The organism is Streptomyces sp. NPDC029138 (assembly GCF_055564375.1).
In genome coordinates, this window is record NZ_JBVHWM010000032.1 from 1 (window position 1) to 96178 (window position 96178).

The 96178-nt window shown below is 71.8% G+C and carries 58 protein-coding genes and 6 pseudogenes; 29 read left to right on the forward strand and 35 right to left on the reverse strand.

From position 1 onward, the window contains the following. Positions 1-117 precede the first annotated feature (117 nt). Positions 118-954 (reverse strand): alpha/beta fold hydrolase, encoded by an 837-nt coding sequence (locus ACZ4WH_RS23820; protein ID WP_468183573.1) that lies wholly within the window; start codon positions 952-954, stop codon positions 118-120. 85 nt (positions 955-1039) lie between these two features. After that, entirely contained in the window at positions 1040-2059 is a 1020-nt protein-coding gene (locus ACZ4WH_RS23825; protein WP_468183576.1) for a zinc-binding dehydrogenase, read from the reverse strand. Positions 2060-2472: 413 nt separating this feature from the next. Between ACZ4WH_RS23825 and ACZ4WH_RS23830 the strand changes: the two genes are divergently transcribed. After that, a complete protein-coding gene (locus tag ACZ4WH_RS23830; protein WP_468183579.1) occupies positions 2473-3042 on the forward strand; it encodes a TetR/AcrR family transcriptional regulator in 570 nt (189 codons plus the stop codon). A 211-nt stretch (positions 3043-3253) separates the two neighbouring features. On the opposite strand, the gene ACZ4WH_RS23835 is transcribed toward ACZ4WH_RS23830, so the two are convergent. Further along, the gene (locus tag ACZ4WH_RS23835; RefSeq protein ID WP_468183582.1) at positions 3254-3826 is read right to left on the reverse strand and encodes a TetR/AcrR family transcriptional regulator; all 573 of its coding nucleotides are present in this window, start codon (positions 3824-3826) and stop codon (positions 3254-3256) included. A 211-nt stretch (positions 3827-4037) separates the two neighbouring features. On the opposite strand from ACZ4WH_RS23835, the gene ACZ4WH_RS23840 reads away from it, so the two are divergent. From ACZ4WH_RS23840 to ACZ4WH_RS23875, 8 genes are all read left to right on the forward strand, one after another. Next, the gene (locus ACZ4WH_RS23840; protein ID WP_468183585.1) at positions 4038-4538 is read left to right on the forward strand and encodes a cupin domain-containing protein; all 501 of its coding nucleotides are present in this window, start codon (positions 4038-4040) and stop codon (positions 4536-4538) included. 143 nt (positions 4539-4681) lie between these two features. Continuing rightward, a complete protein-coding gene (locus tag ACZ4WH_RS23845) occupies positions 4682-5116 on the forward strand; it encodes a universal stress protein (protein WP_468183588.1) in 435 nt (144 codons plus the stop codon). Positions 5117-5233: 117 nt separating this feature from the next. Further along, a complete protein-coding gene (locus ACZ4WH_RS23850) occupies positions 5234-5683 on the forward strand; it encodes an SsgA family sporulation/cell division regulator (RefSeq protein WP_468183591.1) in 450 nt (149 codons plus the stop codon). A 170-nt stretch (positions 5684-5853) separates the two neighbouring features. After that, positions 5854-6372, forward strand: a complete 519-nt coding sequence (locus tag ACZ4WH_RS23855; protein ID WP_468183729.1) for a hypothetical protein — start codon at positions 5854-5856, stop codon at positions 6370-6372. Between the two features lie 262 nt (positions 6373-6634). Continuing rightward, on the forward strand, positions 6635-7471 hold the full coding sequence (locus ACZ4WH_RS23860; RefSeq protein ID WP_468183594.1) for an alpha/beta fold hydrolase: 837 nt from the start codon (positions 6635-6637) through the stop codon (positions 7469-7471). 215 nt (positions 7472-7686) lie between these two features. Then, positions 7687-8976, forward strand: a complete 1290-nt coding sequence (locus ACZ4WH_RS23865) for an FAD-binding oxidoreductase (protein ID WP_468183597.1) — start codon at positions 7687-7689, stop codon at positions 8974-8976. Positions 8977-9250: 274 nt separating this feature from the next. Continuing rightward, a complete protein-coding gene (locus tag ACZ4WH_RS23870; protein ID WP_468183600.1) occupies positions 9251-10099 on the forward strand; it encodes an alpha/beta fold hydrolase in 849 nt (282 codons plus the stop codon). A gap of 97 nt (positions 10100-10196) precedes the next feature. After that, entirely contained in the window at positions 10197-10913 is a 717-nt protein-coding gene (locus tag ACZ4WH_RS23875) for an alpha/beta fold hydrolase (protein WP_468183603.1), read from the forward strand. A gap of 153 nt (positions 10914-11066) precedes the next feature. Here ACZ4WH_RS23875 and ACZ4WH_RS23880 read toward each other — a convergent pair whose 3' ends face one another. From ACZ4WH_RS23880 to ACZ4WH_RS23895, 4 genes are all read right to left on the reverse strand, one after another. Then, the gene (locus ACZ4WH_RS23880) at positions 11067-11417 is read right to left on the reverse strand and encodes a hypothetical protein (RefSeq protein WP_468183606.1); all 351 of its coding nucleotides are present in this window, start codon (positions 11415-11417) and stop codon (positions 11067-11069) included. Between the two features lie 107 nt (positions 11418-11524). Then, positions 11525-12166 (reverse strand): alpha/beta hydrolase, encoded by a 642-nt coding sequence (locus ACZ4WH_RS23885; RefSeq protein WP_468183609.1) that lies wholly within the window; start codon positions 12164-12166, stop codon positions 11525-11527. A gap of 137 nt (positions 12167-12303) precedes the next feature. Continuing rightward, positions 12304-13122, reverse strand: a complete 819-nt coding sequence (locus tag ACZ4WH_RS23890; RefSeq protein WP_468183612.1) for an enoyl-CoA hydratase/isomerase family protein — start codon at positions 13120-13122, stop codon at positions 12304-12306. A gap of 87 nt (positions 13123-13209) precedes the next feature. Next, a complete protein-coding gene (locus ACZ4WH_RS23895) occupies positions 13210-14025 on the reverse strand; it encodes an enoyl-CoA hydratase/isomerase family protein (RefSeq protein ID WP_468183615.1) in 816 nt (271 codons plus the stop codon). Between the two features lie 111 nt (positions 14026-14136). Here ACZ4WH_RS23895 and ACZ4WH_RS23900 point away from each other — a divergent pair, with 111 nt between their 5' ends. Beyond that, on the forward strand, positions 14137-14631 hold the full coding sequence (locus tag ACZ4WH_RS23900) for a winged helix-turn-helix transcriptional regulator (protein ID WP_468183618.1): 495 nt from the start codon (positions 14137-14139) through the stop codon (positions 14629-14631). Here the strand turns inward: ACZ4WH_RS23900 and ACZ4WH_RS23905 are convergent. The 3 genes and pseudogenes from ACZ4WH_RS23905 to ACZ4WH_RS23915 form a co-directional block, all read right to left on the reverse strand. Beyond that, positions 14584-15278: pseudogene (locus ACZ4WH_RS23905) on the reverse strand (response regulator). The gene ACZ4WH_RS23900 and the pseudogene ACZ4WH_RS23905 sit on opposite strands and share 48 nt — an antisense overlap. Positions 15279-15576: 298 nt before the next feature. Continuing rightward, complete coding sequence (locus ACZ4WH_RS23910; protein WP_468183621.1) at positions 15577-15945, reverse strand: DoxX family protein; 369 nt, start codon at positions 15943-15945, stop codon at positions 15577-15579. A 159-nt stretch (positions 15946-16104) separates the two neighbouring features. Next, the gene (locus tag ACZ4WH_RS23915; protein WP_468183624.1) at positions 16105-16581 is read right to left on the reverse strand and encodes a MarR family winged helix-turn-helix transcriptional regulator; all 477 of its coding nucleotides are present in this window, start codon (positions 16579-16581) and stop codon (positions 16105-16107) included. 267 nt (positions 16582-16848) lie between these two features. Between ACZ4WH_RS23915 and ACZ4WH_RS23920 the strand changes: the two genes are divergently transcribed. From ACZ4WH_RS23920 to ACZ4WH_RS23930, 3 genes are all read left to right on the forward strand, one after another. Then, the gene (locus ACZ4WH_RS23920; protein WP_468183627.1) at positions 16849-17316 is read left to right on the forward strand and encodes a MarR family winged helix-turn-helix transcriptional regulator; all 468 of its coding nucleotides are present in this window, start codon (positions 16849-16851) and stop codon (positions 17314-17316) included. A gap of 860 nt (positions 17317-18176) precedes the next feature. After that, positions 18177-19955: a scabin-related ADP-ribosyltransferase gene (locus ACZ4WH_RS23925; protein ID WP_468183630.1), complete on the forward strand. Its 1779-nt coding sequence runs from the start codon at positions 18177-18179 to the stop codon at positions 19953-19955. An 895-nt stretch (positions 19956-20850) separates the two neighbouring features. Then, positions 20851-22092: an MFS transporter gene (locus tag ACZ4WH_RS23930; RefSeq protein WP_468183732.1), complete on the forward strand. Its 1242-nt coding sequence runs from the start codon at positions 20851-20853 to the stop codon at positions 22090-22092. A gap of 779 nt (positions 22093-22871) precedes the next feature. Here ACZ4WH_RS23930 and ACZ4WH_RS23935 read toward each other — a convergent pair. Further along, positions 22872-23045, reverse strand: coding sequence for a cupin domain-containing protein (locus tag ACZ4WH_RS23935; protein ID WP_468183633.1), 174 nt, complete (start codon positions 23043-23045; stop codon positions 22872-22874). Between the two features lie 338 nt (positions 23046-23383). Between ACZ4WH_RS23935 and ACZ4WH_RS23940 the strand changes: the two genes are divergently transcribed. The 3 genes and pseudogenes from ACZ4WH_RS23940 to ACZ4WH_RS23950 all read left to right on the forward strand — a co-directional run bounded on the left by ACZ4WH_RS23940 (position 23384) and on the right by ACZ4WH_RS23950 (position 25567). Next, a complete protein-coding gene (locus tag ACZ4WH_RS23940; RefSeq protein WP_468183636.1) occupies positions 23384-24364 on the forward strand; it encodes a LysR family transcriptional regulator in 981 nt (326 codons plus the stop codon). Between the two features lie 342 nt (positions 24365-24706). Then, positions 24707-24802, forward strand: a pseudogene (locus tag ACZ4WH_RS23945) (50S ribosomal protein L31); the annotation flags it as partial. A 444-nt stretch (positions 24803-25246) separates the two neighbouring features. Further along, a complete protein-coding gene (locus tag ACZ4WH_RS23950; RefSeq protein WP_468183639.1) occupies positions 25247-25567 on the forward strand; it encodes a MoaF-related domain-containing protein in 321 nt (106 codons plus the stop codon). Between the two features lie 31 nt (positions 25568-25598). On the opposite strand, the gene ACZ4WH_RS23955 is transcribed toward ACZ4WH_RS23950, so the two are convergent. From ACZ4WH_RS23955 to eccD, 12 genes are all read right to left on the reverse strand, one after another. Further along, complete coding sequence (locus ACZ4WH_RS23955) at positions 25599-26288, reverse strand: type VII secretion system-associated protein (protein WP_468183642.1); 690 nt, start codon at positions 26286-26288, stop codon at positions 25599-25601. Beyond that, positions 26285-26716, reverse strand: coding sequence for a hypothetical protein (locus ACZ4WH_RS23960; RefSeq protein ID WP_468183645.1), 432 nt, complete (start codon positions 26714-26716; stop codon positions 26285-26287). Before ACZ4WH_RS23960 ends, ACZ4WH_RS23955 begins: the two co-directional genes overlap by 4 nt. Continuing rightward, on the reverse strand, positions 26713-27333 hold the full coding sequence (locus tag ACZ4WH_RS23965; protein ID WP_468183648.1) for a hypothetical protein: 621 nt from the start codon (positions 27331-27333) through the stop codon (positions 26713-26715). The genes ACZ4WH_RS23960 and ACZ4WH_RS23965 overlap by 4 nt, the downstream gene beginning before the upstream one ends. A 413-nt stretch (positions 27334-27746) precedes the next feature. Beyond that, positions 27747-55736 carry a scabin-related ADP-ribosyltransferase gene (locus tag ACZ4WH_RS23970; protein WP_468183651.1) on the reverse strand — a complete coding sequence of 9330 codons (27990 nt, stop codon included), beginning with the start codon at positions 55734-55736 and terminating at the stop codon, positions 27747-27749. Positions 55737-55826: 90 nt separating this feature from the next. Then, the gene (locus ACZ4WH_RS23975; RefSeq protein WP_468183654.1) at positions 55827-56159 is read right to left on the reverse strand and encodes a hypothetical protein; all 333 of its coding nucleotides are present in this window, start codon (positions 56157-56159) and stop codon (positions 55827-55829) included. Further along, a complete protein-coding gene (locus tag ACZ4WH_RS23980; RefSeq protein ID WP_468183657.1) occupies positions 56152-56589 on the reverse strand; it encodes a YbaB/EbfC family nucleoid-associated protein in 438 nt (145 codons plus the stop codon). Before ACZ4WH_RS23980 ends, ACZ4WH_RS23975 begins: the two co-directional genes overlap by 8 nt. A gap of 91 nt (positions 56590-56680) precedes the next feature. After that, a complete protein-coding gene (locus ACZ4WH_RS23985) occupies positions 56681-59968 on the reverse strand; it encodes an AAWKG family protein (protein WP_468183660.1) in 3288 nt (1095 codons plus the stop codon). Positions 59969-59973: 5 nt separating this feature from the next. After that, complete coding sequence (locus ACZ4WH_RS23990; RefSeq protein WP_468183663.1) at positions 59974-60408, reverse strand: type VII secretion system-associated protein; 435 nt, start codon at positions 60406-60408, stop codon at positions 59974-59976. 101 nt (positions 60409-60509) lie between these two features. Next, positions 60510-60821, reverse strand: a complete 312-nt coding sequence (locus ACZ4WH_RS23995) for a WXG100 family type VII secretion target (protein WP_388960538.1) — start codon at positions 60819-60821, stop codon at positions 60510-60512. Between the two features lie 45 nt (positions 60822-60866). Beyond that, the gene (locus ACZ4WH_RS24000) at positions 60867-61244 is read right to left on the reverse strand and encodes a hypothetical protein (protein WP_468183666.1); all 378 of its coding nucleotides are present in this window, start codon (positions 61242-61244) and stop codon (positions 60867-60869) included. A 342-nt stretch (positions 61245-61586) separates the two neighbouring features. Then, a complete protein-coding gene (eccB, locus tag ACZ4WH_RS24005; RefSeq protein ID WP_468183669.1) occupies positions 61587-63071 on the reverse strand; it encodes a type VII secretion protein EccB in 1485 nt (494 codons plus the stop codon). Between the two features lie 22 nt (positions 63072-63093). Continuing rightward, complete coding sequence (eccD, locus tag ACZ4WH_RS24010) at positions 63094-64491, reverse strand: type VII secretion integral membrane protein EccD (protein ID WP_468183672.1); 1398 nt, start codon at positions 64489-64491, stop codon at positions 63094-63096. A 330-nt stretch (positions 64492-64821) separates the two neighbouring features. Between eccD and eccCa the strand changes: the two genes are divergently transcribed. Continuing rightward, positions 64822-68817: a type VII secretion protein EccCa gene (gene eccCa, locus ACZ4WH_RS24015; protein WP_468183735.1), complete on the forward strand. Its 3996-nt coding sequence runs from the start codon at positions 64822-64824 to the stop codon at positions 68815-68817. Positions 68818-69075: 258 nt separating this feature from the next. Here the strand turns inward: eccCa and ACZ4WH_RS24020 are convergent, their stop codons facing one another. Further along, positions 69076-70155 (reverse strand): S8 family serine peptidase, encoded by a 1080-nt coding sequence (locus ACZ4WH_RS24020; protein WP_468183675.1) that lies wholly within the window; start codon positions 70153-70155, stop codon positions 69076-69078. Positions 70156-70892: 737 nt separating this feature from the next. Here ACZ4WH_RS24020 and ACZ4WH_RS24025 point away from each other — a divergent pair. From ACZ4WH_RS24025 to ACZ4WH_RS24045, 5 genes and pseudogenes are all read left to right on the forward strand, one after another. Then, on the forward strand, positions 70893-71144 hold the full coding sequence (locus ACZ4WH_RS24025; protein WP_468183738.1) for a WhiB family transcriptional regulator: 252 nt from the start codon (positions 70893-70895) through the stop codon (positions 71142-71144). 593 nt (positions 71145-71737) lie between these two features. Further along, on the forward strand, positions 71738-74035 hold the full coding sequence (locus ACZ4WH_RS24030) for an ATP-binding SpoIIE family protein phosphatase (protein WP_468183678.1): 2298 nt from the start codon (positions 71738-71740) through the stop codon (positions 74033-74035). Positions 74036-74737: 702 nt separating this feature from the next. Beyond that, positions 74738-74911, forward strand: a pseudogene (locus ACZ4WH_RS24035) (alpha/beta fold hydrolase); the annotation flags it as partial. 600 nt (positions 74912-75511) lie between these two features. Continuing rightward, positions 75512-75979, forward strand: coding sequence for an SsgA family sporulation/cell division regulator (locus ACZ4WH_RS24040; protein ID WP_468183681.1), 468 nt, complete (start codon positions 75512-75514; stop codon positions 75977-75979). A 1045-nt stretch (positions 75980-77024) separates the two neighbouring features. Next, positions 77025-78710 (forward strand): FAD-dependent oxidoreductase, encoded by a 1686-nt coding sequence (locus ACZ4WH_RS24045; RefSeq protein ID WP_468183684.1) that lies wholly within the window; start codon positions 77025-77027, stop codon positions 78708-78710. 18 nt (positions 78711-78728) lie between these two features. Here the strand turns inward: ACZ4WH_RS24045 and ACZ4WH_RS24050 are convergent, their stop codons facing one another. Then, on the reverse strand, positions 78729-78905 hold the full coding sequence (locus ACZ4WH_RS24050; RefSeq protein ID WP_468183687.1) for a hypothetical protein: 177 nt from the start codon (positions 78903-78905) through the stop codon (positions 78729-78731). A gap of 209 nt (positions 78906-79114) precedes the next feature. Between ACZ4WH_RS24050 and ACZ4WH_RS24055 the strand changes: the two genes are divergently transcribed. The 3 genes from ACZ4WH_RS24055 (at position 79115) to ACZ4WH_RS24065 (ending at position 81679) form a co-directional block, all read left to right on the forward strand. Continuing rightward, positions 79115-79879 carry an MBL fold metallo-hydrolase gene (locus tag ACZ4WH_RS24055; protein WP_468183689.1) on the forward strand — a complete coding sequence of 255 codons (765 nt, stop codon included), beginning with the start codon at positions 79115-79117 and terminating at the stop codon, positions 79877-79879. 335 nt (positions 79880-80214) lie between these two features. Continuing rightward, a complete protein-coding gene (locus ACZ4WH_RS24060) occupies positions 80215-81051 on the forward strand; it encodes an alpha/beta fold hydrolase (protein ID WP_468183692.1) in 837 nt (278 codons plus the stop codon). A gap of 343 nt (positions 81052-81394) precedes the next feature. After that, complete coding sequence (locus tag ACZ4WH_RS24065) at positions 81395-81679, forward strand: AraC family transcriptional regulator (protein WP_468183695.1); 285 nt, start codon at positions 81395-81397, stop codon at positions 81677-81679. A gap of 11 nt (positions 81680-81690) precedes the next feature. On the opposite strand, the gene ACZ4WH_RS24070 is transcribed toward ACZ4WH_RS24065, so the two are convergent. From ACZ4WH_RS24070 to ACZ4WH_RS24115, 10 genes and pseudogenes are all read right to left on the reverse strand, one after another. Further along, positions 81691-83268: an ABC transporter substrate-binding protein gene (locus ACZ4WH_RS24070; protein WP_468183698.1), complete on the reverse strand. Its 1578-nt coding sequence runs from the start codon at positions 83266-83268 to the stop codon at positions 81691-81693. A gap of 658 nt (positions 83269-83926) precedes the next feature. Beyond that, entirely contained in the window at positions 83927-84745 is an 819-nt protein-coding gene (locus ACZ4WH_RS24075; RefSeq protein WP_468183701.1) for a hypothetical protein, read from the reverse strand. Positions 84746-84798: 53 nt separating this feature from the next. Beyond that, positions 84799-85090 (reverse strand): annotated as a pseudogene (locus ACZ4WH_RS24080) (MFS transporter); the annotation flags it as partial. Positions 85091-85274: 184 nt separating this feature from the next. Beyond that, positions 85275-85844, reverse strand: a complete 570-nt coding sequence (locus tag ACZ4WH_RS24085; RefSeq protein WP_468183704.1) for a sigma-70 family RNA polymerase sigma factor — start codon at positions 85842-85844, stop codon at positions 85275-85277. 313 nt (positions 85845-86157) lie between these two features. Next, positions 86158-86334 carry a hypothetical protein gene (locus ACZ4WH_RS24090; protein ID WP_468183707.1) on the reverse strand — a complete coding sequence of 59 codons (177 nt, stop codon included), beginning with the start codon at positions 86332-86334 and terminating at the stop codon, positions 86158-86160. Then, on the reverse strand, positions 86331-86906 hold the full coding sequence (locus ACZ4WH_RS24095) for a class II glutamine amidotransferase (RefSeq protein WP_468183710.1): 576 nt from the start codon (positions 86904-86906) through the stop codon (positions 86331-86333). The genes ACZ4WH_RS24090 and ACZ4WH_RS24095 overlap by 4 nt, the downstream gene beginning before the upstream one ends. A 178-nt stretch (positions 86907-87084) precedes the next feature. Beyond that, positions 87085-87312 (reverse strand): hypothetical protein, encoded by a 228-nt coding sequence (locus tag ACZ4WH_RS24100; protein WP_468183741.1) that lies wholly within the window; start codon positions 87310-87312, stop codon positions 87085-87087. A 70-nt stretch (positions 87313-87382) separates the two neighbouring features. Beyond that, positions 87383-87826: pseudogene (locus ACZ4WH_RS24105) on the reverse strand (ABC transporter permease subunit); the annotation flags it as partial. Further along, positions 87823-88221 carry a hypothetical protein gene (locus tag ACZ4WH_RS24110; RefSeq protein ID WP_468183713.1) on the reverse strand — a complete coding sequence of 133 codons (399 nt, stop codon included), beginning with the start codon at positions 88219-88221 and terminating at the stop codon, positions 87823-87825. The pseudogene ACZ4WH_RS24105 and the gene ACZ4WH_RS24110, both read right to left, overlap by 4 nt. 127 nt (positions 88222-88348) lie before the next feature. Then, positions 88349-89012: pseudogene (locus ACZ4WH_RS24115) on the reverse strand (amino acid ABC transporter ATP-binding protein). Positions 89013-89203: 191 nt separating this feature from the next. On the opposite strand from ACZ4WH_RS24115, the gene ACZ4WH_RS24120 reads away from it, so the two are divergent. From ACZ4WH_RS24120 to ACZ4WH_RS24135, 4 genes are all read left to right on the forward strand, one after another. Then, positions 89204-90124, forward strand: a complete 921-nt coding sequence (locus ACZ4WH_RS24120; protein ID WP_468183716.1) for a LysR family transcriptional regulator — start codon at positions 89204-89206, stop codon at positions 90122-90124. Positions 90125-90622: 498 nt separating this feature from the next. Then, complete coding sequence (locus tag ACZ4WH_RS24125; protein WP_468183719.1) at positions 90623-93655, forward strand: hypothetical protein; 3033 nt, start codon at positions 90623-90625, stop codon at positions 93653-93655. Positions 93656-93738: 83 nt separating this feature from the next. Next, positions 93739-95256: a hypothetical protein gene (locus ACZ4WH_RS24130; protein ID WP_468183722.1), complete on the forward strand. Its 1518-nt coding sequence runs from the start codon at positions 93739-93741 to the stop codon at positions 95254-95256. 319 nt (positions 95257-95575) lie between these two features. Then, a partial coding sequence (locus ACZ4WH_RS24135; RefSeq protein ID WP_468183726.1) for an alpha/beta fold hydrolase occupies positions 95576-96178 on the forward strand: 603 nt, incomplete at its 3' end.

A 96178-nucleotide genomic window follows, 5' to 3' on the forward strand; every position in this document is an offset into this window, starting at 1 on the left:
AAACCTCGAGTAGAGATGTATCCCTCGTGCCCAGCCGCCCTCCCGCCCTGCTTTGGGGCGGGGGGGTGGGGGTGTGCTCCCCCCCCCCCCCCCCCCCCCCCCCCCCCCCAGTGCGGGTCAGGCGGACAGGAAGCGGTTGACCTCGTGGGCGAAGTCGTCGGGGTGCTGAAAGAGGAAGCCGTGTCCGGCGTCGCTGTAGAGGATCACCTTGGCGTGCGGGAGCTTCTGCGACATCGCGTAGGTGGCGTAGGAGTGGATCATGACGTCGTGGGCGCCGTTGGCGACCAGGACCGGCAGGGTCAGTTCCTCCTGCCGGTGCCAGAAACCCTTGAACGAGGCGATGGCACCGAGCTGGCCGCGCACCGCCTCGGGGCCGACGACCGCCCGGGAGTCCTTCAGCCGGTACTCCAGGCGCTCCAGGGACGCACGGCCCGCGGCCGTCGCCTCCTCGGTCTCGGGAAAGAAGAGGTAGAGGAAGTCCTCGGCGGCGTTGACCGGCTTCGCCATCACCTGCTGGGTACGAGCCGAGGGCGGCGGCAGGTCGGGTACGCCGCCGGCCGAGCTGCCCGCGACCACCAGGTGGCGGACGATGTCGGGGGCGGCCAGTGCCACGCCCTGGGCGACGATGCCGCCCATGGACCAGCCCAGCACGTCGATGTCCGTCAGGCCGAGCGCGTGGATGAAGGCGAGTGAGCCCTCCACCATGTCCTCCATGGACGTCGGCGCGTTGCCGGTGGACAGGTTGATGCCCCGGTTGTCGAAGACGATGACCTCCCGTTCGGCGGCCAGCGGCTCCAGGAAGGCCGGGTCCCAGTGGTCGATCGTGCCGCGAAACCGCATGTGCATCACCAGCGGACGGCCGCCCGCCCGGCCGAACCTGCGGTACGCGAAACGCTCGCCCAGCGGTCCCTCGACGTAACGGGTCTCGGCCGCATCGGCCACATAAGCAGACATGCAAGGACTCCTGTTCGGGAAAGGCGGCGCCCCGTCCCGGGGGCACCGGCCGGACTGCTGCGGGGCGGACGTGCGTACGCCGCCGTCAGATGCCGATGACCATGCGGAACCGTGCCTCGCCGCGCAGCATCCGGTCGTAGGCCGCCTGCACGTCGGTCAGCGACGTGTGCTCCACCATCGGCGCCACGTCGTGCGCCTGGGCGAAGGCCAGGTTCTGCTCGTTCTCCGCCGAGGTTCCGGTGAGGGAGCCGGACACCTGCACCGCGTCGAAGATCAGTTGACGCGGCGCGACACGGACCGGCTCCGGCGACACTCCCACCAGGACCAGTCGGCCCCGGCGGGCCAGGCCGGCCAGCAGCGGGCTCACGTCCCCGCCCGCCGCCGTGCCCAGCACCATCCGGGCACCCCCGAGCCCGGTCAACTGCTCGGCGGCGTCCGAGGCCTTGCTGTCGACGTAGTGGTGCGCGCCCAGCCTGAGGGCCAGTTCCTCCTTGTCGGCTCCGCGCGCGATCGCGACCACCCGCAGCCCCAGGGCACGCGCGTATTGCAGGGCGAGGTGCCCCAGGCCTCCGATGCCCTGCACGGCCACCAGGTCACCGGCCACCGGGCCGCCCGGCTGCCGCATGTTGTCGACCAGGGCGTTGTAGACCGTGAACCCCGCACACAACAGCGGCGCCACCCGGGTGGCACTCATCTCCTCCGGCACGGCCACCAGGCCGGTCTGCCGGGCGTACATGTACTCGGCGTAGCCGCCGTCGACATGCACACCTGTGTGCGGCTGGTCCGTGCAGCCGACGAAGTCACCCAACCGGCATGCCGCGCACACCCCGCAGTGCCCGCCAAGGAAGCCCACACCCACCCGGTCGCCCACGCTCCACCTCGTGACGCCCTCGCCGAGGGCGTTGATGCGGCCCACGACCTCGTGCCCGGGAACCCGGCCGGTCTCCCCCTCGTCATGCGGATGCACGGCGACCGAGTCGCTGTGGCAGATGCCGCACGCCTCCACCTGGATCCGCACCTGCCCCGGCCCGGGCGGGACCAGCTCCCGCTCGGTGGGACGCAGGCCGCCGTCCGGGGCGACTTCGACTGCGCGATACGTAGCCATGAGCGACTCCATGTGCGGGAAGGCAAATGCGCGGAAAACGTATGGCCCCAGCGTGTCCCACCGGCCATCGGTCCCAGCATTGCATGTGTCAGTGGAATGTTTGTGGCCACGCTCTTGACCGCGAGTCGGCGGGACAGCGGCCCGACGAGGCGTGGGCTGACTTGACTTTCCCAAGACGACCGGCCACATTCATGGCGGGGGGCAACGACCGGGCCGCGAGGCGCCGGAGCGGAGCGCGCGGCACTGGACGAAGAGAGGAGGGGACATGCCCGGCGGCACGTCGACGCGTCTCGCCCCACAGCCTCTCGCCCCACAGCCTCTCGCCGCTCGGGCCGCAGCCGGCCCGCCGCCCGGTCCACTAAGTTCGCGGACGCGCCGGCCGTCCCGCCACGTACCGCCGAGGAGCGGATAACATGCCACAGGTCAGTGTCCGGGAACGACTGGTCGACAACGCCGAGGACGTCTTCCGCCGTAAGGGGTTCACCGGTACGAGCGTCCAGGACGTCACCGAGGCGGCAGGTGTGCCGAAGGGGTCCTTCTACAACCACTTCCGCAGCAAGCAGGACCTCGGTGTGGAGATCGTCCTGCGTTACGCACGAGCCACCGACCACTCGTTCCTGGAGGGGCAGGGCCCCGCTCTGGAGCGCCTGCGGAGACACCTGACCGCGCAGGTCGAACGTATCCGTGGCTCCGGAATCGAATTCGGATGCCTGCTCGGCACGCTGGCCAGTGACAGCGCCAACGCCGGCGAGAAGGTCCGTGAGGCGGTCCGGGAGGCCCTGGACGGCTGGACGGACGCGATGGCCGCCACGATCGCGGACGGTCAGGCGTCAGGCGAGATCACCCGTGCCTGGCCCGCCACCGCGCTGGCCGCCTTCCTGCTCGACCTCTTCGAAGGCGCCGCGCTGCGGGCCAGGACCGCCGCCGATCACGCGCACATGACCGAGGAGATGAGCATCGCCCTCGAAGCGCTGCGCCCCTGACGACCGAGAGGGCACCGGTGCGCTCCTCGCGCGGGTGGGCCACCGCGTGCCCGCCTCGCACGGAACCGGCACGCGCACGGCGTAGGCCGCACCTCGGGAGCTCGGTACGGCGGCGCGTGGAGCCAGACGGCAGCGGGAACCAGTTGGAGCGGGAGAGGTGACGGGGGCGAACGGTGGGCCGATCGCCCCGTTCACCGGAAGAACGCTGCTGTCACGCCTTGATCGCGTCGAGGGCCAGGTCGAGGGAGCGCATGGCCGCGTCCTCGTCCCGTGTCGCCTTGCCGCGCAGCCCCGCGCCCTCGAAGACGTCGATCAGGAAAGCGGCGAGGTCACCCGCGGGCTCCTGGGATGCGATCTCACCCGACCGCTGCCCCTCCTCGATCACCGGGGCCAGTACACCGACCCACGCGGCGATGCTGCGGCGAACGACCGTCCCGACCTCGTCACCGACCGTGGGTCCCTCGCTCGCCATGGTCATCAGCAGGCATCCGTACTCGACGCCGGTGGAGCTGGTGCGCGAAGCCTGGGCGGCGAAGTGTGCGCGCAGCCGCTCGATCGCCGAGAGGTCCCCGGTGCCGAGCATGGTCACGTCCGTCCCGCGGCTGTAACGGCGGACGATCTCGGCGGCGAGTTCCTGCTTGCTCTTGAAGTGGTTGTAGAAGGAGCCCTTCGGCACACCCGCGGCATTCGTGATGTCCGCGACGCTGGCGCCATTGAAACCTTGCTGACGGAACACGGTCTCCGCGTGTTCGATCAGCTTTCCCCTGACGCTGACTTGAGGCATGCCCTCAATATGGCCGGTCTGCTTGGAATTGTCAAAAACATCATGAGCTGCCATCCCCCCGAGCCGACGCGCTGTTGCAGCCGTGTTTCCGGCGCGCGGGCACGAGCGGGCACATGCCGATTCAGCATGGGGCGATGACACTTCCGTCTTGGACGACCAGCTCCGCTTTCTGCTCGAATGTCACCCGAACTGAGCAGAAGCGAGGAGAGCAGTGACTTCCCTGTCCGGCAACATCACGTCCCCCGTCCTGACGGACCCCGACACCCAGCAGGCGGTGCGGTTCCTCGGCGGTCTCATACGGATGCGGGCGCGGGCCACCGACACCGCGGGCGCCTACGCGCTGCTGGAGCACACTGGTGAACGTGGTTACATGTCGCCCCTGCACCTGCACGAGTCCGACGAGGAAACGTTTTTCATCCTCGACGGCACGCTGCGGGTGGAGGTCGGCAATGAGGTGCGGAGCGTGGGGGCGGGCGGGCTCGCGCTGCTGCCGCGCGGGCTGGCGCACGGCTTCGTCGTGACCTCGCCGACGGCACGCTTCCTGACGCTGCACACACCGGGCGGAGGTTTCGACGCGTTCGTGGCGGACGTGGGCGTGCCGTTCGACGCAGCCGTACCGCCGGAGGCCGGCCCGGGTCCCGACCCGGAGGAACTGACCCGGCTCGCCGCCGCGCACGGCATCCAGATCGTGGGGCCACCGCTGCTGCCCTGACCCGGCTTCCCGGGGACGAGGGCACCGGCGACATTGACATGTAAGATGACCAGTCATATTGTCCGTGGGAGGGCGACCCGTCCTCCCACCATCAACACACCGCCCGAGCCCCGGCCGCAGCGGTCGCAGAGAGGAAGAACGCCGTGTTCGAACGCATCCTGGTGGCCATAGATCCCAGTGCCACCCGGAAGACGGCACTCCTGATGGCCGGGGAGCTGGCCCGCTCGTCCGGTGGAACGGTCCACGTGGTTCACGTGGTGACGTCCATGGTCGCGGGCGACACCGTCGTCAATCTGGAGGACGACGCCGAGGGCAAGGCGATCCTGGAGGAGGCCCTGGCCACACTCCACGGCCTCGGTGTGGCGGCGGAGGGAGAGCTGACGCACAGCCTCACGAACCAGGTGCCCTCCGTCATCTCCGCGGCGGCGGCGGACTTCAAGGCCGACCTGCTGGTCGTGAGCCCCCACCACCGGAGCGCGGTCGCGGCCTTCTTCAATCCGCGGGTCAGTGACGCCGTGGCACACACCAACGGCATAGCCGTTCTGCTGGCTCCCGAGGTGACGCTTCCCAGCCAGTAGCACCGACCGGTTCCCGTCTCTGCGTCGCAGCAGATGCCGGCCCGCCCCCGTCCGCCGTCGGCGGGCTCGGGCGGCCCGGCCGGGGCCGGAGTCATCGACACAAAGGGCACCGGGCGCATGACTGACAGACTCGACCGCAGCGACCACAGGCGGCAGCCGCTCTCGGAGCTGCGGACCAGCCTTCACTTCCTGTCGGCGCCACCGGAGGACAGCGCGGTCGAATGCGCGTTCAGCTATGGCACCGACGATCCACTCACCGTGCGCCTCGAATTCCATGTGCCCGCGGACACTCCCGTCACCTGGGTGGTTGGTCGCGACGTCCTCAGCGCCGGCGTCAAAGGCCTCAGCGGGGACGGTGACTTCAAGGCCTGGCCCTCGCGTGCACAGACCGGCACTCCCCTGCTGTACCTGTGGCTGGAGCGCCCGCAGGGGAAAGCGGTCTTCGCGGCCGACCTCAGCGAGGTGCACCGGTGGTTGGAGCACACCTATGAGCTCGTGCCCGCTGGTGACGAGAACCTCCTCGTGGACTGGGACGGCCTGACCAGGATCCCGCTTCCGCCCGCCTGACGAGGTGTGCCCGTCCCGGACCCGGCGGGCATGGCCCCGAGACGGTCGCTCATCTTCTCCTCACTCGTCTCATCTGGGTGTTCCTGAGTACGATGCCCAGGTCGTCCACACACAAGGGAGTGAAGGCTGTGCCCACCAAGTCAGCCGCCGCCACGGTTCGGTCGCGGTACATGGAGCAGGCCGCGTCCGACCTAGCGGACAACCGCCGGCAGCGGGAAGAACTGCAACGCCAGCTGGATGCCCTGCGCGAGGAGGAGAGACTGCTCCTGGACATCCTCGACCTCGCGGAGCATTCCACGACCGTGCCGGAGCAGGCACGGGGCGAGGAACCGGGGACGGCGCCGGGCACGGACGCGAAGGAGAAGTCCCCGGCGCGTCCGCGCGCGGCCAGGGCCGCCGGGCGCGGGGCATCGCGCAGGGACAGGACTCCCCGTAGGCGTGCCGCGGGGCGCCCCCTCCTCGGAGACCTTCTGCTGGACCTGCTCAAGAGGCACGACAAGCCCCGCCTGGCCAAAGAGTTGCGCGAAGAGCTGATCGAGGCGCATCCCGACCGGGTCCCCACCCCGCAGGTCGTGCGCAACACCCTGGAGGGTCTCGTCGCGAAGGGCCGCATCCAGCGCCACAAGCAGGACCGGTCGGTCATGTACACCGCGCTCGCACCGGGCGGTGCGGTTCCCGGCGGGCACTGACGGGAGCGTACGGCAACCGGCAGAGCGGCCGAGGCGGACCTTCGCGTCGGCCGCCGTCCATCTGCGGCTCGTACCGTCCTCGTCCGTGCGCGCAGGGGAGCGCCGGCACGCCGGTGTCCACGCGGCATCGCCCCCGCTCCACCGCCCACGAACGCCGCGTACGGTCAAATGGCTGATGCCCGGTGTGGGAGACAGCGTCAGACTCGACGCCGTCCCTGTGCTCATCGCGCACCATGAGCACCTCACCGGCGCAGGAGCCCACATGTACATCGAGACGCCGAACCGCAGGGTCGCGGCGGCCAACGGCATCACCTATGCCTACCGCCGGTGCGGTATCGGAGGCGCACCTCCTCCCCTGCTCCTTCTCCAGCACTTCCGCGGCACGCTGGACAGCTGGGACCCGGCCCTGGTGGACACGCTGGCGGCGGAACGCGACGTCATTGCGTTCGACAACGCCGGCATCGGTCTGAGTACCGGCACCACACCCCGCACCATCCGGGACACCGCCCTCGACACCATGGCCTTCCTCCAGGCCGTCGGAGTGCGGCACGTGGACGTGCTCGGGTTCTCCATGGGCGGCTACACGGCGCAGGAGCTGGCGCTGCTCCACCCGGACGCCGTCCGCCGGCTCGTCCTCGCGGCCACCGCCCCACGCGGTGCCCCCGGTATCCACGGACTGCCGGACGATGTCCGCGCCCACGTCGACTTCGATCGGGTGGGGGCACAGGACCACCTGTACACGTTCTTCAACCACACCGAGTCCAGCCAGCGCAGCGGCCTGGAATTCCTCGGACGCTCCATAGAACGGGAACACGAACGGGATCTGCCCGTCAGCGCGGAGGCCCGGGAGGCCCAGTACGAGGCCCTGCTCGAATGGGGCGTACCCGATCAGGACGCGTTGCGCCGACTCGGCGCCATCGAGCAGCCCGCCCTCGTCGCGAGCGGCGACCACGACCTGGTCATCCCGCCGTCCGCACTCCGGCTGCTCGGGAGCTCGCTGCCCAACGCCCGCGTCCATGTGTATCCGGACGCCGGGCACGGCTTCCTGTTCCAGTACCACGAGGAGTTCGCGCGAGAGGTCCTGGACTTCCTGCGCTGAGCCCCGGGCCGCGATCCGGGGGGCGCGGCGCACCGCATATGTCGATTTACGTATGCGCCAACTTGACGAAACCGCCGAGCACATGTCTGATGACGTGTGCGTCGTCTCTAGGTGTCACTTTCATTCGTGTGACACCACATCGGTCGTTTCTCATTTTCGTGAAGTGACGCCTGCGATGCGTGCGCCGCAGTGACAACAGGGGTAAGTGATCCGCCATGCTCGACATCATCCGTCCCGGCGACCCTCGCTACGGGGATCTGCGGCACGTCTACACCGCCACCGGCGCCCCGGCGGCGGTGCTGCGCCCGCGCTCGACGGCAGAGGTGGCGGAGGCGCTGGGGTTCGCCCGTGACGCGGAGGGTCCTGTGTCCGTCCGCAGTGGCGGGCACGGGATGAGCAGCGTGTCCACCAATCGGGGCGGCACCGTCATCGATCTGGGCAGGCTCAGGACGATCGAACGAGTCGGCCCCGGCGGCGATCTCGTCCGCGTCGGTCCCGGTGCCCGCTGGGGCGAGGTCGCCGCGGCGCTGTATCCCTGGGGGCTGGCCATCAGCTCGGGCGACTCCGGGGACGTCGGCGTCGGCGGCCTGGCGACCGCCGGGGGCATCGGGCTCATGGGCCGGGCACACGGACTGACCATCGACCGCCTCACGGCGGCCGAGATCGTCACCGCTGACGGCAGTGTCCGCACACTCGACAGTGAACGGCACCCGGAGCTCTTCTGGGCGGTACGCGGGGCCGGTGCCAACATGGGCATCGTCACCTCCCTGACATTCCGCGCCTCCCCCACACCTGTCGTCGCCCGGGCGACCCTTCAGTACCGGACGGACCGCCTCGCGCCCTTCTTGCGGGCCTGGGGAGAGACGGTGGAAGCCGCGCCACGGCAGATCTCCGCCTTCCTCTATCTCATGGGTGGCGGCTTCGCTCTGGCGACCGTGGTCCACGCCACGGACGACCCGGCCGCGGCCGAACGCGACCTGGCCCCTTTCCTGAGGGTCGCGCCGACCGTCGGGCGCCGCGCCGAACTCCTGCCGTATGCCGCCGTCGTGGCCCCGACACGGGCACCCCACCGGGGACGGCAGGCCGGCCGCACCCACAGTGGGCTGGCCGTCCACCTCGACGGGGAACTCAGCGAGCGGCTCGAGGGGCTGGCCCGTGCCGGGTTCGGCGAGCTGCTTCAGATCCGTTCCGTTGGCGGCGCCGTCAACGACGTGCCGGCCGACGCCACCGCCTACGCCCATCGGCATCAGAACTTCTCCGTCACGGCCGTGGCGCCGTACGCGTCCACGGAGTTCGACGACGCCTGGGCAGCGGTGCGGCCGTCGCTCGACGGTCTGTACCTCAGCTTCGAGTCGGCGTTCACCCCGGAACGGCTCGCCGAGGCGTTCCCCGGCACAACGCTCCAGCGGCTGCGGGACATCAAGAAGCAGGTCGACCCCGACAACGTCTTCCACCAGAACTTCCCCGTCGCCGGTGTTCCGGTCGGCGGGAACGCGGGTGTGTGAGCTCCTGCTGGGCGCGGGCAGAGGGCGGTGCCCTGGGAGCGTGATCTGAGAGGACGGCCTGGCCCGCGGAGCGGACCGGGCCGTCCTCTCGTCGGCGACCCGTGGCGGAGGTGGGCCGGCACCACCGAGCACCTTCCGACGCGCGTGGCGGGCGCATTGAGGCCTATTGAGTTGTGCACAATTCAATTGCGCGCTAAGTTCTTCCATGTCGCCGGGGCGGACCGCCCCGGGGGAGCGAGCTCCGTTACACGTCCATTGCCTGAGGAGAGTCACCATGGGTCTGAAGACCGCCTTCCGCCCCACCCGCAAGCACATCGCCGTGCTGGGCGCCGTCGCCGGAGTCTCGGCACTCACGCTGGCGGTCACGACCCCTGCCAGCGCGGCCAAGGCCGAGCACGGTACGGCGGGCGAGAAGCCGACGGTCGTCCTGGTGCACGGCGCCTTCGCCGACGCCTCCAGCTGGAACGGCGTCATCGAGCGGCTGCGGCGCGAGGGCTATCCGGTGGTGGCACCCGCCAACCCCCTGCGCGGCCTGGCCGGCGACGCCGCCTACGTCCGCAGCGTCCTGGCGAGCGTCAAGGGACCGGTCGTACTCGCCGGCCACTCCTACGGCGGCGCCGTGATCAGCGAGGCCGCGAGCGGCGACCCGCAGGTCAAGGCGCTGGTCTACATCGCCGCCTTCCTCCCCGACAAGGGCGAGAGCGCCCTTGAGCTGTCCAACAAGTTCCCCGGCAGCACGCTCGGCGAGACCCTCAACCCCGTCACCTTCCCCCTGGCCGATGGTGGCACCGGCACCGACCTGTACATCAAGGCCGACAAGTTCCACGACCAGTTCGCCGCCGACGTACCCAGGCCGGTCACCGACCTCATGGCCGCCACCCAGCGCCCCGTCGCCGCGAACGCCCTGGAGGAGAAGGCCACCGAGGCCGCCTGGAAGAGCATCCCGTCGTTCGACCTGGTCACCACCGGTGACAAGAACATCCCGCCGGCCGCCCAGCGCTTCATGGCCGAGCGCGCCCACGCCCACACCGTCGAGGTCGACGCCTCCCACGCCGTCTCCGTCTCCCGGCCGGCCGCGGTCACCCACCTGATCGAACAGGCCGCCCGCAGCACCACCCGCTGACCCGCCGCACGCCGTTCGGCGCCCGGAACGACCGGGCGCCGGCACCGCGGACGTGAGCACCGACCGTCGTACCACCGAACAAGAGGGAGACATCCCCATGAACAGCGAGCCGGAGACCAAGCCCACCGTCGTCCTGGTGCACGGCGCCTTCGCCGACGCCTCCAGCTGGAACGGCGTCATCGAGCGGCTGCGGCGCGAGGGCTATCCGGTGGTGGCACCCGCCAACCCGCTGCGCGGACTGGCGGAAGACGCAGGCGGTCTCCGTGATTTCCTCAAGAGCGTGCAGGGCCCCGTCGTCCTGGTGGGCCACTCCTACGGCGGCGCCGTGATCAGTCAGGCCGCCACCGACAACGCTCGGATCAAGGCGCTCGTCTACATCGCCGCCTTCACCCCCGAGGCCGGCGAGAGCGCACTGGAGCTGTCTGCCAAGTTCCCCGGCAGCACCCTCGGCCCCAACCTCGACCCCGTCGGCAACGGCGACAAGACCGACCTGTACATCAAGGCCGACAAGTTCCACGACCAGTTCGCCGCCGACGTACCCAGGCCGGTCACCGACCTCATGGCCGCCACCCAGCGCCCCGTCGCCGCGAACGCCCTGGAGGAGAAGGCCACCGAGGCCGCCTGGAAGGCCATTCCGTCCTGGAGCCTGATCGCCACGCAGGACTACAACATCCCGCCGGCCGCCCAGCGCTTCATGGCCGAGCGCGCCCACGCCCACACCGTCGAGGTCGACGCCTCCCACGCCGTCTCCGTCTCCCGGCCGGCCGCCGTGGCCGACCTGATCGAACAGGCCGCCCGCACCGTCACCGGCTGACCACGCGGCCTGCACGCGCCCCTGGGAAACGGCCCAGCGGGGCTCGACGCGGTCCGGGGACGACAGAAGTCAGCCGGCCGCGCACACCGCCGCAGGCGCCGTGGTGGTCGCGCCGCAGCCGGGCGGAGCTCCTCGGGCACCGGTCCGGGCGGGTCAGGCCGCCGAGGGCCAGGCGGGGGTGACGCGGTAGCTGTAGATCGGGGCAGGCGCATTCCACCAGTGCAGGCCGGTGACGTCGCCGAGGCTGTTGGTGCAGTCCTTGCCGCTGTAGATCTCCACGTCGACGTACTTGAAGTTGGCCACGGAGAGCATCGGCTCGGGAAGGTTCGTGCACGCGGTGTCGGTAGCCGGAATGGGGTACACCGTGCCGGTGAGGTTGGTACCGGTGTGGAAGTTGGCCTGTCCCCAGGGGATCTCGACCGCCGCGGCAGGTTGTGCGAGGGCCCCGCCCACGAGCAGTGCCGCTCCCGAGAGGGTCAGGGCGGCGCGTCGGTGATGTGCCAACCTGCGGCGACACACCCAGACAATTGTCTAATCAAGTATGGAAAGAATTCTCAACTCCAGGAAGAAGCGGTAGGGTTGACATCCATCATACGCCGATGCGGGGGGTGTCACGCCGCCCGGATCATGTCCGACATCACACCCCCTGAGGAAATCCTGTTGATGCACACCCCGGGCTCGTACATACGTCTGTTCCGGCTGGAGCGCAGCGTCAGGATGTTCTTCCACGGGACGTCGGAGTCGTACGGCCGGAGGTGGAAGTCGACGACGTCAGGAGCGTGATAGAGGGCGAGGACGTCCGGGTCCTTGCTGACGATCGTGACCGTCGTCGGGTCACTCCCCCGCAGCTGCGCGCGCTCGTCGTCGTAACGCCGTTCTATCCGCGCCTGGTACTCCGGCAGGGCGCGGCGCAGGCCGATCTCCGTGCCGCTGACGATGGGTACCTGCGCCACGGCGGCACGCAGCCGGCGATCGGTCGCGCCGAGCACCAGGGCATGGCCCCCGGCGAAGCTGGTCCCCCACAGACCGATGCGGCCCGCGTCGACCTCCGGCCGCGCCTCCAGGTAAAAAATCGCCCGGCGCCAGTCCGCGACCTGCTGCCACGGGTCGGCATCGTGCCGTGGTGTTCCGGTGCTGGAGCCGAAGGTGCCGTGATCGCGGGCCAGTACGACGAAACCTGCCTCCGCGAAGGCCCGGGCGAAGGGTTCGAGTCCCTGGTCCTTGATCCCGCCGAGCCCGATGGCCATGGTCATGCCGGGAGCGGCGTGCCGGCACGGTCGGGCACGAAGAGCCAAGCCCCGGGGGTCGCCCCTTCCGCCGGTATCTCGACGTCGTGACGGGTGAAGGTCATGCACTTGCCTTTCCGGGTCCGTTGCTGCCCGCGTTCGTCCTACTCCGCGACGCGGCGGCCGAGGTCGAGTTCCACGCCGTCGGCGCGCTGGAGCCCACGCTCGAACAGGGAGCGGACGCGGTGCGCGTTCTCCGGGCGTCCGGAGGTCTGGAAGAAGGCCTGAAGGCTGGCGCCGTAGGATTCTTCGGCGGGCAGGGATTCCGCGTCGACCAGGGCCTTGGTCCGGGTGATCGCCGTCTTGTCGAAGCCCGCGACGCGGCGGGCGAAGCCGTCGACGAACCGCTCCAGTTCGCCTTCCGGCAGCACGCGGTTGACGTAGCCGTACGCCGCCGCGAGGTCGGCGGGGAAGTCGTCGGCGCCGAGCAGGATCTCCAGGGCGCGCCCGCGGCCCACCAGGTGGGGCAGCCGGCCGCTGGGATTTCCTCCGGGGACGGATCCGACGCCGACCTCGAACTGTCCGAGCACGGCGCCCGGTCCGGCGAAGCGGATGTCGGTCGCCAGGGCGAACTCGCTGCCGGCGCCGCGGGCGCGGCCGTTGAGCTCGGTGATGGTGACGGCGGGAACCTTCCCGAGCCGGTACAGGTTGTCGGCGAACGGGTGGAGGCCGGAGGGAGCCGGTCGCATCGCGGCGACGCGGGACCGGTCGGCCAGCATGTCCCAGTGCGCCATGAAGAAGTCGGGGTTGGCGCTGCGGAAGACGACCGCGGTCAGCTCCGGGGCCTGCTCGATGCGGGTGACCAGCTCGGCGAGCTGCTCGATGGTGTCAGGGTCGATCAGGTTGATCTCCCCGTTGGAGAAGGTGACCCGCCAGTAGGACGGGCTGACCTCTTCGACGGCGAACTGTTCGTGGGTACTCATGGGTGTCTCCTTGCGGGGTGTAGGTGGCTCTCCGGAGCCGGAGTCATGCCGCGCCGGGGGACGCGAGGTCACTGCGGTGGCCGGCCCTTACGAGCCGGCCGGGCGGTCGAGGTCCGGCAGGTGCCGCCCCATGCGCATCTCGAAGTCGCCTGGGCTGCCCAGTCCCCGTTCCCGCGCCGCGTCGAGCCGGCGCCGGCTGGCCGGGCGGGCCGCGGAGGCCCAGAACGCGCGGCCGGTCCGGGCCTGGAGGCCGTGGGCGGGAAGCGTGACCTCGCCGACGAAGTCCTTCACCTCGACGAGCGCGACCTTGTCGAAGGAGGCGATCCTCTCCGCGACGTCCGTGACGAAGCCGTCCAGGCCGGCGTCCGGAACCGCCCGGTCGACGTAGCCGTAGCGTTCGGCGAGGTCGGCGTCGTAGTCCTGGCCGGTGAGCATGATCTCCAGCGCCCGGCCGCGGCCGGTGAGGAAGGGCAGCCGGTGTGTGGGGGCGCCGCCGGCGACGAGTCCGAGACCGATCTCGGGCTGGGAGAGCACCGCGTGTTCCCGGCTGGCGTACCTCAGGTCGCACGCCAAGACGAACTCGCTGCCCGCGCCCCGGGCGCGTCCCCGGATCTTGGCGATCGACACGAACGGGCCCTCGGCGATCCGCGCCAGTACGTCCAGCCAGGGGGAGAGACCCGTGGGTCCGGTCGGCGGCGGGCTCTGGGGCGGCGGGGCGTCGACGTCGTAGTGCGCCAGGAAGAAGTCGGGGACCGCGCTCTCGAAGACCACGACGCGGACGTCGGGGTCCTGCTCCAACTCTTCGAGGAGAGCGGTCAGTTCACTGATGGTGTGGCGGTCGATGAGATTGAGCGGCGGATGGTCGAAGGTGATCCGCCACACCCGGGGATCCGACCTGTCCATCACGAGGCGCTGCTGTGCTTTGACGGTGACCTCCGGGTGCGCCGAGTCTGGGACCTGTTTTCCAATCTAGCATCTGGATTGGAAAACACGTCCCAGCGGTAGGATGGCGGCATGCCGAAGAGAAGCCATGCAGCCGCCAGGGGTGAGGCACGTTGTTCCATCGTCCGCTCGCTGGAGGTGTTCGGTGACCGGTGGAGTCTGCTGATACTCAGGGAGGCGCTGAACGGGGCGACGCGCTTCTCGGAGTTCAGGGAACGTCTGCACGTGGCCAGCGATGTCCTCACCCAGCGGCTCGGCGTCCTGGTGGACGGCGGAGTGCTGGACAAGCGGCCCTACCGGGAGGCGGGCACCCGTTCGCGGATGGCCTACCACCTGACCCCCGCGGGGCGAGAGCTCATGGTGGTCTTCGGCGCGCTCCAGCAGTGGGGCGACCAGTACTGCCCGCACCCCGACGGCCCTCTGGTGCGCCGCGGCAGCCGGACGAGCGGCCGGCCCCTGCGCGTGGCCTTCGTCGACGAGGACGGCCGGGAGACGCCGCTGGAAGACGTCGACCTCGGCTCACCGGTCGAGGCGGGAACCGAGCGGCCGGTGGCGGCTCACGGATGACCGGTGCGCCGGGGCGAGCCGCCCGGCCGGTGAGATCAGACCGGCCCGGTGGACGAGAAGGGCGATCTGGCCCCGGTTGTCCCGTTCGAGTTCGGTCAGAACGTGAGAGACATGTCTCTTGACCGTCGGAATGCTCTAGTGCAGATCGGCGGCGATCTGGGCGTCGGTCCTCCCCTCGGCGACCGCGACGGAGACTTCCCGCTCACGGGCGGCCAGTCGCTCCAGCAGCGCCCGCGCGGTGTGCCCGTCCCGGGCGGGCTCCTGCCGCACCGGCCCGTCCTCGGACGACGGCCCCGCGACTGACGATGAGCCGGCGCAGGGCGCTCGGGGAGAACACCGGCTCGCCGGCGGCGGCTCTGCGCACGGCGGTCACGAGGTCCTGCGGGAGGGTGTGCTTGAGCAGGAACCCGCTGGCGCCGGTCCGCGGGGCACGCAGGACGTACCCGTCCGTGGCGAACGTGGTGAGCATGATGATCTCGGGAGGGTCCGGGCGGGCGCGCAGGATCCGGGTCGCCTCCAGACCGTCCACGGTCGACATGCGGATGTCCATCAGACAAGGTCCGGGCGGAGACGGCCGACGAGAGCGGGGACCTCGTCGCCGTCCGACGCCTCACCGACCACCGTGATGTCGTCGGCAGCCCCATCATCGGACGTAGCCCGGCGCGGACCAGGGGATCGTCGTCGGCCGGCAGCAGGCGGATCACGCTGACCACGGCCGGGCCTCATGCCGACCACGGGAGCCAGGCCGTCACCCGGCAGCGCCAGGACACGTGCTCATGCGTGAACGTGCCGCCCGCCAGACCGGCGCGTTCGAAGACCCATCGCCCGGCGTACGGGACTGTGTTCAGCAGCTCCGGAGACGCCGGCGGAGCCGCGCTCACGGCCGGGCGGGCCCGTCGGGTCCCGGCCGGCCGCAGCCGGAGCGGCGTCTCGTACGCCGCGGGCTCACTGCGAGGCGGCGAGGGTGAGGGCCGCCGCCACCGCGACGACCAGGAAGAGCACCGGAGCCATCGCACCGCCGCGGGACGCGCTGTCGCCGTAGTCGCCCCACTTCACGTGGTACCTGATCGCTCCGAGGAACAGGACGGCCATGCCGCAGGCGGCAGCGATGCCCAGGGGCTGCCACCAGATGCCCACTACGAGTCCCACCGCCGCGGCCACCTCGGCCAGGCCGATGAAGCGGACCAGCCCGGTGCCGAGTCCCTTCGCCACGAGGCCGTTCGGCGCATCGCCCTTCAACTGGGCCTTGGGCACGCCGGCGGCGAGGGAGAGGAGGGCGAGGAGGACGCTGAGAACAACCGCAGCGATGTACATGACAGTCCTTGGAAGAGATGAGTTGACTGGGGGTGCCCGGGCGGCGCCGTCCCCCGTGCGTGCGCGCAGCGGGGGACGCGAAACGTTCGTACGGCCCGGCGCACGGGTCCGGGACGGCGCACCGTGGTTTCGAGCGGGTACGGCGGACAGCGGCACCGGTCAGGTGGCGATGCCGCGCAGAACCGCCGCGAGCCTGACGAGGTCCAGGCCGGCCAGGTGGTCGAGGAAGTGGCGTCGGACGGATGCCAGGTTGGTCGGCCAGGCCTTCTCCAGCCGGGCGAAGCCCGCGTCGGTGAGGCTCGTGTTCCAACCGCGGGCGTCCTGCGTCGACCTGACCCGCCGCACGAGCCCTCGCCTCTCCAGCCGGTCCACCAGGCGCGTCATACCGCTGACCGACATCTCCACCGCGGCGGCGAGATCGCCCATGCGCATCTGCCGGTCCGGGGCCTCCGAAAGGTTCATCAGCGCCAGGTACTCGACGAGAGGAAGACGCTGCTCCCGGATCATGTCGGCGTCGACGGCGCGCGGCATGGCGTAGACGACGCGGCCGAGCGCCCGCACGACGGCCTCCTCGTCCGCGGTGAGAGGACGCGGTGCCCGCTCAGCGGGCTTCGGAGACCGTGCGTCGGAGGACATGTCCCCCACAGTACTTGCCCGTAGGGGTGGGACGGCCGGGGCGTCGCGACGGGAGCGACACGGCTCGCCCCGGCCGGGTGCGGTCTGATCCTTATCATGCCGGAACCCCCTTCACGGCGGCACGCCCGGCGGCAGCCCGGGATATAATTGCTACGGCAAGCAATCTACCACTAATAATTGTTTCATCAAGTAATCGAGCGAACCCTTCAGTCGGGTCCGCCCCCGGCCGGCACACCTTCCACCGAGCGAAACACGAGGATGAGACCCATGGCACCGAAGCCCGCAGCAACCACGGACGGCGTGCGACCGCTGTCCACGGACGAAGAGGCCGTCGTCCGGGCCCTTCCCTGCCTCATCTACGCCCTGCCGCGCGCGATCGACGCCGACATGATGCGTGAGCAGCGGATGTCCAACACGGAGTACCTGACGCTGATGCACCTGTCCGAGGCGCCCGACCGGCAGATGCGCATGGGCGCTCTCGCCAACGCCTGCGAGATGTCGCTCAGCGGCATGACCCGAGTCGTACACCGCCTGGAGAGTCAGGGTTACATCCAGCGCGTGCGGTGCGACCAGGACGGCCGCAGCTGGCACGCCTACCTCACCGACAGCGGCCTGGCCCGTCTGGAAGAGGCGTGGCCGAGCGCTCTCGCCGCCATACGCCGGCACTTCCTCGACCACCTGGAGGGTTTCGACCTCGGCAAGCTCGCCGCAGCCCTCCGGAACGTCGCCACCTGATCGCCGCGCGCCCGGCGAGCGCCGGCGCCGGGGGGCCGGGGCATGAGCGCCCGCCGTCCGGACGTACCGCCGGCGCGGCATCCTCACGTGGCACGTCGGGTGCGCCCGGCGTGTGACGCACCGCACACGACTCTGCCGAACGGCAGGAGAGACACGTAAGTATATTTGCTTCACGTAGCAAGTTCCTCCTGGATCGACGCGCCACCGTGCCGGCTGGTCGCGCCCAGGGACGGTTCGCCGACCTCGCCGGGGGCGGCTGCCGACGGCGGGCTCCGCGTGAGCCATCGTCAGTGACCGGCGGACCGCGACGGGTCCGACCGCCGAGCAGGGCCCTCGCACGAGCGCACGCGCGCCACACACCCGATCGACCTCCACTGCCGAGCAGTGCACACCACTAGGAAGAAAGATGGCTCCCAGCATCACCGACGTCCCGTCAGAGCACGGCCTGACCACGAGTGTCCTCACTTTCGGGGGCACCGGCCGGCATCGGGGCACCCACGCGGATGAGGACCGGTGCACTCCCCCGGACGAGTTGGCGGGGCATGGCCGTCACCGCCGGCCGGCCGGCGCGTGCCTGGTACCGATCACCGCACTCCTCAGGAGCGGCGACGACGCGACGGCAGGCCTGCACAGCCGGAACTGAGCGCCGTCCGGCCGGGGCGCCGTCCGGCCGGGGGCGGCCGGCGAAGCCGCGGTCCGCACCGCGGTGTCCGCACCCCCGGGAACAGCCCCGTACCGCTGTCCTGGTCCGCACGGCGCACAGCGCGTCAGCCGAGACCAGCCGGTGACTCTGCCGAGGGGCCCTCCTCGGCCCATCAGCGGCGGCCGGCTCGGCCGTCAACACGACAGACAGGACGTTCATGGTGGAGAGCGGCCACGGTGAGGTCGTGTGGCGGTGGTCCGACCGGTTGCCCGACGAGGTGTTCCGGCAGGGGTTCGTCGCCGACAGCGCCGGCTCGCATGTCGCCCTGTGGCGGTGGACGGTCGAGAACACGTCCGAATCCCCGTACGTCTCGACGACGCGCAACCAGATGTACCGGTGTGTCAACAAGCGTTACCGCTACACGATTGCGACCGCCGCGAACAGTGACCGCACAGGCGTGGACGTCACGGCGACCATCGCCCGCCAGCAGGCGAGCGGTTCGGTGCTCCCCGACGGCTTCGTTCCCATGGAAGAGGACGAAGTCGCCTTCACCCACCGTATCGCCCCTGAGGCGATCGTCGGTGTCTTCGACGCGCGGGAGAACCGACACGGGTATTGGGACAGTGCTTCGGGCCACGTTGTCTGGTCCGGGCACGAGGCGCCCGCCGGCGGCCCTTCCCGGGATCAGCTCCCCGGCTATGAGGATGCTCTGCCGTCCTATGAAGAACAGTTGCCCGCTTATCCGGACACGGCTCCCGCCTCCACGTACGCGACGCACAGCGCGGAGCGGCCCGCCCGACAGGTGCCGGTCACCGCGGACGCCGACAGCTCCTTCCCGCGTACGGGGCTCTCCTCGCGTGACGGAGCCGGCACCGCCTCCTCGTCCGGGCGGGTCGACACCGAACGGTGGATCCCCTTCGGGCGTTCCGGCGCCGAGGCGTTCGTCATCCGCGCCCGGAGTGACGGCTCCCGGCGTGTGACACGACCGGCAGCCTCGGGTGAACTCACCCGCGTCGGCTACACCTGGCAGTGGCACACCGGCCCCGGTGATCCTTCCGGGCACATCCACCTCACGCGGCGCATCCATCTGCGCCCCGACGGAACCGACCAGCACCGGCTGGAACTACTCAAGCAGAAGGTGCGCCGGGCGATCGACACCCTGGTCAACCGGCCCGGCTACCGCCTTCCGGTACCGGGCCTGGCCGCCGGCGACGGACCGGTCCTCCACCTCGAGGCCGACTTCGTGGACGACCCCGGCCCGGACCACGCCGACACGGTCGTCACCGTACGCCCGGGGGTTCCCGGCGAACGGGACATGGTGCAAAACGTGTGGTACGCCGACGTCCGGCCCGAGGCCTACGTACACGAGATCATCCATGGCCTCGGCGTGCGCGACGACAGGGCCGACCCCCGCGCCCTGCTCGTCCCGGGCGGCCGCACCCGCGCACACTCCGATCCCGGCACCTCCAGCATCATGGGCCCCTTCACCGAAGAGGCTCTGCTGCGCCCCCTCGTCCTCACCGACGACCACCTCCGGCAGATCGCCGAGGTCTTCGCCCCCCACGCCCGCAACCCACAGCCCGTCGACAACGCCGACGCCCGCGTCCACCACCGGAACCAGGAGCGGACCGGACCCCGGGACCATGAGAGTCACACCCTCACCCGGCACGCCGGTGACTTCGGCGGCGAGCCGACGACACAGGACCCCGCGCAGGCGCGGTCCGCCCACGTCCGGCCCAACGTGGATCCAGCGGTGGACGTGGAACCCCCGCAGGGTGCGGCGGAAGATTTCGAACGGCAGCTCGGCGCGCGCTGGACGCGAGGGCTGTCGTCGCCATGTCGAGCCGGCCCCCCACCACCTCCGGTCGGCCGACCGGCTCGTGCGGCCACGTCGGCAAGCTCACCGCCCGCTCAGACGCCGATGGGTGGATGCTCGACGTTCTTCAGCAGGTGGGCGACCGCCTCGTCCAGGCGGCGCTCGTTCGCCGCCATCTGAGCTGACGCCCAGGATGCGACGGCCTCCACCTTGCGAAGGACATCGGTCCGGACAGCTCGCGGGCGCGTGCCTGTCGATCACGTTCAGCGCATCTTTCTCGCTGAGCGGCGTCATGCGGCAAGCCCGGTGATAAGGCGCTCGGTCGGTTCTCTCTCTGCCCGCACGTCACACCTCGAAACCGGCCACGCATGCGCCGCGCATGCCGTGACACGACAGGATTCCGGAGCCCGATGAAGACGCCGCCTCGACGACTGCGGAGGCGAGCAGGCTCTTTCCGATGCCTGCTTCGCCCGACACGACCACCGAGGACCGTGTCCCTGCCCCGCCGAATCAAGGAGGGCAGACAGCTGTTCGAACTCCGGTTCCCGCCCGATCACGTGCACATACCTCCCGCGGGAACAGGCCCGGTACCACAGTCATGGCACACCCTCCTCGACTGCACCGACAGGTGTGCCGCTCGCGGTGACGTCCACTCCGCCTCCGGTCGCCGACCCGTCCGCCCGGTCAACCCTGCCGCACCCACGTGTGCACGTCGGAGAGCGACAAGGAGTTCAATCCGGAGCATGTGACCTTCCCTATAGCGCTGTGTGACGGCGCAACATACTGTCTCCACAGGCAGGTTGACGGCCGTGTCACACGTATACAGAAAGGTGGCTCGTTATGTATCGAGCGACGGAAATCCTCCCTCCGGACTGGTTCGCCGGTCCTCCGGACTGGTTCGCCGGTCCTCCGGACTGGTTCGCGGGTCCCTCGGACTGGTCCACCAAGTAGCCCGAGGGGGTGGGCGGCGGTCCAGCGACTGAGTCCTCCGTCCACCCCACCGGCGCACGCGGGGGCAACGGGTCGACTCCACGGGACTGCACGTGGCTCAACAGAAATTGGCAGCTTCATGAGGATGTGGGCCGTACTTCGGGTCCGCGAATTCCGTGTGACAAGCGCGACGGAATTCCTTTCTGTTATAGGGGACCAGTTCTCTCGTGTCGCCCTGACAGTCATGGTGTTCGACCGGACGGACTCCGCCGCTCTTACCGGCCTGACTTACGGGCTCACCTACCTGCCCACCATGGCCGGCGCTCTGCTGCTGTCCACCGTCGCGGACCGCAGGCCGCGCCGTGAGGCCATCGTCGCCATCAACGCCATCCGTGCGGTCGCGGTGGCCGCCATGACGATTCCCGGCATCCCGCTGGCGGCACTGTGCGTCCTGGTCGCTGCGTCGTCGCTCCTCAACGGGCCCTACAAGGCAGCCCATTTGGCTCTCCTGCGAGACATCGTCGACACGGAGCAGTACACGGCCGCCATGGCGTTGCGGCAGTCCGTGAACCAGGCGGGACAACTGGCCGGATTCGCCGCGGGCGGCATCATCGCCTCGACCGTCAGTCCCCGGGTGTGCCTCGCCGTCGACGCCGCGACCTTCGTGTTGTCAGCGATCCTGACCAGGTCCTTCGTCGGCTTCCGGCCCGCTTCGGCCGCCCCTGCTCAGCGACGCTCGCTGGTCGGTGGTCTGCGTGTGGTGTGGAGCGGTCGCGGACAGCGCGCGATCTTCGCTTCGACTTTGTCCGGGCTGTTCCTGATGGCACCCGACGCCCTCGTCACTCCGTTCGTGCACGAAATCAGCGCGAATCCGGCTTGGGTGGGTTTCCTCCTGGCGGCTTCCGCCGCCTGCTCCTTTCTGGGGCTGGGCCTCTTGGCCCGTTTCCTGCCCGAACGCCAGAGGACGCGCGTGTTCCCGATCGCCTGCCTGGCGGCAGGAGCACCACTGCCGCTGGCGCTGCTCGATGGCGGCCCCTACCTTGCCCTGGTCGTCTTCGGACTGAGCGGCGCGCTTTGGGCGATCCAGGTCGTTCTCTCCGTGTCGTTCCTCGGCGAGATACTGCCGGACGCCCAGCGCGCCCAGGGAATGGGCGTAGCCGCGTCCATGAACCTCACTGCGCAGGGCATCGGTGCCGCCCTCGCCGGCCTGGTCGCTCAAGTGACCGGCCCCCGCGCGGCCATCGCGCTCACCGGCGTTGCCGCCGTGCTTTTCGCCCTCTGGCCCAGCATGCTGTGGCTACGCCGGGAAGCCGGCTCCCGGTCCTCCCGCGGGGGCAGGGGCTCCGGCAAGCCAGGCGAGACCGAAGACGCACCCCTGCCCGTATGACAGGCCGGACGTTCCTCCATCCCGCTGAGGACTTGGCCCGGAGCAGACTGCGGTGGGTCGGGATCGTCTCATGGAATGCGCCGGACGCCCCCTTGATATGAATGCGGTCTGTCCGGCTTCGTCAGGTGAGGCCGAGGGCCGACAGGATTCGGCGGTGGTCCCGGTCGCTGTGATGGAAGGCGGCGGCGATGCTGCGGCGACTGTCTTGCCGATGGACGCCAACGGCGAGGTTGCGCAGGCCGACCATGAGAGGGCCGGGTGTCCGGTCCGGATCTCGGAGTCTTCCTCCCGGAAGGCGCGGGCCACGGCAGCTTGCCGGTGCTCAGCTCGCGGCGGCGACACACGACCAGGGGCACCGGCACGACTGGTCTGCCGTGGTGGCATACGGGTCCTCTGCTCGCTTCTCCTGGGCCCGTGAGGGGCTGAGCCCGGGTTTCCCTGCCCTGCCGGGCCGCACCGGACATCGGACGAATGACTCCCGGGCGACCGGGCCGGTGACAGGAGGCCGGCGGCCGGGTGGGGGAAAGCCGCAGGCCGGCCCCTCTACGGGGGACCGTTTCCCTCCCGTGGGAGGGGTGCGCGAGCCGCCGGCCGGTACGGGCTGGGCTCCGGGCAGGGGAACAGCGGCGGGCCGACGATCCGGAGGCCCCGAGATGCCGCGACGCGCGTCAGTTCCTCCGGGTCGGGACCCGCGCCGCGGGCCAGGGCCTCGTCTGCTGCACGGGGAAAGCCCATCTCGGCCACGAACTCGTCGAAGCCGCCGCCCGAGGTGTGCAGGGTCAGGCCCCGCGCCTGGTCGAGGCCACCGCGAAACCGTGCGCGAGCCCCCGGGGGAGCAGGGCCGGGGCACCCGCGCCGAACCTGCGCACCTCGTTGCCGACCTCGACCCGAGGGGTGCCCTCGAGGACCAGACAGGTCTCCTCGGCCGACTCGTGCAAGTGCAGCGGAGACATGTAGCCAGCTTCCCCGCTGTGCTCGAGCAGCGCGTACGCGCCTGCGGTGTCCGCCGCCCGGGCCCCGATACGGACAGGACCGCCCAGGAAGACAACAGCGGTCTGGGTGTCGGCACCCGTCAGAACAGGGGAACTTATGTTTCCAGACAGGGATGTTACGTGAATTCTCGCTTCCTATACATTCGTTGCCATCTCAACAGAACGAGTCCGGTACCGTCCAAGACCGTTCCGACATCAGGTAATGCCGCGACGGAATGCCCCCGGCGCCACGTGGGGTTCTCCCTCACGGACGTGGCTGTGCCACGTCCGGCATCCCGACCGCGAAGGTGACTTCTCCTGTGCACACGCCAGAACCACCGTTCAGGACGACACCGTCCGAGCCGGACATCGAGCCCCGGTTGTTGAGAGCTTTCCTCGCGGTCGCGCGGGAGGGACACTTCGGGCATGCCGCGAGCAATATCGGCGTCGCCCAGCCGGCGCTCAGCAGACAAGTGCGGCAGTTGGAGCGGCTGCTCGGGGTGGTGCTCTTCGACCGCACGCCCCGGGGAGCCGAGCTGACCGCGGCCGGCCGTCTGATCCTGCCGTACGCCGAACGGGCACTGGCGCAGAACCGCCGACTGGTGCGAGCCGCCCGGTCGGCGGCCGCAGGCCACGAGGACGCCGTGGTGCTGACGGTGTCCGCCCCGCTGCCCGGACCGCCGGGCGGCCTCCTCACCGAGACGCTGCGGTCCTTCCGCACCGCTCATCCTCACGTGCAGGTGTCGGTGACCGCTCTGAACGACCACGACGAGACGGCCGCGCTCGTTGACGGACGCGTCGACGCGGTGCTGACCTGGGACGAGCACCCCGTCGACGGATGTGTGAGCGAGGCGCTGATCGAGGAGCACACCAGCGCGCTCGTGGGACGGGAACACCCGAAGGCGCGCGCGACGGAGGTCACGGTCTCCGACCTGGCCAATGCCCCCGTGCTCTTTCCGGTGCGGGAACGTGGGCACTGCTGGGCGCAGCTGCGGGCCGCCGCGCAAGCCGCGCATGTCGAACTGAACGTGATACCCACCGCGCCTGCGGCGGTGACCGATCTGGTGGCGGCGGGGCTCGGGGTGTCGGCGGTTCCGGCCTCGTTCCATTTCGCCGCACATCCGGAAGTGGTCTTCGTGCCGATCCCCGGCCTCTACAACCGCATGAGCGTCATGTGGCGCGGCGACGACGATTCGGAAACGGTGGCCGAATTTGTGAGGGCATGCCGGGTGACGGCCCGCAGCCTCGCCGCCGCCCACCCCGACATATGGCGACCGGCCCACCAAGGTCCGGCGTCATGAGGCGGTGCGATTCGGAGCGGCTCACCACGGACAGTTCACGTGTCGCGGCCCTCGTGTCACCGGCCAGGGGCCAGCTGGCGCCCGGCTTGCGGCAGCCGTCGGTCACCAACGCCCGGTGGGCGGAGCGCGGACAGGGCGGCACCGTCGCGCGCCCGGCCCCCTCACCGCCGCGATCCGGGGCCGGCGGATGCCGTTGGACCTCTCGCCGGACATGCTCGAGTCAATCGATTCGGGTGCACACGAAAGGGGCGACCCCGACCGGCTGGTCCTGCGCGAAGACCGGCACGCACGTCCTCTTCCGCGAGGAACGCTGACCCCCGCCGTCCGGCGCTCCCAGCCGACCCCTTCTACACCGGTACCTCCCGCGTCGTCGGCACGGCGGGACGGGTCCAGCGGTTCGGGCGGCGCTACGGAAGCACCACTCACACCCGCCGTTGACGGCGACCCCGATCAACAAGAAGGACCCGCGCTTCGAGGCCCGCCAGGGCTGACAACCGGCACCCCCGAACACCAGCGGGCCCGACACCTGCTTCCGGAAGGCTGTGGGCGAACCGTGGGCTCTCTCCGCGCCCCACCGGTGTCGACCGGTGGGGCGCAGTGCCGTCAGGCTGTCTCCGGATGTGCGGCCGGGTGCGCCCGGATCACGAGGTGCGGGATGGGCCAAGAGAAGACTGCCGAAACGATGGTGCCGCGTCCGGCAGCCGATGGCGGGCCGGCGTCCCGACGCTGCCGCGGCGGCAGCCGGCGAGGGAGTCCTCCAGATCGCGCTCGATTGCGTACGTCGTCCGCCGAGCGGAACGTTAAGTCGTACGACGGATGACCCGCTGCGGGTGCTGGGGAATCCTGGCGGGAACACGTACGAGCTCATCAGGAAGGCATGTCATGTCACAAGAGCCGATGGCCAACCGGAACTTCTTCGCCGATCTGGGACAGCTGTCCCTGGAGATGCGCTTCGAGTCCGGCGAGCGGATGACCTTCACCGTCGTCAACGGCGGGGGCCTGGTACCGGACGGCCACACCGAGACGGTGGCCGTCACCTCGCAGGAGATCCGGCCCGAGGTGTTCCTCACCTCGTGGAAGGAGGAGTCAGGGGCGACCATCACCCACCTGGAGGACATCGAACGCGGCCGGGTCTACTCGCGCATCACGTTGCCGGACGGTACTCCGATCGCCCTCACGGGGACCATCAAGCCACTGGACTGAACGGTCGGTACGCGGCTTCTCACACCATTCGCTACTCGCCGGTGCCCGCCGGCGCCTCGGCGTCCGCCCCGAGCAGCGCCTCGGTCTCCATCAGCAGGCAGGCCGCGCCCGCGGGGTTCACCAGCAGCCGCTGCTCCGGGGCGAGCAGGGACAGCAACCGGGGGACCGGCAAGGCCTCGTGGGCCAGCCGGCCCAACCCGGTGATCTGACCGCCCGAGGTGTAGACCGGCAGGGCCGGGATGCCGTCCGGGGTCGACGCCACCAGCGGACGTCCGGCCGGATCGACCGGGAAGGCCACCTCGGCGGTGGCGAGCAGCCGGACGACGTCCTCGCCGGGACCGTAACCGGTGACCGCGAGCTGGATCGCCTCGTCGATCTCGTCCGTGGGCGCCGGCCAGCCGCGCGTCACCGACGAGGGCCGGTGCTCGTCGTTCGCCCGCCACTCCTCGATCTCGCCGTCCGGTCCGGACCTCACCTGTCCCATCACCGCCCACGGCGGCGGGGGCCCCTCGCCGGTCCAGCCGGGGTCGGTCATGGCGAGCCAGTGCTCCGGCGCCGACCGGGCGGCCTCCCGCAGCTGCGGAGGCAGCTCCGGGGCGCCCACCGGACCGGGGTGTGCGGCGGTCCCGGCCTCCGGGCCCTTCGGTACGTGCTCCTGTTCCCCGGTGTCCGCCTCCGCGGTACCGGCCGCCGTTCGCTCGACGTCGCTGTCGCCGTTCATCCAGCTGCCCCTCGGTCACGTTCTTGACGGTGGTCGGTGTTCCGCTCGCCCCCTACCGGGACCGGCGGCCGGCGGTGCCGGTTCCATCGGGGGTAGAAGGTCAGCCAGAGCCCCAGGTTGCCGTACTTGTCGCCCTTCATCTTCAGCCCGATGGTCGTCATCTCGTCGGGGGCGTACACGACGCGCTGCGTCTCGTCCGCGACCAACTGCGCCACGTTCCCCTGCGGTGCCGTGGTCCAGCCCCCGGTGGAGCAGGACACCAGGACGATCGGATCGTCGGCCGGACGGCTCGACAGGCTCGGCCGGCGGCGGAGGAACCGGCCGAGCTGCCGCCCGTCGAAACTGACGACGTCCCCGCCGGTCAGGACCACGTACACCTCGTCGGGCTCCCCGTGCAGAGTGACGTAGTAAGGCGCCGTGCGCGTCACTCTCCACGGCAGAGGCCGTTCTGTTCCCGGCAGAGGGATCGGTGCGGACGTCGGGGAAGGCCAGTGCGACTCTGCGAGGCGCGCCCCACCGGTCTGCCGTCCTGACCGACGACGGTGAACTGCTGAATCGAATCCGTGGAGACCGTCCTCCCGTCCGACGCGGTCAGCAGCACGGGGGGCGGCGGCAGTACTGTCGCGCGCTCCCGTGCCGAGGAGGTGCCCAGGTCGTCCGGGAGACTGCGCACCCACTGCCCGTACGGCACCGACGGGTCATCGTGAATCACCACCGTGATCAGGAGGTTCCGTCCGTCCTCCGCGCGACGGAGCCGGACGTCCCCGCTGCGGGCCCACACCTCACGTCCCGTCCGGGCCGCCACGAGCCGGGGGAGGTTCAACTGGCCCGATGCGCCGCCGGCCATCAGGAGGACGACCGGCACGTCGGCCGGCAGGGACCGGAGTTCGGGGACGGTCGCCAAGTGGTCCGCGAGCACATGCCCGGCCATGGGCACCGTCCCGTTCGCGATATGCACCTGGAGCAGGTCCTGTGTGCCGCTGAGCAGGGCGAAGTACGGGGTCAGCCCAAAGGTGGCCCGCGCGAGCCAGGGTGCCGACGACATGTGCCCGGTTTCGGCCCCGGTGGCGGGGTCTCGTACCGCGAGGCAGGTCGCCCACGTGTTCAGCGGCAGCACCTGTCCGGGTGGAACGACGCCGGCGTAGTCGTGCCCGACCACACGGCCCGTGGGGTCGGCGCCACCGGTTCCGGCCGCCTCGGCACGCGGCGGCCGGACCGGCCGGCCACGACCGCGGACCCGGACGCGGAGCCGGCCGGATTCCTCGGGGCCACGGAAGCGGGTGTCCCGCCGCTCCCGCTCAGGGACGGTGGGGACACGGTCGTGGCTCCTCCGGGTCCGCCGCCTTCCGGGCTGTCGTCGAAGCTGCCGTCGTCGTCCGGGTTCTCGTCGTGGGGACCGTCGTCCCGCGGACCGTCGCCGCTGGGCCGGCCGTCGTCCTCGGCGGGCGCCCCGTCCGACTACGGCTCCTCCGCCCCCGCCTGCTCCGGCTCCGGATCCGGCTCCTCGGCGATCGGGTCCAGCACGCGCACCCGGCCCGTGCGGGTGGTGCCGGGTTCGCCGCCCGTACGCCCGTCCTGCTCATCGGCCGCCGCGGGGCGCTCCGGGCCGTAGCGTCGCAGGAAGTCGAACAGGTCGGCTCCGAGGCGCAGTTGGGAAAAGCTGAGCTTTTCGCCTTCCGCCTGCCGCACCGGCGGTGCCCCGTCGGGCGACTCGCGGTCGAGCAGCGTGCCCGAGGCGTCGATCTCGAAGGAACGGGCGGTGCCCGCCAGCGTTTCCGCCGGCAACGGGGCGCCGTCGGGACCGGAGAACCGGACGGTGTTGCGGATGTTGACCGCGTACACGTACCGGCCGCCCGTCTCCACCAGAGCCCGGGCGCCCGGGCCGGCCGCCAGCAGCACCGCCGTCAGGGCCCCCAGCGCCTCGGCGCCCTCGCCGGGCAGGGGACGAAGGGCCAGGCGGACTCGTTCGCGCAGCCGCTGGTCGACCTCCAGCGACACCGCCTCCGCGAAGGTTCTGCCGCCCGCCCACGAGGTGCGGTAGGCCAGGGCCAGCTCGACCGGGGTCAGGCCGGCGTCGCGAACGGCCTCGGCGTGCTCGGGAGTCAGGAGCCCCGCCTGCCGGGCCTGCTCCACGGTCAGGTTCGGCGCGTCTTCGCGCTGACGCGGGTCGAAGGCGTGGACGCGGCCGGAGGGGTCCGCCCAGCGGTGGAAGCGGCCTTCGGGCCCGGTGAGCTCCAGCCGTACCGGAACGCCGGCCTCGTGGGCGAAGACGCGCAGCCAGTGGTCCCAGTTCAGCTCCACGTACCGCAGCGCGTCGGGCAGGCTCACCGGCCCCACGGAGCCGGTGTCCCGGCGGAGCGCTTCGTGGACCTCGTTCACCTCGCGGACCAACGCGTACAGGTCTTTCTCGGTGGCCTCGGCGGCGCCGTCGGCCTGCCGGGCCCGGTACCCGGTGAGGAGCTCGCGGGCCCTGGTGGCGTCCGCGCCCGTCACCGTTCCCGCCGCCAGGTCCGCCTCCACGGTGGTGACAGCCCAGTTCAGCGCCTCGGCATGGGCCATGCGGACCAGATCGGCGCGGTTCAGGGTGAAGGCGATCGCACGGAGGTCGCGCCCCTTGGTGTCGCGCCGCACGGCACGGAGCACCGTCTCCGGCAGCCGGGTCAGGGTGCCGCCGCGGGCCGTGGCGGCCTCGCGGAGCAGGGGGACGAGGTCGAGGGGCGCGCGGACCGCGTCGAGTGCGGCCCAGTCCTTCGGGCCGAGGGCCGCGGACGGGGGTGTCTGCTCCCAGAGGCGCAGCAGCTGCTCCAGCTCGCCTTCGTGCAGCTGGAGTTCGACACGGCCGGTGACGGGGCGGCTCTCCGCGGGCGGGTCCGAGTAGGTGACGAACAGGCCCTCGTGGCGCTTCTGGGCGATCAGGGACAGCCGGACCGTCGCCTCCACCCGCCAGGTCGCCGGGCCGAGCTGCTTGAGGTGCTGCTCACGCCGGTAGCTCTCGCCGACCGCGTCGGTCGTGGTCGCGCCGGTGACCCGGCTGAAGGGGGCCTCGCCGCCGTTGGTGCGCGCGACGTTGTCCTCGGTGTGGGCGACCGCGATCCCGACGGTGTTGAAACCCGCTGACGGCCGCCAGTCGTCGATGCCGACACTCGCCGTCGTCACGTTCAGGGACTTCCCGTAGCGTCCGGTGCCGATCTCCCCCTCGAACCGGCCGAGCACCCTCAGTTGTGAGAACCCGTGCAGCCTCAGGGACAGGTCGGCCCGCTCGCCGGACCGGCCGGGCGCGAACAGCGCCTTGCCGAGCACCACCGGGCCCCGTTGGGCCTGTGGCAGGAGGGCCGCGAGCTGTGTGGGGTTCGACAGTTGGAGGACGACGCTGTTGACCGGCACCCGGTCGGCCCGCGGATCGACGCCGAACAGCCGCTTCCACAGGGCGTCGGCCGCCGGGCGGATCTCCTCCAGCGACAGACCGGTGACGTACGCGTCGCCGGGCAGGGGCGGCAGCGGCCGCGGGTCCGGTGCGGGGAACGGACCGAACCCGGGCTGGAACGTGGCCACGGCGTTCGGCACCTGTAGGGCGATGGTGCCCCGTACGACGTCGGACGCCGAGTGGGTGTGGGTGCCCAGCCTACGGACGGCGGACGCGATGAGGTCGTTCAGCGACCAGCCCGGCCGCATCTTCAGTACCTCGGCCGTCACGTGCAGTTCGAAGGTGGCGTCGGCCCGCCAGGTCCCCTGGTCGTAGGTGTACGCGGTCTGCTCGTTGGTCTCCGTGGTGCCGCGGGTCAGCGCGCTGTGCGTGGCCGCGGCCATGCCCGCGCTGCTCATCAGGGCGAAGGAGCCGGCGCTGTCGCCGTCGCCGCCGCCGAACCTGGCGCTCACCGACACCGTGGCGTCCCGGGATGCGGTGCGGGAGGTCGTCGCGCCTCCGTGCCGGTAGTGCTCCAGACCGGTGTTCGGAAGGAACTCCCCCACCTCGAAGGCTCCGGTGACCGCGCGAAGCGTGAGGCCGACGATCTCCAGGCCCAGCCCGGCCCGGGGGAGCCCGGTGCTGGGGAAGTACAGGGTCATCCCGTCCGGGGAGAACAGTTCCTCAGCGAACGTCCACGTCCGCTTGCCGCCCAGCATGCCCTCCAGTGCGGCGCGCAGACCCTGGAGGGAGCCGATGTGCCGTCCCCCGGCACTCCACACCTCGGGGTTCGCGCTCAGGGCTCCGGGAGCCACCCTGTTCACCAGCTCCGTCACGACGGCCAGCGGCGTCCTGCCGGGTTCGTCGTAGACCACCTCGTGGACCGCGCTGTGGCCGAGGAGCCGGCTGCCCTCACGGGTCAGGTAGTCGGGCAGCCCGGTCCTGGGCTCGTCGGGCACGGGTGCCGGCGGGGCCTGAATGCTCCCGTCGGGGGCGGGCTTGCCGAACCGGGCCGCGAAGGCGCGCAGGATGCCGTCGTCCTGGAGGGGCAGTTCGCCGGCGCGGTGCATGTCCCACAGCAGGTCGGCCAGCTCGGCCCGCGGTGCGGTGAGCCTGGCCAGTGGGTCGGCGGCTTCGGCGCTCGGTGCGGAACCGGAACCGGCGGACGCGGTGTCCACCGGGTCGGGCGTGGTGTCCTTCCAGCGGACCAGGAGGGCGGCGAGGGTGTCGCCGCCGAGCCTGACCTCTCCCCGGCTCCAGGCGTTCATGACGTCGACGAGCTGCCGGTCGGGCACGGGCAGTTCGCCGCGGCCGTAGGCGCCCAGCGCCACCCACTCCGGCACCCCGTAGACCACATCGCGGTCGGGCACCGTCGTCGCCCCGGACCGGGACCGGGTGGGCAGCAGCTTGGCCGACTCCTGCCGCAGGACCTTGAGTGCGTAGGTGGCCGGGGCGCGGTAGAAGTACACGGGCCGGTGCGCCAGGCTCGGGATTCTGATCTCCTCGGTGGCGCCGGTCGTCTCCGTGACGGTGGCGGTGTTCCACTGCCGCCCCCAGGCGGCGTCCAGGCCGCCTTGCAGGGATCCGCTGCCGCTCACCGCCCCGCCGAGGGTGATGCTGGGGAGGGTCAGCTGGACGCCTCGGGAGTCGCCCTGCTCGTTGTTGGCCTGGGTCAGCCCCAGTGCGATGTTGCCCGACACGAACGGCTCCGACGTGGCGCCCACGAAGGTCGAGGGGCCCAGCTCGGCCGACAGGTGCACGGCGGCGTGCCCGTTGCGTACGAACCCGGCCTCGAAGACCTGGTCGGTGGAGATGCCGTCCGTCAGCACCTCGGGCAGGTGCGTGCGGATGGTGATCGGTCCCAGCAGGGTGCGCAGGAACTTCTCGGCGGGGCCGCCCGGGCGCCCCGCGGTGTCGGGGACGGCTTGGACCACCGCGTCGTACAGGCCGGTGGTGTCGACGTAGTGGACCACGCCGTGCTCCAGCAGCCTGGGCGGCGTCGGGACGGCCGCCGCCTCGCCCTGCGGCGTGCCGACCGGGTACAGCAGGACCCTGGCCTGCTGACGGGGCAGCAGGACACTGGGCGGTGGCCACCAGTTCCCGTACGTGCCCGGGGCCCGCCGGTCCAGGCCGCTCAGCCCGTTACGGGTCTCGTGGAAGAGGGCCTCGTAGTCCTCGTGGAGGGTGAACTCCCGGTTGTCGGCCCCGCCGTACTCCTGAAGCGTGGGCAGGCTGGTGAGACGGTTGCGGGACTGGGCCACGCTGGACTGCAGCATGCCGCTCGCGCCGAACCCGCCACTGCGGAGGATTCCGTCGGCGCCCCGGAAGCCCGCGGAGAGGCTGGTCCGCTTGCTGCTGCTCTCCGAGAACCGGGCGGTGTCCTGGCCGATGTCGAGGTGGACGAGCGTGTACGCGCCGGTCGTGCCCCGGAACTCCGGTTCCGTTCCGCGGGTGCGCCTGGCCTTGATCAGGACCGACAGCACCCTCGTGCCCGTGATGACGCCGAGCGAGCTGGTCGGGACCACCAGCTGCAGGAGCAGGCCGTCCTGCCTGATCACGGACTCGTGGACGCCCAGCGCCCGCTGGTTGAGGAACTTGGCGAGGATCCGCTGGTTCTCGAGCTGGTGCCGCAGCAGTGTGTCGCCGAGGTCGGGCCGGCTCAGCGGTGCCTCGGGATGAGCCGGAACGTATCCGCCTCCGCGCGCCGCTTCGTAGACGAGGTCGTGCAGTGCGCGGGCGGTGTCCTTACCGACAGTAAGGATGCCCGTGCCGAAACCGCGGCCGGAGGCCGCGTGCGCCGGCAGCCGCTCCAGGCCGGCGTCGTGTGCACCGCGTGTGCGGCGCAGCTCGGTGGTCTCGGGTACGGCGCGGGGGGCGCCGGCCGTTTCCGCCGGGGACGTCCCGGACGCGCCGGACCGGGCGGCGAAGGCGGGCGCGGGGGCGGGGCCCGAACCGGTGCCCGGTGCGACGGGGGTGGTCCGGACGGCCGACGCGCCCGGCCCGTCCTCGGCGACCGGCGCGGCGGGCCCGTCCTCGTCGGCCAGTGCCTCCTCGCCGACCGGCAGGCCGTAGCGGAACGCGTCGGCCACCGGGACCCGCAGGTGGCCCTCGCCGGGTACGGGAGCCGTCGTCCGCTGTCCCCGGCCGGCCACCGACACGACCGCGGTGTGCGTCCAGCCGACCTGGTAGCCGGCGGTCTCCTTCACCCGCAGTACCTCCACGCTGAGGCCGGTGCGGCCGACGCCGAGACCGACGCTGGAGGAGTACGTGCGGGCCAGTTCGAGGGAGATGTTGGGACCCGCCGGAAGCGGCGAGGCGGAACCCGACAGGGCGACGCGGGTCGACGCGGTCTTCGTGTCGCCGCTGCCGACACCGTCGATCGCCGTCCTGACGTCCTCCACCGCTGCCTTGTCGCTGGCCGCGCCCACCAGGACGGGCACGCCGTTCCGTTCGCTGCGCACCAGGACGGTCGCCCGGGGCTGTCCGTACCGGTTGTGGAGCGTGATCAGGTAGCCGGAGTCCGTCGCCTCCTCGAGGTGTGCCTCGAGGTCCCAGAGCTTCTGCACCAGTTCGTCACGCATGACGCTGCCGACCCGTAGGGGCAGGCCCTGCTCCCGCAGCAGGGCGACGATGCCGTCGAAGAGCTCGGGCAGCCTGGTCAGGCCCGCGGCGAAGTGCACCGGCGGCACCTGCTTGAGCAGTTCGCGGACCCGATCGCCCTCGGCGACGACCTGCCGCGCCGGTGCGGGCTCGAGGTAGTACTGCGGCACCTGGACCAGGAGCCGGTCGGTCTCGGCCGCCTCCACGGTGACCGGGGCGTCACCGGTACCGGTCTGCTCCGTGCCGGTGCGCAGGGCGATCCGCCAGGTGACCTTGAGGGCCACCATCTCCGAGTCCGTCTTGGCCACCGTGACGTGGCCCTCTTCGGCGTCGGAGACCGTGGTGGTGCTGCGGGCCGTGGCGTAGGACTGGGAGAGGCCGAGGCCGAGGCGGCCGACGCCGATGCCGAACGAGGCGGCGCCATTGATGCGGAAGGCCTCCGTGGGAGCCGAGTACGCCTTCACGACGGCGCCGGGGGTGATCAGGCTGTTGACCGCCTCGTTGGCGTGGAACGGCTTCGGCTCCTCGGGTTCGGGGAAGCGGCCCAGGGGCCGGCCCGGGGCTTTCTCGGAGTCCGACCGGGTGCCGCCCTCCGTGGTCGCCGAGGCGGTGTCCGGTTCGTGCTCCTCGGGCACGAGGGCCAGGGACCGGCCGTCGTAGGCGCCGGCCGCCCGCGGCACCAGCAGCGGGTCCGCCGTCGCCAGCCGGATACGCAGCTCGACGCCGTCCAGCCCGAGGACGAATCCGGCCCCGAGGTAGCGGTAGTTGAGCAGCAGGGTGCCGGGCAGCCCCTCCAGGGCGCTCCGGGACAGCCGGTGTCCCGCGCGGGCGGCCAGTTCCTCGACCGTGCGTACGATCTCGGGCATGGCGGGGAGCCCCGACCGGGGGACGGCGAGGGTCAGGGCGTGCGGGTCCAGGCCGCGGATCCGCCGGACGGGCAACGGGGCGGCCGGGTCGCCGAACGCTCCTGGTTCCTGCCCGGCCGTACGGGACGGCGCCACGGCCCGCTCCTGCGCGGCGGTGGCCGTCCCGCCGGGCTCGGCGCCCGGCCGAGTCGGCGCCGTGGACTGCTCCGGCGTCGAACGGGAGTCCTCGCGCTGCCCGGAGGTGCCCGGTTCCCCCATCGTCACGGGCCGCCGTCCGGCGGCGCCGTCCGGAGCCGGTGCCTGCCCGAGCGGCTGCGCGGGTGGCTGGTCGGACGTCTGGGCGTCAACCGCGCGCCGCTTGCCGAGGGCCCGCTCCGACGGGACGCGCGGCCCGTCCTGCGGCGTGCCGAAGGCCTCGTCGTCCCCGAGCTCCGACGATGCGGGTGTCCCGCCCGACGGCGCCGGGGCCTCCTCCGCCTCCGGCTGGTCCCCTACCGGCCCTGGGGCGAGATGCTCCCGTACCTGCTCCCCGGAACCGGTCGCGGTGGACGTCCGCGGCGCGTTCTCGGCCTCCGCAGCGGTCTCGGCCGCGGCGGCAGTGGGTAGCGGGCCCGCGATCCCGGCCGCGGCGGCGTCGGTCACGGTGGCGCCGGGCGCCGCGGCGGCATCGGTCGGGACGGCTTCGGCCGCAGGGGCGGCGGACGCGGTGCCGCCGGCCGCAGGTACGAAGCCGGCCGGCTCGACGGCGGCGGTGATGGTGGTGGTGGCGGGGGCGCCGGACACCACGGCCGCGTCGGTGGACGCGGGCACGGCGTCGCTCGCGCTTCCGTTCCCGGACACGTCGGCGCCGGCTCCGGCCGGCGCTGCCAGCAGCGGGGCCAGCAGCCGGTCCAGGTCGCCCACGAGCCGGCCGTCCTTCACCCGGATCATGCCGGTGACGCCACGGGGGACGGAGACGACCAGGGTGCCCCTGGGGCCGCGCAGGTGGACGTCCACGTCGAGGACGACATGGCGGTAGGGGGTGACGCTCTCCCTGTTGTGCTCGTCGGTCTCGGCCGCGCCCGAAGCGAGCCTGTCATCGCCGGCGGTGCCGCGCTCGTAGGGGTTGCGGTTCAGCAGCGCCACGTCGTCCGAACCGCCGCCGGCCTCCGGGCCGCCGCCGCGGTGGACGCCCCGGAAGCTCTCCCGCGCGCTCTCGTGCTCCTCGTCCTCCTGGGTGTAGACGCGGGCCTTCTGCTGCCTCTCGGGGCCGAACTCCGCCCCCGTCACCACCAGGCGGGCGCGGACCGTGCGGCCGTCCACCGCGATGGCGTGACCATCCCCCTCGAACAGGCTGGAGCCGCGGACGGCCAGCGTCTCGGGGCTGGTGTGCAGGTCGTAACGCGCGCGGGCGGGTGGCGCGAGGTGTTCACCGTCCGCTTCCCGGGGCCGCCGCCCGTCGGCCGCGGCCCGCAGGACCTCGTCCGGGTGGGCGCTGGGCCGCCCAGCGGCGACGGCGGCCCAGCGCCTGACCGCGTCGGCGGCCGGCACGTCCCAGATGTGCAGGTTCTCCGCCAGTCCGGCGACCGGCGCGGGGACGGCGGCGCCCCGCGGGGACCAGCGCGGGTCGTTCCCCACGGCGCGGCGGAACGGCGCCTGCGGCGACGTCCTCGGGCCCGCCTCCTCGGTCAGGTAGCGGGGGACGAGCAGCCGGACGGTGCCGTCGACGACGTCCGACTCCTTCCAGTCGAACGGCCGCGACCACGGCAGCGCCGCGGGGCGCAGGCCCACCGTCCGGGCGACGGCGCCGGCCATGAACGCGGCGCCCTGGGAGAGCATGCGGACGGCTTCGGCGTTCTGGTGGGTGACGCCCACCTCGACCCGGTACCGCAGCGGGTGCGTCATCTCCTGCGCGCCCCTGGTGCCGGGTGCGGCTCCCTTGTCCCGGGGGCTGGTGCGGTGGATGTCGAGGACCTTCTCGGACCGGGACTCCTCCACGGTGCGTCCCACCGCGTAGCCTGCCGAGAGGTCGGCACCGGCGTGGCCCTGCTCGCCCGCGAGCGCGTCGTGGATGCCGCCGCGGCCGGTGATCACACCGCCGACGCCGGTCGCGTAGCCGCCACGCTCGCTGGTCTTCTCCTCGCGCACCCCCTCGTTGCGCAGGGTGTGGGTGATCTCCGGGCGGTGGGCGCCGGACCGTGCCGGCTCCACCTTCTCCACCTGCACCCGTACCCACACCATCCGTCGCGCGCCGGCGAAGCCCGGCAGGACGAACGACGCGGTGAGTCCACTGCCCAGCGTGGCGCCGAACCCGGCGGCCAGCGCCGATGAGCCGAACGTCTGCTCCACCCAGTGGCGCAGCGGCTCGACGGGCAGCGGTCGGCCGTCGACCGGGGCGGCCAGCAGCCGGTGCGCGCGCAGCCGCTCGACGACGGCCCGCGCCACCTGGTCGCCCTGCAGCACCTCGGCGTGCGCGGCGTTGCGCGGCAGCAGGCCGCCCAGGTAACCGCGGGTGACGGGGGCGTCCTCGGCCGTCCCGGCCCCCTTCCGGTCCGCGTCCGCCGAGGGCATGAGGTCGGCGATCCGGCGTTCGGGGACGAGCAGGGTCAGGTGGTCCGTGACGGTGATGTGCCGCTCCACGCTGTCGAGGACCCTGGCACGGCCCTCGCTCCCCCGGGACCTGACCAGTTCGATCCGCCATCCGCCGTCGGCGGTGACCAGCCGCTTGGGGCCGGAGTCGGTGGTCCGGGTGATGTGGATGACGCCGTCGTCCGTGGTCCGGCGGACGCCCTGGTGCACCTCCGCGGAGGCGTAGGCCATCACGGTGACGCGGCCGCCGGGCACGCCGCCGTGCCGCCCCGACTCGGCCCCCGTGAGGTGCCCGTCGCTGATCTCGACGTCGCCGCCCGAGTCGGAGCCGTACCGGAACTGGAACTGGGGACCGCCGAGGATCTGCGCGGCGCGGTCGACGCCCCGCACCGAGGTGTGCCGTACGGCGGACTTGGCGTAGTGCTCGATCTCCACCTCGCCCGCGGGCTCGTCCAGGCGCGGCCGGAGCGGGGTCAGCTCCAGCCGCACGGCGACGTACTCGCCGTCGGACGACCGGTGGACGATCTCCGTCCCGCCGGGGCGGGTGAGTGCGTTCAGGTCGGCGGCCAGGGCGCGCGGGGTCAGCCGCGCGGCCACTTCTGGCGGCAGTGTGGCGCCGCCCGCCGTGCGGGCGTAGAGGCCGGCCACCGTCTCGCGCAGCACCGGCGCGTCGAGGAACGTCGGGTAGACGCCGGAGGTGCCCAGGGACAGGTCGAGGGCTGCCTGGTCGCGGGGGGCGGTGCGGCCGGCGCGGCGCAGCGTGCCCGCGGCCCGTGCGTCGGCCTCGGTGACGGGGGTGCGGGGTACGACCTGGTGCGGTACGAGGACGTGGGCGGTGAGTTCGGGCCGGTCCAGCGACCACCGCTCGGTCTTGTGACGCCTGGCCCCGAGGAACACCTCGTAGCCGACCCGGATGACGTGCCGGTCGACCGGTCCCTCCGTCTCGACGCGCTCGTAGGATCCGGCGGTGGTGCCGAAGCCGGTGCCGGAGCGGAAGGTGACGCCGCCCTCGAGCCTGCCGACGCCCGCCTGGATGCGCACCCCGCCGGCCAGGGAGATGCGGGTGACGCCGCCCAGGGAGCCGCGTACGAACAGGCTGTGACCGGTGCCGCCGGTCACCGTGCGGCTCGTGGACACCCGGGTGTTGAGGGTCGTGGGGTGCGTGGTGACCCGCACGGTGTCCAGCAGCCGCACGCGTATGCCGAACTCGACGTCGCCCACGGTGTGGCTGGTGCCGGTGAGCGCGTCGGTCAGGTCGCCGAGCAGAGCGGCCGGGCCGGCGTGCATCTCGATGTGCTCGAGGAGCGCGTCCCGGCGGGCGGGGCTCATCCCGGTGCGGCGGGCGAGGTCACGGGCGGCCGCGCGCAGGGAGTCCACGACGCGTTCGGCGCCCGGGAGCGCGGCGGCCACGGCGAGCGGCGGCAGTCCCCGCCGGGTGGCCAGGTACAGGGGCTCTTGCGGGCGCGGCGCCGTCAGGGCCGCCTCCACGAGCGGGGCCGGGGGCGTCGGCGAACGGTCGGGCCCGGCCCCGGCGACGTCGAGCAGCCTTCGTACGTACGGCGCGTCGGCGACCGGTGCGGCCGCGGCCGGGGGACGGTTCTGCAGCGTCCACAGCACCTCCGGGCTGCGTACCTGCCCGAGGGCCTCCTCCTCGAACTCGGCCGCGCCCTCCCCGTCCCACCAGGGGACGCCGAGGTCGGCGGTCAGTTCCACGGTGTGGGAGGCGTCGGACAGACGGGGACGGGAGCGGGAGGACAACTCGACGAGCACGCTGAGACCGGCCCGGTAGCGGGCTTCGTCCTCGGTGGTGGTGAGGACGGTGTGGCGCCCGGACTGGACGGTCTCCTTCTGGCTCCAGGAGCTCTTCGAGCCGACGGTGAGCATGGCCATGGGGAACTGCCCGCTGGTGGCCGCATGGTGTCCGGGTGCGTGCGTCGCGGGGGCCGCCAGGCCCATGACGCTGGCCCCGGCGGTGACCGAGACGGAGCTCTCGCCGCTCCGGCCGCTGACGAACGCCGACCCGACGCCCAGGTCCTCGCGGATCTTCACCGGCGGCGTCCGGCCGAGGTACTCCAGCCGGACGCCGGTCACCCGGAGGGTGACCCGGACGTCCGTGCCCAGGCCGGGCAGCACGGCGCCGACCCGGACGGTGCGGTCGGAGTATCCGGCGCCCAGCGCGGTGAGCCCGCGTTTGCGGACCTCCTCGCTCAGGATCTCCAGCCGCGCCATGATGCTCCGCACCGGGTCCGGGCCCAGCCGGGCGTCGAGCAGACGCTTTTGCACGTAGAGGGCGACGGGCGTCATGTCGAGGGCGTGGACGACCGGGCGGTGCAGACGGGGCGGCGCCGTGCGGGCGCCGGCGGTGTGGGCGGGCGAGGGCGGATCGGCCAGGGAGGGGGTGGGCTCGCCGGCCGTGGAGTGCGAGGCCGGGAAGTCGGCCACCAGGCCCCGGTCCACGGGACGCAGCGTGCGGCTGTCCCGTCCGTCGACGTACACCCGGAAGACGACGTCCGCGTCGAAGCCGGTGGTCTCCGCGACCATGCTGCCGTGTCCGGCGATCACGGTCCGGTGGGCGCCCCGGACGACGGCGTTCTCCGCCTCGCCCCGCACCGCGGGAACCCCGGGGACGGCCGCGGACGCGGCGGCGGAGGTCAGGGTGAGGGCCGTGAGCACACCGAAGGCGACGGCGTCCGTGACGGACCGGGACTGCTCGGCCGCCACCGACTTGGCGGCGAACCGGACGCCGTAGGTGCGCACGTCCCCGTCCTCGGCGACGCTCCGGGTCGGCCTTGCGTTCTCGAGCGCGGGCTTGAGCCAGACGAGCCGGGCGGGGTTCCCGTCGCCCGCGGGGACTGCGTGGTAGACGCCCCGGCGCAGCAGGTCCGACCAGGCGGTCGGGTCGGTGGTGCGCAGGGCGGTGGCGAGCACCGGCCTCAGGTGCGCGGCCAGCACCGGATCGTCGAAGCCCTCGAGGGCCTGCCCGGCCTCCGCGTCGGCCCGCTCCGGGGTCAACGTCGCCACGCCGCGCACCGCGCCCTCGCCGAGCATGCCGTGCCGCGCGTACCAGGGGGCGCGCGGCGCGGTGTCGGCTCCGGTGTCCTGCCCCGGCGCGGGGTCGCCGGGTGCGCCCCGCTCCTGTTCCTGTGCCGGGTCGCCGGACCGGCCGGTCTCTTGCGCGGTGCCAGCCTGTGGCCGGGCCTCCTGGGCGGCGGTTCCTCCATGAGTGCCGGCGGCGTCCGCCTGGGCTCGCAGCGGACCGTCGACCATGGATTCCCCGGCGTCGGCCATCGCGCCCCGCACGGTCCCGCCGACCTGCCCGAGGGGACCCGCGTCCGCCGTGCGAGCCGTCGGGTGCGCGTAGGGGGCGTACACCTCGGCGATCTGTCGCAGATCGTTCTTCGTCAGCGTGAAGATGTCCGGGTCCGCTCCGTACAGCCGGCCCATCAGGCTCGTCCCCGGTTCCTGTGCGTCGGCGTCATGGACACCCAGGCCGTGGACGAACTCATGGACGTGGGCCACCGGGTGGACGTCGGCGAACCAGGTGAGCTGGTTCATCCCGTGCCCCTCGGCGGGCAGACCGGGGCGCACCTCGACCACGCCGTGGGCCGCCGCGTGGTCCGCGACGAACTGCACGCTCACGCGCAGCAGCGGTCCCGCTCCCGCTCCGTCCCCGTTGTGTGGGGTGAGGTTCCACAGGTCGTCCAGCCGGTGGCCGGGCTCGTTGAGATACCTCTCGATCGCATGGGCCAGTCCCTGGCGGACACGGTCGAGATCCGCCTCGCCGGCTCCCTCGGCGGCGACCAGATGAATGCGGCGGACCAGGTGCAGGACCGGGGCGGTACCTGGCGCGCCCTCGTGCCACGTCCAGGTGTAGCCGACGTCGGTCCGCTCGCCGGACCGCCGCGCGCGCTCCAACCGCCACCGTCCGTCAGGGTCCGCGGACAGGACGAACGGCTCGGGCCCCGACTGGACCGACAGTCTGCGCCACCGGTCGGTGACGACCTCTCCGGCCCCCGTGACCGCGCCGAGCCCAGACGGATGCGTCTGCCGCGAGCGGTCTGCGTCGGCAGGAATCCCGGTGCGCTCGCCGTCGACGAGGCCGTAGCCGACGCGGGGGGCGAGGTCCGGCACGCCACCGGGGTACGGGCCCGTCCCCGCGTGGTACTGGTGCCGCACCCTGATCACCGCGCTGCGCAGCCGCTGCCGCTCGTCGCCGCCCATCGTGGCCAGTACGGGATCACCGGCGGACCCGCGGCCGACGGCGTTGACCGTGAAGTCGGCGGCGGTCGCACCGTTGGCGGCTCGCGCCGCCGTGGTCAGTTCCGCGGCGATCCGGTCCCGCAGGAACTGTGCGACGGTGTCGGCGCGTGTCTGCGCGCTGCGTTGCGCACCGGCGGTGCCCGATCCCAGAAGCCGGCTTCCGCCGTTCCCGAAACCCGTCACGTCCACGACGGTGTGCGCGAGCCCGTGTGCCCGGCCGGTGACCGCGTCGGCGACCACCTGGGCTGCCAGACCGGCAACGAGGGCCATGGCCGTGGGCGACAGCGACTTCTCGCCCTGGGCGAAGGGGACAACAGCGATCTGGGGTGCGGGCGGGGAAACCGGCCAGGAGTGCCCGTGGGCCCACACCACCTGCTGGGAGGCGGCGTCCCAGGTTCCCGTCATTCCGGTCTGCCGGTCCAGCACCCTGACGAACGCGGCGGGATCGATGCGCCCGACGAAGGCGACCTCGTCCTCGGTGGCCAGGGAGGGCAGCCCCCGGCGGCGCAGTGTGGCGATGACGTCCACACCGGTCGCGTCGCTGTTGCGCCAGGGCTGGATCTCGTAGCGGTACCTGCGGTTCATGAACCACAGCTGGCTGTCCCGGGTCGTGGCGATGAACTGCGAGGCGTCGTTCTGGGTCGTCCACGCACGGGTGCTCAGGATGTTCTGGACGTCCCGGCCGCTGAAACCTTGGGCGAACACCACCTCGGGGGGCTGCGAGGAGAAGTGCCACAGCGTCTCGCCCGGCCTGCTCTCCACCACCTTCTTGCGGTCCTGCGGGTGGATGAGCTGGTAGTCGACGCGCGGCGGTCCGTCGGGGAGCCCGGCAGCGGTTCCGGCATCCCGAACGGCGTCGGCGGTAGACGCATCCACTGTGTCCCGCCCGGCGGCCTGCGCGGCGCCTCCCTCGGCCGGGTCGAGAAGCCCGGCCGGCAGCACGCGGCTGCCGAGACCGTCCCGGGATGCGCCCGGCAGGGTGCGCGGCAGCCCGCGCGACCACTCGGGCAGGGCGAACGTGTCCCGCAGCAGTTCGCCGGTCGGCGGAGCGGCTTCCCGGTGCCCCGAGGGCGCGCCACGGCGGCCGCCCTCACCGGCGGTGGCGGTCGCCAGGGTGGCGGTATCGCCGGGCGGTTGCGCGTGCTCGTCGGGGAACAGGCCGTCCAGGGCCACGTGGCTGCGGAGTTCCTCCTCGGTCAGTGGTGGGAGGCTCCGGTAACGCCGGACGTCGTTGTCGTAGTCCAGCCCGTACACGCCGCCCTGCGCCCGGTCCCACATCTGCGCGGTGAGCATGACCTCGTGCATGGTGTGGTGGCCGACGCCGACGAGCACGCCGACGGCGGCCAGCCGGACCGTCCGCATGTCGACGGGGAATTCCGTCTTCGCCGCCATGTATTCGGCCACCGCGAGCAAGTTCCAGGTGCTTCCGGAGAGCCCGGTGCTGACCAGACCCCCCGCTTCCTTCGAGCCCTGATGCAGTTCGCCCGAGAAGGGCAGCCTGGTGTGGTCCTCACCGCGTACCCACTGCAGCCGCTCGCGGCCGTCCCCGCCGCGGAGGACCGCGAAGGCCCGTTCGGCCGCGCTCAACGGCGGCCGTACCTCGTCGGGCCGCTGCGCGGTGCCGCGCTTCTCGCCCCTCGTGCGTTCTTTCCGCTGCGCCCTTATCTCGGGAGGATGTGTGAAGTGGAGCATGCCGCTCGTGCCGACGAGGGCGGTCAGCATGGAGACGAGCTCGCGCAGGTTGCCCTCCTGCACCGTGGCGGCGAGCACCGCCAGATCGGTACCGACCGCGCCCGGAACCGTCGGCGCGTTGCGCCCGAACGCCGTCAGGTGTTCGGGGTTGTTCCTCCATATGTACCACCAGGCGGCCTCGGTCAGCTCGCGGATGTGGTCCCTCACGGCGGGCATGCCCGTCATGATGTGGTCCGCCAGCCGCCTTTCGAACTCCTCGGAGGCTTCCAGGTAGTGGATGGCCCGCATGTCCTCGTCGGACGCGGGCAGCGGCGTGAAGGCGGCCCCGGCCCGGTCCGCCGTCCCGTCGGCGGCCGGGCCGTCCGCACGGGTGCCGGCGGAACCGGTGTCCTCCCGCTCTACGGCCGGGACCGCCGCCCCGTGGAACTCCAGCGCCCTGGCCAGCTTCCGGGCGGTCTCGAGCTGGTTGGAACCTACGGCGTCCGCGTATGCCTTCCGCAGGCCGTCGATCATCGATTGCCCGGTGTCGGCCATCCTGACCTGGACAGATCCACCCTTGACGAGCAGGCCCAGGTCTTGCAGCCGCTGCTCGGCCTGCTGCAGCTCCTTCCTCGCCTGTGCCTGTAGCTGCGCCTGCGCGCGGCCGCCCTGGCCATGCCCCGCGCGCTGCGCGCCGACCGCGTCGTAGTAGTCCCCGAGCAGCTTCGCCAGTGTCGCCAGACCCGCGTCCCCGGCAGGCCGCGACACGGTCCCGCCGGCTCTCGCGCCCTCGCCGGCCGACTCCGGCTGCCTGCCCTTGGACGATGCCTTCTGCTTCCCCTTGCCCTTGCCCTTGCCCGCGTCCACGGCCGCCGCGGACGCGTTCTGACGCGAGCGTTCCCGCTCCAGCATCTCCCGCGACGCCCGCATCGCCTCATGGTTGAACACCACCGCCGCATCCAGCGGACCCGCCGTGGCAGTGCCCCCGCCCCACACGTAGCCGTTGCCCAAACGCTTGGTCGCGATCCCCGTCACCAGGAGATCCACCTGGCCGTCCGCGCCCACCACGAACACGAACGACGCACCCCAACTGCCGTACCGCAGATGAACGTGCAACCCCTGATGCAGCCCGTACTTGCCCTCCCGCGGCTGCAACTCCCCTGACGCCGCCCTCCCCAACGCCGCGAGATCATCCCCTTCCAGGCCCTTGTCCAGATTCGGCTCGGCGAAGAGGACCCGCCCACTGTGCGTCCACGTGGACGGCTCATCGACCCGCACACCGGCCAGCCGCTCCGCGACCTCCGCGACCTCTTCCGCAGCCCTGCGCTCCCGCTCCTCCCGCAGCCCCTGCCACACCGGCAACGACTCCGCACGCACCCGCTCCCGCTGGTCCCCCTCCAGCACCACCGCCACCTGATCCAGATGAGCCTGGAAGTCCTCCTCGAAACTCCTGAACTCCCCCCCACCCGACGCCAGGAAGTCACCGAAGGCATACTCACGCCACCGCCCCGGATCGACCGCCACGTTGTCCGCGATGTCCGAGTTCAACAGCAGCGCCAGGAACTCCGGCCGCTCCCCCGACCCCCGCAACGCCTCCGCGTTACCCGCGTCCAGCAGCAAATCCGCCGCCTCCGGCCGCGACAACAACGTCTCCGCCCACAACACCTCCGCACCCGCCCTGCGCACGACACCGCCCCGGCCCCCACCACCCCTCACAGCAGCCTTGCCGGCAGACCTGGCGGCGCTCTTGCCGCGCCCCGCACGCGCCGCCTCCCCGGAGACAGCTGTGCCTTGCGCCTCGGGGGCCGGAGCAGTCGCGGCCACACCCGGCTCCGCTGCGGCGGACACCGGTGCCATCACGGCTTCCACCGCTCGCGCCACCTCCGCCCCGGAACCCTCCCCGAACAGAGCAGGCCGCTCCCGCTCCAGCTGCCGCAACCCGTCCGCCAGAGCAGAACCCCGCACAGCCGCCAGCTCCAGCAACTCCGGCGTGTCCAGGAAACGCTCCGTGAAGCCCGGCCGCTCCTGCAGAAAAGCGACCAGCCCCGTCAGCTGACGCCGCCGCATCCTCGGCGTCAACGCCCCCGCCAGCACCTCACTGGCCACCACCGCACGCCACAGCACACCGTCCTCACGCGCGTCCGACACCATCCGGTGGTTGCGCTCCAACACCCCCACCGTCCACGGAGCCCGCCCCACCTCCCCCCGCAGCCTCGACGACCCCGCCAACGCCTCAGCCAGACCCGGCACCACACCCAGCGCCCGACGCACCTGCGCCGACCCCAGCACCAGATCCGCCGCATCCCCCCCCTGCCGCAACAGACCATGCACAGCCGGATACCGCTTCAACAACCCCGGCACACCAGGATCCTCGGCAACCGCCGCCACCACCCCAGGACTGGACAGAGCCGTCTCCAGCAACTCCGCATCCCCGAGCACCACACCCACCACCCCCGGGTGGGCCTCCAGCAACGCGTGCAACTCCCCGGCCGCCATGAACCGCTCCACCAGCAGATCACTGGTGAACACCCCGGCATGCGCCGCAACCCCGGCCGCCACCTGCGGCACCGCCGCCAGCCCCGCCACCGCCTGCGGATTCCGCTTCAACCACCGCACCAACGCAACACCACTGGCAGCCAGATCCCCCACCGCCGTTCTGCCCGGCGACACACCCAACTGGTTCAGGCTGTTCAGCAACGGTCGCGCATCAACGGCCAACAACTCCTCAGCCAAAGGGCTGTTGTCGGCGAACACACGCGCCATCGACTCGCTGAGCCCCACCACCTGCCGCAAGGTCTGGTTCGACTGTACGGCCATCCACGCTACGGCGTTCCTGTAGAGCCGGGGCAACTCACGGTTGGCGACGAGCTCCATCGCCCACAGGGGCTGGGCGACCATCTGCTGGCCGATGTCCTTGCTGTCGAGCACCAACCGGTAGAGGGAGTCGTTGGTGCGCAGCGCACTGCTGAGCCGCGGAATGCGGTAGAGCGCCCACAGGAGGCCGGAGGAACGGTCCAGAAGGCGCGGCAGAAGCGTCGGCCGCACGGTGAGCAGGGGAAGCAGATCGCTGTCGTTGTACAGGGCCGCACCCAGCGCCTTGCTCTTCTTGGCCGCCTCGAACAGCTCCTTGTTCAAGCGGACCGCCGCATCGACGACCAGGAAGTGCTGGAACCACTCCGGCGATATCGCGACCTGCTGGAACTTGTCCCCCCGGTCCGTGTCCGGATTCAGGTGCCACAGCTCGGCCATGGCAAGCCCCAACCGCCATACAGGAAGGCCTTCGGGAAACAGTTGCGGCTCGCCCGTGAGACTCTCGTCGGCCACGACCGCCATCAGCTGCGCGGCCCAGCCGGAGCCTCCCTTCTTCTTGGCCCCCCTGGCCTGGTTCTTGGCCCCCCTGGCCTGGGTCACCGCATCACGGAGCCTCTCGCTCTTCAGCGCCTCCACGAAGCCGGGACGCGCGATCGCCTCGGCGAACACCGCCGGCGCCGACGCCAGCAGGTTCAGGAGGCTGAGATCCTGGCTCAGCACCTCGAGCAACGGCTTGTTGTCGAACAGCAGTCGCCAGTGCTGGTAGGAGATGTCCACCGGCGGTCTGCCCGCGAGCTCCTTCACCAGACCCGGGTACGGCAGCAGGTTCGCCATCGCCTCGTTACCCAGGTGGTTGAGCATGTTCGCGTGGTCGCCCGTCAGGCGCAACAGCGCGGCTTCGTCGCGCAGCACCACCTCCAGGAAGACCGACAGGTCGGCTGCCGCCCCGGCCGCCAGTGTGTAACCCGATCGCCACACGTTCTGCTGGGCCCGCTCATCGAAGGGTCGCGCGCGCCAGATCCCGACCAGAATGTCAACGTGAATCGGCGGGAACATCCGCAGTAGCTGGCCGTATGTAGGCATCTGGAACAGCATCTGCGCCACGTGGTGTTCGGCCGCCGCGTCCGCGGCGAGCTTGCGGCGCGGATCGCCGGCAGGCACGGTGACGAGCTGCGCGGGTGTGATGCCCGCACGAGGGCCTGCAAGCCATTCCCTGAGGTCCCTGTGGCGCAACGCACTCGACAGCACGAGCGGGGCCAGCAGCGGCGATCCCTCACGCACCGCCGGCCGCAGGTCGTTACCGCGGTCGGTCAGCAACCGCCGGAAGTGGTGGGGCCAGTGCAAGAGGTCCGGATAGCGGGCCAGGGTGTCCGCCAGCTCCGGGTCGTTCTCCAGCACGCCGGTCAGGTGGGGCTCGCGTGCGAGGAGCGCGGCGAGACCCGGGTTGGCCGCCCTGGCCCGCTCCAGCGGCGAGCCGGCCGGCGCCTGTCCGGACACCGTCGCCTGCCCCGATTCGGGCAGCACGGGAGCCGTCGCCCCCCTGAGCGCCTGCTCCAGCTCCTCGTCGCCGACCGCGTCGAAGTGACCGGGCTCGAGAGACAGGAGCTCCGCCACGGCGCGATTCTCCGCCGCCGCCGTCAACCACTCCATCCGGCCGGCCAGCCGGTCGGCGAAGGCGGGAACGTCCTCCAGGACGTCCTTCCACAGCGCCCAGCTCTTCGCCAGGACGTCGATCACGCCCAGGTTGTCCATCGCCGCCGCCAGCAGCCCGGGCGCACGCACCAGCAGGACAGCCTGATCGGCATGCTGCTGCAGCTTGCGCCGGAAGCCGAGGTCGCGGAGCAGCCCCGCGTAGTCGATGTCGCCTGCCTCGGTCAGAGCCGCGCTCAGAGCCCACTCCGTACCGAACGTCCGTGTGTACGCGTCACCATGGCCCTTGTGCGTCTCCACCAGGGCCTTGGCCAGCGGGGGATTCCTCGTGACTGCCGTCACCGCCGGGCCCCGACCCGCCACGGACTTGATCAATGCCACCCGGTTGTCGAGGGCCACGGTGATACCGGGGCTGCCGAGCAGCACTTCGACAGAAGGGTGTCTGCCGTCGATCGCCTCGACCAGGGGACGCCGCCCGTCCTGTTCGATCAACAGACCCTCCACGGCCGCCGGCATGTTGCGGTAGGAGTCAAGGATCCAGTCGGGCAGGGCGGCCATGCGCTCCAGCATCTTGTGGGCGCCGGTCAGCACCTCCAGCAGCGTGGGGTGCCGGTGCATCAGCTCCGCCAGCAGCGGCTTGGCGGCGGCCGCCTCGGCCACATGCAGACGACCGGGCCGGGTCAGCGCCTGGATCGTCGCCCCGTGCTCCTCCACCGTCCACGACCACACCACCACAACGGTGGCCACCTGCTCGACCGGCCACTCCTCGTGCCAGGACCCTGCCACCCGGGCAGCCTCCTCCACCACCCGGAGCACCTGGGCCGCCCGGGGCGGACCGCCCGCCACCCTCCGCACTCCAGCGTCGACCCGGACCTTGAGGTTCAGCGGAACCGCAGCCTGATCCGACTGACCCCCCTGCCCGGATGACTGCTGCCTCCGCGGCGGAGCACCCCCGGTCAGCCCCGCACGACCGACCCCTCGGACGCCCGCGACATCCTGCTCCGCGGCGGACTCCTCCGCGGCCAGCCTCTCAGCCGTGGCCCGGGCGTACGCCTCGTCGTGCGTCCGCAGCGTCCGGGCGATCTCACTCACCCCACGCCACCACCGCGTCCGCGACTCGGCGGCGTCGGCGCCGATGCCCATGCGAGCCCCACCCGCACGCTGCCGGATCTCCAGCGCCCGCCGCACCACGTGCGGATCCAGCCCCGCCAGCAACGGCTCCTCCCGCACCGCCGCGGCGAACTCCGCGTCCACGCCGACGGAGCCCGAATCCGCCGAGCCACCGGTTGGGGCGTCGACGGGTTTCCGGGCCGGTGTGCCGGTGCCGCGTGAGTCGACCGCAGCCTCGGCCGCGGAGACCTCGGCGGCGGATCCGCCGCTGCCGACTGTCTCGACGGCAGGCGCCTCGGCGGTGAGGGGGACGGAGATGTGTACGGCCTGGTCCGTGGCCGCCTCCTCGTCCGGGACGAGGACGAGCCCGTCCGGACCGGGTGTGAGGTGGTACCAGACCTCCGTCTCCAGGATGGAGCGGACCGTGTCGGCGTTGTCCGGGCGGCCGATCCAGCCGCTGTCGCCGCGCAGCAGGTGCAGGGCGGCGTCCGGGCGGTCCAGGACGAAGTCGTGGCCGTAGGGCACCCACGGACCGGAGGGCAGTTCGGTTGCGTCGGGCAGGCTGATCCGGCCGTCACTGTGGACGCGGTAGGAGAAGCCGGTGCTGGAGTGGGGCAACGGTTGCTTCAGAACGTACCACCCACCGGGCCGTTGGACGGCGTCGGCCACGGCGGGGACCCGGTCCGCCGGGACGCGGCCGGGCGGGATCCCGTCGGTGCGCGGTCCCACGGAGGTGAAGGAATGGCCGAGGGGCCACTGTTCGGCCAACGGGTCGATGCCGGCGTCCCGGCTGCCGCCCAGCATCGCCGCCAGCGAAGAGCTCTGAGTCCGCCGGCTGCCGGTCAGTACGGCACCGGCATACCGGACGGCGTCCTGGTGGGCCTGCAGCGAGCCGTCCGACGGATTACCCGGGTACGACTGGAAGTAGGTCTGATAGGTCATCAGAGCCTCGTACTCGGAGACGTTGCGGCGCACGTCCGGGGTGAGGGAGTGCATCACGGCCGTGACGGCAACGGTCTCGGCGGCCGTCGCCGCACGTCCGAGGGCGGTGCCCAGCGCTGTCGCGGTGGTGATCTCCTCTGCCGTCGCCGGGCGCCCGAGACCGTTGTTGAGCGCCGTGACGGCCTGAAGGCGGGCCTGTGCGTACTCGGCGGCGGCGAGCACTCGCTCCAGCCGCCGCGCGTCCTCGGGTGCCGTGGTGCCGGCGAGGACCTGCCGCGTGCGCTGCGCCAGTTCCCCAACCGCCTCCTCCACGTCAGGCGGCAAAGGGCCCCCCAGAGCGAACGAAGCCACCATGGACCCGAGTTGACGCACCTTGGTGCCGGGCAGCAGCAGGACCGGGGCCCGGCGCCCGGGGACGGGCACTCGTACCTCCACCGTCTGCTCGAACACCGCCGTGAGCGCGGACACGAGCGGGTGGTCCAGGACCACGCCGGGAACAGCGGGATGCGTCGCGGCGTGGCCCCGCAGGCGCACCGCCTCCTCGTGCGCCTGCCTCGCGACCTGCACGAGGCGGGTGAACGCCGTGCGCACCTCGTCGTCGGTCTGCTGGTTCTCGTCGCCCCCGAACTGGCGCAGTTCCAGGAGCACGAGCCCCTCGGGGAACACGCCACCATGGGTGTCGAGCGGGTAGTCCCACATGCCGACACCCTCGTACTGGTTGATCCGGGCGTCCGCGGATACGTCGGTGAGCATCGTGTCGAGGTACTCGCCCACGGTGCGACCGCTGGTACCGGTGAGTCTGTCCCGCAGGATGTGCCGCGTGCCGTCCGCTCCCCGCCTGGCCGTGTTCCCCTGCCGTGCGAGGAAGTCGTCGAACTCGGTGAGGAAGAGGTCCACGACCTGCGCATGCCGGACGGGGGAGGCGAGAAACGCCCGCAGGTCCGGGTGGAGAGAGGAACGGATCAGCGCGAAGGAGTTCCGCGACGCCGCGACGAGCAGGTTCTTCGTGAGCGTTCCCGAATACAGCCTTCTGGCCGCCGGGACGGCTGCGCCGTGGGCGTAGAGCAGCCAGCCGTAGCCGCGCAGTTCCTCCAGCCCCGCTACGGACGAAGCCAGGAACGGCACCTGCCCCGGGGTGACGGGACGCCCTATTCGGGCCTCCGCGTAGACGGCCGCCAGCCGGTCCGCGAACCTGCGCGCCGAGTGCATGAGGGGCGCGAGCATCCGGTAGGTGAGATGCTCCAGGGCGGTCTCGTGCACACCTGCCAGCGCCGCGACCGGGACACCGATCGTGAACTGGGTGTAGGTGCGCTGCTCCGCCCCGCGCACGGTTTTCCCCATGTAGATCCGGTGACCGGCATCCGTGACCGTCCACCCGTACGGCAGGACGGAGGCCAGGGACACAGGCCTGCCTGACACGGAGGGCGCGGCGTCCCTGAGGGCCTGCTGGACCTCCTGCAGCAGCCGCATGCCGTCCCCGGCCGGCACGCGCGACTGTTCCCCGGGCAGAACGCCGAGCGGAGGCAGGACGATCTCGGGGATGAACACGTGGACCGTACGCGCCTGAGCGGCGCCTTCGCTGTCCGACAGGTACAGCCGCCCCGCTTGCTCGTGGACGGCGCTCACTTCCATGACCACCGAGGCACCCGAACGGTGCTCCGCCAGCACCGTGCCCGCCAGAAGTTCGGGTCCGTTGGCCACGATCAGCTGCCGCAGCAGCTCGGTCTCGGTGCTGTTGGCGCCACCGAGGAACCTGACCTTCTCGCCGGTGAGGAGGAACTGCGCGATCTCCTCCCCCCGTTGGCGCAGCGTGACGCGCCCAGGCCCCTCGGGCAGAATGCCGGCGGCCATGCGGATGTCGGCGTCGGTGGGCGGGGGCACGATGCCGGCGGGGTGGAGGTTGCGGAACTCGCGCCGCACCTCCTCGATCAGGAACCGGTCGTCCTCGCGTGCCGGAGCCGCGCCGCGGGAGCCGGCAACGCTCGCCTCGGTGGGCGTCTCGGTGGACGTCTCGGTCGCGAGGAGTGCGGGGGCGGACACCGTCGCGGGCCGGGCAGGGGTCGTCCGGGTCTGGGCGGGTGGGCCGGGGCGTACCTCGGTGCGGATCCACCGGGCGACGGCTTCGGCCTGGTGACCCGGTGACATGGCGTGCCAGGCGGGGTCCAGGAAGTGGTGCAGCACGAGCGCCCGTCCGGGCGGCAGGCCCTGCGCCAGGTGACCGGCGGCGGCGAGTTCGGCCCTGACGGTGCGTTCCAGCCGGTCCGCGCCGTCACGGTCCAGTACCGCCCCGGTCCGTCCGGGTGCGCCGAGGGTGAGGGCGGACAGGGGGAGGTCGGTGCCGGTGCGGATCCGGTGGGCGAGGGCGGTGGCCTGGTCACCGAGGGGCTGCGCGTGCCAGGCGTCGGCCAGCCGGTCGTAGGCGCGCGCGAAGACCTCGGCCGTCAGCGGCATCGTCGGGTACTGCGCCCGCTGGAGTTCGACTGCGGCCAGCACCCGCAGCCCGCTCGCCCGATCCGGATCGTCCTGCGCCAGCTCCTGCCACCGGCTGAGGGGGAGGTCGTCGCCCGTGGCGATCCGGTGTGCGACGGCGGCCGCACGCCGTTGCACGGAGTGGGAGTCCCAGGCCGGGTCGAGCTCGTCGTAGTGCTGGGCCACGGCGGCCGAGAGCGGGCCGGTCACCGTGTGCCCCAGGCGGTTGAGTTCACCCCAGACGTGCACCTGCAACAGGCTTGCGTCGTCGGGGGACGCCGCTGCCAGTTCCCTCCACCGGCTCCGCCCGGCGGTGGCCTGGGACGTGGCGGGCGTGGCGGCGACCGTATCCGACTCGGCCGTGCCCCCCTCAGCCGTACCCCTCTCGGTCGAGCTGGTGGGATGGGAGGCTGCCGAGCGGGTCCTGACGGGTGCGCCGGCCATGACGGCGTAGGCGTCCTCGGCGGCACGGTCGGCCGGGTGGTCCTCGGACTGCGTGGCCATCCGCTGCCGGGTTCCGTCCCCGGCCGCGTAGTCGTCCGCGCCGGCTGTGCGGTCGGCAGTCCCGGCCCTGCGGGTGTCCCTGGCGTCCGCCACCGGGGGCCGCTGCCCCGCACGTTCCGCGGTCCGTTCCGCGGTCCGTTCCGCGGTCCGTTCCGTCGTCCGTTCTGTGGAGTGGGCCGGGGCGGGCAGGTGGGGGTCGGAGGTGGTGGGCAGGGGTCGTGCGGGGGTGTCTGACGGGTCGGTGGCGGGACGGGGGTCCGTGGCGGGGCCGTTTTCCGTGGCGGGGCGCGGGCTGTCGGTGCCCGGTGCGCCGTCCCGGGCGCCGATGTCGCGGGGTGCGGGCAGGGGGGTGGTGCGTGCGGTGGTGAAGGCCTGGTGGAAGGCGTTCTCGTGGCGGGCCTCGTGGCGCAGCCAGGCGGTGAGTTCCTGCTCGCCGGCACGGTGGAGGGTGGGGTCGGCGTCGGCCTGGACGCGGTCGTGGACCCGCAGGGTGTCCTCGCGGAACTCTTCTCCGAGCCGCTCCAGGGTGGGTTCGTCGACCTCGTAGTGGTGGGCGGGGCTGTCGGGGTGTCCGGCCAGGGCGTGGAAGTCCCGGCCGGCCCGCTCCACGACCGTCTGCCGCTCGGACTCGTGGACCATGCGCCGGGACAGGCCGGCGTGCAGGGCGTCCAGGCTCTCCTGGAACGGCCGGACCCGCGCCGCGTCACCGCCCGCCGGCACGCCACCCTCCTGGGCGCTCACGCCGTCCAGCCGTGGCGGGCGGCGGAAGTCGTGGTGGCCCTGGTGGCCGAACCAGTCCGCGTCGACGGCTCGTTCGACGTCCTTGTCGAAGGCCCGGGCCAACCGCTCGCGGCCGGCCTCGCCCAGCGGGGCTCCCTGGGCGGGACTGTCCTCGAAGGCGTCCGCGGCACGGTGGAACAGGTCGCGGGCCTGCCGCATCCGCTCCTCGCGGACCTGGGTGTACTCAAGGCGCGCCAGGAGTGCGCGGTCACCGGTCGCTTCGCGTAGGTGCTGCTGCCAGCCGGTCTCGAACCCGGCCGGGTCCGCCTCCCCCAGCCGCTCGCGCAGACCCGCGTGCGCGGTGCGCAACTGCTCGGCCAGGTCCGCCCGGGCCCGCTCCAGCACCACCGGATCGGGCAGCTCGCGGCCGATGCCCCTGATCTCTACGGCGAAGTCGTCGAAGGCGTCCAGCCCGGGCGCGACCTGCTCCTCGCGCACCGCCAACTCGTTGATCCGCCGCGGCAGCTCGTCGTACATCCGGGCCAGGTGCGCGTCCAGTTCCCGCCGTGCGGCGGGCGTGTCCGGACCGCCGGCCCGGTTGGCGTCCTCGACCGCCTGCCGGTAGGCCGTCTCCAGCCGCGTGCGCAACTGGTGCAGCGTGACGGGCGTCCGGCCTTCTCGTGCCTCGTCGAGCGCCTCGTGCGCCCGGATCCGCCGCTCAGAGGCGGTGACGTTTTCCTGGGCTCCGGGAGTGGGGGCGCCGTCGGTCAGGAAGCCGCCACGGTAGGGGTCCTGACGGCGGTAGTCGGCCACCGCCTGCTCGAACCGGTCCTGGAACAACTGCTCGTGACGGTGGCGCTGGGCGACCTGCTCCCACATCCGCGGCAGGTCCGCGGTCGCCTGCTCCACCACCTGCCGCTGCTGCTCGGGCGTGATCCGGTCGAAGCCCCCCGCCTGCCGGGCGAGCGCGTCCAACTGCTCCCGGACATGGGTGCGGTAGGCGTCCTGCACCTGCTCGTGGGCCGTCTCGTCCTGCGGCAGATGGCGGCCGCCGAACAGGTCCTGACGTGCGAACTCCTCCCGCGCCGCGTCGAGTCGGCCCTCCGGCAGCGCCTCCGCCGCCCGCCGGGTCGCCTCCGCCGCGGCCAGCCGGTCGTGATAGGCCGCGTCGCGCTGCTGCCGGAACTCCTCCCAGCGCGCCGACGGCCCGGTCGGTGCCACACCCCCGCCGCCCGCCGCGTGCCCACCCGGCACGGCGGTGACGGACGCGGGCACGGCGGTGACGGCGGAACCGGCGAAACCCGCGTCCGGATCCGTGACCATCTGCGGGTCAGTGCCCGGATGCGCGCCCGCCCGCACGCCCGCCTGCGAGGAGGTACTCGTGTGCGCGGCGGCCTGTGCGGTGCCGGCCGGCGGCCGCTCGTCGGGGCCGGGACGGTAGTACGAGGGCAGGCCGTCGGAGACCGTGCGGGTGGGGGTGAAGGAGAACGCGCCGGCCGGGCGCGTCAGCGGATGGTCCGGACCCGGCAGCGCGTTCACGCCGCCCGTGCCCGCGCCCTCAGCGCCACTCGTGCCCGCGCCCGCGGTGGACACCGTCGGTGTCCGGCCCAGACCGAGGGCGGAACGCACCTTCCAGCCCGCCTTGCCACCCAGATGCGCGCCCGCATGCCCGATCAACGCGCCGAACGCACCGGAAGTGAACGAGGCCAGCGACGTCGTGAACCGGCCCGTGGTGATCGCGTTATAGGTGCCCTCGGCCAGGTTCATCGCACCGCCCCACAACGCGGCCTCACCCGCCAGCGAAGCGACCTTGCGCCCGAAGTCCGGCGCGAACACCCGCGCCACCTCCCGCGACAACGCCCCCCGCAACCCGCCCATGTTCCACGGCAGCCCCCGCAACGGCACCGCCAGCGCCGCCTCCATCCCCCCACTGCCGAACGACCGCGCGAACGCCCGCGCCCACCCCTCACCCAACCGGCGCGCGGACACAGCCCCCATCGCCCCGCCCAGATGCCGCTCGAACACCTCCCCGATCCCGGTGAACAGCTCATCGCTCACCACACCGGTGCGGCCCTCCCGCAGCACCCGGGCCAGGTTCACCGTCCGTTCCGCCAGATCACGTCCGAAATCCGTGGCAACCGGCCTCACACCCGAACCCGCCACCTCACCCGCGACGTCGCGGCCCGCGGCCTTGACCCGCTGCGCATCCGCCAGCGCCGCGTCCACCGCCCCCCGCACCGACCCCGCCACATCCCGCCCGAACGCCTTGCCCAGCAAACCCCCCAGCGCACCCCCCACGAACGGCACGAACGCACCGAACACACCCTGCAACGCCCCGAACCCCACCGCCTGCTTCAACAGCTCATCGGAATCCTCAAGGACGTAACCCTGCTCCTGGGTCAGCCACTTCGCGAACTCGTGCGTCGCCGCCGCCAACCCGACGTTCAACACCTCCTGCGCCGCAAGCCCCGCCAGGAACCGGAAGATCAGACTGCGCAGGATCGCCTGATACGTCGCCCGCAGCACCGCCTGCTCCACCAGCGCACCGAACGGATTCCACACCGCCATCGCCATGATCAGCGACCACTCCACCAAAAACAGGTTGAGCTGGATGACGATCATGTTCTTGTAATACGCCGCGTCCGCCCGGGTCTTCTCCCCATACCGGGCCAACTGCTCCGCGGTATCCGTCAACGCCTTGATCTGATCGGCCCCGGCCCCCGTGCCGAACGTCGCCATCGCCCGCGCATACGCCTCACTCCACGCACCCTCCACCGCCCCCTCAACCGAGTGCGACACCTGCGCGATCAGACCCTGCAACTCACGCAGATCCCGCTGCAACTCCACATGCGGCAACACCACACGCTGAGACATCGCAGCCTCATCAAGATCAGGCCACTCCATCCCGGTCAGGAACTTCAGCAGATTCCCCAACGGCGACCCAGGCGACAGATCCACTTCTGCCTACCGTCGGCCCTTGCTCTCGATTTCGTGAACGGCGTGGTCCTGGGCTCCGGAAAAGCTCCGGCCCGAGGTCAGGGTCTTCGTCGCCGCACCCATCATCGCCGCGGCCAGAGCCGACACCGCGTCCCGCAGTTCGCTGTGCGGCTGGACGTACTGTTTGGCGAAGACGGCACCCAGTTGCCCGACACCCCACGGAGGGTTGCCCGCGTCCCACGCGGTCTGGTCGGCGTAGCCGTGGGAAAGGCGCTCCAGGATCTGGCTGATCCGGTCGGTGACATCACCGCCGCGCACCACGGAATCGGGTTCGGCGGCGAAAACCCTGTCCTCAGCCACGGGAGCCTCCGGAGCGGCGGGCGGCAGGGGCGGCCTTGTCCGCGTCCGGGCGGGCTGTCGCGCCGGCCGCGTCCAGCAGCCGGTCCAGGTCGAACTCCTCCGGGTCGGCGCCCACGATGCCGGAGCCGATGCCGGAGACGGAGCCGAACAGGGTCGTCGCCCTCGACAGCACCTCCTGGCGGGCCTGCATGAGGGCGTCGAGCACGCTGGCGGCCAGCTTCTGACCCGACATCGTCTGGTGCTTGTTGCTGAGGAAGCGCAGTGCCGTCACCTCGCCCTGGGCACCGACCGTCACCTCCACGGCACGGTCCTTGGACCGCACCGTCGCCGACAGGGACGCCATCTCGCCCCGCACCCGGGCCAGGATCTCGCGGTGCTGGGTGAACTCGGACAACGCCTGCTGGATGTGCTGCTCGAACGTTTCTTTCATGGTCCCTCCTCACAGGGGGGCGTACGACGGGGTGCGGACGACGACGGGAAGAGTCGAGGTGACGGAGGTGTCCGGTATGCGAAGGTCACGGTCACCGTCCGATCGAGGCGGGCAGACCGCCTTCTTCGGTGCCCCAGACGTCACCACCGTCGTCCAGCCTGCCGGAGCCGCTCTGCGTGGACGGGCGGACGTAGCCGGCTCCCTGGTCTCGTCGCGGTCGGCTGAGAAGTTCCTCGGAGTCCTCCTCCTCTTCCTCGTAGAGGTCGGGCTCCGGATCCGGCTGGGATCCCGGACGGCCCACCTGCTGGGTGTGGAAGAAGGCGCCGTCGGACTCGTCGTCGCCGTAGACCTCGCGGATCCGTTCCTGTTCCTTGTTCTGCTGGCCCTGGCCCATGCGGCCCATGCCCGCCATCATCATCATCGGTGAGAGCAGGCCCGACAGGCCGGGGTCGGCGCCCTGGCCGGCCGCCGCCGTCGCGGCCTGGCCCGCTCCCAGGCCGCCGAAGCCCTGGGCCTGCCCGGGGTCGGTCGACCCGTCGGTGGCTCCGGCCGACCCGTCGAGGAGGCCGGCCGTGTCGGGGCTCGGCAAGGTCTGGAACTGCCCGCCGGGACCGCTCACTGTGCTGCTGCCGTCGGGGAAGGTCGTGGTGGTGAAACCGTCCGTCCCCGTGGTGGCGGTGGTGCCGCTGGGATAGTGCACGGTCGTGGCGCCATCGGGCGCCAGGGTGGTGAGGGTGCCGGGGCCACCGGAGACGGTGGGCAGGTCGGCCGGTCCGGGGAACTGGGTGAGGGTGCCGTCCGGAAGGGTGGTGGCCGTTCCGTCGGGGAGTGCGGCGGCCGTTCCGTCCGGATTGGTCGTGGTGACTGTGCCGTCCGGGTGCAGGGTGTAGGTGCCCCCGTCGGGCAGGGCCGTGGTGACCGAGCCGTCGGGCCCGATGGTCGTAGTGGAACCGTCTGGGTTCACCAGGCTCTGGCCGGGGTCCAGATGGGTGGATACGGTCTGGCCGTTGGGCGTGAGCGTCGTGACCGTGCCCGTCCGGGGGTCGACGGTCGCCGTGCTGCCGTCGGGGAACTCGGTACTCACCGTGCCGTCGGGGTTCTGGGTGGTGACGCTGCCTTCGGGGTTGGTGAAGTGGGTCAGTCCGTCGGGTCCGACGGTCTCGGTCACGCCGTTGGGGAACTGCGTCGTCGACGTACCGTCCGGGTTCGTCGTCGTCACGCTGCCGTCCGGGTGGGACGTGTACGACGAACCGTCCGCCAGGTGAGTGGTCACCCCGCCGTCCGGGCTCAGCGACATCGTCGAGCCGTCCGGGTTGGTGAGCACTTGTCCGGGAAGCAGAGTGCTCGTCGTCGTCACGCCGTCGTCCGTCGTGGTCGTCACGGTTCCGTCCGGGCCGACCGCCACGGAGCTGCCGTCCGGGAACTGGGTGACGAGGCCGCCGCCGGCGGTGGCCGCCGTGGTGCTGCCGTCGGAGTTGCTCTTGACCGGCCCGCTCGTGGCCGTCACCGGGTTCAGGGCGGTGAGGGACGGGATCGACAGGGGCGTTCCGGTCTCGCTCGTCGACGAGACGGCCCCGTCGGGGCCGGTGAGTCCTGGGGCGCCGACCGTGGCCGGCGAGGAGAGCAGGGTCGACAGGTCGGGCACGGGGGGGACGCCGACCGTCGAGGGTGTGCCCGCCGAGATGTCGGTGGCCGAGGGCGCACCGGTCGAGAAGTCGGCTGTCGACGGCGTACCCGCCGAGAGATCCGTGGCCGAAGGCACACCCGCCGAGAAATCGGCTGTCGACGGCGTACCCGCCGAAAGATCCGTGGCCGAGGGGAGTCCGCTGAGCAGAGAGTGCGGGTCCGCCCCGTTCGCGGCGAGCGTGGCCGGCGTACCGGTGGCCGAGTCCATGGTGAAGGGCTGTGGGCCACCGACCGTGGGCAGGCCGTTCAGGAGAGCCGACGAACTGGGCGTCGCCGTGTCCGTGAGGCCGTTCGTCGAGGAGGACGGCGTGCCGACGTCGGTGGAACCGACCTCGAAGGTCTGCCCTGACAGGGGGTCGCCCGTCGGGTAGGTGCTCCCCACGGGAGAGCCGTCGCTCGTCAGACTGGTGATGCCCTTCGTGTACCTGTCAGCCTGTTCCCGTGCGTCCTGCTGCTGTCGTTGCGCCTCCTTGGCGGCCTCCTCGGCCTGCCGCTGCGCGTCCTCCTGCGCCTTCTCCGCCTGTTCCTTCGCCAGCTTGTCGGCGAGGCTGACGGAGGGGATGTCCTCGAAGGCGAAGCGGGTGTCACGACCGGAGTCGAGGACCTGGGTCCACTTGGCACCGAGATCGGTGGCAATCTGGTGTCCGGGTTCGTCCAGGTTCGCCTGGAGATTGTTCGTCCACCGGTTGATCGCCTCCTGGGCGAGGCCCGACCAGGTGCTCTGGTCCTTCAGGTTGCCCCAGGCGGTGTTGGCGGAGAAGCCGGGCTTGGGATGCCAGCTGGTGACCGTCTCCGTCGTCGTGCCCCAGGAATACCTCGTCGTCGCGTAAGCCACGTTCGGATGGTTGTACTGCATGATGAACCACTGGACGTCCCACATGAGCTCGTCGAGGATGCTCGTCGGCTCGGCCGGCGGGACGTGGGAGCGGGTGTTGCCGTCCGCCGAGGTGACGTTGATACCGCGCCCCCGGCGCCAGTAGAAGTCGTCGAGCTGCCTGCTCAGGTCGGTGTACGCACGGTGGAGGTCGTTCTGGGCCCCGATCAGGTTGTCGCCGTGCAGCGTCCAGGCCTGGGTGCCGGTCACCACCGAGGTGTTCGCGGGCGTGAACCCGGGCGGCCTCAGCTGGGTCGTGTAGTGGTCGTACTTGTCGTGCAGGTCGTCGATCAGTTCGCGGAACACGTCCGCGGCGGTGCCCTTCCACGCCGCGTTGTCGGCTCCGAGCGCGTCGAGCCAGTTCTTCAGAACGGCCGTGCGGTTGCGGAAGAACTGGCCGGCCCGGTCGAACGAGTACGCCGCCTTGTTGAAGGAGAGCAGGTCGACGCCGTCCGTCAGGCCGGGATCCCCGCCGTAGGCGGACGGCTCACCTGACGACTGGAACTGGTTGACCAGCCGGTTCAGCGCCTCCCTGCTGCGCTCCCAGTACGTCGTACCCTTCGCGAGATCACCCTGGTAGCTGACCTCCGCCGTGTACATATCCACGGATTTGCCGCGCTGCACGAAGTACTGGAAGGTGGCCCCGTGGCCGGGATCGAGATGGATCTGCGGGGTCGCGCTCCGGTGCTTGTCCTTCTTGATCTTGACGTTGATCCAAGGGGTGCCGCTGTCCCCCTTGACGCCGGTCACCTCCGAGCGCTCGGGCAGTGTCCAGCCCGTGAGCAGCTTGATGATGTTTTCCCAGTTGTCGACGGCCATGGCGGTCAGCCGGAGGTGGCGGAACTGTTCGACGAGTGCGCACCGCCGGACATGTCCGCGTCGTAGTCCCTGATGGCCGACAGAAACTTCTGCCCGTCCACCTGCTGCAGGGTCTCCCCCTGCGTCTTGAGCATGGTGTCGACCACGTCGTTGAGCTGCCGTCGCAGATCGTGGAAGGCGGTGAGGTGACGGTTGAGCACCGAGTCGATCGCCTTCGCCGACTGGATGGTGTGGCTCACCAGGCTCTTGCCAGCGGTGTCCGAGTCGCCCGCCATCGGGCCGATGGCGAACGGCCCGTTGGGGGCGTTGGAGATGTCGTACAGGGACTGCCCCTCCTGGTCCGAGGTGCGCAGCCTGGCAATTTCGTCCCCCGCCTCACGTACGTCCATTTCGGCGAACGTACGGAGGGAGGGAGCGTCCAGTTTGGTCAGATCCGGCATTGCTTCCCCTACGACTACGACGGCGGCACACGTTGCTGAGAAACGCCCCTTGATGCGGGATCACGGCGGGGCGCGGCGGGACGAGCTGACGGTGGGCGCCGTCAGAACCTGATCTCTTCGAAGCCCTGCGCGTTGCGGGTCACGGTCTTCGTGTACATGTCGCTGATGTTGTCGAGGGTCTGCGCGTGCCGCTGGAGGATGGAGGACAGCGCCTGGACCTCGGAGTTCCAGGTGGGCTGGACCTTGCCGTAGTAGACGTCGCGGTCGGGGCCCAGCCAGTTGCCGACGATGCCGGCGAGCTCGCCCTCGAGCTGGTGCACCACGTCGCTGATACGCGTGGTCTGGTGCATCATCTCCTCGGCGAAGGTCAATGCCTGGCCGTGGTCGATGTAGATGCCGTCTTCGGCGCCCATGGTGTTCTCCTTGATCGGGTGTGGAACGGAGGGTGGCGGTACGGGTCAGGCGCCGCGCATGGCGGTGTAGGTGCCGTTCTCGACGTCGGATCCGAACGCCGTCAGGTGTCCTTCGCCGTCGACGATGGCCTGCTGGGCACCGGCCTGCGCGCTGTTGGAGGACTGCATGCTGTTGCCCAGCTGGTTCTCCATGGCCTCACAGGTGCGCTTGATGCGGTCCACCTCGTTCAGCCAGGTGTCCATGACGCGCGCGTAGGCACGGCCGTCCTCGCCCTGGTAGTGCGCCTGCAGGGTCGCCTTCGCCTGCTGGACGTCTCCCTGGATGAGCGTCATCTGGCTCCTGGCGCTCTCCAGGCTGGAGATGGCCTGGCCGTAGGTGGCGGTGGAGGACTCCTGCAGCCGTCCGTTGCTAGGGGTGCTCATCGTGTCGTTGCCTTCCGTTCCATCGGCGAATCGAGTGGGGGGTCACGTCGTTGCCATGGCGGTGTTTCGCCGTGGGACGTGCGGAACATCTGTGCGCGTGTCCGGCTGCGGCCGACCAAGTGTGCGTATGCCAGGCTGCTGCAGCCGACACATCGAACGGGCCGTCAGAATCGGACGGTCGGGTCACCGCGATGATAAACACCCGATGGCGAGGGCCACAAGTATGACCGATCACGTGTGTGAGGCATGTGGCGATGCCTGCTCGACATATACCTACGCATCGTCAAGTTGTCTGCGGCAGTGACCAGTTCCCGTGCGGCCGACACGAAACAGTCACATGTATCAGGACCTTCCGTCACCTCCCGCGCACCGGTTCTTGCCGGCGACATCGCTGCGGCCCGCCTGTGCGGCCTCCGGGGACAGGTCGGGTCCCGTCGGCAGCATGTCAAGCAGCGGGGAAGGCAGCTTCTGGGCCTGCTTCACGTCGTAGCCGAGCGCCGTCGCGGCGTCCGCGGAGGCGATGCGGTACTTCCGGCCGGTGTCGGTCACCAGGTAGGTGGTGTCGCCCATGCTCGAGCCCGCGCTGCTCAGTGCCCGTACCAGGGCGCCGCCCGAGGCGGGCACCGACACGGCGTCCACCGGCAGGCAGGCCGGGACCAGGGCCCTGCCCGGAGCGCTGGCCCCGGCGGCGACGGCCGAGGAGTCCACGGCGACCAGTGAGACACTGGTGCCCGCGTCCCCCTGAGGGGTCAGCCGTACGCACAGATTCCGGTCGTCCCTGCTCTGGGCAAGGACCGGCGGCGCGGCGGGGATCACGGAGCCCGACCGCTGCACTCCGGCCGCCTCGTCATGGGAGCCCTTCGGCGCCAGCATGCGGTCGAGGGTGTTCGGGGACAGGGCCAGAGCCTGCGGGGCCTTGCCTCCGTAGGCCTTCTCCCGGGTGCTGGAAGCGCCCAGGAGCAGGGCCGCCTGGGTGGTGGTGACGGGGGTCAGGCCCGAGCGCAGAAGCAGGTAGTACTGCTGGGCGGAACCGGGCGTGCGGACGACGAAGACCTGGCCGATCCGCGTGGCGGTGCCGTCCGCGTCCGGGCCCGCCCCGCCCTGGCCCGTCACCCGGGGTGCGGCCAGGTCGGCGCCCGCCGGCACCGCGTCGAGGAAGGTGGCGGACACCGGCAGGGGGTCCGCCGCCCCGTAGCCGAGGGCCGCGACCGTGGCCTGCCCGGTGGCCAGCCGGAAGCGGGTGCCGTGCCACACCAGGAACAGGCCGCCCTCGTCGTCGCGTACGAGCACGCCGTCCGCCACTGTGTCGCCGGGCAGGCGGGAGTTGACCACCAGCGTGGTGGTGCCCACGCGTTCGCCGGAGTCGGTGGTCCGCGTTCCCGCGCACACCTGCCAGGCTCCCGAGCCGGCGTCGGGCAGGTCGTCGGGGGCGCCCTCGATGCCGACCGGGTCGCCGTGCGGGGTGCCCCGCAGGGACGCGGCGGAGACCGTGTCGGTCTTCAGGTCCGCGCCGACCAGCAGGAGCGCCGAGGCGTAGTTGCGCACGGGGCGCAGCCGGGCGCCGTCGAACAGGTAGCGGGCGCCAGTGCCCTCCTCCACCACCAGGGTGTGGCCGTCGCGCCAGCCAGTGGCGCCGCCGGGGCTGATGAGTCCGTAGACCAGGAAGCCGGCGGCGAGCACGGCCGCGAAGACGGCGCCGAAGGTGACGCCCCTGTCGGTGCGGCGGGTGGACGGTTCGGGGGCATCGGGGTCGGCGCGCAGCAGGCCGCTCGTCAGCCGGGAGACGACGAAGCGGTGTGCCTGGACCTGGTCCCGCCGGTTCTGCATGACGTATCTCCTCGTTCGCCGGTCAGCCGTTGGCCGAGCGCAGCGTCTGGTACACGCCGAGGCTCCACAGCACGGCGGGCAGCAGCGCGAAGGCCGTTACGGACTGCAGCAGGTCTCCGGCCCGGCCCCAGTGGGGCAGCATGCGGCGGCCGGGAACGATCCAGGAGGCCACGGCCAGGCCCGCGGTGCACAGCAACAGGGCAGCGGCGACCGCCAGGTGCACCCCGCCACCGCCGTGAGCGGCCAGCCAGGCCGCCGCCAGCAGGGGGCCGAGCAGCGCCGGTACGGTCAGCGCCAGCCGTTGCCAGGCCGTGCCCAGGCTGCGCCCGTGCAGGAACAGCAGCAGCGCCAGCAAGGCGCAGGTGGTCATCTGCGGCGGCTCCGGACGGCGGGCCAGACCGGCCAGGCAGGCAGCGCACACGGCGCCCGCGGCCAGGTAGAGGCCGCTCATCCAGCGGTCGGTGGCCGCGGCGCGGCGGGCGAGGTCCTCGCCCGCGTGCGGTTCGATCCCCTCCTGGAGCTGCTCGGGCGTGGTGGGCAGCGGCGGCAGCCGCAGACCGGCCAGGGAGAATGACAGCCGCGGCACGAACGCCCCGAAGACGACGGCGGCCACCGCGACGGCGCCGGCCGCGGCGGAGAACGGCGCGTCCAGGGCGATCATCAGCACGCCGCCCAGGACGCCGGCGACGCACACCACGATGGCGGAGGCGAAGACGACGACTTGAGCGGAGACCACGGACAGGGCCAGGGCGGCGCCGATTCCGGTGGCCGCCGAGCCCGCCAGCAGGTGCGCGCCGGCCCGGGCTGGGTCCTCGGGGGCGGTCCACGGGTCGCCGGTCAGCAAGACGCCCGCCAGCCCCAGCAGGAGGCCGGCGCCCAAGCCCAGCGCCACTCCGCCGGGCGGGTCCTCCATCACCCTGGCCGCCGCCCCGGCGCCGGCCAGGGCCAGCAGCGCCGCACCGGCCGCCAGCGCGGTCCGTGACACCGGGTCGCCCGGCAGTGCCAGCACGACGAGGCAGGCCAGGAGCGCGGCGGCGGTCATCAGCCGCAGGGTCCAGCGGCTGGTCTCCGGAGTCCAGGCGTGGGGCAGTTCGCGGACCGTGCCGGCGACGGCGTCGACCAGATTGTCATGGCGCACCGGAGGCAGCGCCTCGGTCTCCGGGCGCAGCAGCAGTACTTCGCCGTCGCGCAGGTCGTGGGCGTCGAGGGTCAGTTCACCGTCCAGCGGTGCGCCGCCGATGCGCTGCAGCACCCAGCCGCCGTGCTCCAGCCCGGCTTCCTCCAGTTGTTCGCCGGCCTGTGCGACGACGACCGGGAGCAGGTCGGCGAGCGGGATGTCGGCGGGCACGGCCAGGTCGAGGATCTTCTCCGGGGCCCGTATGGTCACCCGGCACACGCCTGTCGTTGATCCTTCACTCATACGTGTTCACACCTCTTCGGCGGCGGATGCCGCTCGGGGGCCGATGGTGGTCCCCTGGACCGGAGCCTGTCGGGGTCCTCGGGGGAGAGCCGGTCGCCGGAACCGGCAGCCGAAACGGCGGAGATCCGGTTTGTGGCGAACCACTGTTGGCGACCTCGGCGGTGCCCGATAGTCTCACAGGTGTCGTTGCACGGCGCCAGGGCCCCATATGTTGCCCAGCACACCGCCGTCCGCCCGCTTTCCGTTTGCGCACACGCGATACACACCCCGTGTGCGGACCCCGTGGCATCGAGCTTCGCATCCCGTTGAGAAGGACGTCTTCCGTTGAGCGTGGTTTTCTTCCGCAGGCCGGCCCGGCGCCGGGGGCCCGAGATGCCCGAGGGCGAGATGGTGCTCCAGGAGCCACCGGTGCTGTCCGAACAGGTACCGGACGGCGGCGCCGGCCTGATGACGTATCTGCCGATGGCCATGATGTCGGGCGCGATGGTGCTGCTGTACGCGCGTCCCGGCCAGTCCTCCGGTCCAATGACGTATGTGGTGGTCGGCGTGATGGCGCTGGCGATGGTCTTCATGCTGCTCGGGCAGCTGATGCGCGGTGCCGCGGAACGCAGGCAGAAGCTCAAGGGGGCCCGCCGGGACTACCTGCGCTACCTCGGCGGCGCCCGCCGCAAGGTCAGGGCGGCGGTGGCCGAGCAGCAGAGCGCGCTGGCGTGGCGGCACCCGAGGCCCACCGCCCTGTGGGCGCTGGCGCGCACCACGCGGCTGTGGGAGCGCCGTCCGTCCGACCAGGATTTCGGCGAGGTGCGGATCGCGGTCGGCGAGCAGCGCCTGGGCATGCGGCTGACGACCAATGCCACCAAACCGGTGGAGGACCTCGACCCACTGACCGCGCATGCCCTGCGCGCCTTCGTCAACGCGTACTCCACCGTCCCCGGACAGCCCATCGCGATCTTCCTTCCGGCGTGGGCGCGGGTACTGCTGCGCGGCGACCGGGAGGAGGTGCTCGGCGTCGCGCGGGCCCTGCTCGGCCAGCTCGCGGTCGCGCACTCCCCGCAGGAGCTGATGATCGTCTTCTGCGTCTCCGCCGAACGGGCCGGGGAGTGGGACTGGGCGAAGTGGCTGCCGCACACCCACCACCCGGTGGAAACGGACGGGGCGGGCCCGGTCCGGCTGTTCGTCTCCGCCGCCGGCGAACTTGAGGCGCTGCTCGGCGAGGACTTCGCCGACCGGCCACCGTTCGAGGCGGGCGCCACGGCTAGCCAGGACGAGCCGTACACGGTGATCGTGGTGGACGGCGGCCAGACGCCCTCCGGTCACCCTCTGACCCGTGCGGGTTTCCGCAACACCGTGGTACTCGACCTGTCGGGCGAACTGCCGTGGCGGCCGGGCCGCACCACGTTGCGCCTGCACGTCGAGGAGGGCGAGGTGCGGCTGGTGCGCACCGGCCGCAGCCGCAAGGAGTCGATGACCACGCTGGGCCGCGCCGACCGGCTGGGACCGGTCTCCGCGCGGGCGCTGGCCGCGGTGCTGGCCCCGATGCGCACCGGCGTCACCGCGGAGGCGGCCCAGCCGCTCGCCACCGACGTGGAGCTGACCAGCCTGCTCGGCATCCCCGACCTGTACCGGCACGACCCGAAGGCCTACTGGGAGCGGCGCGGCGCCTCCGCGGCGCGCCGGCTGCGCGTGCCCATCGCGGTCGGCGGCGACGGACGCGCCGTCGAGCTGGACATCAAGGAGTCCGCGGAGGGCGGCATGGGCCCGCACGGCATGCTCATCGGCGCGACCGGCTCCGGCAAAAGTGAGCTGCTGCGCACGTTGGTGCTGGCGCTGGCGCTCGGCCACTCCTCGGAGTCCCTGAACTTCGTGCTGGTCGACTTCAAGGGCGGCGCGACCTTCCTCGGCCTGGACCAGCTGCCGCACACCTCTGCGGTCATCACCAACCTGGCGGAGGAGGCGGCGCTGGTCTCCCGCATGCAGGACGCCCTGCACGGCGAGCTGATCCGCCGCCAGGAGCTGCTGCGCGCGGCCGGCAACTACACCTCCGCGCTGGAGTACGAGAAGGCACGCGCCGCGGGCACCCCGCTGGCGCCGCTGCCCAGCCTGTTCGTGGTGGTCGACGAGTTCAGCGAACTGCTGTCCGCGCACCGCGAGTTCATGGAGCTCTTCGTGATGATCGGCAGGCTCGGCCGCTCGCTGGGCGTTCACCTGCTGCTGGCCTCGCAGCGCCTGGACGAGGGCCGTATGCACCAGCTGGAGAGCCACCTGTCGTACCGGATCGGCCTGCGCACGTTCTCGGCGATGGAGAGCCGGGGCGTGCTCGGTGTGCCGGACGCCTACGAGCTGCCCTCGCAACCCGGCGCCGGGTTCCTCAAGAGCGGCACAGAGCCGCTGACCCGGTTCCGCGCGGCCTACGTCTCCGGCGGGTACCGCGAGCGGTCCGGCGCCCTCGTCCAGGAGCGGGTCGCCAGCCAGGTGGTGGCCTGGAGCGGGGAGCGGGTGGCCGAGCGCGAGCTGCCGCCGGCCGCCGGGGAGCAGCCGCCCGGCGAGGGCGGGGAGAACGAGGAGGACGCGCCGTCGCTGCTGTCGGTCGCGCTGGAGCGGCTGCGGGACTCCGGGCCGCCGGCGCACCAGGTGTGGCTGCCGCCGCTGACCCAGTCGCCGACCCTGGACCGGTTGCTGCCGCCGCTGTCGCCCGACCCGGTATACGGCCTGACCACCGCGGACTGGGCCGGGCGCGGCGCGCTTCGGGTGCCGGTGGGGGTCGTCGACCAGCCCTTCGAGCAGAAGCGCGACCTGCTGACGGTGGACCTGTCCGGCGCGGGCGGGCACGTCGGCATCGCGGGTGGCCCGCAGAGCGGCAAGTCCACCCTCGTACGCACCCTCGTCACGGCGCTGGCGCTCACCCACACGCCGCGCGAGGTGCAGTTCTACTGCCTGGACTTCGGCGGCGGCACCCTGTCCGGACTGACCGGGCTGCCGCACGTGGGCTCGGTCGCGACCCGCCTGGACACTGAGCGGGTGGGCCGCACCCTCGCGGAGGTCACCTCGCTGCTGGCCCGGCGCGAACGCATGTTCCTGGAGCACGGCATCGACTCCATGGCCACGCTCCGCCGCCGCCGGGCGGCCGGCGAGTTCCCCGAGGAGGCGTACGGCGACGTGTTCCTCGTCGTCGACGGCTGGTCGACCGTCCGGCAGGACTTCCAGGACGACATCCCCGCGCTGAGTCAGATCGCCGCACGCGGGCTGAACTACGGCATCCATCTGGTGATCACGGCCGCGCGCTGGGTGGAGCTGGTCGCCGCGATCCGCGACCAGGCCGGCACCAAGCTGGAACTGCGCATGGGCGACGCGATGGACTCCGTGGTCGACATCCGCAAGGCGAGCAGCGTGCCCCGCTCGCCGGGACGCGGCCTGACCGTCGAGGGCAAGCTGCACTACCTGGCGGCGCTGCCCCGGATCGACGGGGCGGAACGTGCCGACGATCTGGCCGACGGGGTGAGCGATCTGGTGGCGGCGGTCACCGAGAGCTGGCCGGGGCCGGGTGCGCCGGCGGTGCGGATGCTGCCGACCAGGCTGGACGCGCACGACCTGCCGCCCGTCGCGCCCGAGCGCCGCTTCCGCTTCCCGCTCGGCCTGGAGGAGACCGAACTGGGCACCGCGTGGCACGACTTCTCCGAGACGCCGCACCTGGTGCTGTTCGGCGACAGCGAGACCGGCAAGACGAACCTCCTACGGCTGATGGCCCAGCACATCGTGCGGACGTTCACCCCGGCCGAGGCGCGCATCCTGGTCGTCGACTACCGCCGCCAACTGGTGGAGGCCGTGCCCGAGGAGTACCGGCTGGGTCACGCCGTCTCGGTGGACCAGCTGCGCAAGCAGGTGACCGGTGTGGGGCGGGCGCTGGCGGAACGCACGCCGGGACAGGACATCTCGCCCGCCCGGATGCGGCTGGCCGACTGGTGGACGGGGCCCCGGCTGTTCGTCCTGGTGGACGACTACGACCTGGTGGCCCAGCCAATGCAGACTCCGCTCGAACCGCTTCTGGAGCACCTGCCGCTGGGCTACGAGGTCGGCGTGCACGTGATCGTCGCCCGGGCCGCCGCGGGCGCCATGCGCGGCGTCAACGACCCGCTGGTGCGGCGCGTCCTGGAGGTCAACTCACCCGGGCTGCTGCTGTCGTGCCCGCCCTCGGAGGGCCACGTCTTCGGCGTCAAGCCCCGCGTCCTGCCGCCGGGGCGGGGTCTGTACGTCACCCGCCGCCGGACCACCCAGATTCAGGCGGCGGTCGCCGCCCCCGATGCGGCCCCGGGCCCGGAGGCGGGCTGAGACCGGCCCGACCGACGGGGCGGGGCGCGAGCGGGGTTCACGGGTGGACCGGCCGGAAGTCCGGCCGGGGACCGGTCCACGGCAGGCCCGGCCCCCGCTGTGTTGCACCCGTCCACCGTGCCCGATGACGGCCGGTCCCTCCCGGCGCCCCGACCCGCACCCGGTGCCCGACCGGCCGGGGCCGCCCCCGCACCAGCCCACGCCGCCCTGAGGCACCGGACCGTGTCCGTCACGGCAGCGGGCCGGACGGGCGGATCGTCAGGCGTGCTCGCCCGTCCGGCGGTGGGCCCGGCGGCGCAGTGCCGCCGTCGCCGCCAGGGCCAGGGCCAGGGCAGCGCAGGCGGCGGTCAGCGCGGCGGCGCGGCGGACCGTCCCGCCGTCGCCGACGACCGCGAGCGCGTGGAAGCCGGTACCGGCCGGCGGCTCGGCGGCCGGGCCGGAGGACAGGACGCCGGTGAGCGCGCCGTTCACGTCCAGGCGCGGCACGTCGGCGGGGTAACCGGTGCGTTCCAGCCGGTCTGCGGCCTGCGCGGCGGTCAGGTCCGGGTGATAGGCCCGTACGAGCGCGGCGGCGCCGGCCACGTAGGCGGCGGCGAAGGAGGCCCCACTGCCCACGAAGTGGCCGTCACCGGACGGTCCGAGGCCGCTCACCAGGTCGCCGGGAGCGGCCAGGTCCGGCCCGGCCGGCTCGAGCGCGCCGTCGGGACGCTTCCCGTCGGCGCCGAAGTCGACCACCGAGAGCACACCCGGCGCGGCCGCAGGCCAGAACGTCGTGGGGGACGCCGTCGCACCGTGGGTGGAGGAGGCGCCGTCCGGCACGGCGGGGGCGACCAGCAGCACGTCGTGCGCGGTGGCGTAGCGTACGGCGGAGGTGAGTGAGGAGTCGCTCCGCGCCAGAGCCGCCGACACCGTCACGACCCGGCACCTGGCGTCCACTGCCGCCCGGATCCCGCGCGCGACCGTCCTCGCGTCGGCGTTCCCGGTCTCGTCGGTACCACGCGCGGCGAAAATCCGCGCGGCCGGCGCCACACCGGCGAACCCCACGCCCGAGCGCGGAGCGGCGGCGATGAGCCCGGCGACGAAGGTGCCGTGCCCCACGCAGTCCGAGCCCGCGCCCGGCTGGACCGTGACTCGGCCGGACAGCGCTGCCGCCTTCGGCGACACACCCGTGTCGACCACGCCGACCGTGACGCCCACACCCTCGGTCAGCAGCCCGGCCTTGGCGAGCCCGAGCACCCGCTGGGCCCACGGCACCTGGGTCATGACGGTGGCCGACCCCCCGGTGCAGGTCGTCGCCGTGGCGTCGAGGCGGGCGGGGACGCTGGGCAGTCTCAGCACGCTCGCCGAGGGCGAGGGCGAGGCCGAGGTAGGCGCGGCGGTTGCCGAGCCGGCGGCCATGCAGAGCAGGAGCACGGCGGTGGCGGCGGATGCTGCCGCGCCGGTGCGGATGCCGTCACATGTGAGCGGAGGACGTGTCCGTGTCCGTGGACGCGGGAGAAACCTGGGAGTCACAGAGCCTCCGTCGCCTGTCGTCGTCAACTTCTGGAAGGTGCACGTATCGTAGCCGCGCGCGACAACGTGCCGGACGCGCGCCGTCCGTCATGTGTGCACATGCGGTGGCGTCACCAGGCCGGCGGTCGGGCACTGCGCCGGGCGCAGGCAGTGTCACACGTCATACTCCAGGGCCCGGCACCGCGTGCGCAGCCGGGAGCGCTTCGCGGGGTCGCGTCACCGCCGGGGGCCGGCGAAGTACGTGTGTCCGGCACGTCGCACAGGGCCGCATGCCATTCCGCGGGAAGGGGGAAGCCTCGCGGAGGCGACTTTGTGCTGTGCGGGAGCGGGAGGGCTCTCCGGGGCCGAGCGACGGGCCCCGTCCGGCGTCCGAGGGCGGAGCAGTGCTGCGAGACGTGGTCGGAGCGTGCCCCTACGCTCGTGTGTTCCCGTCAGTCAAACGACGGATGTGTCCTTCTTTCACCCGGGGCACTCTCAGTCGAGCCAGTCTCGGCAGACCGTTCGTGAGGTGAGTGACCGTGTCCGGACCCCGCTACCCCCGTCTGCTCAGGCCTGTCGGTAACGTGTGGGACTGGCAGCTTTCCGCTGCCTGCCGGGGCATGGACAGCTCGGTCTTCTACTCGCCGGCGAATGAGCGCGGACACCGTCGCCGGGAACGCGAGGAGCGGGCGCGCCAGGTGTGCGCCGGGTGCCAGGTCAAGGAGCAGTGCGCGCGCATGGCGCTCGCGGCGGGTGAGCACTACGGCGTGTGGGGCGGGCTGTCGGAGGCCGACCGCAACCGGTTGGTGAACGGTGACCTGCCGGAGGCCTCGTGACCCTGCCTTCCGCTCCGGATCCTGCGTCGGGCGGGGCGTCGTGAGACGCACGGGCACCGCCGGCCGATGCGGCGGAGGTGGGACCCGGTGGTGCGGTGGGACAGGAAGAGACGTTCTCGGACCGACGGCTGGTCAGCCCCTCGGTCGCCGGTGTCGCGATATGCGGCTCCGGGACCGTCAGCTCCTCTCGGGCGATGGGAGCGCGGAGGCCGTCGGCCTCCCCACCGCCCGCTGCCAGCGAGTAGGGAACGCGCGACGCAGCGTTGCCGTCCGTGCCGCCTTGCCGTCGCGCGCAGGATCGGGGGCACCCGGCGGAAGGAGGCGTCGTCGCCCGGCCGTGACCGGCGGGACCGGCCGGGGTTGCCGGACAGCGGGTGTCACCCGTGGGCACCGCGTTCGCGGCGCACCACGGGACCGTGCCGGCCGGCACCTGAAGCTCGCGGCCGTTCGGCGGACCAACGGTCCGGGCAGCGCGGCCACCGTGCCCAGCCCCTAGGATGGAACCGAAAAGGTCACTGTCACCGAGGCGGCGTGAACGTGCGAACGCCCTGCCGCCTCCGGGTTCGCCACCGCGGCAGACAAGGGGGTGATCGGTGACCAGCGGCAACATCTTCGAAGCGCACCTCGGCGGCGACGGTTCCGGGGGAATCGGCCCTCAGCTCGGGGATGCTCTGCACCACACCGTCTCCGAGACGGTGCGCCGTTCGGGTGCCGTCGCGGCTGCCGTCTATCTGCTGAACGCGGACCGGACCCACCTGGAAGTGGCGATGATCGCGGGCAGTCCGCCCTCGATCTTCAGTTTCCTCCCCGGAGCGGACCTGGACTCGCCCTACGAGCCCGCTCGCGCGCTCACATCGGACACCACAGTGGGTGACCTGGAAACACACGGGGAGGCGGAGCATCCACAGCCCCCGCTGTCGTATCCCTACCTCGCGCTCGCCACCCCGGTGGTCGCAGGGGACCGTCGCTTCGGTGCCCTGATGACTCTCCGGCTCGATACTCACGGCCGCTACTCGGCCGCGGACCAAGCGGCGCTGGAGGACATGGGAAAAGGGCTCGCCGCCGCCCTCACGGCGCTCGCCGACCGCGGTGAGGCGGTCGTCGCCGCCTGCACTCCGACTCTCATCCCGGCACGGCCCGCGAGTGTCCGCACAGCGGGCTGGGGTCTACCCGGTGTGCCCGGCTCGGGTGGCACGAGCATGATGTACCCGCTGCGCCGACTCGCCGACCTGCTGAACCAGGCCACGACCAAGCAGGACGTCATAGCCGCCGCACGGTCCTGCGTCATGACGCCGCTGCGAGCCCGGGCCATCGTCCTCTCCGTGGCCCAGGACGGACGCTTCTGGGTCGTCGGACACAGCGGCAACTCCTCCGAGCTGGCCCGAGGCCTGCACGGCAGCAGGGTGAACGCTCCCTCGTCGACGGCGGACGCCCTCCGGGCCGGCCCGCAGTTCCGCACCGTGGAGCCGGCCGGACCCGGTGGTGGGTCCGACACCGGGTCCCCGTCGGCCCAGGATCTCGCCGAGGCACACCTGCCTCTCATCGGGAACAGGCACGTCCTCGACCTCCCGCAGCCCCAGGGCAGCGACGTCCTCGGCGTGTGCTGCCTGTTCTTCGACGGACCCCGCGGCTTCCCGCCGGAAGAGCGGGCCCTCATGACCATGATGGCGGGTCTGCTCGGCGCGGCGGTGCAGCGCGTCGAACTGAGCGCGCAACAGCAGCAGGTCGCCGAGCACCTGCAACGCCAGCTCCTTCCTCCCGTGCTCCCTCTGTTCCCCCGGCTGACGGCCACCGCTCGGTACCGGCCCGCCGAGATCACGTCCAAGGTGGGCGGGGACTGGTACGACGTGATCAGCGCGCCCGGTGACCGCGTCGTGTTGGTCGTCGGAGACGTCGAGGGGCACAGCCTGAACAGCGCCGCGCTGATGGGCCAGGCGCGGACCGCACTCGCCTCCTACGCCGCGGAGGGACACCGTCCTGCCGTGGTGATCGACCGCACCGGCAGACTGCTCGCCAAGTTGGGCGCGGACCTCCTCGTGACCTGCTGCGTCGTCTCCCTGGACACTTCCGACGGTACGGCCGAGGTGGCGCTTGCCGGCCATCCCCAGCCCCTGGTGCGCCAACCCGACGGATGTCTCTCGGCACTGCACGCGCCCGCCAACCTTCCACTGGGTGTCACCACCGATCAGGCGTACCAGGGCCGTGAGCACACGCTCCGGCCCGGCTCCGTGCTGATGCTGTACTCGGACGGTCTGCACGGCTACGCCGCCGCCGACCCGGTGTCGTGGGCACAGCCGGTGTTCGACAGCGCCGGCCCGGAGACCGGCGAGGACCTCGAGCAGCTCGCCGACCATGTGGTCGCCGAAGTCACCAGAACCGCCGCAGGCGCCGCATTCCGGCAGGGCCATGACGACGCGGTGCTGCTCCTGGCGCGCTACGAGGCTGCAGCCGGGAAGGAGGCGCCGCGCACGGCGGCGCTGCACGTGCAACGCCGCGATCTGCAGGGGGTCAAGACGGCCCGCGTCTTCGTCACGGAGCAGCTGCGTGCCTGGGATCTGGCGAGGCTGGCGGACACCCTGCAGCTCCTCGTCTCCGAGCTCGTCACGAACGCCCTGGTCCACGCGGACAGCGACGTCGATGTCCGCCTGCGCGCCTCCGCCGAACACGTCCGGCTGGAGGTGCGGGACTCCGACAGCGACCCGCCGATCCCCTCCCCGCTGGCCCTGGCCGAGGAGGACAACGCCGAGGCCGAGCACGGCCGTGGCCTTCTCATCGTGGAGGCGCTGGCCGGAGGATGGAACACCTCCCCCAACGGCCGCGGCAAGACGGTGTCGCTGAAGATGACCGTCCCGGACCAGCCCCTCGCGGGCGTGCCCATCCCGCAGGGATAGAGCGCTCCGGGACCGGTGGGGGCTCCGTCACCTCCCACGCGCGCCAAGAGGACCGGGCGACCGGACGGCCCGCTCTCACGTCTCCGTCGCCCTCACCTCAGGACGCCCCGCCATACGGCTGAGGCCTACAACGGCCCGGCCACCACGGTGCGGGCCCGACATCCTTGTCGGTCCCACCTCGCGCAGTGCGGTGCCGGCACGGCTGGGCGCAGAAGCCGACGGTGCACAGCACATCCGGCCTTCGTCCCGGCAGGGCGACGAGAACGGCCGACGGGCCGCCGCAGGCTCTCGCACACCCGCTGCCCGCGGCCGTCCGGCCCTCGACGCCAGGAACACGTTGTCCCCGGCGCGCCGAGACTTCCTCCGTGTCTCCTGTGCGGGCCGCGCCGTCGTGCGCGGCCCGGACCGCAGGGGCAGGGACACTGCGGCCGGCCCCTGGCCGCGGCCACCCGCAGCCGCGCCCCGTCACAGTCCCGCCTCAGCGTCCCGCCGGCACCCGGTCGCGCCGCGCCCGGGCCGATCTCTCGCGCGCGACCTCCAGGCGCCGCTGCTCCTCCGCCGTGAGGAGCTTCAGCAGCCTCGGATTGCCCGCCCAGCCATTCAGTAGGGCGTGTGACCCACCCAGCCGCAGGGAGTACGCCCACATGCTCTCCCCCCGGCCGTGGTCGACCCAGGCACTGGCCCAGGTGACCAAGTGATGAACTGATCCTGCACGGCACCGCCGACAGGATCCTGCCCATCGACTCCACCGCCCGCTCCTTCCACAAGGCCCTCCCCCACGCCGACTACGTCGAGGTCGACGGCGCCCCCCACGGCCTGCTCTGGACCCACGCCCAGGAAGTCAACGACGCCCTCCTCACCTTCCTCGCCAAGTAATCACAGCCAGTGCGACGGTGGCCCCACTCCAGCGAGGCCAGGGGTGGGGCGCCCGCCGTCGGCCTCGTGCGCATCCGACGGAGTGCCGTCGGTTCTCCGGGGGACCGGGGAACGCGTTTCGCGGGACCGCTGCCGCGGCGCCGCTCCGGAGACGGCCAGGGCTGCCCGCGTCCTGGCCGCGCGCACGGCGCCGGACATGCGAGCGCTGTTGCAGCGCCCCTGGTGCCGACGCCCGTCGACGAAGAAGGCGTGTGCGCCGACTCCACGTCCTCGGCCTTGTGAGGTGCACCGGGGCCCGCTCGGACGATCACGGATGGCTGCCCGAGGAGGGCCAGCGGGCGTACGTGCTCGGGGCACGGACGCATGTCGCCGGTCCCCGTGCGCGGACTCGCGGCGGCCGCCGAGGACGGATGCCGCACAGCGTCCGACCGGTGAGGTGGTCTCCGGTTGCTCTCCCACTCCGCCCAGGTCCGGTGGACCGCCCACGGACACCGCCGGCAGTCGTTCTACCGATGCGTGACCGGGGTTGTCACGCCGAACATGACGTAGGCCGGCATGAAGGCAGCCGGCAGATCGACCACTGCAAGGGGAGTCCGTCACATGAACAGCGACAGAGCGAACACCGGCCACGAGGCGTCGGCGCAGTGCGGCCCGCCCGTGCTCCTCACCACGCTCTGGCGTCTGTTCGGCCCCAAGGGCCCCTCACCCGTGCTGTGCCGGATGCGCTACGCCGAGGACGATCCGTACGCGGTGGCGCTGGATCTCTTCGGAGACCTGGACACGGACGTCTGCGTGACCTGGGTGGTGGCGCGGGACCTGCTGGCCGGGGGAACCCGGCGGCCCAGCGGCGAGGGCGACTTCCTCGTCTGGCCCTCCTACCGGCGCACCGGCGAGCCCTCCCGCCTCTGCTTCAGCCTGATCGGGCCCGGGGGGCACGTCACCTTCGCGGCGGACCTGGCGGACGTCCGGCACTGGCTCGACGCCACGTACGCGCTGGTCCCCTCCGGCACCGAGCACCGGATGATCGACTGGGACGCCCTGACCGCGCACTGGCTCGACCGGACGTGACATCCTCGCTCCGTACGGCGCTGCCCGTACCCTCCCCGCCGGGCGGACGCCTGGACCGGATCGCGCGTTCGACCCGTCGGCCACCCGGCTGCCGTGAAAAAGGCGCCGGCCGGAAACAGGACTGATTCAGGCCGAATGACTTGTGCGAGCACCACAAGCACTGCCCAGTCCGGGGATGACCCTCTGACCTATGACATGGTTCGCACCCTGCGGCCCGGCGGAGACCCGTCCCGCTCCTCGCGGACGACTGTCAGCGGCCCGATCCCGCCTCCGCCACGGTTCTGACCTTCCTCGTCAACCGGCTCGCCGGCACAGCCTGACAGTGGTGCCTCGCCGGCTTCCGGGACCAAGGCTTCCCGCTTTCTTCTCGCCCTCGTACACCGACGAGGAGTACGACAACTGGAAGCACCGGTCCGGGATCCGCCGCACGATGTTCGACGACCGCATGTTCGAGGCGGAGAGCACCCGGACTTCCAGCCCGACCCCGGTGACGTGGTCGTCGCCCCGTACAAGAACCGAGACGTGTCCGCCCCCACCGATGTGAACAACCAGCTCGCGGCGGGGCATCGCGCACGTGCCGTGGCAGGCCTGATCGGTACGACGTGTGTGGAGTCCATCCCGCACAGCCGCGAGGGAGCGTGGCCACCGGATGACGCTCGTGCAGGACGCGACCGCCCCCGACGGCGGTCCCGACTCCCACGAGCAGATGGTGCAGTGCTACGCGCTGGTCTCCCACGACGTCGTCACCGCGGACGAGCCGCTGTCCCCGGGACCGTTCCGAGGCGGTGCCCGGACACACCCCGGTCACGGCCGCGCGACCGCCCCCGGTGGGCGGCGGCCACCGGGTGCTCCGCCGGGTCGTCGGGAAAAGGCCGGCCAAGAGCGCCACGCCCTGTCCCGAGCATGCCATGCGTCCGGCATCGTCACTTCCCACGGCATGGCGTTGGGGTTCCTCGCCGTGTCACCGCGAGCACACACATATACCGAATCCGTGACATGTCACGCGAACCTGGCGCGGAACACCCGCCAATGACATGCTCGGCCCATGGCTACATCATTTCCTGAAATCGGCGATAGTTCCGATGATCTCGGGACGGCCGCGGCGTCCCGGCTGACCGCGGAGCAGGTCACCCGGGCCCTCCGCTACGCGAAACCGGAAAAGGTCGCCGCCGGCCAGATCCTCTTCGACATCGGGGACGACTCCGGTGACCTGGTGCTGTGCGGCACGGCCCATCTGGAGGCCCTGTGCCCTGCCGAGGCACCCGACTGCGAGGACGTCTTCTTCAGCTACGGTCCCGGGCAGTTCGCCGGGGAACTCGGTCTGTTGACCGGACAGCGGCGGGGCCTGACCATCCGGGTGACCACTGCGGGCACGATCCACCGGGTGGACGCGCAGTCCCTCCGGCAGCTGATGAAGCAGGAGACGGAACTGTCCGACCTCTTCCTGCGCACGTTCCTGGCCCGCCGCCGGCTGTTGCGACTGGCCACCGAGCAGACACTGCGGGTGGTGGGCGACGCCCACTCCGCGACGGGGATGAGCCTGAGAACCTTCCTGGCCCGCCAGGGAGTCCCCTACTCCTGGGTGCCGGAGGACTCCGCGGAGGGGCAGGAGATCCGGTCGGCGACCGGCACGGCCCCGGCCGACCTTCCTATCGCCCTGATCGGCCGCGACGTGCTGCCGCGGGTCACCCCCGGGTCCCTCAGCGAGCGGCTCAACCTGGCCTACCGCCGCACCGGCCGCGGAACGTCGGACCTGGTCGTCGTGGGCGCCGGCCCGGCGGGTCTGGCGGCCGCCGTCTACGGAGCCTCCGAGGGGCTGGAGACCGTGCTGCTCGACGCGGTCGCCACCGGCGGCCAGGCGGCCACGAGCGCACGCATCGAGAACTACCTGGGCTTTCCGTTCGGTCTCAGCGGCGCCGACCTCGCCGCTCGCGCAGCGGTCCAGGCCCTGAAGTTCGGCGCCCACATCGCCAGTCCCTGCCGTGTGGTGGCTCTGGAAACGGACCGGGACACACACGTGATCACACTCGTCGACGGCACCCGGATCCGTACCCGGGCGGTGGTGATCGCCACCGGCGCGGCCTACCGTGCGCTACCCGTGGACCGGTGGGCCGAGCTGACCGGCAGCGGCATCTACTACGCGGCCACCGATATGGAGGCCCAGTCAGTGGCCGGACGCCCAGTCGTCGTGGTCGGCGGCGCCAACTCCGCCGGACAGGCGGCACTCCATCTGGCGAGGCACGCCGCAGGTGTCACCCTGGTGCTGCGCGGCGCCGACCTGGGCGCCCGCATGTCCTCGTACCTGGTGGACCGCATCGTCGGCGACCCGCGCATCACCGTTCGCACCAGCACCGAGGTGACCGGACTGCACGGCGATTCCCGTTTGGACGGCGTATCACTGACCGAGCGCGGAGACGGGACGCGCCAGATCCCGTGCGCGGGCCTGTTCTGCTTCATCGGCGCCGAGCCGGCCACCGGCTGGCTGACCCACGTGGCACGGGACGACAAGGGTTTCATCCCGACCGACCGCGCGCTGACACCGGCGATGCTGGGTCCGTTGTGGGGAAGCCTGGGCCGCGCCCCGCTGCCGTACGAGACGAGCGTGCCGGGGGTCTTCGCCGCGGGAGACGTGCGGGCGGAGTCGATGAAGCGGGTCGCGGCGGCCACCGGCGACGGCGCCAGCGCCGTCCGCTCGGTACACCAGTACCTCGCCCTGGTCACCCAACCGTGAGACGGCGAAGTCCGCTTCTCAGCGGTGGGATGCGTCCTGCTGCCGGCGTCCGGACCTGAGCAGGTTGTTGTGTACTCGGCGCGGGTACTTGGCCACCGCGCAGGGCACCGCTGCGGTGCCGCATTGGCGGCAGTTCCGCAGATGCTCCTCGTAGTCGTCGCTCGCCTCGTCGAGGCGCTGCCGAATGGACACCATGGGCAATCCGTGAAGACGTGCTGCCGCGGGGTGCGGCAGAGAAGGGGGACCACAACAGGGGCTGTAGGACGGCCACACGTTGCACTGTGATCTTGTTACCCGTGGTAGAGCAACTGCGACCGGATCACATGTGTGTCGCCGGGGACTGTCCACTGCGAGCAGTCGGCCGCAGCGCTGCGTCTAGAATACGTTTCAACGAAGGGATCAACATGACGCAGCCACTGCGCGACGAGGACATCGTCCGCGTCGACGATCAGGTGTTTCTGGTGACCGGCAGCAACACCAACTGGGTGATCGTCAAGGAGGGCAGCGACGCCACACTCATCGACACCGGTTACCCCGGTGATCACGCCAGGGTTCTCGCCTCACTCGCTGCCGTGGGGCTGGAACCGCGGGATGTGACCGCCGTCCTTGTGACCCACGCCCACACCGACCACATAGGCGGAGCGGAGCGCATCCGCTCCGAGTATGGCACCTCGGTGCTCATGCACGAGCAGGAGGTGCCGCACGCCCGGCGCGAGTTCCTGCACCAGGTGTCGGTGGGCCAGGTGCTGGCCAATGCCTGGCGCCCGGGAGTCATACCGTGGGCTGTGCACGCCATCCGCTCTGGTGGGACGGCACACGTGCCCGTCGCCGACCCGTCGCCGTTCCCCGCACCCGGCGCACTGGATCTGCCCGGTGCTCCCGTACCCGTCCATACACCCGGGCACACGGGTGGCCACTGCGCCTACCATCTGCCTCACCTCGGCGTCCTCGTCAGCGGGGACGCTCTGGTGACCGCCCATCCGACCTCGCGCGTCCATGGGCCGCAGCTCCTCCCGGACATGTTCCACACGGACCGTGAGCAGGCGCTTGCCGCCCTGTCCCTCCTGGAGCCGGTGGACGCCGACGTCGTCCTGCCGGGGCACGGGCCGCTGCACCGCGGCATCGTGAAGGAGGCCGTCGTTCACGCTCGCGAGCGGGCCGCTCGGTAGCCCACGGCCGGTCCACCGGGCCGGCCGTGGGCTCGCGAAAACCCACAAATTATCCACAACGCCGAAGGATGCTGGAACGGCGCAGACGCGACGCCGGGCCGCGCAGGAGACCAGGCTCCCGGTTCCCCGGTGACCGGGGCAGCCGACGTCCACCGTCCGTCGCCGCCGTCACCGTCGCCGGCACAAACCTCGGCTCGGGAGGTCACCGGCACACCGGCCGAGAGCCGAGCACGGACAAGGCCAGGCCTTCGCACAGGCACCCGCCTCGACGGCTTGTCACCTGACCCGCCGGGCGCACGGACCCACCGCACACCACCCGATGACAGGAGTCACCCGTGACCACTTACCTGGCCGACTCGGCCGAGACGCGCTACGTCGACGGACCCGACGGCGAGCGCTTCGCATACCGCCGTTTCGGACGCGAGGGGACTCGCCCGCTCGTCATGCACATGCGTCTGCGTGGCACCATCGACCACTGGGACCCTGCGTTTCTCGATCTGCTGGCCGCGGAGCGTGAGGTCATCATCTTCGATAACCGCGGCACCAACTTCTCGACCGGCAGCGCGCCGGTGACCATGGATGAGCTGGTCCAGGGCTCCCTGGCCTTCATCGGCTCCCTGGGCCTGACCGACATCGACGTGCTGGGCTGGTCCATGGGCGGCATCGTCGCCCAGGGTGTCGCCCTGGCCGCGCCGGAGCTGGTGCACCGTCTGGTGGTGGCCGGCAGTTCCGCCGGCGGGGTGCCCGACCTGCCCGCCCCGCCGGAGCGTGTCGCCCAGACCACCGGCAAGCCGAACAACGGCGACGAGGACTTCCTCTACCTGTTCTATCCAGAGACCGAGAAGGCGCGGGCGGCCGGCCTGGCGTCGCTGCGGCGGCTGGATCACCGGCTCAAGCAGTCGAACGCCGCGGTGAGCGCCGACGCCTTCCGCGGTCAGCTGGCCGCCCTCGGCAGCTTCAAGGGGTACTGGGACCGACAGGAGGAGCTCACCCTGCCCGTCCTGGTCGCCAATGGGGCCCACGACGTGATGATTCACGCCTACGCCACCTACGCGATGTCGCAGCGGCTGCCCAACGCCAAGATCATCCTGTACAGCGATGCCGGGCACGGGTTCCTCTTCCAGCACCCGGAGGACTTCGCCCACGAGGTCAACCGCTTCCTCTCCCTCTGAGAGCCCGCGCCTCCACCTGGCGCAGCGGACGTCGCGGCTGCGCCTCCGCGCGCTGACGACATCCGCACGAGCGTTCAGCCGGACCCGCCGTATCCCATGCCCGGTCGGCTCCCCTGTGGGTTCGCGCCGCGCGCCGAGTGCGCACAGACGCTGTCCCGGCGACGAGAAGCCGAAGCCGCGTCCAGCGGCCGGCAGATACCGGCGTGTTGGCCCGGCGAGTGCAGCGGAAGGTGAAGACAGCTCCGCCTCTGATCGGGGGGAGGCGGAGCTGCCGAGGGCCGGGGTCCGAACGGCTGCCAAAGGGGAGTGAAACTCGAACCGGTCGGTGCGGAGGCCGCCACGCGTGCCGCGAGGCAGTTACTCGTGCCCCTGCGACGGCCCAGGGGGGCAGGCGCCCTTCGCCGCCCCGGGCCATCCGGTGCTGCCCCGCGGATCGCGTTTCGCGGACCTGCTGAGCTGGATCGACGACAACCTGAGCGCGGACCTGAGCCTCGACGCCATGGCGCAACGGTGCGGTCTGAGCGTGCGCACGCTGAGCAGGCGGTTGCTCCAGGATGTCGGAGTCACCCCCCAGCAGATGGGTGACCTGACGCCGAACGCGTACCGGGCCTCGTTCCACGACCGGTGAGGCGGGACCCCTCAGGCCTTGTACAGTTCCCAGAAGCGGAAGATCGTCGAGGGGTCGAGACAGTACTCGTAACCGCGGACGTCGTCGCGGACGACCGCGTACTGCTTGCCCTGCCACACGGGCAGTACCGGCAGCTGCTCGGCCACGATCTCCTGAAGCCGCGCGAAGTCCTCGGTGGTGGCGCCGCGGTTGCTCTGGGCGGCGGTACGAGGCAGCAGCGTATGCGTGATCGCGCGGTTGGAGTAGTGGTTCTCCAACACGTTGCCCTCGCCGAAAAACGGGGAAGTGAAGTTGTCGGGGTCCGGGTAGTCGGGCACCCATCCCTTCACGAAGACGCCGGACGTGCCCGCGGCCACCGCCTTCTCGTACCGGTCGAAGGGCAGGGAGCGTACGCCGACCTGGAACAGACCGCTCGCGTTGAGCTGGTCGGCGATGGTGGAGAGCTCCTGATCGGTGGCCGGACCGTAGCGGGAGGGGGTGGACCAGAGCGTCAGCTTCACCTTTCCCTCGATGCCTTCGGCGCGCAGTGCGGCGGCGGCCTCCTTCTTCGAGGGCGAAGAGCCGTAGCGATCGAAGAACGTGGCATCGTGCCCGGCGATCCCGGCGGGGATGAGGGAGTACAGCGGGATGGCCGTGCCGTGATAGACCTGCTCGATCAGCTCTTCCCGGTCCAGAACGAAGGCGATGGCCTTGCGCACCCCGAGTCGGCCCGCCACCGGGTCCTTCATGTTGAAGACCAGGTGCTGCACCTCGGCGCTGGTTCCCTCGACGACCTCGAGGTCCTTCTTGCCGATCTGCTCGTCGATGTCGGCGATGTCCTTCGCGTTCAGTCCCCGATAGGCGACGTCCACCGTGCCTTCGACCACGCTCTCCTTCAGCGCCGCCTGGTTGCCGTGGAAGAACTTCAGCGTCACATCGGAGTTCTTGACCTCGGCCACTCCCTTGTAGTTGGGATTGACGGAGAAGACGGCCCTGTGCTTGTCGAAGGAGTCGAGCTTGTACGGCCCGGAGCCGATCGCCGTCGTCTCCTTGCTCAATCCGTCCCGGTCGTAGACACGGTGGTCGACGATGGATCCTGCACCCGAAGCGATCTTGCTGGGGAAGGTGGCGTCTGATGTCTTGAGACGGAAGATGACCGTCCGGTCGTCCGGGGTGTCGATCCGGCCCAGCGACTGCAACAGCACCGCCGGGCCGGCCGGGTCGTTGATGCGCAGCACCCGTTCCATGGAGAATTTGACGTCCTCGGCGGTGAGCGGGTCACCGTTGCTGAACTTCAGCCCGGCCTTCAGGGTGCACCGGTAGGTCCGGGCCCGGGCATCGGTGAAGAAGCACTCTCGCGCGGCGTCGGGCTCCGGCTCGGTTCCCCCGTTGGGAAAGGTGAGCAGGGACTGGAAGACGTTGTTGAACAGCAGCCAGGACCCCGGGTCGTAGCCGGAGGCGGGGTCCACTGCCAGTACGTCGTCCGACATGCCGACCACTATGTGGGGACCGCTGTTCCAGCCCCCGAGCCCGGTACCGCATCCCGTCAGCAGGGAAGAGGACAACAGCATCAGAGAGGGCAGGACGAGCCACTTCTTGCGCGGATTCACTGCACGTGCCTTTTCTGCAAAAGGGAGGACAGACGGGAGCGACGGGAAGGTGTCTCACTGGCACACGCATGAGGCTCTTGGGAGACACATATGTCGGAGAGTGTGTCACGGCGAGACTAGTCAGCTGGTGCAAGTCGGCTCCGCGACGACGTTACGGCGCCGCAATCGGAGCGAAAGTGCCTGTAACTATGGTAATCGGCCGGTTATTTGAAGGCCTATGGGCGTTTTGATCTTCCCTCGCTAGGTGCGGGCATACGCACACCCAGCGGCCTCACGACGATCTTCCTGCCCCAAAAGGCAGCAACGTTGCACTCGCTGCCTGTAGGCACGCGCGGACCGACCGACCGGGCAGAGTGACGGCAGGCTCCGCTCGCACGGGTAGCCACGGTTCGCCGAAACCGCGGGAAGACGGATCCATCGGGGGCACATCGGGCATTCGTGACCCGCCATCGAGCACACGTATGAGAGGTGATGCCGCGTCACCATCCCTTCACATGAGTTCGCATCCGGGGACACGATCCGCGACAGCGGCGTGTCACGACCGCTCTGCGTGAGCCTGAGCACGCCAGCGTCCTGTTCAGACCCGGGTTCTCCGTGCGCCGAGCACACTCGGCGCACGGAGCCGACGGAGGCCGGCATAGGATTACTGCGAGTCCTGTCAGCGCCAGTTGAACGGCGCCCTCAACTGAGTGACCAGGCGGTGCAGCGGCACACCCGGAAAGGATCTGCGCTGACCGGCTTCTGAGCACGGCCCCTCGCGGCGGGACTGCTCCAGCGGGCCCGGACCGCGGCCCGGCCGAGACTGCACCGCCGCCGACGCCAGCGCAGACATTCCACCGATCGCCTCTACGACGCCACCGGACGCAGGCTCCGCAGACCACCGCCACGGCGTCCCCGAACTCGTTGCGCGCGTCCCGCCCACTGCCGGATGGTTGCCCTCGACACCGGCCACCATGGCACGCACCCAGCGCGCCCGGGCCCCCAGAGCGCGGCTCTCCGCCGCGTGCACCCCGGCCACGGCCTGGTCGATCAGCCTGCGCGCGTCGGCGGCCTCCCCCTTCAGGGCAAGCAGCGCCGCTCCCACGAACATCGCGGAGCGGCCCGCCATCTCCAATCCGTTCTCCGCAGCGATCCGCCGGGCGTCCTCGGCTGAGGACCACGCCGCTTCCCAGGCACCGGCCTCGAACCGCGCCAGCGCCTGCCCCAGCGTGGCGTTGGAGCCGACGGTCGTGGCAGCTTGCAGGTGCTCCGCCGCGGTGCCCAGGAGCCGGATCGCCGCGGCCGTCTCGTCCAGCACCCAGGCGGCGCCACCCAGGATGGTCAGCTGGTCGACGTGACGGTTGGGATCGGCCAGGCAGCTCCTCAGCAGTTCCAGTACGGTCCTGCGGGCGCCGAAAGGGTCGCAGCTGGCCCGCGTCCAGGCTTGGTCGACGTCCCGGCCGGCGTCACCGGGGATGCGTGCGAGCAGAGCTCGCATCTGCCGGCGGTAGGTGTCGTCGCCGGTGCTGTGGACCACGAAAGCCGCGTGCCCCAGTTGACGAGTTGCGAGGCCGTGATGTCGACCGCGATGGCGGCCTGCCAGTCGCCCGCGGTAGGCCGGCGGTGAGATCTCCGCGATGTAGGTGGGTCCGATCAGGGAAGCCAGACCGATGGCGAGTCCGACCGCGAAGCGCCAGGCTCCCAGCACGGAGGCGGTGACCGGCAGCGCCGAGCCGACGGCGCTGCCGCAGAAGAGGACGGCAGCCGTCTGCACGACCCGGCGGCGCCCGATGCGCTCGGCCAGCCGGCCCGCCGCCGCGGCTCCGGGTGCCACCCCGAGGACGCACCCCGGCCGGGGCGGGGGTGCGCACCTGCCGCGCCGTTGCTTGTGTCGGTGCCTCGCGGATGTGAACCGTTCGTTGTCCCTTTTCGTGTATCCAGTGCGGTGGACAAGCCACCACGGCTCCACGGGGAGAGACATGCACGCATCGGCGCGGACGGCGTCCGCCGGGGCCTCCGAGCGCTGCTCAGCCCGTCGCAGCCTCGGCCGGCAGCTGGTAGGCGGGCAGCAGGCCGACACGGCGCCGCAGGGTGTTCAGGGCATAGTGCTGACGCGATTTCACCGTACCCGGCGGTATGCCCAGTCGGCGGGCCGTCTCACGCACCGTGAAGCCGTAGAGACACACGTGGACGAGCACTTCACGGTGATCGCTGGACAGGCCACGCAGCAGCGTGAGGACCTCCTGGAACGCCAGCACCTCGTCGGTGTGGTCGGGCTCCGGGAGGTCCTGGAACTCCTCCATGGCGCTCTCGTACCGGACGGCCGCACTGCGCGTGCGGTCGATGACCAGATTGCGCGTCACCTTCAGCAGCCAGTTGCGCACGGAACCGTCACCCGTGCGCAGCCTCTCAGCATGGTGCCACGCCCGGATGAAGGCCTCCTGCACGATGTCCTCTGCTAGGTGACGGTCCAGTAGCAGACGCTCGGCGTAGGCCACCAGAGCAGTTCGGTACTGCGCCATCAAACCCTGTACGTAGAGCTGTTGAGCGGAGGAGGGGGACGAAGGCGACGCCTTCGAGGCCGGGTTCATCTTCATGCTCGTCTTCTCCTGCGTGAGAGCGGCAGGCGGGTCGGAGGTTGGCCGTCTCGGGGCCGAAGGGCAGCCGGCAGTACGGCTGGCGGGAGCCGCCCGGTGTTCGGTTCCCGCGGCTCGGCGGTGCCGGCGTCGGCCCGGGTGCGCGCACGGTCCGGGCGGAAGAGGCTCCTCACGAGCTCGCCTCCTCCCCGGGAGGCGGCACGGGGGCCTGCAGTCCGCCCATCCCACCAGGCGGGTCGTCCGACGTCCAAGACAGGTTCGGCATCGGTCGATGCACCGCGCGCATCACCGGGGCGGCGCCATCACCGGACGCTCAGCGTCGGTGCACCGTGGTCTCCAGCGTTCCGGGCACCAGCTCGAGCAGTCCCCATTCGGGAACGCGCTGCCAGTGGGGAGCGGGCTGCGGCCACCCGGTTGAGGCGACGACGACCGCGTCGGCGGTCTTGCGGTAGCGGAGGTGGAAGTAGTCGGCGCCGCGACGGGCGATCACCTCGGAATCGGGGTCGTGCTCGGCGTAGGCCAGCAGCGCGTTCTGGGTGAGGAGCAGGCAGTTGAGGCTGGCGAAGCTTCGGCGTGCGCCCTGATGTCGTCGGCGGCCTGGAGCACCGCCTTGATCGGATCCATTCCGTCGTCCGTCCTGCGGCGGACGGCCAGGTGGAAGCGCTCACTGTCGGTGTCGCCGGCTGCCTCCGACAGTACAGGGCCGGCCACCCCGTCCACCGCGGTGACCGGGAAGAAGTCGCCGTTGTGCGCGAAGGCGCTGCGATAGTCGCCGGACGGACGGGTGTTGGCGAGTGTGACGTGGGATCCGGGGGTGGCCATGCGCAGGTGTACGAATGCCGCGCCGGTGACCGTGGTGGCGAGCAGTGGGCGCAGTCGGGCGTCCTGCCCGGCGGGGCGCGGGTCCTTGATGATGTCGACGGACCCGTCCACCGTGCGCCGGGCCACGCCCCAGCCGTCGGCGTGCTCGGTGGCGAGGGCGAGGAAGGGTTCGAGGTCGGGAGCGATCAGGTCGGTGAGAGCGGCGGGTCGCCGGGCGACCACGCCGAGCAGTCGGCACACGTCATAGTCCTTCGTGGAGACTTACCAGGGAAAGGGTTCGCGGGAGCCCCGGGGCACCGCTCGCCGCAAAGGCGGTCCGGCGGCACCGTGGAGCCGCACCAGAGCACGGAAGGGGGCTGGACGGCATGCCCCCGCCCCGGCCTACGCGGTCCCCGTCGGGCGGTGGGGGCCGGGAGCGTCAGCGTCTCCCGGGCGTCGCGGCGGTTGTGCCGACGCGGCGCTGCAACCCGTTCGCGGCGCTCGCCAGCGCGGTGTTGACCCGCACGAAGACCAGGGCGACCACCAGACAGCTCTGGACGATCGTGTGGTTGTACTCGCCCAGTACCTTGGCGGAGTTGAGCAACTCGAGATAACTGACCACGTAGCCGAGCGTGCTGTCCTTCAGCAGGCGGATCAACTGGGCCACCAGGGCGGGCGAGGAACTGCCGTACCGCCTGGGGCAGCACCACCAGCCGCATCGCCTGCCCGTGCGTGAGGCCGAGCGCCTGGGCGGCCTCGTGCCGGCCGCCCGGCAGTGCCCGTATGCCGGCACGGAAGATCTCGGCGAACACGGCCGCGTTGGTGCGGACGATCGGGCAGACCAACTGCCGGAACAGTGGCATCCGCACGCCGGTATCCGGCAGGCCGAGCAGGAAGGCGTAGATCAGCAGCAGCGGAACGGCGCGCAGGACCTCCACGTACCAGGCGGCCGGCCGGCGCAGCAGACCGCGGCCGGACACCCTGGCCAGTGCGAGCACCGCTCCGATGGGCAGGGCCAGGCCCCCGGCGACCGGGGCGACCCGCACCGTGGCCCACAGACTGAGCAGCAGGTAACGGACGACCGGCCACTGCGTGAACAGCCGCCACTTGTCGGCGTCGAGCTGTCCGTGCACGGCGAACTGCCGTACCGCCGCCCCCAGCAGGACCGTCAGCGGCGTCACCGAGACCGCGGTGGCCCAGGCGATGCGCCGCCGGGTGCGCGCCGGGACAGGGCCGCGTCGAAGCCGTCGACCTGGCCGGTGGCTGGGTCAAGCAGTGAGAACAGCGCTGCGGTCTGGGTGCCGCCGACCACCAGCGTGGCCCGTTTGCGGATGGCCGCCGCGGTGGAGCCCGCGGGAAGCAACGTCGCGCCGGCGGGCTGCTCCTTGGCCACCAGTGCCGTGATGGCGTCCGCGTCGGCGCCGGCCGCTGCGGTGGCGGCCGGAGCGCCCGGTACCTTCGCGGCGTCCGACCCGGAGCCGGAGCAGGCGGAGACGAAGGCGGCGGCGAGGGCGACCAGCGCCGCTGCGGTGCCGCGGCGGGAAGTGTGCTTCGGCGTACCGGGTGCGGGGGTCATGGACGACTCCGGTGGTGGGCGGGGCATGGGCGCGGGTATGGGGATGCGTGCCGCCGCCCCGCGGCGGGGGAGGCTTGGGCGGGGCGGCGGCACGCCACGGGTGGCGTGTTCACCCGTGGTCGGGAGGTCAACATCTGAGCACCTTGGAGAGGAACTCGGCGGCACGGGGATGCCGCGGCGCGGTGAAGAACGCGTCGGGGTACGCCTCTTCGAGCAGCCGGCCGCCATCCATGAACGCCATCCGGTCGGCGACCTCCCTGGCGAACGCCATCTCGTGCGTGACCACGATCATCGAGGTACCGTCCGCCGCGACGGCGGCCAGTACGTCGAGCACCTCCTGCACCATCTCGGGGTCGAGCGCGGAGGTGGGCTCGTCGCACATCAGCACCTTGGGGTCCATGGCCAGGGCGCGGGCGATGGCCACCCGCTGCTGCTGACCGCCGGACAGCTGGGCCGGGTGCGCGCGCCTTGTCCGCCAGCCTGACGGGGGCCAGCCTGATGTTCTGCTCCACGGTGAGATGGCCGAACAGGTTGAAGGACTGGGAGACCATTCCGGTGTCGGCGCGGAAGCGGGCCAGTTCACGGCCTTGGACGGGCTGGGGCACCCCGTCGACCAGCACACTGCCCCTGTCGAACCGCTCCAGGCCGTTCACGCACCGGCACAGTGTCGACTTGCCCGATCCGGACGGACCGACCACTGCCACGACCTCTCCGGCCGCGACGTCCAGGTCGACGTGGTGGAGCACCTGGTGGTCACCGAAGTACTTGTCCACGCCCTGGATCCGTACCAGCTTCCGCCGGTCGCTGCCGGCGGTGGCCCCGCGCGGTGCGGCCGAGCCGGCCTGAGGTGTGGTGATCACCGTGAACTCCCCCGGATGAGGCGTGTTGTGCCTGCAAGGTGCTCCATTGTGACCGGACGTATGAGCACGGTGTCCAACGAGGATGTTTTCTGCCATGTATTGAAGTCACTTATGGTAGCCGCATGTTGGACGTGCACCAGCTTCGTGTGCTGACCGAGGTGGCGCGAACGGGCTCCTACACGGCAGCGGCCGCCTCCCTGGGTTACACCCAGCCGGCTGTCAGCTATCAGATGCGCCGCCTGCGGCACTCGGTCGGAGCGCCGTTGGTGGTGAAGGCCGGCCGTGAGCTGGGCCTCACCGAGATCGGCGAACTCCTGGTGCGGCACGCCGATGCCGTGTTCTCCACCCTGCGCGCGGCCGACCAGGACGTCGCCTCGGTCGTGGCGCGCGGAGGCGGACTGGTGCGGATAGCGGCGTTCCAGAGCAGCTGTGTGACGCTGATTCCCGAACTCGTCGCCCGGTTGCGCACCACGCACCCGGATGTGCAAGTGACCGTCTCCCAGGCGGAACCGGCCGACGCCAGGCGCATGGTGCGGGCAGGCGAGGCCGATCTCGGTCTGCTGTGCGACTGGGCCGGCGACGACCTGCCCGACGGCGAAGGAGCCATGCTGCGCACCGAGCTGATGACCGACCGGCCGTGCGTGCTGATGCGCGAGGACGACCCGCTGGCCGCGAGCAGCACGGTCGAGCTGGCCCACCTCGCCTCCCGGGAGTGGGTGATGGAGTCCTTCCGGGGCCGTTTCGAGGCGGCCTGCACCAACCTGGGGTACCGACCGGTCATCGCCGCCACGGTCGACGACGTGAGCGCCATCCAGGCGCTGGTCGCCTCCGGACTGGGGATCAGCCTCATGAGCGAGCTGGCCCTGCACGCGCACCTGGCCCCAGGGGTCGTCCACCGGCCGCTGCGCAGTTGGCCGCTGCGGCACACCTATGCCTTGCTCTGGCCCGACATGGCCATGGTGCCCGCGGTCGCCACGGTGCTGCGCGAGGTCCGCTCCGTGGCCGGTGAGCTGCGCGAACGCTTCGGCACACCCGAGCACTGACAGCCCGTGGGCAAGCCCCCGTCCCGGCAGACACACAAGATCTCAATGCCGATGCTGCACACGTGTCGAACGAACTGCGACGGCCTGGACGCCAAACCGCGTATACCCGTACTACGGCGCGCTCCGGACACCTGAGCTCGGCGTGTCGGTTCGGTAAAGCCCTGACTTGGACGGCTATTTCGCTGCTGGCTACCTGTTAGGTTTGTACAAGCGCATGTGCCACAGTGCGAAAACGCGGGCGTGGCCATGTCTGCTGTATTTTCCGGCGCTGGGCGACTCCTCCCCGTCCCCCAGCGCCGGCAGGTCCCGAGACGGCGGGTGTGTCACACACCTCGCGACACACCCGCCGACCACGGGCACACGGGCACGGAGCACCTGCGGATGAAGGCGAGTTGAGCCGACCATGACCGTTTCGTTCGGCCGAGTACACCGGTTCACGCTTCGCGGCACACGACCGCGTCACACGCAGCCCGCCAGTCCGTCGACGCGGACCGCCTGATGGTCCGGCGGGCCAGCAGGGCGCAGGAGCCGAACCCGGACGCCCCCGCGGGCGCGCAGGCCGCCGCCTTCACGGTGACCGGAGTGAAGGGCGTCCACTTGGTGCACCGCGAACAGGATCTCCCGGAGGCGCTCGCCGAGGCCGCCGAAGCTCTGCACGATGCTCCCGGACAGGCCACCGTACTCGTCGGCTCCCTGCCCACGGACGAAGAACTGGACGGCTTCGCCCGCGCTCTCGCCCCCCTGGTCGGCGGACTGCGGGCGAGGGGCATACGGCTGCTGCGGCTGGTGATGTCCCAGGGCGCCCTCGATCGCCGGGCGGCGCCCTCGCCGGCCCGGCGGCTGTGCGAGGACTGGGGACTGGAAGTGATCGCGCCGAGCGGACCCGCGCTCATCGTGCCGGGGGGTTCGCTGTTCTCCCCCGACGGCAGCAGTTCGCCCGGCGGCTGGTGGCTCTTCGCCCCCGGCGCGGTGCCCCGCCGGATCGGCGCGCGCCTTCCACGGCCTGACTGGGAGAGCCACCTCGCACGGGTGCCGACCATCGTGGCCGAGGACCACGTTGTACAGCAGATGCCCGCGGGGTTGCTGATCCGGCCGGTGTCGGCGCCGTCCGGCGGCCCCGAATCGCTGGGCTTCGCCGTTCCGGTCGATCCCAGCAGGCCGCTGCTGCTCGTGGGGGCGCCGGACGCGCCCGACGCGCCGGAGGTGAGCGCCGACGCCATCGCCGACGTCCTTGCGGCGATGCAGAGCCGCGCACGTGCGAGCGTGAGGCTCGTCCCGGCGGACGGACGTGACCTGCTCGCCCTGGGTCAGGAGACCGCGGACACGCTGGGGCTGGAGGTCGACGTCACCAGCGGCCTACCGCTGCTGCTGGCGGCGGACCCGCTGGACGGCCATGCGCGCACCGTTATCGTCGGCCCCGACGGCAGCCCGGCCTGGGAGCCCTACGTGGAGAGCGTCACCTGCTCGCCGGCCGGAGCCGACCGGGCGCCGGAGCCGCGTATGGGCAGCCTGCGCTCCCCCGCGGCTTGGCTGGAGGAGGGTCCCGAACCCGGCGTCTTCTTCCTCGACGACCGTTGGCAGACCATACTGACCTGGTCGGGCCTGTGGGTGGGGCGCCACGGCGACCGGCCACCCCTGACCGCCGCCAGGCCGGCCGACGGCGATGTGGTGGCAATCGGCCTCGGTGTCCCGGGCCGAGCCATCGACGACTCACTCTGGCCGTCACTCGATCGTCTCTTCGCATCCCTGGAGGACGAGGTACGGGAACGGGCCCTGATCCAGGTGCACGGCAACACCGGGGCGACCGGCCAGCGCACCTTGCGGCGACTGGCCGTACAGCACGGCATGGTCCTCGCGCCCAAAGGCTGGTCCAGCGCACGTGCGGACACCGCCCATGTGCTGCGGAGCCCTCTCGCGGACCACCCCCGGCAGCCCGCCGCGCCGGCCTCCGGCCCGCCGGCCGAGTCCCCCCTGCCGCAGGCCCCGCCGATCGCACCGCCCGTCCAGTACGTCACCACAACAGGGGGGGCCGGCCCGGCCGAGTACTCGCTGAGCCGAGACTCACGAGCCGACGCCTCCGAGCCGGACTCACCGCAGTCGACACACCTCCCCGAGGCGCGGCACGCCACCGCGTCCGCGGCGCCCGCCTCCATGCCCCAGGCGCCGGCGTCCTCGCCGCTCCGCGACCCGCACACGGGCGGTGACGCCCGTCCGGGCGACGGCGAGGCGGTACCGGCCCGGGCCGCGGCCGGTGACGCCGACCCCGTCCCGGCCGGTCCCCTCTTGGCGCACCCCTCCGGCGGCGCCCCGCACACCGCGGACCGGCCGGCTCGGGAAGAACACCTTTCACTCCAGGCCCCCATACCGGCCGATCCCTTCGCCACGCAGGCCACCGACAGTGGCGCGGGCGACGTGCGGGTGAGCCCGGAACCGGAGACTCACGGCCACAGCCCGGCCGATCCCCAGCAGGGCACCAGGCCGGCGGAACCCGAGGCCGCGTGGCCGCCGCCCGCCCCGCTCTTTCCGCCTTCCGCACCCCAGCCCACCGGGCCGCTGCCGGAGCCGGAACCCTTCACCCCCGTGTTCACCTCCTCCACCGGCTTCGAGCCGGGCGGTACATCCTGGTCCTCCGACGGCATGGCCCCGCAGACCGCGGAAACCGACCCGGAGGAAGCGCCGTCCGCGGCACCCGGCAGCCCCTCCGAGGCACCCGGACAGGCCATTCTGCGCGAGGTGGCCTACGTGCCCGTACAGCCCAACCACCGCAGCAGCACCGCCGAGCGGCAGTGTCTGCGCTCCTACGTGGGCGCGGACTGGGAGCGCCACGCCAGTGCTGCCCAGCGGACCCTCACCGCACTGCCGGGCCTACGTCCGGCTGGAGGGGAAGACGGCGAACCGATCCCCGATCTCGCAGCCCTGTACGCCTACCTCGGCGCCGGCGAGGGACGCCTTGGCGAACGGGAGCTCGCGGCGGCGCTGGACCGCCGGGATCCCGACGCGGTGGCCTACCTCGCCTGCCTGGCCTCGGGATTGCGCAGGCTGCCCTCCTACCGGGGCGCGACCGTGCTGACCGCCGGCGTCTTCGACGACAGCACCGCGATGCTACTGCCCGGTGAGGAGGTCGGCGCCGCCGTTCCGGTGATCACCCGCGCGGTGGACGAGCCCTGGTATCCCACGCTGGCGGACGACCACTACCTGATCTGGTCGTCGACCGGACGCAGGGTCGGGTCGCTCGTGGAAGCCGGCCCGTCCGCGTCGACCGACGTGGTCTTCGGTCCGGGCAGCCGGTTCCGGGTTCTGGAGGTGCGCGGCCGCGGCGAAGTGAGCGTGGTGGTCCTGCGGGAGATCCCTCCCGGCACCCCGCCGACCGCTCCCGGCATGCTCGGCGCGGCAGACGTCCCGGTCCTGGAGCGTCTGCGCGCCCTGGCCGACGAACCCGTCAGGCCGGACGGCGGCCCGCTCTGGCCTGCGGGACGACGCGGCGTCCTGGGAATCATGCCGGACGCATCGCCCGCCGCTCCGGGCCGGTGACCCTTCCCCGAACCCCGTCCCCACCGCGCCGACGACGAGGTGCGGACGGTCTGCCCCGAACACCCCCCTTCGAAGGAGCACGGATGTCATCAACGTACCCGGCGTCCTCCGGCGCCCCGCCGTCTGCGGCGACAGCCGGCGCGCGCGGGATCCGGCGCGCCGTGGCACTGCCGTCCGCGGACGGCATCGCCGCACACCCGCCCCTCCCGGAGAGCGCACCGGCCCGGCCCGGGACCGTCTCCGGCGGCGACCTGGGCAACTCCCGGTCCCTGCCCGCGGTGGTTCCCGGCGTATCGGGCCCCACCGCCGGCGCCGGCGCACGCGGGCGGCAGGCGGACCGCTCCTCCACCGGCTCCGACCGGGCCGCACCCGCCCCTCATGCCGCAGCCGCCACACCCGGTGACGAGGAGTCGGAGGCCGCTGCCGAGCAGGGCCTCCGCGGCACGGTCGGCGCTCACGGACGCCCCACCGGCCCTCGCGCGGGCCGTGCGGCCGCCGGCCACCGGACCGGCAAGCCGTTCCTGATGGCCGCCGCCTTCGCCGGTGCCGTCCTGGCGTCGGTACCGCTGATCTCGCATCACGGCGGCCGGACCTCCTACGAGGGACTCGGGAAGCAGGTCCCCGTCGCCTCCGAGCCCCCGGGCGCGGCCGGCGACGGGACGGCGACCGTCGCCGACGGAGCGCCGAGCCTCGAGCCGCTGCGGGACCCTGCGCAGGGCACCGCCGGACCGGTACTTCCGCAGGTGGCGCCCTCGCCGGCCGTGGAAGGGGAGTACACCCACCGCGCCGTCCCCGCCCCGGCTCCGACAACCGGGCGCAGGATCGTGCACGAAGCCTCCGACGGCGCCGCACCCCGCCCTGCCCCCGCCGCCTCCGGCACGCACGACGGGCGGCCCGGTGCTCCGGCCGGGCTGCTGCATGCGTTGTCCGGCACGGCCGCGGCCCCTGCGTCCGGGGCATCCGGAGCCGGCCTCGGCCTCCTGACCGGCGCCGGGAAGAATGCGTCGGCACCGGCCACGCAGCGCACCGGGAAGCCGAAGCCCTCCGCGCCCTCGGGTGCGGCCACGGTTTCGGCAGCGAGCAAGCCGGCGACGACGACGGCCAGGGCGTCCGGCACCGCGACGACCAGGGCCACGCCCGCCAGGGCCAGGACCACCACGGCCAGCCCCGCCGTGACGCCGGTGCGAGCCACCACCAGGGTCGCGCCCGCGACCACGACGGTCGCAGCCGCGGCTGCCACGGCGCCTACGACCGCCAAGCGGGAGTGGAGCACGCGCGTGGTGAGTGCCACCACCGTCCTCGGTCCCGGGGAGAGCGTGGCGTCGGACCGTATGAAGATCACCATGCGGACGGACGGCAACCTGGTCATCACCGACGAGAACGGGACGGTCCGGTGGTCCTCGCACACCGAGGGCACCGGGCACAAGGCCGTCTTCCAGGACGACGGTCATTTCGTCGTCTACACCGAGGCGAACGGTACGGCGTGGTCGTCCGGCACCGCCGGCAACCCCGGCGCGCAGTTGGTGATACAGGCCGACGGCAACGTCGTCATCGAGTCGGCCGGCGGCGCCGTCCTGTGGTCGGCCGGTACGCAGCACTGACCCCGGAACGGGGGAGACGCTCCGCACCCAGCGGTCCCCCCTCTGCGGCCCGCGCGTCAGGTGACCACCCGGGCGCCTGATGGCGACGCCCGGCCGGCCTGCCCGGCCGGGCGTTCGTGCCACGACCCTTGTCCTGGCAGGATGTGTTCAAGAAGTGCGCCACAAACTTTCCACATGTGACGGTCATGCTCGTCGCGTGGCATCGAGCAGCCCGGCAGACCGGGCCGGCCACGGGACCGGCACAACGCCTCGGGCACATACGTGTCCCGGCGCCCACCCACCCGGCCCGCACGCACATACAGTCCGCCAGGGAGAAGCGATGGCCTCAGAGACGCACCACACTGCCCCCACGCGGTTCGCCGAGGCGGACGGTGTCCGCTACGCCTACCGCAGGCTCGGTCCGGAAGGGGGGGTGCCGCTGGTGATGCTGCAGCACTTCACCGGCAACCTCGACAACTGGGACCCGGCGCTCGTCGACGCGCTGGCCGCCGAACGCGAGGTCATCCTGGTCGACTACCCCGGCGTCGCCTCCTCCACCGGCACGCCGGCGACCACGGTCGCGCAGATGGCCCAGCAGATGATCAGCTTCACCGTGGCGCTGGACCTGGAGCAGATCGACCTGCTCGGCTTCTCCATCGGCGGTTTCGTCGCCCAGGACATGGCTCTGGTCCGGCCGCGGCTGGTCCGCCGGCTGATCCTGGCCGGGACCGGTCCCAAGGGAGCCCCGGGCATGCACGGCTGGCGCAAGGACATCGAGACGCACGCCCGCGCCGAGGTGCCCACCGGCGAGGACCTGCTCTACATCTTCTTCGCCCACACCGAGACCGGCCAGGCCAAGGGCGTGGAGTTCCTCGGCCGGTTCCTGGCCCGCACCGAGAACCGGGACGTACCCAGCAGCCTCGCCTCCCGCGACGCCCAGTAC

Bases quoted from the DNA above. Each gene is read 5' to 3' on its own strand.
- ACZ4WH_RS23955 (WP_468183642.1), bottom strand. From the start codon at position 26,288: ATGAACGGCGACAGCGACGTCGAGCGAACGGCGGCCGGTACCGCGGAG.
- ACZ4WH_RS23885 (WP_468183609.1), bottom strand. From the start codon at position 12,166: ATGACCATGGCCATCGGGCTCGGCGGGATCAAGGACCAGGGACTCGAA.
- ACZ4WH_RS23930 (WP_468183732.1), top strand. From the start codon at position 20,851: ATGTGGGCCGTACTTCGGGTCCGCGAATTCCGTGTGACAAGCGCGACG.
- ACZ4WH_RS23850 (WP_468183591.1), top strand. From the start codon at position 5,234: ATGACTGACAGACTCGACCGCAGCGACCACAGGCGGCAGCCGCTCTCG.
- ACZ4WH_RS24000 (WP_468183666.1), bottom strand. From the start codon at position 61,244: ATGAGCACCCCTAGCAACGGACGGCTGCAGGAGTCCTCCACCGCCACC.
- ACZ4WH_RS24050 (WP_468183687.1), bottom strand. From the start codon at position 78,905: ATGGTGTCCATTCGGCAGCGCCTCGACGAGGCGAGCGACGACTACGAG.
- ACZ4WH_RS24110 (WP_468183713.1), bottom strand. From the start codon at position 88,221: ATGACCCCCGCACCCGGTACGCCGAAGCACACTTCCCGCCGCGGCACC.
- ACZ4WH_RS24120 (WP_468183716.1), top strand. From the start codon at position 89,204: ATGTTGGACGTGCACCAGCTTCGTGTGCTGACCGAGGTGGCGCGAACG.
- ACZ4WH_RS23985 (WP_468183660.1), bottom strand. From the start codon at position 59,968: ATGGCCGTCGACAACTGGGAAAACATCATCAAGCTGCTCACGGGCTGG.
- ACZ4WH_RS23895 (WP_468183615.1), bottom strand. From the start codon at position 14,025: ATGGACAGGTCGGATCCCCGGGTGTGGCGGATCACCTTCGACCATCCG.
- ACZ4WH_RS23950 (WP_468183639.1), top strand. From the start codon at position 25,247: ATGTCACAAGAGCCGATGGCCAACCGGAACTTCTTCGCCGATCTGGGA.
- ACZ4WH_RS23965 (WP_468183648.1), bottom strand. From the start codon at position 27,333: ATGTCGTCGGCACCCTGGCTCGCGCGGGCCACCTTTGGGCTGACCCCG.
- ACZ4WH_RS23900 (WP_468183618.1), top strand. From the start codon at position 14,137: ATGCCGAAGAGAAGCCATGCAGCCGCCAGGGGTGAGGCACGTTGTTCC.
- eccD (WP_468183672.1), bottom strand. From the start codon at position 64,491: ATGAGTGAAGGATCAACGACAGGCGTGTGCCGGGTGACCATACGGGCC.
- ACZ4WH_RS23825 (WP_468183576.1), bottom strand. From the start codon at position 2,059: ATGGCTACGTATCGCGCAGTCGAAGTCGCCCCGGACGGCGGCCTGCGT.
- ACZ4WH_RS24130 (WP_468183722.1), top strand. From the start codon at position 93,739: ATGTCATCAACGTACCCGGCGTCCTCCGGCGCCCCGCCGTCTGCGGCG.
- ACZ4WH_RS23990 (WP_468183663.1), bottom strand. From the start codon at position 60,408: ATGCCGGATCTGACCAAACTGGACGCTCCCTCCCTCCGTACGTTCGCC.
- ACZ4WH_RS24085 (WP_468183704.1), bottom strand. From the start codon at position 85,844: ATGAAGATGAACCCGGCCTCGAAGGCGTCGCCTTCGTCCCCCTCCTCC.
- ACZ4WH_RS24040 (WP_468183681.1), top strand. From the start codon at position 75,512: ATGAACAGCGACAGAGCGAACACCGGCCACGAGGCGTCGGCGCAGTGC.
- ACZ4WH_RS24055 (WP_468183689.1), top strand. From the start codon at position 79,115: ATGACGCAGCCACTGCGCGACGAGGACATCGTCCGCGTCGACGATCAG.
- ACZ4WH_RS23995 (WP_388960538.1), bottom strand. From the start codon at position 60,821: ATGGGCGCCGAAGACGGCATCTACATCGACCACGGCCAGGCATTGACC.
- ACZ4WH_RS24125 (WP_468183719.1), top strand. From the start codon at position 90,623: ATGGTCCGGCGGGCCAGCAGGGCGCAGGAGCCGAACCCGGACGCCCCC.
- ACZ4WH_RS23870 (WP_468183600.1), top strand. From the start codon at position 9,251: ATGGGTCTGAAGACCGCCTTCCGCCCCACCCGCAAGCACATCGCCGTG.
- eccB (WP_468183669.1), bottom strand. From the start codon at position 63,071: ATGCAGAACCGGCGGGACCAGGTCCAGGCACACCGCTTCGTCGTCTCC.
- ACZ4WH_RS23820 (WP_468183573.1), bottom strand. From the start codon at position 954: ATGTCTGCTTATGTGGCCGATGCGGCCGAGACCCGTTACGTCGAGGGA.
- ACZ4WH_RS23865 (WP_468183597.1), top strand. From the start codon at position 7,687: ATGCTCGACATCATCCGTCCCGGCGACCCTCGCTACGGGGATCTGCGG.
- ACZ4WH_RS23935 (WP_468183633.1), bottom strand. From the start codon at position 23,045: ATGTCTCCGCTGCACTTGCACGAGTCGGCCGAGGAGACCTGTCTGGTC.
- ACZ4WH_RS23860 (WP_468183594.1), top strand. From the start codon at position 6,635: ATGTACATCGAGACGCCGAACCGCAGGGTCGCGGCGGCCAACGGCATC.
- ACZ4WH_RS23910 (WP_468183621.1), bottom strand. From the start codon at position 15,945: ATGTACATCGCTGCGGTTGTTCTCAGCGTCCTCCTCGCCCTCCTCTCC.
- ACZ4WH_RS23920 (WP_468183627.1), top strand. From the start codon at position 16,849: ATGGCACCGAAGCCCGCAGCAACCACGGACGGCGTGCGACCGCTGTCC.
- ACZ4WH_RS23830 (WP_468183579.1), top strand. From the start codon at position 2,473: ATGCCACAGGTCAGTGTCCGGGAACGACTGGTCGACAACGCCGAGGAC.
- ACZ4WH_RS23855 (WP_468183729.1), top strand. From the start codon at position 5,854: ATGGAGCAGGCCGCGTCCGACCTAGCGGACAACCGCCGGCAGCGGGAA.
- ACZ4WH_RS24075 (WP_468183701.1), bottom strand. From the start codon at position 84,745: ATGCGAGCTCTGCTCGCACGCATCCCCGGTGACGCCGGCCGGGACGTC.
- ACZ4WH_RS23915 (WP_468183624.1), bottom strand. From the start codon at position 16,581: ATGTCCTCCGACGCACGGTCTCCGAAGCCCGCTGAGCGGGCACCGCGT.
- ACZ4WH_RS23875 (WP_468183603.1), top strand. From the start codon at position 10,197: ATGAACAGCGAGCCGGAGACCAAGCCCACCGTCGTCCTGGTGCACGGC.
- ACZ4WH_RS23835 (WP_468183582.1), bottom strand. From the start codon at position 3,826: ATGCCTCAAGTCAGCGTCAGGGGAAAGCTGATCGAACACGCGGAGACC.
- ACZ4WH_RS23970 (WP_468183651.1), bottom strand. From the start codon at position 55,736: ATGTCTCAGCGTGTGGTGTTGCCGCATGTGGAGTTGCAGCGGGATCTG.
- ACZ4WH_RS23925 (WP_468183630.1), top strand. From the start codon at position 18,177: ATGGTGGAGAGCGGCCACGGTGAGGTCGTGTGGCGGTGGTCCGACCGG.
- ACZ4WH_RS23980 (WP_468183657.1), bottom strand. From the start codon at position 56,589: ATGAAAGAAACGTTCGAGCAGCACATCCAGCAGGCGTTGTCCGAGTTC.
- ACZ4WH_RS24045 (WP_468183684.1), top strand. From the start codon at position 77,025: ATGGCTACATCATTTCCTGAAATCGGCGATAGTTCCGATGATCTCGGG.
- ACZ4WH_RS23890 (WP_468183612.1), bottom strand. From the start codon at position 13,122: ATGAGTACCCACGAACAGTTCGCCGTCGAAGAGGTCAGCCCGTCCTAC.